Here is a 115,343-nt window from a genome sequence, read left to right on the forward strand (position 1 = left end):
CGGTCACTTCAACTTCGGTCACTTCAACTTCGGTCACTTCAACTTCGGTCACTTCGACTTCGGTCACTTCAACTTCGGTCACTTCAACTTCGGTCACTTCAACTTCGGTCACTTCAACTTCGGCCACTTCGACTTCGGCGAATTCGATTTCGACCGGAGCTGGCTTCTCGGCAACGGCTGGTCCGAGTTTGGCCAAGATTCGGACTGGCTTCTCGGCGACCGCAGGTCCGACGACTGGCGACTGAACTAACTCGACCGTTTTCAGTTCTTCGACCTGCTCAACGACAACAGGTTCTTTAGTCACTTCAGCGACAACAGGTACTTCGAGAACTTCGCCGACGATCGGCTTCTCGGCAATCGCGGGACCCGCCGGTCTCTTGGGTTCGGCGGTTATGTTGATCGGCAGAATGATTTCGACTTTGGTGATGACAACTTCAATCGCCGGCTCGTTGGTGAGAACGTTCTCGGTCTCGGAACCTAAGTCTGTGACATCGACGATTGGCTCCGCAACTTGGATGGGGCGGATCGGTTTTTCGGCGATCGCTGGGCCTGCAAATTCGATGGTCGGTAGTTCGTCGGCGTAGGCAACGACGGCCAAACCGGCAAAGGCAATCAAAATACCAAGGGCAATACGGAAGCAAAAACGGAGAGAAAGCATGAACGAAATCCTTTCGGTGCGTGAAGGCGGGTAGGCAGTTGGGCGATGGTGGCTGACAAGCAATCACTGGGCAACGGAGTTCGCAATTCGACGGGCGGAAGCGAACCGGCGTGGTGCTGTCGAGTGGCGTGCGGCGGCGGTCTGTGGCGGCTCACGTCTTTGGGAGCCGGAAAGCTGACGCGAGTCAAATCCTTCCCGCGTCTGTAAGAACTTATCGGAGTTTACCAATCCGCGACTTCAGGAATTATTGAGAAGTTGCACATGTTAAATAGTTTAGGTCGTGGGCGGTGTTCTCGGAGATTACACAAACTTTGCGGGCAAACCGGACTCACGTACCGATGACATCAAGGTTGCAACACCTTGAGAACTGACAGTCGCAGCCGATCGCATGACAACACTTGAGCAAAAAACTCGAGGAATTCGAAATTTTCGCAAGTTTGCTCCACGCTGCCGATTACGTGAGCTACGTTTCAGCAGATGTTGTCTCGACACCCCGGAGAGATCGCACCGATATTGCGGTGGATCGATTCGCGGGAAAGGTATGAAATTATGAAGACACGAAACGCAAAAAGCGATTGTCGAAAACCGATGACCCAACATGTGACTGATACCCGCCGAGGTACAGCTCTCGTCGAAATGGCGTTGGTTTTGCCCATCTTTATGATGGTTACGCTTGGCATCGTCGAGTTCGGTCGGGCAATGATGGTCAGCCAACTCGTAACCAACGCAGCCCGTGAGGGTGCCCGACAGGCAATCATCGACGGGGCAACAAATTCGAATGTGAAGTCGACAATCGAGACGTTTATGCTTCAGGCAGCAAACGTTGCCGCCGGCGATCTCGTCATCAACATCACCGTCACGCCGGCTCCCGGTAACCCCGATGCTGGCAACCAGGTCGCCAATACAAATTCCGGCGACCTGATTCAAGTTGCGATCGATGTTCCGTTCAACAAGGTGAGCTTCATTCCCGGGAACTATCTCAACGATAAGCACTTACGCGGGATGGCCGCGATGCGGCGGGAATAACGGAGCTTAAGGTTTCAATTCATCCGGTACTAAAGGTCGCTTTGTTCCGCGGCTTCGGCTTCCTCGACTTCGAAGCGTTTGCGACTAGCATCCAGAATCTGATCGAAATCGACGTTGCAGCGTTTGCAGACATGCATGATGTCTGTCAGCAGGCAAGTCATGGCGACGTCTACCGGTTCACCGCCGAGCCCCTCTGGCAGCCAGGTGTAATGGCGGGAACGAATCACATCGCGGATGTGATCAAGCCAGTGGTCGCGAAGTCCGTCTAATGAAGTTGGATCAGGGGTTGTCACGTTGTTTCTCCTGAGGAGGGGGCCGACGCTTGGGATTCCGTCGATGGAATCCGTTCCACTTCGACACGTTTCGCCTCGGCTAACCGCAGCGAAATTCGATAGCCACGAACACGGCATTCAACAGGGTCCCCCAATGGGGCGTAACCCATCACCGCGATCTCTTCGCCATCGACTAATCCCATCTCCATCAAACGGATGGCAATAGCATCGTCGCCGTGAATATCTACGATTCGACCGCGTTCGCCAGGTCGGAGTTTGTCGAGTTGGGTCATGGTGACCTCCAATCCTTTCCGCCGCCATTAAAATGTAGATCAGTCGAACGCTCGGTCAAGACTAGCGTTGCAGAAGTTGCGTTGCAACTCTCGACGACCTCGGTATTTATTGCATTTCCACGACGAGCATTGGGCGAAGTCTAAATCTTGCAAATTGACTTCGAATTCGTGAAATTAGAACGGCATGAAAACGGGAATTTCCCGCGCAAAAACCCGGATCAGCGCGACGAAAAAGAGCTTGCCGAAGGAAACATCGACTAATGGGTGACCTCAAGAATCCGCGTTGGATGTACCTGAAGGCCATCCTATTCGTCATCGGCGGCATTATCTCGGGCGGGCTAATCTTGTTAGAATCGCCAGAGTGGAGAACCGCTGTCTTATTGGCGGTGTGCGTCTGGTGTTTTGCTCGCGCCTACTATTTTGCGTTCTACGTCATCGAACATTACATTGACGATGACTTTCGCTACGCTGGGATTTCATCAGCCATTCGCTACTGGTTCAGACGACGAGATCGGTAGGTTGCGACTGGGCTGGTCTATTCACGCCATTTTCGTAGGGTTTTCCGTGTCTCACATGATTCCGCTTGAGATGTTACGTTCTGGCGAATGTGGGCGGATTGCGCAGGTCGACGGCGATGAGCAGTTTGTAAGTCGACTCGCAGAGATGGGATTTCGCGAAGGCGTGGGCGTGCGAATGGTCCGTGCAGGTAGCCCCTGCATCGTCGCAGTCGGGGATCATCGTATGACTTTTCGTGCCGATGAACTCGCGTTGGTCTTGGTCGAGTTGGCTTAAAAGAATCGCCAGACTCGTTTCAAGACTTCTCGCGGCCAATCATGTTCAATTCACGAGCGCATAAAAATACTCCGCGCCGCCGGATGAGGGGATGAACCGGCGGCACGGAGTCGGCAACCACCCTATTGGGTGGAATCAGCTTGTCAAACGCACGGGCTTTAGCCGTTGATAATCTTCTGCATCCGTTATGGATGTTCAGATCTAGCGACGCAAGGCATAGACGGCGACGTCATCGATGATCCACGGTGTCGACCAGGTGCGATTGTCGTCGCGGCTGGTAATGTTGAAGAAGCAGGTGTTGAATTGTTCGCACTTATAACCGTAGGGGAATTTCGAGGCGATACGATCGGAAGGCTGTAGTGGGTCGACCCCTGGGCTTGCATAGTAGTGAACGCGTCCGTCCGGCGTGAACGACATTCCCAATGTCCACCAGCCGACTTGCTTGATCTGCGGACCGACGAAATCCTCGCCCGTCTCGTCACCACGGATGATGATCACCGCGGAATCGAAGTTGTACTGGCGATCCGATTTGCTATTGAACTGGATGAACATTCCCGGCCAGTAGAGTTCGGTTTCTTTGACCGTCTTCTTCCGCTTGAAGAACAAGAACTTCTTCGTTTTTTGTTCTTCCTTCGTCGTTTGGACGTCGCCGCGGAAGCCGAATGTGGTACCGGTCTTGTTGTCCCATTGATCAAACGGCGGGAGATAAACGCGGCATACACAACTTGGGGACCGGTAAACCGGGATCGTTCCGACATGCGAACTGGCGTTGAAGACGAAATCGTCTTGGTTCGTTTTGTACGCTGGTCGGTTGGGAATACCGGTATCGCGAGATCGCAACATCAGCGACCCCAAACTTCCCGCCGGTCCGCCGGGCGGCGTGGCAACCCGTTTGATCAAGTCGGGTTGTCCCCGTTTGAGTCCCTCACCGAATTTGCCATTTGTCGAGTAGCCGGCCGGATAACGTTGCTGGCCGTCCTGCTCTTCGCTACTTTTGGGGAAGTTGTGGACGAAGTTCCAGTTTTCGTCTTCGAAGTCATCGTAAACCAGTCGTAAACCCGTTCCCGGTGTGACTTGCGCATGGATCGGGCTAATCGAAAACGCTGCTACCGTCAGGAGCAGACTAAACCGGAACAATGGACGTAACATCCGGTACCCCGCCTATGTAGAGTAGACTATGGAAGTTAATTCAGCCGCCGGGGTCGCATGGCGGAAAGCCTTCGGACCACGCCAACGACGATTTGTGCGTAACTGGGGGGTGTATCGGAACCTTGTCATGAGAGTGTCCACCCGTTTCCGGCACCCCGCGTGGGAGTTTGGAGAAGCAATGATCATCCAGTCGGGGAACAGGTAGAATCGTTACAAACCGACAAACTCAACATCACTGAAGTCCCGCATGATGGAATTTTCTCAAAGATCCGCGATGCAAATGGACCAGCAATGCCGGTTTGTCGAAATCAAAGTGCAATGACGCCTGCACGAGTCGTAGGTGATCGACCTTAAAACCGGGAATTCCCGATACTACACTGACGAAGTCATGGGATGATCGCGACGATCGAACAACTCTTTTTCCGATTGGCTCGATCGGGGTTTGCGACGTCGCTCGAAATCGACCCGCCAACCGCTGCGGTGCCAACGCACGTTGCGGAAGTCCCATTGCCGACGGATTTGACGGAGTTCTACCAAACGGTTGCCGGCGGCATTCGAGGCCGGTATCAACGTGAACTCACGCCCGAAATCCAGGAACGGTTCGCCATCAGCTTCTCGGGAGAACGGTTAATCGGCGGGCCACAGCTACTTTCACCGGGTGAGTTGGTTTCGACCAAGATCGAGATGCTCAAATGGGCACTGCAATCATGGGTCGTCAACGACTCGTGTGAGCGATACGCCTGGGGAGCATCGATTCCGTTTGCCAAACTCGAAAACGGCGACTTTTTGGCATTCGACGAGTATGAACAAGTCATTTATCTCGATTGTGATAGTGAATCGTTCGTGCTTGAAGCCGACTTCGGTGAGTTCTGGGAGAAGTGGGAGCGACTGTTCTTCATTGGTCCGGAACTGCGGACGCTCGAACCGTTTTGGAGCGAATACGGCCTAATGGTCGGAAATCTCGAAAATGTGGCCCGCTTTCGCGACGCGTTTCTGTCGTTACTAGCGGGCGATTCGGCCGGATGACCAGTAATTACAAAATGTCCAGGTCGTCGATGCTCATTTCTTCCAGGTCGGCAGCTTTGTCAGTCACCTTTGGTTTTTCGTCCTTCGGTTTCTGCTGCGGAGCAGGGGGCTTCTGCTGTGCGGCCGGTTGCTGTTGAGGCGGAGCCGGCTGTGGCGGTTGTTGCTGTGGCATCGGTTGTTGAGGCGGTCCCTGCGGCGGGTACGGTTGGCCTCCGTAATTAGGTGGCATCTGCGGCGGAAATTGCGGATACCCCGGCGGCATTTGTTGTGGGTACTGGGGATACTGCGGATACCCGGGCGGCATTTGCTGTGGCGGCGGGGATTGTGCAGCCGGTTGATTCTGCGTCGGACTGTCTTTCTTTTTCTTAGACGGAGCGAGAATCTTCGCCTTCGGTTTGGGCTTGGGAACTTCCGCTTTGATACCCAACGCCTGCCGTTCCGCATCGGTTCGGCTGTCGAGTCGATTACCCAAGCTAGCCAAATTCGCTTTTCGGTCGGCTTCCGCTTTGGCAATCTTGGCAGCCGCCATCTCTGTAGGATCTTCCTTAAAGGCTTTCACAGAACGAAGTTCCGCGTGAAGCTCGTTCATGTCCTTGTAACGATTTTCCGGTTTCTTCGCCAACATCTTTGCGATGATGCGGTCCATTTCGGTCGTCACGTTCGGGTTGAGGACCGATGGCGTTGGTGCAGGCGTTTGAAGATGCGCTCGCAGCATATCTCCCGGAGTGGTGGCGGAAAACGGAACCCGTCCGGTCAACACCTCGAACGCGACGATACCCAAGCTGTAGATGTCGGTGGCTTCGGTAGCGGGCTTTTTCCGAATCGTTTCCGGGGCGATATACGTTCGCGTTCCCTGAACAACATTGCCACCCAGACCCAGGAGTTTCCCCAGTCCGCCGGCTTTCTTCACCGTCAGGGAGAAATCGATCACCCGGAGTTCGCCACCACGGTTGAACAAGATATTATCCGGCTTGATGTCCTTGTGAACCCAGCCCTTCTCGTGCATGAAGGCAAACGCCTGACACAATCCATCAAAGAGTTTGCGAAATCGCGATTGCAACTCCGGCAAATCACCTTTGAGCTGTTGTTTCAGGTTCGGGGCGCGGAAATACTCCATCAGAATATAACCGAACTCTTTTGTCACTTTGACTTTATGAGTTTCGATGATGTTCGGATGTTTCAGCGTGAGACCGATTTTCGATTCCCGCTTGAGAGTCGCTTTGTGCTCGGCATCTTCCAACGCTTCGGGCCGTAGCAGCTTCATTGCGTAATGGGTGCCGCTTGCTTCTTCTACGACTTCCTCGATGATCGTCGAACTTCCGGACGAAATCTCATTGATAGGGCGATATCCATCAATCAGATCATTTGGTTCTTCCGACACGGGCCGACCTCGTGGAGTGAAGTTGGTTAGTCTAATTTGTTCCTGTAGTATAACGTTTTAGCACATTGGATGCAGGGATTATTCTGATCCAACGCAGTGAAGTTCGGAATTCTCGCTGTGACATCGTGCTGTTCCCACGCATTGTGCGAATCCAGTTCGAGAATCTGGGTTTGTGTCCTTTCGGAATCACCGTATGATGATTTGAAAACCTACGGTGAGCAGCCCATCGCAGATGGGGTGTAACCTTTTCGATGACAAGCCAATATGGTCAATTTGGGAATCATCGGCCTCGGGCCGGACTGGGAGTCACGATATCGTCCGGCGCTGCGAGCGTTAAGGTCGCGAGTCCGCGTCTGCGCGGTCTACGACTGCGTACCCAGTCGGGGGATCGCTGCTGCGAAGAGTGTCGATGCAGACGCCATCGGTGGCATTCACGCAATGATGAGCCGACCGGACATCCGCGGTATCCTATGGCTGAGTGCCGAATGGCAAGGTGATTGCCCGCTGCAATTCGCCATCGCCGCCCGCAAACCGACGCTGATCGCGTGTCCCGTTACGCTGCCGATGGATACGCTCGCCCGGCTACATCTGAGTGGACTTTCGACCGGATTGACACTCATGCCGGAGTTTCTGCGGCGATACCAACCTGTAACTCATCGCGTGCAAGAGTTGTTAGCCACTCGCATTGGACCACCGCGTGTGATCCGCGCGACGATGCAAACCGACCAGCCTGGATTAGTCGCCTCTCCTGAATTGACGGCGTTGTTAGATTGGTGTCGGCACATTGCTCGGACACCGCCTGCGACGATTCACGCAACCCAGAATGGCCAGGGCGAACATTTAGTTGTCGAATTTCGTCAACCGCGAATCGCGAGTTTCAAGCCCCGCGCGGAAATCCATCTGCAACCCGGTGATTCGACTGAGACACCTCGATTGGTTGTCGAAGGGGATCAGGGCCACATTACAATCGAAGAAACCCACTGTATCCGCTGGAAGTGTGAGGACAAGGAGACCGTCGAGGATCTCAGTTCCGAACGACCGGCTGCGGAAGTGTTGATCGACCATTTTTGCCGCCGCGTGGTGGGCGGTCTGATCCCGGTCGCAGATCTCGGCGACTTATGCAGTCATCTCCAAGTCCTCGAAGAAGCTCGTCGGAGCCTCGTGCAAGGCCGAATGCTACGGATCAACCCAATCGACGCCGTGTGATTCGGGGAACATGCGTTAAGGGACAATCAGCTATCGTTCCCTAGGACCGGTCGCGTGTTTGTTTCGGCGACTTTCTTGGCCAGGACGCTGCGTTCTGTTTCCTGTCCATTGATACCCACTGCTTGGATATCTAGCCAAACTTTTCCGGTTGCGGGGAATTTGCTGGAGTGAGTTTCGGCTGCCGGTCGATGACTTCGAAGCGACGTGTTCTCGGGATGAGATACGCGCCAGAATTTGCGAAGTCTATTGAGTTGTGAATTGTCGCCGAGGGAGTTGGCGTTCCGATGTACGAATCGCTGTATGGGCTGAGCCGTCGTCCGTTCGCACCCACTCCAGATTTGGCGTTCTACGTGCCGAATGAATCGGCAGAAGCCGCTCTGGAAACGCTCGAACACACTGTGCGTGAAGATCTCGGCATCGGGATTCTCACCGGTGATGTCGGACTCGGAAAAACTCTCGTCTGTCAGAACTTGGCCGAGCGACTGGCTGACGAGTTCACGGTCGTCTCTCTGCCGAGTGCAAATTATCCCAGTCTGCGAGCCTTGTTGCAGGCGATTCTTTACGAGATCGGTCATCCGTACACCCGGCTCGATCAACAAGAACTTCGGCTGGAACTGCAATCGGCGTTGCGTGAGCTTAGCGAGGAAACTCGTGGGCTGGTCTTGATCGTCGACGAGGCGAATTTTCTCAGCGACGCAATGCTGGAAGAAGTACGAACGCTCACACACTTGGCGATTGACGGCGTGCCAATGGTGCGTGTGGTGTTGTCGGCTCATATGTCGTTCGAAGAACGATTAATCGAACGGCAAATGGAAGCGTTGAATCAGCGGATCGGTTGCCATGTCTTCCTGGAACCGCTGAGTCATGAAGAGTCGATCACATACGTGGTCGAGCGATTGCAACTGGCTGGCACGAATGTCGACGGAGTGTTTTCGGCCGAGACCATGCTGGCAATTTCTCAGGCGAGTGGTGGTGTGCCACGCTGTCTGAATCAACTGTGCGACCATACGCTTTTGTTGGGATATGCGATGCAAGAGCAACCGATTAGCGTCGACCGCGTCCACGAGGCGTTGGAGGATTTGAAACCCTTGCCGTTGCAGTGGAATAACGTGCCGAACGCACCTATTCCGTCCGAGCACGTTCAGTTCTGCGAAGAATCATTCGAGGACGAAACCGCGGACTCGTCGTTCATTGAGAATGTGGACTCGGCAGCGAATCTCGAAACCGAAGCCGTCCCGTCTGAAGTGACCGAGGAAGCCGCCGTTTTCGAGTTCGGCAATGAATACGATGACAACGCAGGAGTGATCGGTGAGGAGATTGAATCACCCGCCGAGTCGACCGCCGTTGTGGAAACACCAGAATCGTCTGTGTTCGAGGTTGGCGGCGAAGAATCGGTCGAACCGGCATATGTTCCGCACGCCGCCTATGCAATTGAATCGACCATCGATGACGGTGCGAGCGACACGACGGAATCGAGTGTGATCGAGTTCGGATCGCCTGATGAACCCATGGCGTCTGAATCGCTTCCGGAACCCGCGACGAACACAGTCGAACATTCCGTAATCGTCCCGCCATTACCGTCGTGGAAAGAGAACCCGGTCGCACTCGAGACCGAACGGATTCGACAAGCGGTCGGTCCGTATGCTTGGTCTTTCGCCGAAGAAACGATCCGGGATCGATATGCAGCGTTGGACTCGGGACGCCCGGTACCGACGATGAGCGTTGCGACCGTCACGACGTCGATCTGCCCGACGGAGAAACTTCGTCGCGAGGAAGCGTGTTGGCTTCAACCGGAGGTGTCGCCCTGGACTCAACAATCGCTCCCAGTCGAATGGATCGAAGACGCCGTCAGCGTGCACGAAGACGAATCGAAAGTGCCGTCTTCGTATGGCGATCCACTGAAAACCATCGATGAGATTCTGCCGCAGGTCGACAGTGTTCTCAATGACGACATCAACTTCGAACAGCAAATCCACGAGCCGGTTTCACCGGATGGAGGCGCGGCGGACGTGTTGCAATCGGTTCGAGATCAGATCGATTCGTTCCATCAAGCAGAGCCTGACCTCGAGTTGGAAGCGGAAATCGGCGCGTTGGTGCTCGATACCTGTATCAGCACGCAAACCGAACTCTACGGCAGTCCGCGGAACCGAGAGGTTGATCAGCAACTTGCGTCTGCACTTCAGGACACTTTGACAGAGAAATTGGGAAGCAGTTCCCCAGACGTATCCGTGGCGAGTGTGAAACCGAAAGTGAAGTCGATTGCTGAACAGCTCGCAGAAGCTCAGTCCGATGCGTCGGAAACGTCTCCGCCAAAGCGAACTCGGAAGTACGGCAGCCTCTTTACGAAGCTTCGACGAAAGTTGCGTTCGTAACGGCTTCGAGGTGAGTTTCTAAGAAGTCGGACGACAGTCATTCGACCGATATGCATGCATCCTGCTATAACGGAGCCTGATCCGAGAACCGTTCGTCGGCCTTTCTTGTATTCAGGCTTCTTGATGACAGTGTCGAAAACCCCGTCCGATGCGTTGATTGCGGAACTGAACGAAGCTCAACAGCGAGCGGTTCGGCATGGTGAATCGCCGTTACTGATCGTGGCCGGTGCGGGGACCGGAAAAACGACCACCCTTGCTCACCGTGTCGCATGGCAGATTCTGCATGGGACTTCCCCTCGCCGAATTCTTCTGCTGACATTCAGCCGACGTGCCGCAGCGGAAATGTTGCGACGGGTCGACGACATTTTGCGAGCCGTCGGCAAAACCGAGCGGCATTCGTCGAGTGTCTTCGGCGGGACATTTCACTCCGTCGCACTCCGACTGCTGCGGCGGTACGGCGATGTACTGGGACTCGGACCGGAATTCACGATTCTCGATCGCAGCGATGCCGAAGACTTGCTGAACGTCGTGCGAACGGATTTAAACCTGTCCGACGCGAAACGCCGCTTCCCACTCAAAGGCACTTGTCTGGCGATTTACAGCCGCTGCGTAAATCGTTCAGCACCGTTGAAAACCGTACTCACCGAGGACTTCCCCAGTCACGTGTCTCATGAGGAGAATCTCGCGCGATTGTTCCGGGCGTATACCGAACGCAAGGAAGCCCATGTAGTGCTGGACTACGACGATCTCCTCGTGTTTTGGCTGGCACTCTTGGAGAATCCACAGGGAGCCGACGTCGTTCGTGGATTGTTCGATCGCGTCCATGTCGACGAATACCAAGATACGAACGTGTTGCAGGCCAGTATCTTGAAACGCCTTGTCCCCGACGGTGAAGGGCTCACGGTTGTGGGAGACGATTCGCAGTCGATTTACTCGTTCCGAGCCGCAACCGTTCGGAACATTCTCGATTTCCCAGAAGAATTTCCTGGCACGGAGATCGTTACGCTCGAACAAAACTACCGTAGCACGCAACCAATTCTCGATGCGACCAACCGCGTGATTGCCGAGTCTGCCGAGTGGCATGCCAAACGGCTTTGGTCCGAGCGAGAACACGGTGTGCGTCCGCAGGTGGTGCGATGTGCGGATGAGGAATCGCAATGTGAGTTCGTGATCGAACAAGTCTTGAAAGCCCGTGAGGAAGGAGTGCGGTTGCAGGATCAAGCGGTGTTGTTCCGGGCTTCGTATCACAGTGCGGGTTTGGAACTGGAACTCACTCGACGGAACATTCCATTTCGAAAATATGGCGGGTTGAAATTCATCGAGTCAGCCCATGTGAAAGATTTGCTTGCGTATCTACGGTTGGCAGAGAACCCGCGAGATATCGTCGCTGGCACGCGAGTGTTGTGTTTGCTGCCCGGTATTGGCAATGCCCGTGCCAATCGACTGATGGAAACGCTCCGCGATGCCGATGGTTCACTGACCGCCTGGTCGGAATTCAAGGCCCCGGCCAGCACTCGCGGTCAATGGGAGCCATTTGTGAAACTGTTGGAAGATTTGTCATCCGGGCCGTTGGCGGATGCGGCGGTCTCTGCGCAAGTCGAACGTGTTCGTGAGTTCTATAAACCTCTCCTCGAGGAAACACACGACCACGCCGCCGCTCGACTCCGAGATTTGGAACAACTGGAAATTCTGGCGGCCCGGTTTGCAGATCGAGCAAGTTTTCTCGCGGAAGTCACACTCGATCCGCCGTCATCGACCGCAGAACTTGGCGATCCCGCAGCACCCGACGAAGATGACTGGTTAGTCCTCAGCACGATCCACTCGGCAAAAGGGCTCGAATGGGACAGCGTGTTCGTATTGCAGGCGATCGAGGGCAGTATTCCGTCGGACATGGCCACCGGTTCGGCGGAACAAACCGAAGAGGAACGTCGGCTGTTTTACGTGGCTCTCACTCGGGCCAAGAACCGGTTATTTGTATGTCATCCGCAACGCATGCTGGGACAACGTGGACAGTTTTTTGCAGCATCGTTCAGCCGACTTACGTCGTTCCTCAGCGACGACGTTCGCGGATCGTTTGACGAGCACGTGTACTCACCCGCAGAATCGAAAAAGTCGCCGGCCCAACGGGAGAGTTCCCAGGAGGTTCGTCGGCGGTTAAACTCACTGTGGGGCGAGGGTTAAGCCAATTTTTTGACGGCTAACTTCGTTCTCGATGCGAACGGGCTGCAATTTCGTATCTCTGCAAGCCGAAGCATGGTATGGTGAAGCAAAACTCATTGCTGCGGGGGCTTTCTCGACTTTCCTTTGCGTAGGGTGGCGAAAACTTCGAGAAAACCCAACAATACACACCGAGTGGCCCGACTCAATGCGTTTACCGACGGCCAATCGGCAAGAATCACATAATAATTGAATACAATAGAATCCGCTGACCCTGAAGGACGAATCTGATGAGCACGGCCAAGGTAATTCTTGATGGCAAAGAATATGAACTCCCAGTCGTGGTTGGGTCGGAAGGTGAAGCCGGCATCGACATCACCAGCTTCCGCTCGGATTCGAGTGCCATCACATTAGATCCGGGGTTCGCCAACACGGGATCGTGTCAAAGTGCGATCACTTTCATCGATGGCGAAAAGGGCATCTTGCGGTATCGCGGATACCCCATCGAGCAACTCGCCGAGCAAAGTTCATTCATCGAAACCAGTTATCTACTCATCTACGGCAAGCTACCGACGACAGCGGAACTCGAGGATTTTCGACATGAGCTGACCTATCACAGTTTGCTCCACGAGGACATGAAGAAATTCTTCGAAGGATTTCCGCCGAACGCCCACCCGATGGCCGTTCTCTCCTCGATGGTCGCTTCGCTTTCGAGTTATTACCCGGTCGTCGATGAGGAACGTGAGCAGAACATCATCCGCCTGATGGCCAAAGTCAAAACCATCACGGCGTATGCTTACAAGAAGTCGGTTGGCCAGCCGTTCGTTTACCCGCTCAACCACCTAACGTTCTGTGAGAACTTCCTGCGAATGATGTTCTCCGTGCCCGCCGAGGATTACGAAGTTCCCGCCGAGCATGTCAAAGCTCTCAACAAATTGCTGATCTTGCACGCCGATCACGAACAGAACTGCAGCACCTCGACGGTTCGCATGGTCGCTAGTTCACAGGCTGACTTATTCGCGTCGATTTCAGCCGGGATTAGTGCCTTGTCCGGGCCGCTTCACGGCGGGGCGAATCAAGCGGTCCTCGAGATGCTGGAAATGATCCAAGAAGACGGCGGCGACTACAAAAAGTGGGTCGAGAAAGCGAAAGACAAGAACGATAACTTCCGACTCATGGGCTTCGGTCACCGCGTTTACAAGAACTTTGACCCACGAGCGAATATTCTCCGGGAGTCGGCTGATGCGGTTCTCGATCAAATGGGCAAAACCGACCCGCTACTCGATATCGCCAAGCAATTGGAAGAAGTCGCGTTGACCGACGAATACTTCATCTCGCGAAAACTCTACCCCAACGTCGATTTCTACAGCGGCATCCTTTACCGCGCGATGGGCATTCCAACCAATATGTTCACCGTCATGTTTGCCCTGGGACGTTTGCCGGGTTGGTTGGCTCACTGGAAGGAACTCCGCGACGATCGCCGCAGCCGCATCTACCGCCCGCGTCAGATTTACACGGGCGAAACTCAACGAGATTATGTTGCCATCGAAGGTCGCGGCTAAAATTGATCGGTCCCAAATCGCTTTCGTCGACTCTGTCTTATGAATCCAGGTGCCGTCATGAAACGACTGCTTCATCTTACCATCTGGATGATTTTGACATTGTTGTGTCGCAACTCTCTGGCGTCCGGCGACAGTTTTTACATCGATATCCTGACCGAATATGAAATTCAGGATAACGATGTCGCGTTGCGGGAATTCCTTGAAAGTTTGCATCCCACTCCGGAAATGGTGACTCATCTCCACGAGTTGACACAACAACTCGGCGACGATGAATTCTTCCGACGCGAGGCAGCAACCCGAGAGTTGTTGGAACTGCCCGGTTGCTGCCCCAACGTGTTGATCGAAGCCGGTGAAAGCACCGACCCGGAAATCCGTTGGCGCTCACGGCAGATTCTGAAATTGAACCGCACGCGAACCGATCGCATACTGTTCGCAGTGTACAGCCTGATTAAGAATCGTAAGATCTCCGGGCTTGCGAAACCGGTCGCCAACTCTTTGAGTCTGGCTCAAACCGAATCGGTCCAACGTGCCGGTCGACAAGCCCTGTCGACTTCCGCGACGGTCGACGATGCCGACTGGCTCCGCGGACTGTTGAATAGTGAGGAGTCCGCAATTGCGGTAGCTGCAGTCGGTGCACTCGATCGGGTACTCGGCCCGGAGGCAACGATGGATTTTCTGCCGTTGCTGGAACAAGACGACCACAGTCTGCGGTTGGTTGCTGCTCGGGCGTTACTCAATCATGGTCATCGGGACACGTTGGAAACGCTCGTCGAATTACTGGGTTCCGATGAGCTTCCCGTTCGCCTGCAAGCGGCCCAAGCATTGCGATCGGCCACCGGGCAACGCTTCCAGTTTACTCCTTACGATGAGCCGGCCTCTCGACAACAGGCGGCGAACGATTGGCGAATGTGGGTCGCTCAAAACGGTGCCACAACGCCATTGAATTTGCCGATTCTCGAAGGTGATGTCGAACTCGGTCGTACCCTGATTTGTTACTACGGACGCAAGGAAGTTGTCGAACTCGACGAGCGGGGTGAAGAAACCTGGAAAATGGAGAAACTCAACGGTCCCTGGGACTGCGACGGCACCCCGGAAGGTCACCGTGTGGTCTGTTTCTACACTCAGCAGGCGATTTCTGAGTACAACCAAGATGGCGAAGAGATCTGGAGCATCAAAGACATTCCCGGTCGCCCGTTTAGTGTGCAGCGTCTCACCAATGGCAACACATTGGTCTCGTGTTACAACACCGGCAAAATTATCGAGTACCGACCGGACAAATCGAGGGCGTGGGAAATCACCACTTCAGGCACGCCGATGGACGCCCAACGGCTACCCAACGGTCATACTCTGATCACGCTGTACCAGGCACAGAAAGTCGTTGAAGTCAACCAGGATGGGGATCCCGTCTGGGAACTCAAAGACCTTGGGAAACCCCGATCAGCTCAGATGTTGCCGAATCGGCATTTGCTCGTGACTGAAGCCACCTCGAAACGCGTTGCCGAGTATGATGCCAGCGGCAAAGTGGTGTGGGCTCACGAGAACATCAAGAATCCGCTCGATGCCCAACGGTTGTCTAACGGCAACACTTTGATCTCATCTTCCGAAGGTGTGGTCGAAGTCACGCCCGAAGGTCGAACCGTCTGGAGCAAAAACCTCAATGGTGCCAGTCGAATCTGTCGCTATTAATCATATCCGCGAAAGGTTTCCTGGTTCCGTGCTTCTCGACGTCCATTTTCTTCCCAATACGCTCTCAGAAGATATTCTTACCGGGAGTGTCGCGATTGTCGTCGATCTGCTCCGCGCATCGACAACAATGGTCACCGCACTTGCGGCCGGTGCAGAGACCATCCTTCCCTGCGAGTCAGTCGAGCAAGCCCGAAAGCTGGCGGCTGAGTTTCCCGAGGACTCGGTGATTCTGGGCGGTGAGCGTGGTGGTGTGAAGATCGAAGGTTTCCACTTCGGCAATTCCCCCTCCGACTACATATCGAAGACGGTGGGCAAGAAAACCGTCGTGTTCACAACGACAAATGGCACGAAAGCGTTGGCCGAATCTCGCCACGCACAGCGGATTTTCGTTGGGGCCTTTGTCAACCTGTCGATGGTGACGCGGTCGGCAGTGGAATCCGGATTGCCAATTCACGTCGTTTGCGCCGGAACCAATGGTCGAATCACCCGCGAAGATGTTCTTTGTGCCGGTGCAATTGCGATTGAGTGCACTGAAAGTTACAACACTCTCGGTCAGACGATCGAACGTACCGATGCAGCCCACATCGCGATGGATTGTTACCGGAATACGAAGAACAATCTTTACGATGAAATCTGTGACAGCATTGGTGGGCGGAATCTCATACGACTCGGGTTTACCGCCGACATCAAAACCGCCTGCCAAATCGATCACGTGCCGATTGTTCCGGAATATCACCCGAACACGGGCCGCGTGAATCTTGTCTGACCTCAACATGACCGAACATGTTTTCAGCAAGTCAGTAACCGATAGCCGAAATTAGCAAGAAAGTGCTTTCGATGGCGAAGTCCATGGACGAGATCGTAGCTCTCTGTAAACGCCGGGGGTTTATTTTTCAATCTTCCGACATCTACGGTGGACTCCAAGGTTTTTGGGATTACGGCCCGCTTGGCACGGAACTGAAACGGAACGTGCGGGAAGCCTGGTATCGGGACATGATCACCAATCATAACGAATTGGCGACACCCGCCGGTGCCCCATCGTCGTTTCAGATGTGTGCTGTCGAGTGCAGTCAAATCATGCATCCGCAGGTGTGGAAAGTCTCCGGTCACTACGACCTGTTCCACGATATGATGGTCGATTGCAAAGAGTGCAAATCGCGGTTCCGCGTCGACCACATCAAAGTCGCCCTGCAAACCGCGGTCGATAAGGACGGGCGAACGGTCTTGGTCGGGGTCGAGACATTCGTGCCCGACACAGCGACCGGACTGGCCCTGTCAAAAACAAAAGCGAGTAAACTCGAAAAGAGTCTCAAAGCCTTCGCGAATGACAACGGTGTTGAACCAGTAGGCGATCAGGAGGTTGTCGAGCTTCCGGTCTTTGCAGCCATGCAGGAAGCCGGCAAGTTCGAAACTCCCACGCCGATCACTCCTGGCTGCCCGCAGTGTGGGGGAGAACTGACCGACCCCCGCGAATTCAACCTGATGTTCAAGACCATCATCGGTGCTCTCGGCGGTGAAGAAGACGCGGCGTTTCTCCGACCGGAAACCGCGCAGGGCATGTTCGTCAACTTCAAGAACGTGATGGACACCAGCCGGGTCAAAGTCCCGTTCGGGATCGCTCAAATCGGCAAGAGTTTCCGCAACGAAATCACGCCGCGGAATTTCATTTTCCGTTCGCGAGAATTCGAACAGATGGAAATGGAATTCTTCTGCCGACCGGACGAATCTCGCCAGTGGTACGAGTACTGGCGCGATCGACGATATCAATGGTACGTTAATCTCGGACTGTCCAAAGAGAATCTCATTCTCCGCGACCATACCCAAGAAGAACTGGCTCACTATTCCGTTGGTACCGCTGACGTCGAGTACGCGTACCCGTTCTTGTCACCGGGTGAATATGGCGAGTTGGAAGGTATCGCGCACCGTGGCGATTTCGACCTCCGTTCGCACATGGAAGGGAAACTCGTCAAGAACGAGGCCGGTGAACTGGTCGTCGAACAGAATGAACACGGACAACCGAAGTATCGTGGTAGCGGAAAGGATTTACAGTTCTTCGATGACCAAAGTCGGGAACGGTTCGTGCCGCATGTCATCGAACCAGCTGCAGGTGCCGACCGTGCGACGTTGGCGTTCATCTGCGAAGCCTATCGCGAGGACGAACAACCCGACGACAAAGGCAAACTCGAAAAACGCACACTGATGCAGTTCCACCCACAGCTTGCCCCGATTAAAGCCGCCGTGTTCCCGCTCATCAAGAAAAACGGGATGCCAGAGAAAGCCGCTGAGGTTTATCACGAACTCAAAAAGGCTGGGCTTGTCTGCCAATACGATCAACAAGGTGCGATCGGTCGCCGCTACCGTCGGCAAGACGAAATCGGTACGCCGTACTGCATTACGATTGACGGCGACACTCTCGAGGACGGCACCGTGACGATTCGCGACCGCGACACACTCGCACAAGAACGGATTCCCGCAGACCGTGTGGTCGAAGAAGTGACCGCTCGCATGAAGTCTGTTTAGGTGGTCTGCAGATCACTGTCGGCTCGCACGGGCGGATGAAAATCTGGACAATCCGAATTCGGTTCGGTCTAATGAAAGGCGTCAGCCGCAGCAAGTTGTTGCAGCCGACGCCTTCTTTCACTGTCTGAATGGGATTGACGGCATATGACCGATACGGTCGAGGCAAAGTCACAAACTCTCGAAGAAAAACGAATTTCCGATCTCACCTTGCGTCTGGAAGATTTCCTGCACGAAGGGGAAGAGTTCCTGGTTCGTCGAGCGGACGGAGAGTTGGAAGTCGATCGCCCGGTCACCGGCAGTCGACTCAAGAAAACTCACGAGGAACTTTACGGGCATTTGTTGGCGGTGAACCAACAACTCGAAGAAGCCGGCGGTTTCTTAACGTGGTTGGTACGTTTGCTGATTCTGGCGGTGATCGTGGCGATCGAATTGCGTTGGTACGACGAAATTGCCGGCGTACGAGTGGAGAGTTTGCAAAGTTGGTGGTTGTACTTGCTACTCGCTCTGGGCGGCTATGCCATCAATTCGTTAATCCGGGATTGGTTTATCCACCGGGCTTATGCCCGAGGTCGGAATGAACTGCTCAGGGCGATGGCGGAAAGCGATCTCGGCCAGTACCGCATCCTGACGCAGATCGAAGACGACGATGCACTGACAGAGGTCAGCCGCATGTTGAAAAAAGATCATTCGACGATCTAATGCGGACTGATGTAAGCTTCGCGAAAGATTTCTATTAACGTCACTAATAGAAACGCGGTCACGCCGTAGACAATTCTTCGCAACCACCCGACCGAATCTCGCAACCGGTCCACGTCTTTTTCGAGAGAATTGATCGACGTGAGTAACGGTGGTTTGTCGGGGCCTTCGACGATGTCGAGGATGCGATCGACCTTGTCTTCGAGCAACCGCAACCGTGTGACCGAATCGAGCAGATTGTCGTTCCGCAGTGCGATCAATCGTTCTAAGTTTGCGAGTTGAGACGAGAGTGAAGTTGTTTGTGTGGCGTCCGAATCCGCATTGTTCTGTCTGCCGTTTGAATTCTCGTCCATGATGTACCTACGGGTTCAAGTGTGATTCTCGTCTAACACTTGAACGGTGCGCGAACTCACGCCAGCACATCTTGTACGACATGGCCATCGACATCGGTCAGTCGAAATTGCCGACCTTGGAAGCGGAACGTCAGGCGTTCGTGATTGAGTCCAAGCAGATGCAAAATCGTGGCGTTGAAGTCGTGCGTGTGCACCGGATTGCTAGCCACGGAATAGCCGAGTTCGTCCGACTCCCCATAACTGACGCCGCCTTTTACACCGCCCCCGGCCATCCAAACCGTGTAAGCATCTTTGTGATGATCGCGACCGACCGATGCGCGATCACCTTGCCCCATCGGCGTGCGACCGAACTCGGCACTCCACACAATCAGCGTTTCATCGAGCAGGCCACGTTGTTTGAGATCGGTGATGAGGGCAGCGATCGGGCGATCAACTTGTTTGCATTTCTTCGGCAGACTATTGAACACCCCACCGTGCATGTCCCAACCTTGATCGAACAATTGCACGAACCGCACGCCACGTTCGACCAGTCTCCGAGCCAACAGGCAGTTGTTCGCGAAACTCGTCTTACCGGGCTGTGTGCCATACATGCGATGAATGTGTTCGGGTTCGCCGTCGATGCTCATCAATTCCGGCACCGAAGTTTGCATACGGTAGGCCATTTCATACTGGCTAATTCGTGTGGCGATCTCAGGGTCACCAACGTCAGCCAATCGCGTTTGATTGAGTTGGTTGATCGTGTCGACGATCCGCCGCCGACTGGTGGAGTCCACGCCTTTGGGATTCGAAAGAAACAACACGGGGTCGCCCTGGCTGCGAAATTCGATGCCTTGGTAGACCGTCGGCAAGAATCCGCTGCCCCACGCGCTGTTGCCCGCCCCGAGAACCGAACCGGTAATCAACACCACAAACCCCGGCAAGTTCGCGTTCTCACTGCCGAGTCCGTAGGTTGCCCATGATCCAAGACTCGGCCGACCGAAGCGGTTGAAGCCGGTCAGCAGAAAGAGTTGGGCCGGTCCGTGGTTGAACTGCTCGGTGTGCAAACTCTTAATGAACGCGATCTCGTCGGACACGCCTTGCAGGTGCGGCATCAAGTTGGAAATCGTTCCGCCACCTTCGCCGCACTGTTGGAACCGAAACTCTGGTTTGTCCGGTGTGCCGAGCATCTTCGGTCGCGAGCGAATAAACGCAAACTGCTGCCCTTCGAACAACGATTCCGGGCAGAGTTCTCCATTCCGTTTCTGCAGCGTCGGTTTGTAATCGAACAAGTCAAGATGCGACGGAGCACCGACCATGTGAATATAGATCACACTCTTGGCTTTGCCAGGCCGGTGCGATGACTTGGGAGCCAACGGTTCTGTCTGCTGTGCGGCGGTAGCTGTATCGGTATGTAACAAAGATGCGAGGGCCGCCGATCCGAGTCCACACCCTGCGGACTGAAACATTTGCCGACGAGTTTGACGGGTAATGATGCTGTCTTGTCTCATATCACGGCGGTGCATTTTCGGAGTTCCAGACGATTGAAGATCTTCAATCATAGAGTTCGGCTGCTAGCAGTAGTGGAAGAACACATGACGAGTAGAACATGAGGCCCGCCATTGTCAGTGCAAGTGTCTTAGCCGAGGCGGTGACATAGTCTGTCGTTTCCGACGTACCCAAGACCAGCGTGACAAATCCGGTGATAGACGCCATCAAGACGTTGATATCAACAATGATCTCTTTCGTGGTTGGCAGATACAACCAGGGAGCGTACCAATGAATTAAGAGTAGCCCCAAGACCGCGCCCATAACGCCGCCTAGCAAAACGTAGAGACCTACAGAAATTGCGAGGAAGACGCGTTGTCTCATGTTCATGCCAATTAGTTCAACGTGATTGTCTCATCTAAGTTTAGTAGTACATTTGCAACTGCGAACCAGGCGGCGAGTTCTTGAAGGTTGTCGTCGTATTGCCGGAGTCGTGGAAGCAAGTTTGTCATCCGATTGACGGCCAAGCCGGGTTCGTTCGCGACCTGTTTTCGTTCTTGCGTATACAACCGGACGAGAGCGTCAATTTCGTTGGCAGTGGGTTCCCGAGCGACACACAGTTCGAGTCCGTATTCGGCTACGGCGTGTGGTTCTCCACTAGGGGCTTCGGTGAGCATTCGCTGAGCCAACGCGACGGCCATCTCGGCGTATGCCGGATCGTTGAGCAGCGTGAGTGCCTGCAATGGCGTGTTGGTCCTTGGACGCTCGACGGTACACGCTGCACGGTCGGGGGCGTCGAAGTTGATGAAACTTGGATACGGTGCCGCCCTTCGCCAGACAACATACACGCCGCGGCGGAACCGATTTTCATCCGTCGCGGTGTCCCACTTCGGTGCGTTCCGACCGACTGCCCGCCAAATGCCGCTGGGTTGATAGGGCATGATCGGCGGACCGAACATCTCCGGTTGCAACAATCCGGACACCGCGAGAGCGTTGTCGCGAATGAGTTCGGCGGGCATCCGGAAACGAGGACCACGGGCATAGAATCGGTTGCCAGGATCGCGGTCCAAATGTTCGGCAGACATTCGGGATGCTTGCCGAAAGGTCGCGGACATCGCGATTTGCTTGTGGATGTGTTTCATTGACCAACTGTTTTCCATCAACTCCACCGCCAACCAATCGAGTAACTCCGGATGCGTCGGCGGTTCGCCTTGGGTGCCGAAGTCCTCCGGTGTGGAAACAAGTCCCGTCCCGAAGAAACCGCTCCACCAACGGTTAACAGTGACACGCGTCAACAGCGGGTTCTCGTCCGACACCAACCACCGGGCCAATCCGAGGCGGTTCGCCGGCAACGATTCATCCAGCGGGTGCAGCGTCTCCGGTGTGCCTGCCGAGACTTCCTCACCTGGATCGAGATAGTTGCCGCGATTCAGCATGTGCGTTGTGCGGGGCTTTTCTTCCTCAATCATGACAAGCGTCGTCGGCTGAATCGTCTCCGCCTCTTTTCGAAGTTTCGCAATGACGCTCTGGATCCGCTTGCGTTCTTTGTCGGTTTCCTTCTTGTCTTTCTTCTCTTTGGAAAGCGACTTCTGTTCTACCTGGAGAGATTTGATTTCATTCTGAATCTCGTCGTAGCGAGATTGTGCTTCCTCCGAAATCGGCAAGGGCATACTTGGCCCAACGAAATCGAACGTCACGCCGGACGTTTGTTTCACTTCCAAAGGCGTATTGTTGAAGTACGCGAACAGGCGGTAGTAATCGGTTTGCGTGAATGGGTCGTACTTGTGATCGTGGCATTGGCAGCATTCGAGCGTGGTGCCGAGGAATACCGTGCCGGTTGTGTTCACCCGATCCAAAACCTGATTCACGCGGTTTCCTTCCGGGTCGACACCAGCTTCGACATTGCAAGTCGGAGTGCGATGAAATCCCGTCGCGATTTTCTGATCGACGGTGGCATCGGGAAGCAAATCTCCCGCGAGTTGCTCGATGACGAACTGATCGAAAGGCATGTCCGAATTGAACGCCCGAATCACATAATCCCGATACGCCCAGCTATCGCGGAGTTGATCGGCTTGGAAACCGTTCGAGTCCGCATAGCGGGCCACATCCAACCAGCGGCTTGCCCACCGTTCGCCATAATGTTTCGATGCCAACAGCCGGTCGACAAGTTTCTCGTAGGCATCTGGCGAACTGTCGTTCAGGAATCGCTCGACTTCTTCCGGACTCGGTGGCAAACCCGTCAAGCCTAAAGAGACACGACGAATCAGCTTGCCCCGATCGGCTTCCGGACTGGGCGACAGTTGTTCTTCCTGCAGTTTGGCCAGGACGAATGCGTCGATCGGGTTATGACCCCACGTGTCATTCGATACTGGTAGTTCGGGTTTGACGGGCTTGATATAGGCCCAGTGCTGATCGTCGGCGGCGGAATCCGGCCAGTCGGCTCCTTGTTCAATCCAGCGACGGATCGTGTCGATCTCAGATTTCGCAAGTGGATCACCGTCCAAAGGCATCAAGTCGCCCATCGAGGGATCAGTGAGGCGATCGAGCAGCAGGCTGTGTTCGGACTCGCCCGGCTTAATTGGTGAGACGCCGGAATCGCTTTCTCCAAACGCGGACGTGCGATTCGACAGTTGAAACCCACCTTCTGCGTTCTTCCGTCCGTGACACCGATAACAATGCCGACGAAAGATCGGCTGGACATCGCGGGCAAAGTTGACCTTCGCAGGCTCGAATGCCCGGACTTCCGTAAAGGGTATGCAGGAGGCAAATAGAATCCCGAGGAGAATCGCGTGTGAGCGCATGACACACCAACCAGAACGTTGCATCAAACAGAGTGGATGAGTTCATTCTGGTCAGGAATTTCATAATTGTCGACCGTTCATTGCCGACATCACGGAAATCAGAGGCAGATTTCGACAAGTTGAAACTTCCATGGCGTCTGTTTCCAGGCAGCCGCGAGTTCCTTCATTGTCTCCCAGCGTGTGATGTGGTTTGGACTTTCGAATTGCGGCGGTTCCTCGGATAGGTTTTCCAAGAGTGTTTGTTGAACCACCATCGCCCGCACTTTTCGCGTCCGCACCGAACCGGCGGCTTCCGACGTTAGGCAGATCAGGTAACGACCGCAGCAGACGTTCGCCTGGAGATCACGGCGAATTTGCCCTTCAGCGAACCGCTCGGAGACTTCGTTGAGCACGGAGTTCAAATAGAACCAATAATCGCCCTGGGGAAGATCCAGCAGACAGGAGTCTGTCGTGGTCTGCCGAGCCTTGGCGATGACGGTTTCACTGGCAACCCGGTTCAAGAAAACTTCATCGCAGCGTTTCTCGATCAGCGTGCGAATCCGAAGTTTGCCCTCATGAATGGAAGTCAGCGAAACGTTTAGCCGATCATAGAACTCGCGTTTTTTCCATTCCGCCGCGGCCCGGCGTCGGCCGAGAAACCAACCGACAACCGCAGAACCTGCAGCGACTAACAATTCGATCCAATGCTCTTTGAGATACGCGATCACGTTTTCCCAAAACGCGTCCATAGTGAGTTTCTTTCGCTCGGATAACGATGTGAAGTGGCAACGGAACGCTTGATACCTTAGGGAATATTCGTAAATTCTTTCAAATATCGGAGTTAATCATTGATTTTTCGGGGTGAATGCACTTTCATGATAGGTGAGAGTTTGTTGATTTGATAGGTGGTTGTCGTGGTTCTCGCTTTCGTCAACGTGTGGCGTGAAGACCTGGGTTTCAATATTTGATGGAAAAGTCGTAATTCCGAAAAATTTCTCAGAGCAAGAAAATTTTTCGTAACGATCGTGTCGATGGACTCAATACCTTCCTGAGGAGCAAAGGATATTTGCTTCCATACCCAGAGAATCGTAAGATTCGCTGAAATTAAAGACCTACCTAAACTGCGCTCAAAGCTGAAAGACTGATTGTTCAGCTTTGCTCCCTCATTTTTTGCTTTGCGTGCAAAGCAGCCCTCCCAAGGAGAATTTGATGCCGATGACACCATCACGTCGTGACTTCCTACACGTCGGTTTTTTGGGCGGTTTGGGTTTGACTTTGCCGCAGTTCTTGCGGATGCGTCAGGCTCAGGCGGACCAGAAGTTTTATGAGTCTAAAGAAGGTACCGCGAAAGGCGTGATCTTCATTTATCTCCCTGGTGGTTGTGCACACCAGGAAACCTGGGATCCGAAGCCGTTTGCACCGCTGGAATATCGCGGGCCGCTCGGTCAGGTGAAGACCAATGTTGATGGCGTGTTGTTCAGTGAGCATCTCAAGAAGTCCGCAAACGTGATGGATAAAATCACCGTCTGTCGGTCGATGACGCACGGGGAAGCCGCTCACGAACGTGGTACGCATAATATGTTCACCGGTTACCGGCCAAGCCCGGCGTTGAACTTTCCCTCAATGGGAAGTGTGGTGACCCACGAGTTCGGGCCTCGTAACAATCTGCCGCAGTACGTTTGTATTCCTAACCAGCCAAACGAGTTTGCCGGCACGGGATACTTGAGTTCTTCGTTCGCACCGTTCAGTTTGGGTTCGGACCCTGCGAGCGGTAACTTCCAGGTGCGAGACTTGCAGTTGCCTGGGGGCGTCGATGATTCTCGATTCGCACGTCGTCGAAATGTGCTCGATGCTGTCAACGAGCATTTCCGGTTGAAAGAAAAGTCGGACTCGCTCGATGCAGTCGACACGTTCTACCAACGAGCATACGCAATGGTTTCCAGCCAGCAAGCTCGGGAAGCATTTGATATCAATAAAGAAGACGGCAAACTCCGCGACGCCTATGGTCGGAATACGGCCGGGGCACGGATGTTGTTGGCTCGTCGGTTGGTTGAGGCTGGAAGTCGCTTCGTGACCCTGACCTATGGTGGTTGGGATATGCACGACAATATTAAAGGTGGTATTGAACGTCAGGTTCCAGAGTTCGACCAAGCCTTCTCCGCTTTGATTACGGACCTTGATAACCGCGGAATGCTGGACGAAACGCTCGTCTGCGTTGCCAGTGAATTCGGCCGGACGCCGAAGATCAACGCAACCGCCGGTCGGGATCACTGGCCGAAAGTGTTCTCGATCGTCATGGCCGGTGGCGGTATTAAACGCGGGACGATTTACGGTTCCTCGAACTCCACTGCCAGTGAACCAGAAGATAATCCGTTGACAGTGGTCGACTGGGCCACCACGATGTATCACTGTTTGGGTATTACGGCGGACAAGGAGTTGATGGCTCCTGGTGACCGTCCGATTGAGATTGTGGACGGCGGCAAAGTTCGTCGTGAACTTCTCGCCTAAACTTGCCAAGCTTTTACGGCTTGGGTCGTGTTTTGATTGCGACCTAAGCCGTTTTTTCCAATATGCTGTCCGGTGTCGTCTGAGTTTGTTCTTTCAAACTTGTTCTGTGCCGGAATCCTGCCGATTTCTCTCCCCGCTCCTGCCAATGGAGGACGGTGATGCGACGATTCGCGATCGCTTCCCTGCTGATGCTGTTTGTTCCTGCTCTGTTGCCGGCTGCTTCTCCCGCGCTCTCGATCATTACACCACGTGGCGTGCAGCGAGGCAGCGAAGCCGTCTTGCGTTTCAGCGGTCGACGGCTGGATGACGCTGCTGAGATTTTCTTCTATCGGCCTGGTTTGTCGGTGAAAGAAATCAAACCGGTCAATGAGAATACGATCGACGTCACTGTGACAGTCGCTCCAGACTGCCGATTGGGCGAGCACGTCGCTCAGGTGCGGACCAAAAGCGGGATTTCCGAGTACCGGACGTTCTTCGTTGGGCCATTTCCGGAAGTTGCGGAAAAGGAGCCTAATAGCGAATTCGAAACGCCACAAGTCGTCGAAGCTGGCGTGACAGTCGCTGGAGTGGTCGCTTCGGAAGACGTTGATTACTACGCGATCCAAGCGAAGAAGGGCCAAAGGATCTCTGTCGAGATTGAAGCGATGCGATTGGGCACAACGTTCTTTGATCCGTATGTGGCCATCCTCGATTCCAAACGATTCGAACTGGCAACCGGGGACGATACTCCATTGGTCTTCCAAGACGCAGTGGCATCCGCGGTGGCTCCTGAGGACGGACAGTATATTATTGAAGTCCGTGAAAGTGCCTACGGCGGCAACAACAATTGTCGTTACCGCGTCCACATTGGTCACTTCCCGCGACCACTCGCAGTTTATCCGGCTGGGGGTAAACTGGGTGAGCAGACCAATGTAACATTCCTTGGCGATCCCGCCGGTGATTTCGAGCAACAGTTCACGCTGCCAAGCGAAGTTCAGGACGATTTTGGTTTGCTGCCGCAGCAGGACGACCAAGTCGCACCGTCCGAAAATCCTTTCCGTCTCAGTTCGCACGGAAATGTGCTCGAAGCCGAGCCCAATAACGATTTCATCACCGCGACACCTGGTGAACTGCCGTTGGCATTTAACGGGATCATTCAAGAAAGCGGAGACTACGACTACTTCCGCTTCACCGCCAAGAAGGGGCAAACGTTTGAGGTGGAGTGTTACGCCCGCCGAATTCGCTCTCCGCTCGATCCCGTGATGCATGTTTTTCAGATCATCAACGACGGCAAGAGCCTGAAGACGATCACAGGCAACGACGACTCTCGCGGGCCTGATAGTTATTTCCGCTTCACAGTTCCGGAAGACGGGGAATACGCGGTTCGCGTGTATGATCACTTGCTTCGAGGGGGACCGAACTTCGTCTATCGTGTGGAATTCCAAGACATCGAAAGAACGGTCAAAGTCAGTATACCCCAAGTCGCTCGTTATTCCCAGTATCGACAGACGATCTTCATCCCGCGGGGTAATCGTTTTGCAACGACATTTTCGTTTGGTCGGCAAAACTTTGGGGGCGACTTGTCGTTCGATCCGCAAGGCTTGCCTGAAGGTGTTCAACTCCATACGCAGAATGTGCCTTCCAATATGAACTCATGGCCGGTTGTGTTCGAGGCGGCCGCGGATGCACCGATCGCAGGTGGCTTGGTGGATTTTCAGGTACATCATGTGGACCCCAATCAGAACATCACGGGGCGGTTTTCGAATCAAGCGGATCTCATCGTGGCCAACCCGGGACAGTCTCGGTTCTGGACCCGCGATGTGAATCGACTGGCGTTTGCAGTGGTTGACGAAGTTCCCTTCAAATTGGAAATCGTCCAACCCAAAACGCCGCTCGTGCAGAATGGCACGATGAATCTCAAAATCGTCGCCCACAAAAAAGAGGGTTGGGACGAAGACATCACGATGGAGTTCCCGTTCCGTCCTCCGGGCATCGGCACCAACAGCCGGATGAAGTTGCCGAAAGGTCAGACAGAATTGATCTACCCGCTCAATGCGAATGGCAACGCTGCTGTTGGTAAGTGGCCGATTTATGTGATCGGTCAGGGAGAGAATAAAGGGGCGTCTTGGGTGGCATCGCAACTGGCTGAGCTGGAAGTCGCTGCACCATTCGTGAAATTCGCTCTCCAGCGAACCGCGACCGAGCAAGGCAAACCGACGGAGATCGTTGCGAAGATCGAACACGTTCAACCGTTCGAAGGCACCGCCACGGCGAAGTTGCTCGGGTTGCCGAACAAGGTTACGACCGAAGATCTGACCTTCACCAAGGATACGGAAGAACTCGTCTTCAAGGTAACGACTGATCCCACCAGTCCAGAGGGACGACACAAGAGCGTATTTGCTCAGGTCGAGGTTCCACAGGCCGGTGAGACGATTTTGCACAGGCATGTCGGGGGAACCGAACTGCGGATCGACAAACCGCTGCCACCCCCCAAAGATGAGCCGAAGCCTGAGCCCAAGAAAGAAGTCGCCAAGAAGCCAGAACCAAAGAAAGAAGCTCCTCCGAAACGCCTAAGCCGCCTGGAGCAACTCCGACTCGATGCTCAGAAACGGGCGGAAGCCGGGAAATAAATTGCTGATTGGTTTGCGATGGTATTAGCTTTCGAAAACTGCTTTGAAATTACCCTGCGTCACCAACGGACTTACGCAAGTTAGAGGGTCTCAATATTATGCGTGGATTCCTCCACATTACGACAACAGTTGTTTCGCTGCTGGCTGCGGGTGTTTCCGTTGCGGCAGAGAGTAATCTCGCCAAGCTTCATGTGTTCCCTCAGGACGTCCAGTTGACGAGCCAACGGGATCGGCAATCGTTAGTGATCCAGGCCGAGTACGCCGATGGACTGACGAAAGACGTCACCACTGAAGCCAAGTTCACTTTGGCTGACGACTCATTGACCCGCTGGGAAGACCAAACGCTTTGGCCGGTTAAGGATGGTTCCACCACCCTGTCCGTGGAATTCGCGGGGGCCAAGGTGGACATTCCAGTGAATGTCAAGAACTCCTCTGTCGAACGTCCCGTGAGTTTTCACCTCGATGTGATGCCCGTCTTCATGAAGGCAGGCTGCAACATGGGGTCTTGTCACGGAGCCGCTCGTGGGAAAGATGGTTTTCGCCTGTCTCTATTCGGGTTTGATCCGGTCGGTGATCACTTCCGATTGACTCGGGAATACGCCGGTCGTCGGATCAACTTGGCGTTGCCGGAGGAAAGTCTTCTGGTAACGAAGTCGACGGGTGCGGTCCCTCATACCGGCGGAAAGCGGTTTGGTGCCGATACGGAACTCAACGAAACTCTCCTCCGATGGCTTCGTGGCGGAGCCCAACTCGATCAGGGCGAGATTCCCACCGTCGTGTCACTCGAATTGAATCCGCCATCGGCCGTGCTCGATGGCGAAGGCACGACTCAGAAGCTGACCGTGCGAGCCAAGTACAGCGATGGGACAGACCGTGATGTTACTCACCTGGCCTACTTCAGTTCGAACAATGATAACTCGGCTGAAGTTTCGCAAACCGGTGTCGTCACGGCCCACGCTCGTGGCGAATCGTTCATCATGGCCCGATTCGATACCCACACCGTAGGGTCACATTTCATTACGTTGCCGAAAGGTTTGGAGTTCGCATGGGCGAACCCAGCCGAGAACAACTACGTCGATCAACTGATCAATCAGAAGTTGCGGAAACTGCGGATCAACCCCTCGGAGTTGTGCACCGATGAAGAGTTTCTGCGACGAGCCCATTTAGACATCATCGGTGTGCCTCCGACTACCGAAGAGTATCACGCCTTCCTGAACAACCCTGCGCCTGATCGCCGAGAGCAACTGGTTGATCAATTGCTCAACCGCAAAGAATTTGTCGAGCTTTGGGTGATGAAATGGGCCGAGCTCCTGCAGGTTCGCACGGTGCAGAATCGTGTCGACTACAAGTCAATGCTGCGGTATTACAACTGGCTGCAAGAACGCGTCCAAAACGAAATGCCGATGGATCAGATGGTTCAAGAGCTGCTCGGAGCTAACGGCGGAACGTTCGCGAATGCAGCGACGAACTACTATCAAGCTGAACGCGATACTTTGAAGACTGCGGAAAACGTGGCTCAAGTATTTATGGGGATGCGAATCCAGTGTGCCCAGTGCCATAACCACCCGTTCGACCGGTGGACTATGGACGACTACTACAGTTTTTCGGCCTTCTTCTCTCAAATTGGCCGGAAACGAGGCGAAGACCCTCGCGAAACGATCGTGTACAACCAAGGGAGCGGAGAGGTCAAGCATCCGGTGACGAACCAGAACATGGCTCCCAAATTCCTTGGCGGTGCAGTCCCAGATGTGAAGGGGAAAGACCGACGAGAAGTGCTCGCCAAATGGTTGGCCTCACCGGATAATCCCTACTTCGCGAAGAATTTGGCCAACATCGTATGGGCTCACTTCTTCGGGCGTGGAATTATCGATCAGGTAGACGATGTGCGAATCTCGAATCCGGCGGTCAATCAGGAACTGTTGGACGAACTCGGTCAGAAGTTTACCGAATACAATTACGACTTCAAAAAGCTGGTTCGTGACATTTGTACCTCGCGGACTTACCAGTTGTCGACTGCCACCAATGAAACCAATGCCAGCGATTTGACGAACTTTTCGCATGCCAGTTTGCGACGAATTCGCAGTGAGGTGATGCTCGACTCGATTTCGCAAATCACCGAGACCAAGAACAAGTTTCAAGGTTTGCCACTTGGTGCGAGAGCTGTTCAAATTGCCAACGGAAATACCAGCACCTACTTCCTGACGACATTCGGACGGGCGAAACGCGAAACCGTTTGTTCTTGCGAAGTTTCGATTGAACCGAACCTTTCGCAAGCTTTGCACATGCTCAATGGCGACACCGTCAACAGCAAGATTCAGCAAGGTAAAGTCGTTGCCAATATGCTTGCAGATGGCAAGACGCCCGAAGATGTGCTGAAAGAGCTTTACATTCGCACGCTCTGTCGAGAGCCGAATGAGAAAGAAACGGCCGCTGTGATGCAGCTTGTCGCGGCGGATGCCAAGAATACGCAGCAAGTGTTGGAGGATGTGTTCTGGGCGTTGTTGAATTCACGCGAGTTCTTGTTCAATCACTGATACTTCGTTCGCAATCTAGAAATTGCCGAGTCTCGATTGTCGTGTAACTCGGGTCTGAAATTACGGGAGAAGATTGAATGCGTTTCGCTTTGAGTTACCTTGTCGTTTTGATGCTCGCTGCCAGTGTGTCCGCAGCCGAGGAGAAAAGCGGTGAGAAAGTGACTTACGAAGATCATGTGAAACCGATTTTTCGGCAACACTGCTTCAACTGTCACAACACGGATCGCAAAGTAGGTGGTCTCGATCTCACCAGTTACATCAGCATGATGCAGGGGGGCAGTTCGGGAACTGCGGTGGAACCTGGTGACTCGTCGAGCAGCTACCTCTTTATGCTCGTTAATCACGACTCCGAACCCACGATGCCTCCCAACCAGGAGAAGATCGAGGCTGCGAAGATCGACACACTTCGCAAGTGGATCGACGGAGGTGCTCTCGAAAACAGCGGCAGCAAACCCATCGCTCGGAAGAAGAAGGTCGAAGTGGAATTGATGAGCGTGTCCATCGGCAAGCCCGAAGGTCCGCCACCAATGCCCGAAAAGCTCGTTCTCGAGCCCTTCGTTCACACCGAACACACCACGGCTGTTACGGCATTGGCTACGAATCCGTGGTCGACGCTAGTGGCCGTTGGTGGGCCGAAGCAGGTGGTATTGTACGATGCCAATACCTGTGCCTTAGTCGGTATTCTGCCGTTTCCTGAGGGCGAACCGAAAGTTTTGAAGTTCAGCCGTAATGGAGGACTGCTTCTCGCCGGAGGTGGGAAAGGGTCTTACAGTGGAAAAGTCGTTCTCTGGAATGTGCGTACTGGCGAACGTGTCATCGAGGTTGGTGACGAACTGGACTCGGTGTTGGCCGCGGATATCAGTGCTGATCACTCCATGGTGGCTTTAGGCGGGCCGCAACGGATTGTACGGGTTTACTCCACACAAGACGGTTCCCTCAAATACGAATTGACGAAACACACCGACTGGGTGACGTCTCTTGCGTTCAGCCCTGATGGTGTGTTGCTGGCAACCGGCGATCGGAATGGAGGCGTGTTCGCATGGGAAGCCATGACCGGACGCGAATACCTGGGGCTAACCGGTCACAAGGGTTGTATCACCGGAATCGCATGGCGGGCCGATTCGAATATCGTCGCCACCGCGAGTGAAGATGGGCAAATCCGTTTGTGGGAACTCATGGACGGAAAAAATACAAAGACGTGGACTGCGCATGGCGGAGGTGTGCAATCTGTCGAGTTCTGCCGCGATGGTCAGTTGGTGAGTGCAGGACGCGACAAAGTTGCCAAGCTTTGGGATCAGAACGGCCAACAACTTCGTGCGTTCCCAGCATTCAGCGATATTGCCTTGTCTGTTACTTACAGTGACGACGCGAAACGGGTAATTGCGGGTGACTGGACCGGCCAAGTGAAGGTTTGGACCGCCGAGAACGGGCAGGAAGTGGGCCAACTAACGGCTAATCCTCCGACGCTCGAGCAGCGATTGCAAACCGCTCAGGCAGCGTTGGAGACGAGTAAGTCCGAGGCTGAGAAACTGGAAGCTGTTGCGAAAGCGGCTGAAGCTGAAGTGGCCAAAATCCAAGCAGCTCAAGCGGCCGCACAGAAAATGGCGACCGAAATGCAGGCGAAGATCGATGCTTCCACCAAAGCCGCGACCGAGTTGAAGGCGGCGATGGCGGCAATGAAACAGCAAATCGACAATGCTAATAAGACAGCGACCGATTTGCAGCCGATTATCACCCCGTTGACGGAGTCAGTCGCGAAAGCGGATGAAGCCGCAAAGAAAGTCCCTGAGGACAAAGAACTTGCCTCGGCATTAGCGGCTCTGAAGACTCAGTTGGACAAGAAAAACGCCGCGATGGCAGCAGCCAAGAAAGTGGCAGCCGATCAGACCGCTGCCATGCAAAAAGCGACGACTGACGAAGCAGCCGTTACAAAGGCCGTGCAAGAAGCAACTACGGCCCTTGCCAATTCGAAGAAGACATTGGAGGACCTCGGTAAGCAACTGCCACCGTTGGTTAAGAAAGCGCAAGAGTCCCGCGCAGCAGCGGATGCGGCAACTAAGACGCTTAGCGACGCGACCAACGAGGTCACGCGTTGGCAAATTGAGATTCAATTCCGCGACGAACGTAAGAAGTTGGCGGAAGCGAAAACCAAGGCTGATGAAGCTGTCGCTGTCAGCGAGCAAGCGACCGCCGAGTTGCAGCAGTTCGAGGCGGAACTCGCAACCGCTCAGAAGAGCATTGCCGAAACGAAAAAGGCCGTCGCCACGACGGAAGCTGCCATCACGGCTCACAAGAAAGTCGTCGCAGATACGTCGGCCACTTTGGGCACAGCCAAGACTTCCGTCGACCAGCTAACGGAGATTGTAAAGTCAACGCAAGCCACAGCGGCGTCTGCAGCGGAAACGTTGAAGACATCGCCTGAAGATGCTGGACTGAAGGAACTACTGGCGAAAGCGAACGCAGTTCACGATGCGAAGCAGAAAGAACTCGAAGCTGCCAAACAGAACTTGGTTCAGGTCGAGGCGGCAGTCAAAAAAGCCCAGGCCGATGTGCAAGCATCTGAAGCTCAGTTGAAAACCCTTGTCGCGACGGTTACGGAACAAGAAAAGGCTGTTGTTGGGGCCACTGCCAAGGTGGAAACCGCCAAAGGCAAAGCGAGTGCGGCAAAGTCAGCCGCCGAACAAGCCCAAGCGACAGTTCAGGCATTACAAAAGACAGTGGATGCTTTGATCCAAAAGGTCGCACCTCGATCAGAAGTCGCTGCCGCGAAATAGTTGTCACCGGCAACAAAGAAGCAGCAAAATTTTTGAACGCTCTGGATCATCTGATTCAGAGCGTTTTCTTATTCCTGGCGATCTTGATCACGCGCGATGTCTTGTCGCACATCGGTAATACGCGATTTGGGAATCCAGCCGTGGTCAGCAGCATGGATCGCCGCGGCTTCCGTATCGGGGACTAGTTCCATCTCCACCCCGGCAGCTCGCAACTCTTCGCGAACTTTCAGTACACTCTCTCGCGTCTTCTCGGCGACATCTCGAATGTAAACCGCAAGCACTCGACCAGGGAAATCTCGCACAACCTTGCGGTACAAGTATGGGTCCTGCTGCCCTGAGTCGCCAATCAGGATGAAGGGAAGTTCGGGACAACTTGCGAAGATTCGCTCGATCTTCTCCAGTTTGTGTTCATGACCCGAACGAATGAAGTTTTCCTTGTTGCCGCCGAGGTCTCTCAGCAAAATCGGCCCTTTCGGCAACTCGTGGATTTCCATGAACTCAGCAAGCATATCGAAAAGATTCCATGCTGAACTCGAAACATAGAACACCGGATTCTGCTGGGTCTCGCAGTGCCCGCGTTGTAGAGCGCGATAGAACGCACTCACGCCTTCAAACGGGACTCGTGTTCTGGCGTTGTGAGTAAATGTCAACCATGCCAGTCGCAGCAAGTCGGTGGCATGCGATTGCATGATTGTATCGTCGATATCGCTAATCACCCCGAACCGGCTGTCGCCGCGTGGTATCAGGATCGGAAGCGCGTCTTGTGCAGAGCGTAGTTCGGTGCTCGAGTTTAACTCGTCACCTTGAGCGGCCGGCACGATACGGACTGCTGCGGAATGCCATAGTCGATCCGTGGGGGTCTCGGCGGGAGTGGGCAGAGTGCAACGGAAGTAGCCCGCTTCGTCGGTGCTCGCGGATCGCTCGATCCCCTCGAACTCGATGGTGATTGTTGCCTGCGAGATCTGTGTCCGAGTGAATCGTCGAAACATCGCCCTCGCATTCTTCCACCAAGAATCACCGACGTGAGATTCCGTGAATGGTTTGTGCTCGACGAGTCTCCCCATCACTTGGATCTGCTCGACGTTTCCGAACCCACGATACCCGATGATTTCGGGCGTCACCGGTTTGCGGGTCCTCCAGCGACGAAACCACCGGGAGAGCGTCTGACTGAGACGATGTGCAAGCCACAACAATCGTCGCGACAGATGAAGATTACGTGTCGGCATCGCCGATCGCCTCGTGTTTCAACTGGACAACCGGTTACCGGTCATCTGCGTCTGCATACTTTCCTGAGTTCCCAGCATCCGCTTGGAAAGCGACCGTCGTGATGGAACTGCCAATAGTTCGTATCCCCTGGGAGGGCCAGTCGGTCGGGAGTTGGATTGCGGGAGATCAGCATCGTAATCGAATCTCACAATGAAAAACACGGTCGAGGACGACAGAAAATATCTCGGAACGTGAGAAAGCGAAAAATGGAATGTACACACATTGAACGTGTTTAGTTAAATTGGGGAAACTTGAGAAATTGGACGGAAAGCGTTTGCCACAGCGTTCGCTACACCGTTATATTCTCACTAAGCTTCGTATTACAGACGGGCCGTCTAGAAAGCCTATCTTAACTATACGAGCTAAGTTTCGCGACTCGGTGGCCGTGGGGACGGTCACCATTCTTCTCCCGTCCGGGAGATTCAATCCATATCCGTCGAGTTCGAGGAGGAGTGCATGGGGTGAGAGCAAGCTTCCAAGATTACGGCCCGTTTCCATCAGAAAACAACAATCACTTATTGTGGGTCTTATGTTTAGTATCCACATCTCAAGAGCGACTGCGAAGAGGAGCAAGAGCGGAATGTTAACGAAATGTCTGTCCACTGTGGCTGCAACTTTTGCTATGGTTGCTTCAGCTTATGCTGGTCACTGCGGCGGTGGTGATGATGCTTGTGCATCGCACTGCACGACTGCAGCCAGCTGTATGCCAGCCAGCTGCGCCCCTTCCTACTGTTCGGTCGAAAAAACCGTAATGGTTCCGGAATGGGGTTATGAAACCCGCACGGTGACAACCACCGAGTACCAAAAAGAAGCACGTACGCGGACCTACACGGTCTGCAAACAAGTTCCGGTGACGACCCAAAAGGAAGTCAAGTACACCGTCCACGAGAAAGAGTGGAAGACCAAGGAAGAAACCTACTACGTCAGCGAGCCGGTTTGGTCTGAAAAGGAAGTCGAATACACCGTTCACGAAACGGTTCAAGAAGAAAAGACCGGCACCAAAAAAGTTTGCAAACAAGTTTGGGAAGACAAAGAAGTCTCCTACACGGTTCACGAGCAAGTCTCGGAAGAAAAAACCGGAACCAAAAAGGTTTGCAAACAAGTTTGGGAAGAAAAAGAAGTTCCTTACACCGTCTATGAAACGGTTACGGAAGAAAAAACCGGCACCAAGAAAGTTTGCAAGCCGGTAACGAAGCAAAAAGAAGTTTCCTACACCGTCTATGAAACGGTTCAGGAAGAAAAGACTGGCACGAAAAAGGTCTGCAATACCGTTGCAGAGCAAAAAGAAGTCAGCTACCAAGTCTGCGTTCCTTACACGGAAACCATGACCGGTAGCCGCACGGTTTCGAAATGCGTGCCTGTTCAAACGATGAAAGAAGTTTGCGTCCAAGGCGGTCACTACGAAACCGTCTGCAAACCAGTTGCTCCCGCTTGCGGCGGCTGCAACACTGGTTGCAACAGCTGCAATAGCGGTTGCACCACGACCTGCAAAGTGTGGGTCCCAACTGTCGAACGTAAAATGGTTCCAGTGACCACCTACGAACGAGTTTGTGAAGAGGTTCCGTACACCTACACGGTTTCGAAATCTCGTATGGAAGATCGCACGAAGACCGTTACCGTTCACAAGAACGTTTGGTCTGAAGAGCCTTACACCTACACAGTTTGCAAACAAGTTCCTGTCACCAAAACCAAAACCGTTTCTTACACCGAGAACGTTTGGACCGAAGAGCCTTACACTTACACGGTCTGTAAACAAGTTCCTGTGACCAAGACGAAAACCGTCAAAGTCTGCAAGAACGTTTGGACGGAAGAGCCTTACAGCTACACCGTCTGCAAACTCGTTCCTGTGACCAAGACCAAAACCGTCAAAGTCTGCAAAAACGTTTGGACGGAAGAGCCTTACACCTACACTGTCTGCAAGACCGTGCCGGTGACCAAGACCAAAACCGTCAAAGTTTGCAACTACGTCAAAACCCCAAAAACGAAGACTGTTAAGTACTGCGTGACCGTCCCGGTTGAGAAAACCAAAACCGTCAACGTCACAACTTACGAAACCGTCCAAGAAGAAAAAACCGAAACCTACCACGTGTGCGTTCCGGTTCAAGTTGAGAAAGAAGTGCAGGTTAAAGTTTGTCACATGGTTCCAAAAACCGTGACTTGCTCTGTTCCGGTTAGCTCCTGCTCACCGTGCAGCTCCTGCGTTAGCGAAGAACCTGCTTGCGAGTCCTGCTCGAAGTAGTTTCCGACTGGAAAGATTCAGTGCCTCCACCCTTAACCCGACATTGGGTGGATTGAAATTGAAGTGATCGCGAAACGAAACCTCGTCATTGGCTTTGGCCGATGGCGAGGTTTTTCTTTTGGCAACGCGGTTTGTCTGACAGGACCGCTTAACACTCTGTCAGAGACTCATTCTGCTTCGTCTGGCGTCTCGGTCTCCTTGAGCCACTCGTGGAACATCAAACTCGGTTGAATGTCTTTGTTGTGCTGATACTTGCCGCTGCGATATTCGGTGAATTCTCCTTCGATCGTGTGGTAAAAGATTTGGCAGATTGGGATGTTCGGGTAGATCCGAATTGGCTGGACGGCGAACATCTCGAGTGTCCAATATCCGCAGAACCCTACGTCGCCGAACCCCGCCGTCACATGGACGAATAGTCCCAAGCGACCGATCGACGATCGCCCTTCAAGCATTGGCACGAGATTGTGCGTTTCGGTCCGTTCGACTGTTCTGCCCAGGTGCAGCACATGGGGTTGCATCACGTAACCGTCTTCGGGGATCGTCATTCGTCGATGACGATTCGGCTTCCGCATGTCGAGCACGTCTTCCTCGTAAATCAGAAGCTCATCGTGCAGACGCAGGTTGTAGCTATTGGGGTTCAGTTGCTCCTCTTGAAAGGGATCGATCTGAATATCCCTTCCGAGCCGATTGCGTATTTCTAGCCCACTTAGAATCACTGCGGAACCTCGTCGAGACGATGGAAAACGTGAAATGATGTCATCATCTCGTTTCTAGCGAAAGCGTTGTTCAGGAGCAAACCGACGACTCAAGTCGATTTCACGATCGGTCGGTGAACTCGGCATGCTACACTTGGGAAATTCGAGTGATCCGATCGAGGGGAAAACTCGTTTTCCGAGGACGTAGTCCACTGTTCGAAACTCACGAGGAGTCTTCATGGAATATCCCGACGATTGGCAAGACCAAGCACGTCGTCTTGCTGTGCCCACACTTTTTGTGGTTCTAGTGCTGTTCGTCGCCTTTTTCGGTTCGCAGTGTTTTTACACGGTTCAGGAAAACGAGCAAGCCGTGGTGTTGCGGTTTGGAAGATATCACGCCACACGCGAGCCCGGCTTTCACACCGCGTTGCCGTTTGTCGATGAGATCTTCAAGGTCAACGTCACTGAGGAACGTCGCATTCGCCTACCGATTGGCGGATCTTCCGAACGTCCGTCGAACGTTCCAGAAGAAGAAACTCTGATGCTAACGGGCGACTTGAATGCAGCTTCCGTGGAATGGACGGTGCAATGGAAAATCAAAGACCCCGAGAAAGCCTTGTTTCGATTCGCCGGCCCCGGAGGCATGGATGACGATATGTACCTCGAAGACGTCATCATCATGGCGTCGCGGACTGTCATGAACCGGCTTGTCGGTGACTATTCGATTGACGAAGTTCTCACGGAAAAGCGATCGGAAATCCGCGTTGCGGCACGCGAAGCGACGCAGAAGATTCTCGATCGTTACGAGTGTGGTGTTGCGATTACAGATTTGCAGATGCAACGGGTTCGGCCGCCGAACAAAGTTCGTCCAGCGTTCGACAAAGTCAATTCGGCGATTCAAGAGCAGGACAAACTTGAGAAAGAGGCCAACCAAGAACGCAACAAACTGATTCCGGCGGCTCAAGCCGATCGCGACAAGAAAGTGCGTGAAGCTGAAGGTTACGCGTCACGTCGCCGATCGGAAGTCGAGGGCGAAATCGAAGCGCTCCGGGCGAAATACACCGCCTATAGCAAAGCCCCGAATGTGACCCGCAAACGAATGTACTTGGATGCTATGGAAGAAGTGCTCGGAGAAGTGGACGAAAAAATTATCTTGGACAGCGACTTGAAACAGGTTTTGCCCTTGCTGCCGTTGCGTGATGGAGGTGCTCGATGAAGAATCCAAAATTTCTCGTCACGACTTCTATCGTTGCATTTTTCTTGCTGATCGTGCTCTTATCGTCTGCGTTCGTGGTGAATGAGCGTGAGTTGGCTGTCATCCTGCAGTTCGGAAAACCGGTTCGCAGCATCACAGAACCCGGTCTGTACTGGAAGGTTCCCTTTACTCAGGAAGTCCGTCGTTTGCCGAGAACATTACAGTTCTGGCAAAGTTCGGAGGATATCGTCGATCTCCCCACGGCAGACGGCAAAAAGATTGAGGTCACGGCCTGGGCACTATGGCAGATCACCGATCCTCAACGATTCGTCGAAGTATTGCGTACGGTCGACAATGGGGAGCTTGCTGTGAAAGATCGCGTGCGGGCCACCATTCGTGATGAGATCACTCGACATCAACTCACGGAAGTCGTCCGTAGCACGGATCGGGAGCTGACATATTCATTGCGGTTTGAACTGCCGGATTCGCAAATTCCGTCTGTGAACAATGCGGGCGGGGACGAGCAGTTGACGAATCCTGCGCAACCGGGAGTCGATGAACGTATCACGATCGGTCGCGAGCAAATCGTCCAGAAGATCAAGGACAATGTGAGTCGACGGCTACAAGGCGAAGAAGAGGGAGAGATTAATCGCGGAATCGCGCTGGTGGATGTGGGCATCTCGAACATTGGGTTTGTGCCAGCAGTTCGAGAAATGGCTTTCGAGCGGCTAAAAGCTTTCATGGAGTCTATCGCCGCTGGCTACTACAACGCGGGTGTGCAGCGGAAACAGGAAATCCTCAACGCGACCAATGCCGAGGTGGAACGGATTCTCGGGGAAGGCGAACGGGAAGCCCAGAAAATTCGAGGGAAGGTCGATGCGGAATTAATCACCGACTACGCGAATGCCATCGAGGAAACCGGCGACCTCTACAATTTCGAGAAGACACTCGAGGTGTATCGTAGTGCCCTCAACAAAAAGAGCCGCCTTATCCTCACGACGGATAGCGAACTGTTTCGACTGTTGAAGTCAGTGGATGATGTCGAAGTCGCTCCGAATACCTCACCAGGAGCAGATGGTCCTGACGAAGAACCGGCCGGAGACGCGACGGAATAATTGAATGCCAGATTGTGGCGATTCATGAATGATTCTTGATGGATAAAGCGGTATGATGCGGCGAGCGTGTCATACCGTTGTCCTCAAGAATCGTTTTTCATTATGCGTGAAGCCCCGATCACTCCCGATGTTCTCGCTGGCTCGGTGATTGCCGTTCCTCCGTTAGCCCGTGCTGCGAATCTCAAGTTCTGTCCGACGGAAAATCGCAAGATCATTCAGCACTTGGAAGCCGGTGGCGTTTCCACGCTGCTTTATGGCGGGAACGCGATTCTCTATCACATTGCCCTCAGCGAGTACGCGGGGTTATTGGAATTGCTCCGCGACACCGCAAGCGACGACACCACCATGATTCCGTCGGTCGGTCCGGCTTATGGACTGATGATGGATCAAGCAAAAATACTGCGGGAGTTCTCGTTTCCAACTGCAATGATTCTCCCTCAACGCGACCTATGCACTCCTGCGGGGTTGGCCACAGCGGTGAGGAACTTCGTCGAAGTGTTCGGTCGCCCAGCGGTGCTTTACATCAAGCACGAGGGATGGATCGACGTGCCGACCGTGAGCAAACTGATGGATGATGGATGTCTGTCGTGGATCAAGTACGCCATTGTCCGCGAGGAACCCAGCCATGACGATTTCTTGCGGGATCTCTGTGATGTCGTCGATCCGAAGCTGATTGTCAGTGGGATTGGCGAACAACCCGCGATCGCCCACCTGAAGTCGTTCGGTCTGGGGAGTTTCACTTCCGGCTGCGTCTGTGTCGCGCCTCGACTTTCTATGAACATGCTCGGAGCGATCAAGTCCGGTCAATTCGAGAAGGCGGAACAAATTCGGGAACAATTTGCTGAACTTGAGGGACTTCGCAATGCGATCAATCCGGTGCGGGTGTTGCATCGAGCATTGTCACTCGCAGGCATTGCGGACACCGGCCCCATTACGCCGCTTCTCAGTGACTTGCCCGAGGACGCGATTCCTGAAGTCCAGTCGGCTGCTCGCAAACTCTTGGAAATCGAACAATCATGACCGAGATGATCCTTCGATCGATGACCGACGCCGATCAGTCGGAAGTCGCTGATTTGATCTATATTTCGATCAATCATTGGTATCAAACGCATGGTGCCCCCGCCATTTTCCAAGGTGGGCCAGAAGTCGCGCGTGTGTTTTACGATGTCTATAACGACCTGACTCCGGGGCGAAGTGTTGTCGCGGTCAGTCCGACGAGTGGGCGGATTATGGGGTCGTGTTTTTTTCATCCTCGCGAACACCATCTCAGCCTTGGAATCATGACCGTTCATCCGAATTATTTCGGTCGTGGCGTGGGTGGACGATTGTTGCAACATATCATTGAATTCGCGGACACGAACAACTTTCCTGCAATTCGATTGACGCAATCGGCACTCAATGTGGATTCCTTTTCGCTATATAACAGAGCCGGATTTGTGCCGCGATATAGCTATCAGGATATGTTCCTGAATGTGCCCGATACCGGAATGCGTTCGACAGTCACCGGGACGGACCGCGTTCGCCCGGCGACGTTGGATGATGTTCCGCAAATGGCGGCCGTGGAGTGGGACGTCAGCGGCATTACCCGCGAATTGGACTATCGGTACTGCATCGAGAACCAACGACAGATGTGGCATTCCTACGTGATCGAAGCAGGAGACGGTACTCTCGATGGATTCCTGATCGCCAGCGATCACCCCGCAAGTAATATGCTTGGTCCGTGTGTAGCGCGGAACGAAGATGCCGCGATTGCGTTACTCCATGTCGCCTTCAACGGATTTCCCGGCCGATGCCCGGTCTGTGTCGTGCCGATGGACCAGCAAAAGCTCGTCCGACAGATGTACGACTGGGGGGCGAAAAATTGCGAGATGCATTTCTGCCAGGTTCGTGGCGAGTTCCAACCGTTTCGCGGTGTGAATATTCCGGCGTTTCTACCAGAGACGGCTTAACGGAATCGTCGTTTTAGTTGACGATCGATCCCTGGCAACTCGAACCCGCACCGGCCGTGCAACCGTAGCAATGTTGACCGGTCACAATGACGCGATTTGCGAGTCGGTCCCAATCGAAATCGCGAATGTGTTGCGGCTGTTCGGGGGTTAGACTCAGTTCGAGCATCTGGTTGAAGTCGCAATCATACAATTGTCCCTGCCAATCTACCGACAGTGTCGTGCGGCACATCACGCCTGATATGGCGGCAGGGTTGTGGGCGTTGACTAACTTCTCCATGTAGGCTTCGAATCGGCCTTGCTGGAGCAAGTCATCCAGGAACCGACTGATCGGCAAATTTGTGATGGTGAATAGCCGCGTGAATTCGATGCCGTATCGCGTTCGCAATTCGTTCCGATAGGCCTCCTCCAACGTCTGCTGGTCCGGTGGCAACGACGCGCCGACTGGGTTGTAAACTAAGGAAAGCGTCTTCGAATGACCCGGCAAACCATAGCCCAGCTCGTTTAACCGCTGGAGCGCTGTCATCGATTTCCGAAAAACTCCGTCGCCACGTTGGGCATCGGTATTCTCTTCGAGGTAACAGGGCAAGGACGCCACGATCTCGACCTCGTGTTCTGCCAAAAACTCAGGAAGATCGGTGAAACCTGGTGCGAGCAAAATCGTGAGGTTGCAACGATCGATCACATGTCGGCCGAGTTTGCGGACTTCCGTTACAAACCAGCGGAAATGCGGATTCATCTCAGGAGCGCCGCCGGTAATATCGACGGTGGGAATATCAGTCTGCCGCAGAACGTCCAAACAATCTTCGAAGACCTCCCGCGACATTGCCTCACGACGGTCGGGACCGGCATCGACATGACAGTGTCGACAAGTCTGATTGCAAACACGCCCCACGTTCACCTGTAGCACATCGATTCCAGTGGCACGAAGCGGTGCGTCGCCCGTTTTCGTAAGTGTCTCCGCGAAATGGCGTTGGCCACTGCGGTTCTCCAATACGTCACGCTGAACGGCAGTGGACGCTAATTCGTTGTTTTGGCGGAGCAGGGTGAGTTGCGTCATCTGTGTTGTACATTCCCTAACTTAATTCTGTGATTCGAACTGAGACAGGAACTCAACAACAGTCGCCATCGGGACCGCAGCAGTCGCTTGCATCTGTCGTAATTTGAAAATTCTCGCCTTTGGTCTCGCGGGGTGAGCGAAGTTGTCCCCGTTGACAGTCGAACGGTAAAGCCCGTTCGAGGGGAACTTCCGTACGCGGCTCAATGATTTCGAACAGTCCTGCGTACGGTTCTTGTCGCAGCAATTGGACCAGCTTATCGCACACCGCCATCCGTTGACCGCGTTTGTAGACGTGACCGTCATCATCTTCGACCTTCTTGAACGGACCCCGGTAGACGGCTGCCTGCTTCCGATCCAAGCACGGCCCGTCCTTACCTTTGTAAGCGATCACGGTGACCGATCGAAATTCAATGCCTTCCACGGTTCGCCATGGTTCAGATTGCCGCTTCGCAATGTGCATGCCATGGAATCCAGCATCGGCAAAGGCTTGGATGAACTCGTCTTCGCGGAATGCACCCGAAATGCAGCCTGACCACAATTCGGGATTGGCTTGTAAATGTGCGGGCACAGTTTCGTCGGAAACGATATCGCTAATCGCTGCCCTTCCACCGCGTTTGAGCACTCGGAAGACCTCTTGGAACAGCTGAATACGGTCTTGCGGCCGAACCAAATTTAAAACGCAGTTCGAAAGCACACAGTCGATACTGTCATCTGCAATCATTGGGGCGGTATCGCGGAGACGTTGCTCGGTCCGCCGAAGTTCCAACCAGGCAGATGCATCGCTGACTGGCTGCTTGGCAAGTTCCGCGTCCAATTGATCCAAATCCAGCGCCAAATCTTGGATCATGCCACGTCGGAATTCCACATTCGAGTAACCGATGCGTTCGGCCACTGTGCCTTGATGTTTCCGTGCAAGTGCCAGCATTTCCGCGTTGACGTCGACACCAATCACTCGTCCGTTCTTACCGGCGATCTGCGACGCCATGAAGCAAATCTTCCCGCCACCGGAACCCAAATCGAGTACCGAATCGCCGGGTTGGACAAACGCGGATGGATCGCCGCATCCGTAATCCCGCTCGATGACTTCCTCCGGAATCACCTTGAGCAAACTCGCGTCGTACTCGACCGGGCAGCACAACTGCTCTTCCCGTTGCCCGGCGGCAGCGGCATAACGTGTGTAGACGGATTGTTCTTCGTTCGACTTCGAGGACATAGGAATGGTTGTCACGAGGCATCGACTCCTGTATGACACTGGCGGCTGATGTTGAGGGCGAAATGTAATCGGTCTTCTGATCGGCGTCTGTATTAAGAGTCACAAAATCAACTCGCATTCGATTTTCGTTGAATTCCGCGTGCACACCGACCTGTTCATCTCCATTATCATTCCCGTTGGCTCTGGCGAAACCCACTGGCGGAAATTGCTGCCATGTTTGACGGATTTACCTTGGCCAAACGAAATCATCGTGGTAGCGACCGAACCGGCACCTCTCGACTGGTCCAAACACGTCGAAAGTCATGAAGTCGGCAACGCCATACGGTGGATACACTGCGAACCCGGACGAGCCCACCAGTTGAATCGTGGAGCAAACGCAGCGTCTGGTCGATTCCTCTGGTTTCTGCATGCAGACTCGATCGTTCCTCCCGCTGCGGTGACCGCTCTTGATCAGGCGTTACGTGAGCGTCCGCATTCGTTTCACTATTTCCGGCTGAAGTTCCATAGCGACGGGCCGCCGGGAATGGCATTAAATGCCGCCGGAGTTTGGTTTCGTTCGCGGTGGCTGGGCATGCCATTCGGTGACCAAGGGTTCTGTCTTGATCGAGCGACTTTTCAAGAATTGAACGGCTATGACGAAACCGCGGTTTACGGCGAAGACCACCTATTCGTCTGGAAGGCCCGGCAGCGTGGTATTCGTTTGAACGGCATCCGCGAACCGATCCTGACCAGTGCTCGAAAATACCGAAAACACGGTTGGTTGCGAACAACAACCCGACACGTCATCCTCACATTCCGCCAAGCGATTCCCCAATTTTGGCGATTGATTCGAAAGCGAATACGTTCATGGAATGCAAGCCAACCGCCGTCGCGATCTTCGTGAAAACCCCCGGACTTTCACCGCTGAAAACCCGGTTGGCCAGTTCCATCGGCCATGAATTGGCCGAGGAATTTCATGTCCTGTCGGCGGCGGCGGTCCAAGCGATTGTCAAAGCCACACGCACGAGTACGGACATCGTCCCGGTTTGGGCAGTCGCGGAAGAAGACGGCTTGGCCGACCCGCTATGGTCTGAATTGGATCGGATTTGGCAAGGCGACGGCGACCTGGCAGACCGATTGGATCACATTTACTCAACTCTGCAGAAACAGGACCAACGAGTGATCCTGATCGGTGCAGACACTGCCCAACTCACGGTCGAGATTCTCGTCGAAGCCCACCAAGTACTCGCAAAGCAATCGAAGCCTCAGTTCGTCATTGGCCGAGCTGACGACGGCGGCTTCTACCTCTTCGGAGGCAACATCGGAATTCCCGGCGATGTTTGGCGGACGATTTCCTACAGCGAACCGACAACGGTCGACGAATTGCTCGCTGCGATCCGAACATTCGGACCAGTCCACGAATTGCCGACGCTAACCGATGTCGACGTGTTTGATGACCTCGAACCAATGGCCGACGCATTGGCGAATCTGCCCGCCCCACTCGGCGAACAGATTCGACTCCAACAATGGATTGCGCGATTGTTAATGGACGAAGACGAGGATTAGGAGTTATGGCTTCGGTTAGGGCATGGCACAGAAAGCGGATTCGGCAAAAAACTGGAAGATGTCCCAACTCAAATCCGAATTCCTAGTACCTAACCCCTAACCCCCAACAATCACTTTGGCGGTGCCGGTGGCAAACTGAGCTTGATGTGTAAATCCCGCAGTTGTTTGTCGTCGACTTCCGAAGGGGCACCGCTGAGCAGGTCCGACGCTTTCTGCGTTTTTGGAAAGGCGATGACGTCACGGATATTGTCGTCGCCAGTGAACATCATCACCCACCGGTCCAGACCCAACGCGATACCGCCGTGAGGCGGAGCACCATAACGAAGGGCTTCTAGCAAGAAACCAAACCGGGCTTCGGCCTGTTCGGCGGAGATGCCCAGCAAATCAAAGATCGTTTGCTGCACGGCGGGGTCGTGAATCCGGATACTTCCGCTGGCGGCTTCGTAACCGTTCACGATCAGGTCGTAACTTTGTGCCCGCACCGAACCCGGATCGGTCTTCAACTTTGGCACGTCCTCTTCGACGACAGAGCAGAACGGGTGGTGTTCCGCATCCCAACGGTTTTCGTCTTCGTTCCACGTCACCAACGGGAAATCGATGACCCAAGCCGCGTTGATCTCCGTCGGATCGAACAACTTCAGTTCCTTGCCCAACCGACTCCGCAACGCTGCCAGTGCGGGGGAACTCACACTGTCTTTGTCGGCTACGAAGAACAGTAAGTCGCCATTCTCGGCTCCCATCGCTTCGATGATTGCCGCGTGTTTCTCGGCAGAGAGGAACTTCGCAATCGGGGAATCGAGTGCCCCTTCCTTCACGCGGAAGAAGGCCAACCCGCGGGCGCCGTAGTCGCCTACGAAGGCAGTCAGTTCGTCGATATTCTTCCGACTGTAGTTCTCAGCTGCCCCCTTGGCATTGAGCCCACGTACACGACCGCCACTCGAAATCGTATTCTTGAACACGCCGAAATCGCTGTCGGCCACGAGGTCGCTGATGTCGACCAGCTTCATTCCGTATCGCAGGTCCGGTTTGTCGCTGCCGTAGGTTTCCATGACTTCGCGATGGCTATACCGTGGCAATGGCGTGGCAATTTCTTTGCCTTGAATGTCCTTGACGAACGCAGACACCAAACCGTCGATCACACTGAAAATGTCGTCCCGCTCGACGAAGGCCATTTCCAGGTCGATCTGCGTGAACTCGGGTTGTCGGTCGGCTCGCAGGTCTTCATCGCGGAAGCAGCGAGCGATTTGGAAGTAGCGATCGTAACCGGCGACCATCAAAATCTGTTTGTAGATTTGCGGCGATTGCGGCAACGCATAGAACGCACCCTCATGGACGCGGCTGGGCACGAGATAATCCCGGGCGCCTTCCGGAGTGCTGCGGCCAAGCATCGGCGTTTCGATTTCGAGGAAGTCACGGGCATCGAAGTAATCCCGCGTGATCTTCGCCAGCCGATGCCGTAGTCGCATGTTTTCTTGCAGCTTCGTGCGACGCAAATCGAGGAAGCGGTATTTGAGTCGCAGTTCCTCATTCGGCAATTCCGCCTGATTCGGCTCGAATGGCGGCGGTTGGCTTTTGTTGAAGACGGTCAAATCCTGTGCGACGACTTCGATTTCCCCAGTCGCTAACTTCGGATTCGCCAAACTTTTGCCTTCACCGTCGACACCACGGTCCCGCACGACGCCGGTCACACCAATGACGTCTTCTTTCCGCAAGTCGTGGGCATCGCCGGAGTATTTCGAGTCGTCATCGACCTTGAACACGATCTGAGTTTTGCCATATCGATCGCGTAAGTCGACGAATAGCAAGCCTTTACCGTGATCACGGTAGCTCTCCACCCAGCCACACAATCTCACCGTTTCGCCGACATCGCCAGCCCGAAGTTCGCCACAAGTCTTAGTGCGGTGCACGAAATTGCTTTCCGGAATCAATCCAAATCAGAAATAAAGGTGTCCAAAGCGACGCCCATTATAGGAGACGCGCCGCCGTCCGCAATTGTTCACGGATCAGTCGTCCCAAACTTCTAGGCTCGGGATTTCCGCACGCAACCGTTCGACGCCTTCGTCGGTGATGAGGGTGTTGGACAGGTCGAGTTGTCGCAGCTTCTTGAGGGTGCGCAGATGCCACAGGCCTTCGTTGGTGATTTCGGTACTGACCAAGCTGAGCACCTCGAGATTTTGAAGCCCTTGCAGGTGGAGCAGTCCTGCGTCGGTGATTTCGGCACCGGAGATGCGGAGTTCTGTTAAGTCATCGAGTTGGCTGATTTCCCGGAGTCCGTCGTCGGTGACGAAACACATTTCCAAGCCGAGCGATTTCAAGTCGGGTTGGACGACTGCCAACTGCCGGAGTTCTTCGGCACTGACCTGGGTTTGGGTCAGCCACAGCACATGCAAGTTCCGAAAATCCACGATGATCGGCAGCAGTTCCCGAATGGCGTGGTCGCTGCGAGTGCGATCGGCGACTGCAACATGTTGGAATAACGATTGGACTTTGCGACGAAGACTATTGTCGTGCGGGTGTTTCAGCCGATCTGCGAAATCACTCCACATGATGTTGCCCCCGAGCTGTTCCCACTTCCTAGCGGCTTGGTGTTCCCGGTAGATCGGAAGAGCGACAGCAACCACCGTAATCATCACCGCCAACGCAAACGCCGCGAACAGCCAACGGAACATGCGGCGATTGGGGGGCTTGGAAGAAGGATCAGCGGGCGTTTCACTCACCGGGCGGTCCAGCCTCCGTCGACAGTGACGAGGCTGCCGGTCATGTAGCTGGCGGCGTCGGAGGCGAGGAAGATGGCGGCTCCCTGGATTTCCTCGAGTTTGCCCCAACGATTTAACGCGACGGCTCCGACGATGAACTTTTTCGCCTCTTCGGAGTCGGCGATCGGTTCGTTCATCGGAGTGAGAAACGGACCGGGGCAGATTGCGTTGACGGTGATGCCGAACTCGGCCAATTCCAGACCGAGGGCCCGTGTCATCTGCACGACAGCTCCCTTGCTGGATGTGTACGGCGTGCGATTCGCCAACCCGACGACGCCAAGTGTGCTCGCGAGGTTGATGATGCGGCCGTACCTCCGGGACTTCATATGCGGCACAACCGCCCGGGCACACAACCATGGTCCGTTGACGTTCGTGTCTTGGACCTGCTGGAATTCCTCGTAGCTGACTTCGTCGATCGCGCCGCGGATGTTGATGCCGGCGTTGTTGATCAGAATGTCGATCTGGCCAAATTCGTCGAGCGCCTGTTCGACCATCTCTTCGACGTCTTCGGGGTCCGTCACGTCGGCGACCATGCCGATCGCTTGTTGACCGAAATCCTTGGCAATTTCCTCGGCAGCGGCATTCGCTTCGTCGGCGTGTCGGCTGGTCAGGAGCACGTTCGCCCCCGCCGACGCCAAGCCCGCCGCCATCGCTTTGCCAAGTCCCTTGGAACCGCCGGTAATGATTGCGGATTTGCCGTGCAAATCGAACAGTTTGATTCCCGGTAGCATGTTCATCAGTCCTCGAGTGCGTATGATTCGCATTCACGATGACCAATGCCAACCGGGAAGTCAAACTGACAAAACGATCGAATTAATCGGGGTCGACTGGGGTATCGGTTTTCACATCGCGTTCCAACGGTGGGATCGGATCAGGCACGGAGAAGTTGTAACCTTCTGCACCCGTCATATCGGGACCGCGGTTCATCCGCTGCAAACGGTGAGGCATGAGATCATGACAACCGACGGTGAACAATGTGAGACACAACATGCATAGACCGCACAAGAGCTTCGGCATGGGAAACTCCGGGAAAGAGACTGAGTAGATTGGCCATTTCGAGAGAAGAGAGGGCGGGACGCTAGTGAATTTCGCGGGTTCGATCAAGATCGATCTGGATCCGACGCTTGACTTCCCCACCGCATGCGATTGGAATCATCAATCAACGCAAATATGTTCCAGGGCGATTGTGACCATGGTTTGGAAAGGTGGCGGTGCAATGCTTCGAATTCTAATGGCTTGGTTGTGCTGGTTGTCAATTTCCGGATTCTGCCAAGCCGATCCACTTCCAGGCACCAAGCCGCTGACGATGGAAGGCGATTTGGCATCCGAGATGGTCGCAGGCATCGATCGGTTCTTGCTCGGGCAGATCGAACAAACGCGGACCGAACGCTTGAAAGAATGGAAAGCGGCGTTCGCGGATGCGGAGTCGTTGGACGCATTTCGTGCTGAAAAACGCAAAGCCCTTGCGAAGATGCTCGGAGTGGTCGATCCGAGATTGTCGTTCGACGAATTTGAGGTCCTCAAGACGTCGGATTCAGTAGATGCTAAGTGGACGGCTTCGACAGTACGCTGGCCGGTATTGGGCTTTCCAGGACCGAGTTGGCCGGATCAACCATCGATTTTCGGTGAAGGATTATGGCTGCAACCGTTGAATGGCTATCCTAACCGTGCGGTCATCGTGATTCCCGATGCTGACCAAACACCGGAGGAACTGGCGGGAATCACGGGTGACTTATCGGCCGATCGTCAGTACGCCCGGCAACTGGTCGAAAGGGGTTATTCGGTTCTCGTTCCCACTTTAATCAGTCGCGAAACCGCCAAGCGGAACGGGCGAGCGAATTTGACCAATCGCGAGTATCTGTATCGGTCGGCTTTCGTGCTGGGACGGCACTTAGTTGGGTATGAGGTTCAAACCGTGTTGGCCGGCGTCGATTTCTTGAATCGCACGGCACCGAATGCCAAGCAATTCCCGATTTCGATCCTAGGCACAGGTGAAGGCGGCATGATCGCGCTGTACGCGGCCGCTCTGGATGACCGAATCGCCGCCACATGCGTTGGAGGTTATTTCGGGCCGCGGGAACGATCGTGGGAAGAACCGATCAGTCGGAATGTGTTCGGTCGCTTGCAACACTTCGGCGATGCGGAACTCGCTGCAATGATCGCACCACGAAAACTGATCGTGCTCGATGCGGAATATCCGGTTCTCGAATTGCCCGGCGAAGGTGGAGCCCCGGCGAAACTGGGTCGTGTCGCCTCTGGCGATGTCCAAGCAGAGGTCGATCGTGCCCGACAAATCCTTCCCGAAGAATTGAAAACATCGATCCGCGTCGTGCGGAGCGAACCGGTTCCGGAGTTATTGGATTCGGTGAATTTGCCCAACCGAAAATTGTACAAAAGCGGATCGCCACCGAAATGGCTCGTTGATTCCACCGAACGGCAACGCCGACTTCTCGCGAACGCAGATCGGCACAATCAATGGCTGCTACGCGAAAGTCCGTACGTCCGCGACAAGTTTTTCGAGAACCTCAAGACCGATTCGTTAGAAGCGTTTGAGGAAAGCGTCGAAGACTATCGAACCATTTTCCGTGAGGAAGTCATCGGGAAGTTCGACATCGAACCATTGCCCATGAATCCGCGTTCGCGAAAGACTTGGGATAACGAAAAATGGACCGGCTATGAAGTTGTGCTGGATGTCTTTCCGGACGTGTTTGCGTATGGCGTTTTATTGATACCGAAGGGGATTGAAGAAGGTGAGAAGCGGCCGGTGGTGGTGTGTCAGCATGGTTTGGAAGGGCGACCGACGGATACGTTTCTGGATGATCACCGAGCGTATCACGACTTTGCTGCGAAGTTGGCCGAGCGTGGTTTTATCGTGTTTGCACCGCAAAATCCTTATCTCTTCCAAGACCGGTTCCGCACGCTACAGCGGAAAGCGAACCCGTTGGGGAAAACCCTGTTTTCGATCATCGTGCCGCAACACCAGCAGATCGTCGATTGGTTGCAAACGCTTCCAAATGTCGATCCGGACCGCATCGGTTTTTATGGCCTCTCGTATGGTGGGAAGAGTGCCATGCGGATTCCTGCACTTGTCACCGACTACGCCCTCTCGATTTGCTCAGCCGATTTCAATGAGTGGGTCTGGAAGAACGCTTCGACTCGGGCGAAGCACAGCTATGTGTGGACCGGGGAATACGAGATTTTCGAGTTCAATCTCGGTGAGACCTTCAATTACGCTGAGATGGCGGCACTCATTGCACCGCGTCCGTTTATGGTCGAACGCGGGCATTTCGACGGCGTTGCTCCCGACGAAACCGTGGCTGCGGAGTTCGCGAAAGTCCGTTTTTTGTACAATGCGAGACTTGGAATCGGGGACCGCTGCGAAATCGAATGGTTCGTCGGTCCGCACACTATTCACGGGCAGGGGACGTTCGACTTCTTACACCGGTTTCTCGATTGGCCCAAACCAACCCCGTGAAATCGCAGGGAACTACTGCGGAAGTCTACAACAGTGGGGATTGCAGGGAGGTGCATCGCTCGGCGGACAGGCGGAAGACATCGGAAGCGGGTTGCTTTTAAATCCATGAGCCGCTGCAGCACTCATCAGCTTTTCAGGTTTTGAATTTTGGCAGTTCGGGCACTTAACCGACTCTTGTCCGCGGACTAGGTACTCAAACTGATTGTCACAACTGGGACAGCGAAACTCGAATAGCGGCATCTTGGGTCCTTTTTCCCGATGAAGCGATCTCGGGTGTCAACATGGCAGACGGTCGGTTCAATCGTCGCCCATTATGACAAAAGGCAACACAGAAATCACGAGATCATTCGCCCACAAAAATCATGCGAGGCTGAGGACGTAACTTCGGTGGTGTGAACACCTCAAATTGAGACGAATCTACTGGCAACGACGAGCCACGAAATTCGGAGTTTTCATCCGCACCAAACCAAGCCGGAGCGCTTCGCAACGTCGGCGTACTCGCGGATCCACTTTCCAAGGTCCATCCTGATTCACCGACGTTCCTCGGTGGTTGACTGCCCGCGAAAACCATCACCATACACACCGCCGCCAACGCGAGAGCTGGGATCCAACCATTAAACTCATTCGCCCGCGGTTTTTGGTGCTTCTTAGGTAACTGCGCCGACAATGCCGGCCACAAACTATCGTGAGACAACTCATTTTCGGCCGACGGGTCTTGGCTATCATCACTCGAGCCAAGCAATTCGAGCATTCCCTTCATTCGAGTTTGGTAAGATTGACAACCAGGGCACTGATGGAGGTGAGACTGAACGCACTCCCATGCCGACGCATCCAAATCGCCACCAACCCACAGAGCAATCTGCGACCGTGCTTGTTGACAGTTCATGCTACACCCACTCCTCCACGGACTCGGCAGGTTCGTACGTCGCAACCTACGCCCGTCGAGATATCATCAATCGAGAAATGAATCGTTATTGAAATCGCTCTCCGATTCGTCAGAGAGCGTTCCGTCCAGAAACTCCGTACCGACACGTTGTTCCCATAGTTCCTTAAAACGGCTACGGGCTTCCGATAATCGCCAGCGTATCGTGGCTTCTTTGCGATTCAAGATAGCCGCAATGTCTGACGTCGAAAAATTCTCCAAATCCCGCAAAACCAAAACGGCTCGGTACTTTTCAGGGAGCTCGTCGATCACTCGACGCACTTCCTGACTTAGTTCCATCGCTTGGCGGGGATCGGGCGAACTCGGGTCGGGCGTGCGGTCCGTATTGGCCTCGCTAAACAGAGACCAGCGAATCCGCCGCTTCTTCTTACGAAGGTGGTCTAACGCCAAGTTCACGCCCGCACGAAACAACCAAGGGCCGAACCTCCGTGAAGGATCGAACTGATCGAGTCGCGTGTACGTTTTGAGGAAGGTCTCCTGAGCCAAATCACGTGCAGTTTCCCAATCTGGGACAAAGCGACGAATCACACGGATCAGGCGTCGTTCGTACCGCTGAACCAATTCGCCGAACGCCTCGGCGTCTCCCCGTCGCGCATCTTCGACCAACCGCGCGTCCACTACGGAACGCCGGCGATCTCCGTCTTGCACTGGAGCTGCCGAAAAATCGAGTTCATTGATTGTGTCTTGCCTGGGCATAATTGACCTTGGCGGTTTTGACTCCCGGCTGGTGAATTCAGCCTCACCTTCACCTACGCCATGCAAATGGAGTCTGTTGGACGAAAATGCCGTTCATTTCGAGTGAAACCGGAAAAATTGGCACAAATTCCGGTCAAAAGTGGCTGCAAACGAATACTGTGCAAAAAGTGTTCCAACTCGATACGGTCTTCAAAGGCGATCGTTGCAGCATCATCGCAGCAAATGTCGGCGACATCCAAATGTTACCGGGCTGCCTGTTCACTAACTCGGCAGGTTTACAGATCTCCCGTGAGTCATGATACTACCTGAATACCTGCGAAAGACACGCGGACCACCGCATCACCTTCCTGCACTAGAATCCTCGAACAACGGTAGCCTGATCGTTCATGGTGTCGACTGAGATTTCTCGAACGTTCCCGAATACAATGATCCGCGCTTCTGCCGGAACCGGGAAAACCTATCAACTCGCTCATCGTTTCCTAGCATTGCTGGTAGCGGGCGAACGTCCGGATCATATTCTAGCCGCGACCTTCGCACGCAAAGCGGCCGGTGAAATTCTTGACCGTGTGTTGTTGCGGTTGGCTGACGCTTCGCTCAACTCAGCCGACTGGAACGACCTTCAAAACCAACTCCGCTTACAACTCAACGAAGAGCAATTCGAGCTCCATGATTGCCCGGCATTGTTACGGCGGATGGTCGATCAATTACACCGTCTACGCATCGGCACACTCGACAGCTTCTTCATTCAAATCGCGAGTAGCTTTGGTTTGGATCTGGGACTGCAACCCGGTTGGTCCATTCTGGAAGAAGTCCAAGACCAAATTCTTCGGGACCTCGCCATTCAAGACGTGCTCACCGAAGGAACGATTGCGGAGTCGGTAGCGTTGTTGCGGTTGCTCGGCAAAGGGAATGTTGCCAGTTCCGTGAATACTCAACTCTTGCGGGCTGTCTCGGATGCGTACGAGATTTACCGAGAAACTCGGAGCCTGTCTGCAACTTCCGCCGAATTGCCCGAGATTTGGGACCGCATCCCTCGCAGAAAACCGCTTAGCGATGTCGAGTTGGCTGCCGCGATCGACGCATTGGAGGATGCCAGTTGGCCAGAGGATAAACGCTTTCGCAAAGCGGGGGAAAGTAATCTCTCTGCGGCTCGGGAGGAGAATTGGCCGGCGTTTCTCGATAAGGGATTGTCGAGCAAGTTGGCAGCGGGGGAGACCCAGTTCTATCGAAAGCCGATCCCAGAGAACCTGGTCGCGATTTATACGCCCCTGATCCAACATGCCCAGGCAGTCATTCTGGGACGGCTGGCGAATCAAGCGGAAGCCACGTGGAAGCTTCTCGATCGGTTTCACAAGGCATACGCGCGACTGAAGCTCGATCGCCGAGGGTTACGTTTTGACGACGTGACTCGGTTGCTTGCTGATACTGCTAATCGGTTAGACGAGACCGCCTTGGCTTACCGCATGGATATGCCGGTCGGTCAGATGCTATTGGATGAATTTCAAGATACCTCATTAGCCCAGTGGGCCGTGCTGCGTCCGTTTGCAGAGACAGCATCGGCGGACCCACATCGATCGCTGTTCTGTGTGGGAGATGTTAAACAGGCAATTTACGGTTGGCGGGGCGGCGTTTCGGAATTACTCGATCACGTGCGGACCGAGATCGACAACATTCAGACGATCCCGCTCGATCGCAGTTTCCGATCCAGTCAAATCGTGATCGACGCAGTCAACACGACTTTCGAGTCACTTCGTCAGAACCAGATCATCGGAGACAAATATCCAACCGTAGCCGATGTCTGGTCGGAACGGTTCCAGAAACATACGACCGCACGCGACTTAGCCGGGTACGCCAGTCTACAGACAGCGACGATGGCCGAGGAAGGTACGAATCAGTCGCAGGAAACGTTGCGATACGCAGCGGCACGAGTCGCGGAATTGCATCGAGCGAATCCTCAACGCACGATCGGCGTATTAGCTCGTACTAACGCAGCTGTTGGACGAATCATTTATGAGCTTCGACAAAACCACCAGATTGTGGCCAGTGAGGAAGGGGGGAACCCTCTCGTTGATTCACCTGCTGTCATGCTGGTGCTCTCGCTACTGACTATTGCCGACCACCCCGGTGATACGATCGCCAGATTCCACGTTGCCGAATCACCATGGGGGACGTTGCTGTCTTTCACGGACTGGCGTGACGATGAACGCGCGAAAGCATTATCCCTCGAAGTTCGCACGTCCCTTTTGGAAAACGGCTACGGTCCGTCTATCTATCGCTATTGCCAACAACTGGCGTCGTTGTGTGACGAACGCGATCTACGGCGACTCACGCAGTTAGTCGAGTTGGCCTACGGATACGAGCAACAAGCCACTGAGCAAACGGAAGATTTTTTGCGTGTCGTCAACGCGACGAAGGTGGAGGACCCCACCGCTGCACGGGTGCGTGTTATGAACGTGCATCAATCGAAGGGGTTACAGTTCGACATTGTGATTCTCCCGGAACTGGATTCGCGAATCATTCCGCAACGCCCGTCAATTCTTGTCGGTCGTCAGTCGCCCATTTCGCCGATCGACACAGTTAGTCCTTATCCTGCAAAGGAAGTCCAGTCGATCTTGCCGGCCAGGTTCGAGACGATGGTCAACGAATGGGAGGCCGCCGCGGTCAATGAAGCCTTGTGCTTGTTGTATGTCGCCATGACTCGGGCAGTTCATGCTCTCCACATGATTGTGCAACCCGATGAAAAGGCGAAGAGCCTCCATTCCACGTTTGCAGGAATATTACGGTCGGCACTGGGTGACAGTTCCGCCACATGTTCACCCGAAACGGTTCTATGGGAACACGGTGATCCAAATTGGAGTGACGATTCCGTTGCATCTGCGTCGGAGATTTCTTCGCCAGACACGACCGAACAATTCACGATTCGACTCCAATCGGCAACACCCCGAATAAGGCACCGTCCTCGTCAACGCCCGTCGGACTTGGAGGAACGATTCGACGGTCTTTGGGAATCCACGTTCTCGTCGACGCAATCGAGCGGAACAACGCGTGGACAACTTTGGCATACCTGGTTTGAGCAAATTCAATGGCTGACCGAACCTCCGAGTCCGTCGAAAATGGGTGAGATCGCGCGTCGGACCGTCCAAGAAGAGTTCAACTGGGAACCCGAATTAGACGCGTTCCTACACGCAATCACGAATCCGCGGATCGCGAAGTTGCTGTCTCAAGCCGAGTACGACGGAAGTGAGGAAATCTGGCCGGCGGACATCGCCTCACAACTTGGTGATTGCAGCGTCACCGTTCGCACGGAATTCCCGATTGCGGTCTCGTCAGCCGAGGGCATTCTCAACGGACAAATCGACCGGCTCGTGCTATTTCGAAAGGGTCAGACCGTTGTTGCCGCTGACATTATCGACTTCAAAACAGACCGACTGGCGAGAGGTAGTTCAGAAGAAATACGTAGTTTAGTCAATCGATACCGACCGCAACAACATGCCTATCAAGACGCAATTTCGCAGCTATACCACCTCGATCCCGCTGCAATCGCCGTAAGGCTGGTATTCACAGAGGCATTGCAAGTTGAGTCCGTCAATTAGGTTAGGGAATGGAGTGAGGGTTAATCCGTATTTTCTATGAAGACATTTTGAATATTGACTTGAAAAACCGATACGCGTCACCCAGAATCTCGGTCACTCAGCGGGATGGATTGACTGACCTACCTAAATCCCCCCATAGGCATTGAAGCGCCACCTGCCTGACTCTCTCTCTCGAAGGATTTTACGAATGACGCAGACGGAGCGTACCGGACTGGTTGCAGTCCTCCACGTGTGTTTGACTCTTACTTCGTTCATTGGACTCGGAAACGCAGCTGAATTTTGGCAACACGATTTTGAGAAGGCGATGGCCGAGGCAAAGTCATCAGGCAAACCTTTGTTGCTACATTTTCATGCGGAATGGTGTCAGCCGTGCCAGTCGATGGAACGCACGGTCCTGAACACGGCAGAAGTTCGATCCCGGCTAAAAAGCTCCGTGATCGGCGTCAAAATTGACGTCGACCACCATCGAGCATTTGCGAAAGGCTTGGGAGTGGAACGGCTTCCGAGTGACTTGTTCCTCACGCCTGATGGCAAGACACACGCATTGCACGAAGGCATTGCCTCGGAGTCCACGTACCTGCAGCGGATTGATTCGGTCGCGAAACAGTTCCCGGCTGAGGTGATCGCTGAGAACGACGAAGAGCCGACGAAATCGGAGAAGAAGCGGTTAGTTCTGACTCTCGATGATGACCTTGGAGTCGCGGGTTTCTGTCCCGTAACTTTGGTCGAAACACAAGATTGGGTTCAGGGCGACGAGGAGTTCGTGGCCGAACACGCGGGACTGAAGTTTCGTTTTCAATCGGAATTGGCGTTGCGAAAGTTTCGGAAATCGCCGGAAGAGTATATGCCCGGTTACGTGGGTTGCGATCCTGTGAAACTGGTCGAGAAAAACGAAGCTGTTGCGGGTGACATTCAGTTTGGTGCGTTCTACCAAAATCGCTTTTACATGTTGGCGACTGAGACAAACCAAAAGAAATTTCTCGAAGATCCCGCTCGTTACGTTGGCCAGGATTTCGAAATCCGCATCGAGCGGGTTCACCACATGGTCATGACACCCCTGCTGCTTGATACCGTCCGACAGTAGAGCAGTTTACGACTGATCGTTCCGTGTCCTCTCACTTAAACGCGGATGCTGCTACTCGTGGTTGGTCACGATGGCGTCCGTTAGTGGGAGGATATAGGCGGCTTCGTCCTCGACGACGACCAGCCCAATCAGGTTTCCGTCCAGTCGTGACAGAACGCATCCGCCGTGCCAATCGGAGGTGATTGGCAACGAAGGATCCAATTTCCAGCCGGTCTCAGTGGCAGTCAAACGAACGGCTGCCACGAGTAATTTGTTCGCCTGAGCATCTGCCACGATCACGCACTCTTCCGGAGCATCTGGTACACGCATCCGATTGATTGGCCACAATCGCTCGGCGTGGTCTTCGAGGAAGTCAGGATTCGCACAGACACCGAGCGAGCCGACGGTCTTCACGTCAAGTTCTGTTGCGAGAATTTCGACGCCGTTCGCTTCGAGCGTGGAATCGTCTTCGTTCCCCTCGACCGCGGTGAGCAAATCTTTCGGTCCCAGACATGTGCCATCGGACAACGGCAATAACCAGCCGGTTTTGCGTTTTGTCCAGCTGATGATTACGCCGCTGTCCCATCGCAAACTTGCCCGGATAGGGGTTGGCAAGATGGCACCGTCGGGCAACAACGAACCGCCAACTGGGATACGCGGTTGCCAGTCGAGCCATTCGCGTTCCGGTTTTTCTTCCAACGCAAAACGTCGGCCGGTCGCGGCGGGTTCGCCAGGTTCTTCTGGAGTCGCCAATGACACACCACCAGCAGCGATGGTGGAGAGCGTTTCCGCATTGAACTCAACACCGGTGAAACCTATGTTAAAGTTGAAGCCGCTGTTGCTCCAAAAACGAGTGTTCGTGCGGACGAGTTGCCGATAGTCTGGCTCAATGAATGCGCGAACCTCGACCGTCGCTGCGTCAACGGCGAGACCCGCTGAAATCACGTGACCGACTTTCCCACCGCGATAACTAACCGGTGCTCCTGGTTCCAGCCCGGCTCGTTTGGGGCCTTCGAGCACAATTTCCAACCCACCTGGCGGTAGGTCACCCGGCGGCGCGGTTTCCAGTCCAATGAACTCTGTGCAATGCCCACTGGACTCACTTCCTGGCCGCACGGCAATATATTTCCCTCGGACGAGAGTGTCCAAACCACGAACTTCCGTCACACTGACGCGAGGGCGTTCGATCCAAAACTGACTGCCCTGGCAGGCGATGTCCGTCGCCGATCCAACCAAGCGTGCGGTGACTTCCACGCCTTCGAAATTCTCGATAAGTGAAACCGCCGTGACCTCACCGATGATAATCCCGCGATGCTTGACGACATCGCCCACGTCCAGGCCGTTCCCGTCACGAAACTTGATCGTGACTTCCACCGCTCGTGAGACCGGCAAGCGTGGCATAGCTTCACTACCGACGAAATCGTATTTCGCAGGGGCGTCTTCGCGGCCGGGGGCCACACCAATGTATTTCGCACCCACAACGGTATCGAGTCCGCGAAGTCGCGATAAGCTGAGTTCGGGGCGTTCAATCCAGAACTGAGTGCCTTCACGGGCGATGGACTGAGCTTCCGGTCGCAATTGAATGCCAACGACGATCGCCTGCGAATCATCTGCCAAAGACATTTCGGTCACTTCGCCGATATCGACTCCGCGAAATCGGACGGCATCGCCGATGGCCAAACCATGTCCTTGTTCGAAGGAGACGGTTAGTTCCGGGCCGCCGGGTTTTAACGAGAACCAAGTGATGCCAACGGCGATCACCAAACAGGCCAGCGTGACCCACCAGAAACGAGAACCGACCTTCCGCTGTGGACGAGGTTGACGACGAGCGGTTGGGATTGGAGGCGGTGGCGGCTGATTCATGAAGCGGAACTCCGCGAGTCGTTGGGTTCCCAGATGTGATGCGGATCGAACGATAACGACGCGACGATACTCATCCCCACGCACAACACGAATGCAATCGCTGCCGGTCCGATGTGAAACTCGACCAAATCACCTACCTTCACAAGCATGACCAACAACGCAAGCAGCATAACATCCAGCATACTCCAGCGACCGATGTGTTCGACAATCCAATACACAATTTGCCGATTCCGCACATGTAGCAATTCGAGCCAACACAGTTCCAATAGCAACACGAGTTTGACCAGCGGAAACACTACCGAGAATAACAAGATCACCGTCCCGACAAACACTTCTCCATCCCGCAGCATTTCGAGTGTGCCAGAGAGAATACTTGTGGACGTACGATGCCCGAACCGTTCGACACGAATAATCGGCAGCAATATCGCCGGCCAAAATAGAAAGAACGATCCCAACGCTGCAGCAGCGGTGCGATTCACAGACCGATTGCGATCGGCGGCTGTGGGAAACGAGGTTCCACAACTCACGCACGCCGCAACTTCATCCGGGCCAAGTGTCGGCAGGTTCTGAATTGTGCCGCAACGTCGGCAGGCACCGAGAGCTTCCTTCATACATTCAGCATGTCGAATCGCAAATTGATCCGCAACTGAAAGTTGACCGGGCTCGCGTTGAAAGTGTCAGGCGGTTGCCGCATCGTCGATTGTCGAAAATCGTTGACAACCCACGCTAAAAAACAAAACCGTAAACAATCCCAAAGCCGCCCAGCAGGTGAGAATTTGGAAAATCTTAGGACTCGTATTCTGCAGGATCTCTTCGAACGCGATCAGTGCCCACGCATGGGGCGTGATTAAACTTGCCTTCTGCATGGTGATCGGGAGCAGTTCACGGGGCATCAAGCAGCCACTGATTGCCCCCATCGTCAGCAGCATAAAGATGGCATACGCGGAAACTTGCGAATCGGTCCGCACGAGGGTTGCCGTCATCAGGCCGAGGGCCGTCGCGGTGAGCGATGTCATGAAGACTGTCGGAATGAGTAACCATGGTTGGTTACCGAGTTGCATTCCGAACAGCCAATGCCCGGCGAGAAACAGAAGTGCCGTCTGCACGATCGACAACAAGAAGAACGGCAGCGTTTTGCCGATCAGGAGTTGATGCGGCCGCAATGGCGTGAGTCGCAAACGTCGCAACGTGCCTTGTTCGCGTTCGCTGAGAAACGATCGCGCCATGATCGTTATCAAAAAGAACACGAACAAAACGGTGTAGGCAGGCACAAGTTGTTGATACGTCAACTTCGCCCCAGTAACCGGTAACTTCTCGACGACCGTCGCAGCGTCGATGGCCGGCCCACTTCGTTGGGCGTCATTAAGCAACTGTTTGGTAAATTGGTTTTTTCCCGCTACATGTGGAGCGAGTGTTTGGATGGTCTCTGCATAGACGAGTTGTTCTGCAATTCCACCGACATTGACGAGAGAATCTTTATGAACAATTTGCATATCGAATGCTTGAATCCCTGCCGCTAACCGCCCAGATCGGGGATCGAGCACATCACCGAGATGTAACTCGTCGGCATACTCCCGAAACTTTCGCCCGATGAGCAAACCGACATCGGAAGTCTGACGTTGCACCCGTGTTTCCGCGACGTGCCGGTTCGGCACGACCTCGATATGTACTCCGCCACGTTGTTCGAGAGCGGCGATCACCTTTCGACTGAGTTGGTCGCCCGACTCATCGACCACCGCGAATTTCAATCCTTGCGACTCACCCTGCCAGCCGTTGATCTCACCGACCGAGAAGCCGATGATCGCAATAAACACCAAGGGCATGGCCAACATAATCAGCATGGCCTTGCGATCGCGAATTTGTAGCAAGAGATCTTTGCGTGCGAGAAGCCAAGTTCGGCTCAATCCGTCGCCGTTCATCTCGGAATTCCTCGCATAAAAGGATCGCAACTTGTTAGTCTGATGGCTATCGAATTGCGTTATGATGGTCTCTTCGGTAATTCTCAGCAAATTGGCACGACTGGTGACCTGTCCAATCAACTCATCGAGGGAATAATACTGTCGCCATATTTCGTCAAGCGGAATTTGCCTGAGACACCCTATTAGTTTGGTCACCAAAGGACGCAGCTTCCTATGAAAACCCCGGAAGTGTTAATTGTTGGAGCCGGTCCCGGTGGTTTGGCAGCCGCTATGTTGTTAGCGAATGCCGGAGCCAATGTCCGTATCGTCGAGCGGAAGAATCGCGTTGGCGGTCGGACCTCTGCAATTGAAGCCGACGGGTTTCGTTTTGATCTCGGGCCCACTTTCTTTTTGTATCCGCGTGTGCTTGAGGAGATATTTCGAACCGTCGGACGCGACTTGTTCTCCGAAGTCCCAATGCAGAAACTCGATCCCCAGTATCGACTGATTTTCGGAAGTGGCGGAGAACTCAACGCCACGCCGGATGTTGAACGAATGGAACGTGAGATCACACGTCTCTCACCCAACGATGCCGGTTCGTTTCGTCGCTTCATGGCTGAGAATCGGATCAAGTTGGAGCGGTTTCGTCCGATTCTCGAGTCTCCGTTCAATGGTGTTCGCGACTTGCTGAGTCCTGGTTTGCTTCGCGCCGCGAAACACGTCAAACCTTGGCGATCATTGGGGGGCGAACTGCAAACATTTTTCTCGGACCCACGGCTCGTCATTGCGTTCAGCTTTCAATCGAAATACTTGGGGATGTCGCCGTTTCGTTGCCCGAGTTTGTTCTCGATCCTGTCGTTCCTTGAGTATGAACATGGCGTGTTCCATCCCATGGGGGGGTGTAGTGCCGTGACCGAACGAATGGCGGAAATCTGTCGAGACATGGGCGTACGGATTCAACTCGACGAACCAGTCGAACGTGTCCTCTTTGAGGGCAAGAAAGCAGTGGGAGTGCAAACGAGCCGAGCGGACTACCGAGCAGATGCGATGGTCATCAATGCCGACTTCGCACATGCCATGCAGAACCTCGTGCCGAACAAACTTCGTCGACGTTGGACCGACGAGAGAATCGATCGGAAACAGTTCTCTTGCTCGACGTTCATGATGTACCTCGGCGTGGATGGTTTGGATGAACACGTTGCTCATCACTCGATTTACATCGCCAAGGATTATCAACGCAACTTACGGGAGATCGAACAGACGCATGTGTTGTCTGACGACCCTTCGGTTTACGTGCAAAACGCGAGTGTGACCGATCCGTCGTTGGCACCGCCGGGGCAAAGTACCCTTTATGTTCTAGCACCGGTGACTAATCGACACCCAAATGTGGATTGGTCCCGCGAACGCGAACCATTCCGAAAACGCGTTCTTCGGCAACTGGAAAAACTTGGCATTAGGGATATCGAGTCGCGGATTCGTTACGAGCGTGTGATCACCCCGACGGACTGGGAACACGACTTCGCGATCCATCGCGGGGCAACATTCAATTTGGCACACAATTTGGGCCAGATGCTCCACAATCGACCGCGAAACCGTTTCGAAGACTTGCAAAACGTGTATCTTGTGGGTGGTGGGACACATCCGGGGAGTGGCCTGCCAGTGATTTTTGAGTCGGCTCGTATCACTTCCAAGTTGTTGGGCGATGACCTGGGAATCGAGCTGCCCGAAACTGATCTTCCTTTGACGCCAACGGAATCGAACCCGAGTATGGAGACCGCACTTGTCTGAAACCGATCCGCTGACGCTGTTGGAAACCGCACGTGACGCACAACGCAAATGGAGAGAAGTGTCGATCCGCGAACGTCTCGCGATTGTGCGGCGGTTTCGGAATCAGATTGTGCAACGCACCGACGAGTTAGTCGACACGGTGACAATTCCGCAACGTGTGAACTCAAGAGAGACACTCGCTGCGGAGGTGGTGCCATTGGCCGATGCGTGTGCGTTTCTTAATCGCGATGCCAAGAAGTTGCTGTCGCCGCGAAAGCTCAGCCGGTGGAGTCGCCCGCTATGGATGACCGGAGTGCAGACTGTTGTCCGTCGTGATCCGCTGGGCGTCGTGCTCATTTTGGGAACATGGAATTATCCGCTCCTATTGACCGGCGTGCAGATGTTGCAAGCGCTTGTCGCGGGGAATGCGGTGTTCGTCAAACCGGGTCGAGACGCCGTCCCAATCACGAGTCTACTGGCAGAAATGTTGTTCACGGCGGGTCTCGATCGGGATTTGCTACACGTATTTACGGAGGATCCAACGCCTGCGAAAAAACTGATCGAAGCAGGTGTCGACAAGATCGTTCTCACTGGTTCAGCCAAGACCGGACAAATCGTGCTACGGAATGCCGTCGAGACGATGACACCGGCGACCCTGGAACTCTCGGGCTGCGATGCGGTGTTCGTGCAGCGTTCCGCCGATTGGGACCGAGTCTTTTCTGCGTTGCGATTTGGTTTGAGTTTCAACAGCGGAGCCACTTGTATCGGCCCACGTCGGATTTTTGTTCCCGAAGATAAACTTCGCGAGTTCGAGGAACGGTTGCTGGCGATGACCAAGACATTGCCACGAATCGAACCGGATCCGCAAGCCGCCGCGATGGCCCGGGAATTCGTCCGCGATGCGATTCAGAATGGTGCGACCCTTCTAACCGGTGATCTCGACAGCGGTGACCTTAGCCAGAGTTTTCCACTCATCGTCACCGATGCAAATCAAGATATGAAACTGTTGAACGAGGATATTTTCGCTCCGGTGTTGTCACTCGTTCCCGTCGCCGATGATGAAGCTGCACTGAAGGCTAATCGACAATGTGCCTACGCATTAGGGGCCACTGTCTTCGGTGTCGGAGAGGCCGCTGAACAACTGGCCGAGAAAATCGAAGCCGGCAATGTTGTGATCAACGATATGCTTGCACCCACTGCCGATCCGCGGGTGGGGTTTGGCGGTCGTCGGATGAGCGGATTCGGCATCACTCAGGGAGCCGAAGGACTTCTGCACATGACGGCTTACAAAGCCATCTTCACCCGCAAAGGACGCTTTGCACCGCACCTCGAGTATGAAGCCGACGACATCCAAGATCTTTTGAAAGCGTATCTTCAGATCCGTCATTCCTCAGGTGTATTTCAACGAATCGGCGGCGTTTTCCAATCCATGCGAGCGGGGTTTGATGTCTGGAAACATCGCAAACGACAGAGCGACCCGGCGACACCCGAGAGCAATCCCGTTTCACCGACGAAAGAGTCGATTGGTTCGCGATCCTGAGCACGAGGCGGTTCAAACGCTTCGAGTTTCCGCGAACGGCCGAATCTACCGAGAGGACATAGAGCGATGACAAGTGAGAGCAGCGTTGGCGTAGTTGGCGGTGGACTAGCGGGGTTGGCGGCAGCGTGTACGTTGGCGGCACGCGGCCATCGCGTGACTCTCTTCGAGCGTAACGAATGGCTGGGCGGCAAGGCTGCCGTGCTTGAGCAGGACGGTTTTCGTTTTGACATGGGGCCGACGATCCTCACGATTCCCTCTGTCTTGGAAAAAGTTTTTCAAGAAGCCGGCCGGGATATGCACACCGAGTTGGATTTAGTCCGGCTCGATCCGCAGTGGCGGTGTTTCTTCGAAGACGGGGCGGTCTTGGATCTTGTTGAAAACGTGGAGCAGATGGCAGAGTCGATTCGGCAGTTCTCGGAACGTCCCGCGGACGGCGACGGCTATCAAAAATTCTTGACGATCTCAGAACGACTCCATGGAATCTCCGACCGCTTTTTTTTCTATCGCAACGTCGGTGGCATTCGCGACACGCTCAACCTTGGTGAGACGTTCAATTCCAAAACGCTTTCGGACCTGTTGCAACTGCGAATGGGGCAAACGGTGGCCGGCGTTGTTCGCTCCTGTGTGAAGGACGAACGTGTGGCCCAAATGATCGACCACTTCACTCAATACGTTGGTTCGTCACCATTCGGTTCTCCGGCGGTTTTGTGTGGCATCGCGCACATGCAAACCGAGGAAGGAATTTGGTACCCCATCGGTGGAACGCGTGCGGTGCCGTTGGCGCTCGAAAAATTGGCGCGGGACTTGGGGGTCGAGATCCACACGGGCAGGGGGATCCGAAAAATCCGCACGGAGAGAATGGATGGAACCGGTTCGGAACTCGAAGTGGTTCGTGGTGTCGAAACCGATGACGGCGATTTCTTCCCATTCGATTCCGTCGTCTCAAACTGTGATAGCGTTCGCACACATGCGGAACTCTTGGAACCAAGCCGGGCCACGAAGCGATTCGAAAAACGCCGCAAGTATGAACCGGCCTGCTCGGGAGTCGTGTTATATCTCGGTCTGAAAGAACGCTACGAACATTTGTTGCACCACAATTTCGTGTTCTCGCGAGATGCGGACGAGGAGTTTGAGTTCATCTACGACAAAGGCGAACCAGCACCGGACCCAAGTTGTTACGTTTGCGCTCCGGCGGTCACGGAAGCCGCTGTTGCACCGCCCGGTGGGGAAGCGTTGTATGTGCTGGTTCACACTCCGTACTTGCGACCGGGGCAAGACTGGTCGCAGATGTTGCCCGCGTATCGTCAGACGATCCTAGAGAAACTCGCGCGAACCGCTGGCATGTCCGATTTGGAAGACCGCATCGTCACGGAGGCTGTTCTGACGCCACAGGACATTCATGACCGATATCACGTTCTCAACGGTGCGATCTACGGTCTAGCCAGTCATGGGCGGTTCTTCGGAGCATTTAAGCCTGCGAACCGAAGTCGCGATATTGATGGTCTCTATTTGGCCGGTGGTGCTGCACATCCTGGTCCTGGGATGCCGATGGTGTTGATGTCCGGTTGGATCGCGGCTGATGCTCTGGACCAAGATCACCCGGCAAAACAGCCAGCAACCGCCATCGCATAGTTCGACGGACTTGTGATAGACTACCGCAAACGGGTTTTACTCCGGAGTCGATCGCATGACCCTAGCCGAGATTCGTCGAACACTTCGCGACGCAATTCAAGCCAACCAGCTTGGTCAGCCGGTCGCAATCCGTTGGCATCTGCGGTTGCCGGCTGAAACACAACTTGAACCGCTGGCGGCCGATTGTCTTCGCGATGTTGAACAATTATTCGAGTCGCCGATTCGAAATCTCGGAGTGTCGCCTTTGTCGCAGCAAGTTTTGACTGTTTTGGCGACCTGTCAGAACGGACAAACTGCAATGGTGTCTGTCTCAGCCACCGACGCGAACCTAGCCGCTCATGTGTTGCTCATTGGGACGTTAGGCACCGTTCGATTGGAAGGTTCGGAACTTTTTGAGTTGCCCACCGTCATTCCTGATGCAAGTCTAAAAGACTGGAGCAATTGCCATCACGCGGGAACCGAGCGACAATAACCTCAGTCAATCATATGAAATGGTGGAGCGGATTCGATGACCACACAAAGTTTTGATGGCTGGGTGGAACAACACCGTCGTCGTCTGCAATTTGGTTTGTTCTTGGCGACGGCAGCCGACTGGTTAGCGATTTTTCTGCTCGTACTCGGTGCAGCCGTGCTCACGGTGAAACTCTTCTTCCCCGCTGGTTGGCCGTACATCTTGTGGGCTGGACTGGGTGCCATTCCCATCGCGTGGATTGCTTGGCGAAAAGTTGGCCGAAACAGTTTTTCGCGTGCTGAAACGGTGGCCATCCTCGACGAACGTTTGGAGGCCGGCGGCTTGGTGATGACGCTGAGTGAGGATCGCGACTCGACATGGCAGACCGAATTGGACCGCCGAATTCCGAATTGGCAGCGTGGCTTACTCTACGTGCGGCCAAAGCGATTCGCAAAGTACTTATACATTCCATTGATGTTCGTCATATCTGCCGGAGCGGTGCCGCTTCGTGAGACAACTTCCGAGGAATTGCCTCCCGACACGCTTGCAGAAAAAACTCTTCAGCGGTTGCAAGAGGGCGTGGATTGGCTCGAAGAAGCTAACGTGCTCACCCAAGAAGAAGTTCAAGATCTCAACGAGGAAATCGAGAAACTCACAGCGGAAACGAAGGAATCCTCGTTGACCCACGAACGATGGGAAGCGATCGATAGTTTGCGTCGGGAATTAGGACAGGAGTTGGAAGCCGCTGAACGGTCGGTCGCGAAGGGTTGGCAGGCGACGATGGCCTTGTCCCGCGAGAATGGACCGGGCGGAGAAATGTTGTCGCTTGAGCGGAGCGAGCAATTGCAGAAAGACATGCTCGAGACGCTGCGAAAACTCGATGAACGCGGTGCGTTGTCACGTTCCCCCGATGCACTTCGCGAGCAACTCCAACGGTTGATGAAAGACAACCAACTCCCCAAACGCGACGGGCTGGATGGTGGCGAACAACGCGAGCAATTGCTTTCCGAGTTGGACGAGTTTCTCAAAGAGCAAGCGAAGAAACTCAACGAATGCCGAGGCCGTTGTGCCGGGGCGAAACTCTGTGAAGGTGAAGGCCAGTGCGAGGGCTTGGGAGAATCGAGCGACGGTGGCAAGCCCGGTCGCGGAGGTGCGAGTCGAGGTCGCGGTGATGCCGAGTTAACATGGGGCAAAGAATCCGACGAAAGTCGGGCAAAATTCAAGAGCGTTTTATTGCCGCCGGGTTTCGAGGACGCAACAAATCTGCAGACGGTCGGTGAAACCGCCGCCGAACCAGATGTCGATCCGTCTGGGTCACAAAAGCGTGGGCAACAGCGATCGTTCGAGTCGGCCACTGGTCGCGAATCCCGTGGACAGTCTCTTCGTCCGCGACATCGGCAAGTTGTCCGGCAATACTTTACAGAGTAACGATGTTTTCGTAGATGCAGGCTTAACGTGCGCCGTCGGTTTGATCGTCTTGGAGTTCCTCCGGGTCACCGATGAGGTGCTGCCACGCTGGCCCGATGTAGAGTGGCAAGTCGGAGGCGATCAAACCAGGTTGGGAAAACTCCTGGGCTGCGATGTCGGCTGCTAACCCGTGTAGATAAACGCCGAGATGAGCCGCATCGAAACCGGACATCCCCTGGGCCAATAACGCAGCGATGAGCCCAGTCAGTACGTCTCCCATTCCGCCAGTGGCCATGCCGGGGTTCCCCGTCGGATTGACCGCAAGTTGCTCTCCATCGGTGATAATCGTTCCCTGACCTTTGAGCACGAGAACGACTTGATGTTTCGAGGCGAACGACGCTGCGAGCATCTCCCGATTGGCTTGCACTTCGCTCACGGAAACCTCCATCAGTCGCGCGAACTCGCCGGGGTGTGGCGTCAGAACGCGAACGGCAGAATCGGAATGCGGATGTGCTCCGAGTATCGATTTCCGGTCTGAGAGATTATTGAGACCATCCGCGTCGACTACCAAGGGAACCGAACAGCGTTCATACAAACGGGCGGTCAGTTCTTGAGAATCGTCTGTCCGACACAAACCCGGGCCGATAGCAATGACATCGTAACGTTTGTCGGCATCGTGTAACGCCGACCATGCTACGAGCGAGATGCACCCGTGCTTATCTTCAGGTAACGACTTAGTCAAATAGGATGGTTCAAGCGCGGCGACGGTCGCGGTGAGTCCAAGCGGGATTCCCAACGTGACCAGTCCAGCACCACCTCGCAAGGCCCCCATGCCGGCCAGAGCCATCGCGCCGCTCATTCCCCGGGACCCGCCAATTAAAAAAACCGAACCGAAGGTACCCTTGTGAGAATTGGGGCTTCGGTCCGGTAGTGGTGGTAGTTGCTCAACTCGAATCATGGTTGGCCCTCGAATTTTATAAACTCGATTACACAATTCGTCGTGTGTAATAACATGGAACACTTCCTTTCAACGAATCTCCGCGAGTGACTTCAGAACTGACTTAAGGAGTCGGTACGATTTCGCGACAGAATCAATCTCGACTCGTTCACCCGGTGCATGATTGCCACGAATGTTCGGGCCAAAGCTGATGGAATCAACATCGCCCCCAATGCGTTCGGCGAGTACTCCGCACTCCAACCCTGCATGGATTGCGTGAATTTTTGGCTCGTCGTTAAAGAGCGACTTGTAGGCAGCCGCCGTGATTTGTACGAGTTTGGAACTGACGTTGGGCTGCCAACCGGGATATTGATTTGTTTTCTTCGCTGTGGCTTCCGACAAGCTTGCAAGTGCACAGAGAGTTGCGGAGACGTCTCGTAATGACTCCGCAGAACTGCTCCGCGAGTTGCAAGCAATTCGGACTGTGTCATCCTTCGTAGAAATCACTGCCAGGTTATTACTGGTCTCGACCAGACCGGGAATCTCGGGGGTCATGCCCAAGACGCCGGCGGGCAGCGATAAGATGAGATTGATCAGGCTCAGCGAAGACTCTGGAACAAACGCGGTCTCCGGCGACGCGACCGGTTTGGGATCGGCAATCGTTTCGAGAAGATTTACATCACGCGAGCCGAACTGGTCTGCCAGATGCTTGCGGACTTCGTCGACAGCCGTGCGAAGCGTTGTCTCTTGAGCCGGGTCGATGACGACGACTGCCGAGGCGGTTCGTGGAATCGCATTGCGTTTGTCGCCACCGCTGATCGACGCGAGATGAAGTGGTGTTTGCATCGCCGCGTGTCGCAGAATCCGAGCCAACGCCCGATTCGCATTAATACGACCGGCATCAATTTCGATTCCGGAATGACCACCGAGCGTTGGGCCGAGAGAAATCTCGAAAGCGACTAAATCACTTGGGATCGCAGCGCGTTGCCGTTGCCAAGTGATTTCCGTATCCATTCCGCCGGCACATCCAATCGTTAGCTCGTCGTCGTCTTCCGTATCGAGATTGATAAGTGTGCTCCCTTGAATCTCCAAAGCTTTCGCATCCAATTGCAGAGCCCCGGTCAAACCTTGTTCTTCATCGACAGTGAAAATCAGTTCGAGCGGCGGATGAACAGCCTCTTCGTCATCGCAAATCGCCATTGCCATCGCGCAGCCGATTCCGTTGTCGGCACCCAATGTCGTGAAGGGGGCGCGGAGCCATCCGCCTTGTGCGTCGGGAGTGAACTTGCCGTCCGGTCCCACGTTGCCCCGATCGACGGGAATGTTTCCCGTAGCGGAATCGACTCCCGCTGGGGCATCATCCGCATTGCTAACGACGATATCGGTATGGTTTTGAATGATGACCGGATGTTGGTTCGCGACCTCCCCACGCGCGGGAACGTGTAGACAGATGTTGCCGGTCTTGTCGCGAGTCACACGATATCCTTTTGACTCCCCCCATTGAGCGATCTGTTCTTGAACTTGCTCCTCGTGCATCGACGGGCGGGCAGTCTGCACGAGCTTCTGGAAGTGAGCGAAAACAGGGCGATCAGCGAGAGTTTCAAAAGCTTCGTGGAAGCCGGTCATATCGGGGATCCGTCATGTGATGTCAGCCAAGAAAAGCACTGACATGGTACACGAATTTCCACAGAAGCAAGGCAAAAACTCTGAGGAATTCATCAATCGTTGCGGCGACGCGCTTTCTGTTTTGCCTGAGCATAAACGTCGCTAGCCGATGGCTTCGTTCTCTTGGGTTGTTCGTCCACAGGTTGCGGGCGAGCGTCGACTTCAGAGCGTTTGGCCGACTTTCGTTGTCCAAACGCCCATTGCACCCTCCGTTTTTTTGCCGGAGAAGGCGGAGGCATCGGACCGCCGACGGGCATTGCCTCCGCTTCGGGAATTTTCGTCCGCTTCCAGAGCACCAGACGTCGACCCGCGATTTCAATCAGTAACAGCAGAACGGCAAGGATCATGAGATAAGGTAACAACGGTAACATGCGTGGTGAGGACGGCGGGTCTTTGAAGATCGTTACGACATCGGTCCGCCGTTCGCCGCCCGAGAGGTCTGCCAGTTCCGCAAGCATGGCTCGACCGGATTCGTAACTTGGTCTTGGCTCGAACTCCGGGGAGTAGGGAAGTGTCAAGGCCGGGCCGCGGACAAAACGTCGTCCGCCGGTTTTTACCAAGGTGCGATACGTCCCGAGTTCCTCAAGTGCGAATTGTGCTTGTAAGGTGTGCGAACCGATCCACGTAAATTCCGGACGCAAGGGTTCCTCACGCTCGGCTCCCGGGGGGACGACGAACAACTCAGGTGCCGTCGTGGGGAGCTTGCCGGCAGTTCGTTCCGCAAGCGGATCGAGTTCGACGGTGACCAACGCCGTTTGACCGTCACGTTGCAAGTCGATGAAAACGTCGTTCGGATTATCACCTCCAAGCAGCCAACGGACATGCGTAATCAGAAAGTCATCGTAGTGAGGCCAATTGCCGAATTGACCGGTGTGAAGCCCGTCGACTTCCATCGTCAATGCGGACACCCGACCCAACCCACGATACCAAAAGGCAGACCACGGAGCGGCATACTCGTCCTGCGAGATTGCAGCAGCGGTGGCGTCGGGCTTGAGGTAGCTCAAGTTGTAACCACCCACGGTTGGGAAGTTGGGGAAGTCGATTTCTCCCATCAGCCGTGCCGGTTCCGGTAGCAATTCCCCGGGGATTCCGTTTGGGTACTCGTCGCCGGCTTCAATGAACGTACTGCGGGCAACACTCATTGTATCTTGCGTGAACAGACGAGGCAGTTCCGCGGGATCGTCGGTAAACATGACGTTTCCACCGCCCCGCTTGGCGATGTCTTTGAGCAACGCGGCATCGACGTCGGTGTCCGAACCGAGACCGATCACGCTCACAGTCATTCCCGCACGGGTGTATTGATCGATCAGCGTTTTGTAATCGCCCGGTTCTTCGCTATCGGTGGCATCGGAGAACAGGATGATATGCCGAGTCTGATAACCATCAGCCTTCATCAACTGTTCGCCTGCCGCGACCAATGCGTCATAAACGAAAATCCCACCGCCCATGCTTTCGATTCGTCGAACTCGACTGACGATCGGTTCCGCATCGTCGACCTTCGTAATTTCCTGCACCACATGCGGGGCGGAATCGACGGCAATGACCGAGACCATGTCGGCCGGAGAGAGTAACCGCACGACCTCGGAAGTGCCGATGTTCGCGAGGTCCATCTTCGTCTGGCCACCACGCACTGGCGCGGACATACTGCCGGAGCGATCGAGTACGACTGCAATTGCCACCCGCATTTTGCGATGTTCTTCGCGGAGTTCCATCGAGACCGGCAATACGGGATCAAGCGGACTCTTATAGTAACCGCCGCCGCCGAAACTTCGTTGTCCGCCGGTAATCAACAATCCGCCACCTAAGTCTTCGACGAACTGCGCGAGTCGTTCCATCTTGAGTCGACCGAGATCGTCGGCAGGTACGTTTTCCAGAATGACGGTGCGGTAGGGGTCTAAATCGTCCTGAGTCAGTGGATTGGCTTTCGCCTCAGCGACATCGACGGGAATGCTCGCCGCACGGAGAGCCCGCACCATGTTGCCTTCACGACCATCCGAATTCAGGACCAACACTTTCGGACCGGAATCGACCCGCACAACTCCCAACCCGCGATTGTTCTCCGGCAACGGATCGTTTTCCACGACGACTTCCGCCGTGTATTTATAAAACCCGCCGCGATCGAGGACCTCTCGAAACGGCACGAGATTCATGCCGCTATGAAGCGAGACCTTCCGTGTCGCGAACTCCTGGTCGTCGCGAAGGATGCGAATTTCGGCTTGAGCATCTGCATCGGCGAACACTCGGACGGAAAATTGAAATGGTTCGCGGGGGCTGACGGTCTCGGGAAGGGCGATTTCCTCAATGGCGATGTCGCCGGTTCGCAGACGGGTATAATCGCGGAAATCGATCGGTACACCTAGTTCTCGGGCACGTCGCGCGGCAGACCGAGGATCGAGTCCGGTTGATTCCCCATCAGTCAGGGCCAGAATTCGCGCAGGACGGTTGCGGTCGACAAGATTGAGCGCGGTCAGCAAGGCCTCATTTAGGTCGCTGCCTTCTGAGGACACACTTTTCTCGAACCCCGAAAACTGGGCGTCGCCCAACGGTTGTCGTTCGACTGTCGGAGTCAGACCAAAACCGACGATGGCCACTCGATCACCACTGGCTCGGGTGTGGTCGAGGTTTTGGATCAATTCGCGAACGTTGTCGATGTCGGCATCGGTCATTGAAGCCGAACGGTCGGCTACGACGACGACGTCAAGCCCTTTGCCCCCAAGGTTCACTTCCGGTCCGGTCAATGCCACCAGTAATAACAGTAAGAAGCTGACCCGGATGGATTCCGTCACGCGGTCGCGGTCTGCCGGGCGTCCCCAACGCCAGTACACCCACGCCAGCGGAATGGCGAGCAAAAAACATTCGGGAAAGTGAAAACGCAACATAGGATTCAAAACCTTGAGACCGAGCGAATCGTGGTGGATTCATCGTATCATTCTGCATTCGCAATGGGCAGCGGAGCGAGAGCACATCTGTTTCCGGGAGTGATCATGCGCAATCTGATTCAAAAGCAATTTTTGCAATCTTGCCAACGAGTCCCATTGCACCTTCTACAATCAGCTCAAATTTCGCGGAAATCGACGGAGAAACTCGTGTGGAGGTGTTTGCCGTAACTGTTTTTGTTGAAACGGCTTACTGTTATCGCTTCCGAAAAGTTTGAGAAAGTTGTTCGGGATCGGGTGTTTGGACTCAAGTTTGCTACTGTTTGAACCGGCTGGCAAGGATTCGCTAGCTCAGGGTTATCTCACTTGATGAGAAACCTTGCCCCCGCAGAATCGGATGGTCGTGGAAAACGATCAACCTGGACCCGAGAACACACCAGTTTCGCATGATCGCGAGAATGGTTTCTCAGTGGAGACTGCAATGAGCATGGAAGCTCTTGTGATCAGGCTCAGCCTGATTTTGACGGTGATGACAACCGCCGGCGCGACCTATCGGACGCCGAATTTCATTGTGACGGCTCCCACGGCTGAAATCGCGAAGCAATGTGGTGAGACGGCCGAACACTTCCGCGAAGAACTCGCGATGAAATGGCTCGGCAAAAAGATGCCCCGCTGGTACAAACCCTGTACTTTGTCTGTAAAAGTTGGCCAAATTGGTGCCGGCGGCGCGACCACGTTTGCGTTTGATCGCGGCGAAGTGTTCGGTTGGCGAATGAATGTCCAAGGCACGCTCGAACGTATTCTCGATAGCGTGATTCCTCACGAAGTTAGCCATACCGTATTGGCTTGCCACTTCCGACGCCCGCTCCCGCGATGGGCCGATGAGGGAGCCGCAACGCTCGTCGAACACGAATCCGAACAACGTCGGCAACGGTTACTCTTGGAGCAAGTGTGGGACAGTTCCCGTCGCATTCCGCTCCGTCGTCTATTGGCGATCAAAGAGTATCCGAAAGACATGCAAGACGTGCTGACCTTGTACGCCGAAGGCTACTCACTGGCTGATTTCCTTGTGCAAGCTGGTGGCCGCACGCGGTTTCTCGAATTTCTGGAAGCTGCCCATCAAATCGGTTGGGACCGTGCGATCAAACAGTTCTACAATCTCGACGACATCAACACTCTCGAAACACGTTGGAACGGTTGGATCATGGCGGGTAGTCCGCGATTGAACTTGCCACCGGATACGCAACTCGCATCCAACGAAGCCCCCGCAGCCAATCGTGACAATCAACCGATCATTCGCGGCCAAAGCCCGGACAATGCTCCTCCGCGAACGATGCCAAATCCCCCAACCCAACCGGTCGGCAACACACCGATCATTTCGCTTCCCCCGACGGAACCGAAAACCGCACCGGCTCGCACCGTGGCTCGTCCGCGAGACGCCGTCACGCAGGATTCGCCGGGTTGGCGACGAGCGGTGAACGAAGGTTGGACTCCGGCAGATCAGGCTCGAAACGAAGCCGGACTCACACCGCCGCCTTTCGAATCCAATAACGCTCCCGTATTCAACGAAAACGATGCAGAACGAGCGGCCTCAGGTGGTCGTCTTCCGAACTGGTCGGGCTTCCCCCGCAGCCTGGACAGTGAAAAAACGGAACGACTCAGTCAAGCATTCGCCAGTCCATCCTCTCCCTAACGGACTCGTCGACCAGGCTTTCTGCCAACCTGTTACGTCAATCGTCCTGCCCCGGACGAGTCATCGGCGCCCGCCGGTGACTCGTCCTTTTTTCGTTTGTGGGTTGTGCGTTGGGCGTGTGATTGACCAGGGCGTACGCTGGGACGAGTCTCAGGTTTGCGTTAACCTGAATTGAAGTACTCGAATCAAGAATCCCGGACGATGATTCCTTGACCGCATGGTATCGGTAATCGATTGACTCACCACGGATGATGCGCTGTTCCGTTTTGAAGCACATTGGCCCCGGTCAGAGAAAGCCGGGATTCGTTCCAGCCTACGAGAACACGAAAGATCACACGAGACGATTTCATGACGACTCCCTACCGAGACATCCTGCAACAACTACGCGAGGCGTTTCCGCAGCCGGTTTCGAATCGGGTGCATGATGCGTATTTTGTGTTCTCGTTCCTGCGGAGTTTGGACCAGGTCGACGCGATGAAATCCGACCGACCACTGCTCGGTCAAACGGAAGAGCTCGATTATGAATCGGCGATGCAGGCCACGTTGGACGATTCGCCGCGGAATTTGGAAGCGGTGACGACGGAATTGGTGGAATATCTATCGGGGCTTTTCATCTGGGGACACCCGCGTTCGCAGATCAACGTGGTCCCGCCACCGACGATTCCCAGCATCATCGGTGGTATGTTGCCGTCGATTTACAATCCGAATTTGGTCAGCGATGAATCCGGTCGCAAGATCGCGGTTGCGGAAATTGAAGCCATCGCGATGACAGCGGAACTGCTCGGTTACGATGCCAAGCGAGCCGGCGGCGTGTTCACGTTCGGCGGAACGGGAACGCTGTTGTACGCGGTGAAGATCGGTTTGGAGAAAGCCTGTCCCGGCACCCAGCAGACCGGCGTCACCGAGCGGGCGGTCATTTTGTGTTCGGATCATGCTCACTATGCCTGTATCACGGTGGCGAATTGGTTGGGACTGGGGGAAGACAACGTCATCCGAATCCCCACCACCGACGACAACGCACTGCGACCGTGCTTATTGGAATCGCATCTCCGTGATGTGTTGAAGTCCGGCGGGAAAGTCGCCGCTGTAGTCGCGACGATGGGCACTACGGATGCGTTCGGAATCGACGATGTGGAACAAGTCCGCGAAATCGTCGACCGGTTGGCTGATGAGTTCTCATTGGATTATCGTCCGCACATTCACGCCGATGCTGTCATCGGTTGGGCTTGGAGTGTGTTCAATGAGTACGACTTCGAAGCCAACCCACTCGAGTTTCGCGCGAGAACCATCCGGGCACTCGCACACTCCACCCGCCGCATCCGTCAGATCCCGCTCGCCGATTCCGTGGGCATCGATTACCACAAGACCGGATTTTGCCCGTACATTTCCAGCGCGTTTATTCTGAAGGATCGGGCGGACCTGAAATTGATCAGTCGCCCCGATGCAACGATGCCGTACTTGTTTCAGTCCGGCGAATACCACCCCGGCAAATTCACCTTGGAAACGACGCGAAGCGGTTCCGGCCCGATGGCGGCACTTGCGAACCTGCGTTTGTTCGGTCGACAGGGACTACAAAGTTTGCTCGGTCATTTGGTCACGATGGCGGAGACGTTGCGGGAACATCTCGAAAGTCATGCGGCGACGACCGTTCTCAATCGAGAAAACTTCGGGCCTGTCACGCTGTTTCGCGTGTACCCGGAAGGCGTCGACACTTTCACGGTCCCAAAACGCGAACGGACCGATCCTGCATATCGCGATCAACTGCGTAAGCACAACGCCTACAATCGCCGGATTTTCGCGCTCATCCAAGAGGAAGCACTTCAGGGCCGCGGCATCGTTATCTCTTTGACCGACTGCTACCGCGAGAGTGAATATGGCGAACCGATCGTCGCGTTAAAGTCGTATATTCTCAGTCCTTTTTCGGATGCAGAGTATGTCGATGCCGTTTTACAGTCGTTGTGGAACGCGCAGAAAGCGATCAACGCCCCGGATTGAGAAGAGATACTTCGAGATCAAAATTCGCGGATGGTTGCAACACGACGACGAACAAAACAAAATCGAGCAACATTCGTAAACGAGTTTAACTGCCAACACGACCGTGTTGTCATGCGGGCCCACTCTGGAATAGGAGACAGCGTGGCGGTTCCTGTCGAAGGTTTTTCCGTACTCATTCGCAACGAGACGCTCGAGAGCCGACATCCCGGTGGCGTCTCGGGGTACGTCGAGGCGTGTCCAAACCAAACGTTCTGCACCGACGGTCTTGTTTGTCGCGTCGGATTCATGAACGCGTTGGACTTGGGGAACTTTCTCGCAGAGTTGGAGTCACTCGGTCTATCAACGATGGCCGACGACCCAGACCGCGATGTCGCCGTCGTGTGCCAGGAGGACGGTCTGGACGATCCCTGCGATTGGCTACAATTGGGGCGACATTCAAGCGGCGTCATCGCGGCTTGGCTCACGGGCGAGGAACCCGGCGAAATCATCGGGCCGGACGGATGGTCGACGGCACCCTCCATCACGCAGGTCACGCGGGAAGAAGCCCGCAAACGACTCAAGTTTCTCCGAATCGACGGCCCGATCGATATCTTCTACGACACGGAAACCGAGAAGGAAGTTTACGTCGGCCGTACGAACTTGCTGCCCGATGAAGATTCGCACGACGATTTCCCAGGACGAACCGCGTCGGATTTATACGACTGGGGAACCGCTCTGGCCAATCCGTATTTGCCGTTTCAGCGGTCGCCGTCCGACCCCAGCACCGAAACCGCACAGCAAGAACTGAGTCGAGCGGTCCGGCTGTTGACTGCGTCGATTCAACTGAATTCGAAGAACTGGGCGGCATGTTGGGTTCTCGGGCTGACATTCCGCATGCAAGGCGAACACGAAGCCGAATACAAAGCACTAGCAAGAGCGTATAAGCTCAACCCCGAACACAAAGATGTCCTGCGGGAATTCTGCTTGAGTTGCATGACGTTAGGACTCGGAGAAGAGGCCGTGCAAGTGGGTTGGCAGGCCACCGAGATCGACCCCCGTGATGCTGGTTTGCTTTCCAACCTTGGACTCGCGTTATTGGTGTCCGGAGACGTCGAGCAAGCAGAACGGGTTGTCCAACGTGCGTTGAACATGCAACCCAATGACTCCATCACGCAAAACTTGCTCGAATACGTGCGAGACGTCCACAGCGGCAAAAAGCCCCGACCGACATCCTTTCCGCCAGCGTAAAACGAGGGCCATGCATCCGCCTTAGCGGCGTTCTCGTCATGCAACGTACACACCATTGCCTGCCGTAAAATCATCGAAACGGCACAAAAAAAGGACTTACGACAAATTGCCGTAAGTCCTTGAAGGATAATGCGCAAGAGAGGACTCGAACCTCCACGGGGTTTAATCCCCACTAGGCCCTCAACCTGACGAGCGAGCTATATCGTGACACATAGTTGACCGACGGTGCAGTACCGAAGTAGAGCATAAAGTCTTACCCTGTATAAGGTTGCAATCGCAACCTCTTGCAGTCCCGCGATTTGCGATTTCTGATAGAAATCGTCATATTGTTGTAAAATTGTTGTAAACTCGGTTGCAACAATTTGTACGACACTTGCGTGACTGCGACTCAACGTCAATGCAGTCATAGAATCTAAGAACCGAAGGACTGCGAGTCGACCGAGTTTCGGGTTGTGCTAGAAAACTTCGACGGGCCGGGATACCATTTCTGCGATTCTTTTGTCGAGAACGGTCAGAGCCGTGCAGCTATGATGTTCTTCACCAGGTTTCTCGAAGAAGCACTTGCTGAGCGTTTTTTAAACTTTTCACAACTGTGCGAATCTATGGCTCCATTGTGGAAGAGACCCATCATGCTCTAAAGAGGAAGTACCGGAAAATGCAAACGGCGATATTCCGCTGAATCGATCCTCGTTTCCTTCCAACCCGTGCTGAAGCGTTCGAGGCGGTCTGTCGGCGATCGAATTGAGTTGGACCGCATTTGGTGGACAGCAAACAGGGTTGTTTAATGGCATGAGTCAGCCGCCGATGACAGGGGTAGGGAACGAGAACAGAACCAGCTCTCCTCAGTTTTGCACGCCACTTTGATGTCATTTTCCGTCTGCCGCTTCAGAGCCTTTGCAGGGTTTTCTCTCATACCGCATCGCTTGAGTCTGATAATTTAGCGACTGACGGACTTGAAGCTCATAATAGAACTCAAAGTAACGCGACAAACTCTTTTCGGCTTTGCTTGACTGCCGTGTTTTTCTAGACGACTTGTATATAGGTTTGCTAGAGTTGTTAACTAATTCGAACTCACGTCGTAGCAAAACAGGTTGTCCTGATCACGAATGTAAAGCTTTCCGTTGGCGACGACCGGATGTGCCCACGCAGGGACATTACTGCGATCGGGTTGATTGAAGCGGCCACGCTCGATGAATCCTTCTCGTGATGGCTCGATCAATATGATCTCGCCTTCTTCGCCACGCAGATACAATCGCCCGTCGGCCAACAGCAACGAACCCTTGGGACCGTTGCGGTCTCGCCACAGTGTCTCGCCGGTTCGAAAATCCAGACACGTCATGATGCCGCCGCCGTTTCCGCCGTTGGCTCCATAGAGACAGCCATCAACGACGATCATTCCGCCATGGTGGTTCTGCATTCTGTTCGTAAAATAGACCTCCTTAGCAGATATCGCCCCACTGGAATCCCTAACCAACTTGACCGCACCGCCGCCACTGCCATAGGCGGAAGCCGCGAACACGAGACCATCGTGAAAAATAGGTGTCGAGCAATTGATTCCCATCGCGTTGGCTGGCTTATTGTATTGCCAAAGGACTGTTCCATCTTTGGCGGCGACACCAATCAGCGAACTCGCCGTGAGTTGGACGTATTGCTTTTGGCCCTCAAAATCGATGGCAATCACGGATGCATACGCTGCGCCCGATCGAGCACCGCCACGTCCGCCGAACCCTCCGCGGCCACCGAATCCGCCGCGGCCGCCGAAGCGGTCTCCGCTGCCGGTCCGTCCGCCGCCGAAGTTAAAGAATCCCGGGCTTGTCGATCCTCCTGTAAAACCACTATCCGCCAACCAAACATTCCCCTTGGAATCTTTGAACGGGTTTGATTCGCCAGCTTTCACTCGGATCGCATCTTTTCCTTTCGTGTCATCTCCTTGCGGGACAATTTCAATTGCCTTGATCGCGGGATTCTCGACCTGTCGCCGGAATGTGATGCTCAATTCGCCGTCGGTCACCTTTACCGGGATCGATTCAACGTACGCCTTTCGAGGGCCGCCGGCCTTCTTCCAAATGTCGAAGTCTTTGATCTCGGTGCCTTCGACGTTCAAGGTAAAGACTCGTTGACCTTCATCAGTGATTCCGCTGAATGTTTCTGCAAAGTACAGCTTGACGAGATACTCGCCTTTGGGAACTTTGTGAGAGAAACCAGTCATTCCCCAATGTTCGCTTAGAAACAGTTCCGGTTGTTTTGTGCCAGTGATTGTCGGAGCACCACTACTATTCGCGTCGCGTTGCGGTGAATCCCTACGTGGCGTGGTTTCTTGACGCCCTGAACGATCGCTCTGAGCCTCAGTCGATTGGCCCGGCATATTACTCTTCCATATTGTCTCGCCCGTTAACTTATTGAGCGCGACGATCATTGCGTCGGACGCCCCGGGCGTGCAGATCACCTTGTCACCATCAACGAGCGGTGATTCGCGGAAACTCCACATAGGTGCAATCCCGCCGAAGTCGTCGATCATACTACGCTGCCAAATGACTTGACCATCATCTACACTCAGACAGGCGACACGCCCACTCATGCCGATTACGTACAACCGATTGTCGTCCACGGCCGGAGTGCAACCCGGCCCTTCTTTTGATTGAGGCATTTGCTGGGAAACAGCGTCACCAATCGGCGCGAACCAAATCTCCTTGCCATCCTTTTCGGAGCGTGCCCAGACGATCTCTTTCCCGTCACGATTGCTCATACCGAACAGTCTGCCGTCGGCAATCGCTGGGGCACTATCTCCGCCACCAAGTCCATCAACTCTCCAAGCAAGCGGCGGACCAGCTTCAGGCCATTGCTGCAGCAGCCCTTTCTCATTTGAGACTGCATTTCGGTCCGGTCCCTGCCACTGGGGCCAGTCCTCGGCTAACAGCGACGTACAGATCAATAGAAGCAACGAACAGCAAATGCAGGGTCTCAACATGAATCTATTCCGTTGGTGACAGTTGCGAGATGGCCGGCCAATTCGATCATACTGGAGCATTTCGGAGAGATGCTCGCTTGTGATCGGGTACTAAATGGTAATGCGAAATCCGCGCGCTACCGGGGCCAAAGAAATCGGCAGAATCAAACGGCGGATCGATCGACATGGAGCAGTCTGCAAAAAGCCCATCAATCGGTGACGCTCGCATCCGCAAAACTCTGCATTTGGCGAAATCGAGGATCAATCGCCGGCGTGTGCCCTTTAACGACGATGCTGGCTTCACGATGATTAATCAACAGCTCAATCCAATCCACCCACGGGATGGAAGGTGCGCCATTCAACCGCTCAACACTTTCATCAAGGATGCGGTCAATCAGTTTTTGCGATCGCTCGAACGCACGAACGGCTTCATCGGCATTTCCCAGTTCATGGTGAGCGATCGCAATGAGTGGATCAGCGATTCCGCGTCCAAACCAGTTTGCCTTATTTGATTCTTCTAGACGCTGAAGTGCTTGTTCATTGTGCCCGGCCTTCAAGTGAGCCCAACCAGCAACGTACAGGTTCACACCGTAAAACATTTTGGCGTAACTAAAGCGCTTTTTCGCGAACTCGTGAGTCTGCTCCATGCTTTCCGCGTCGCCCATAATCGAAAGCATGCGTTCGACTCGATCCGCCACTTCAGCGGCCTCTGCGGCGGAAAGTTCGCCCACGAGTCGCCCCCGAATCGCGGCGGCTGCCGGATCATCTTTGTCCAATCTCAGTAGTGCATCACACAGGTTCTCGTAGGCGATCGTGTCCCCCGTATAAATCAGAAGCTGGGGAACGCCAGAGATTTCGGCCTGTTCGATCGGGAATCCAATTTCGACAGCCTTCACGAAATCGGCTGCTGCGGCATTCCAGCGTCCCAGCTTCGCATTCAGTCCACCTCGTTCCAACCAAACGAGAAAGTACTTCGGCAAGACGTCCGTGGCTTGTGTGTATGCTTCGTACGCATCTGGCCAGCGTCTCGCGTCGGCATTCGCCCGCCCCGACGCAAGCAAGACAGTGGTGGAATTGAGCCGATCGTTGAATCGCTCTAGTTCGGTACGGGCCTCGTTCGCAGCCTGCTCGGCTGCATGGGCTTCTTTCAGAGCGATTTCTTTCTCGTCACGTTCTTTGATCGCTGCCCGAGCCTGCCAGACGCTTACAGCCATCCCAAGAATCAACGCAATGGCGACTAACGAGATCGTCGAAATCCCAACCTTGTTACGCCTGGCAAACTTTGTAAATCGATACCAGGACGATGGCGGACGAGCATCGACGGGTTGATCCAAAAGAAACCGTTCAACGTCCTCGGCCATTGCTCCCGCCGTCGCATAACGTCGGTTTCGATCTTTGTCCAACGCCTTCATGACGATCCAATCCAGATCGCGTTTCATGGCGGAGGAAAGCGTCTCCGGGGCCAGACGACGATTGAGGGCAACCGTTTTTGCACTTGCATTGTTCAAGGTGCCTAGCCGCGTACTCGGGCGAGGAGGTTCCTCTTCGCGTATAATTTGACGTAGCTCATCAAACCCGGCACTTTGAAGGCGGTTAGGAGCGAACGGGGTGGAACCGGTCAACACTTCGTAAAGCAAGACCCCCAGTGAGTAGATGTCGCTTCGTGTATCAACATCGTCGGTACTCATCGCAGCTTGCTCAGGACTCATGTAAGCCGGAGTACCAACCATCGAAGTGAATCGCGTGTAAATCGTCTTGACTGTTAGGCTCTGGCCGATGGCCTTGGCAACGCCAAAGTCGATGACCTTTGCCAGCGGGCGACCATCCTGTAATGTCACCAGGACATTCGAGGGTTTCAAATCTCGATGAATGATTCCTTTCTGATGAGCGTGCTGCACGGCATGGGAGATTGTGACGAAAAGTTCGAGCCGTTCGGTAATGTCGAGCTGATGACTGTCGCAAAACTCGGTTAACGGAATGCCGCGGACGAGTTCCATCACAAAATACGGCTGGGCTGAGTCCGTCACGCTTGCATCGAAAACTCGCGCGATATTGGGATGATCCATCAGGGCGATTGCCTGTCGTTCAGCCTCAAAACGCGCAATGACTTCGCGTGATTCCATTCCAGGCTTGATGATCTTCATCGCGACGCGACGACGGACGGGTGACTGCTGCTCGGCCACAAATACTAGCCCGAAGCCGCCTTCGCCGATTTGCTCCATCAACTTGTACGGACCGACCATTGTGCCTGGAGCAAATCGCGGGGCGGTGTTGTCGTGATCGCTTTCAAGACCCACAGTCGGAAGGCACGCCGCTACAAGCGGTCGGTCGATGGGGTTGATCGCCCGTTCATTCTCGCGAAGTAATGCGCACACGCCCTTTAGCAAATGAACGTCACCGGCACACGCCTGCCGGACATACTCTGCACGCTCACTGGGCGATTCAATATCCAGTGCCTGGAAGAAGATCGACTTTTCTGTTGCAACATTCATTCGTCGACAATTTCTCACGCTTTTCGCGACGGAATTTAGCTTGCGAGGAATCCCGCAATGAGCCGTAGCACATGCAACGCTCACGTAACGTCATGCGATTTTCATGGACCCACGGGGCCACAGAATTCACGATTCTTTGCCGGGATTGAGTTCGCGTCCGAGCCAAGCCCGTGCAAACGCCCAGTTTCGTTTGACCGTTCGAGGTGAAACTCCAAGTGCTTTGGCGGTGTCGTCGACGGACAGTCCGGCGAAGTATCTCAGTTCAACCAATTTTGCCATTTCAGGTTCGCATTCTTCGAGTTTCATCAAAGCCGCATCCAAATCCAACAACTCGTCAACATCACGAGACTCAGAGATTGCGTCGTCCTCAGCAACCTCAAACTTGTCCCGGTCGCCCCCGCGTTTGAGGCTCTGGCGTCGCCGAGCATTCTCAATCAGAATCCGACGCATGGCCTCCGCCGCTGCCGCGAAAAAATGGCCACGACTGTCCCACCCCGGCACTTCTTCATCACCTACAAGACGGACGTACGCTTCATGGACAAGTGCCGTTGGCTGTAACGTCTGCCCAAGTGCTTCACTCTTCATTTTGTGTCCTGCCAGTCGACGCAATTCCGCATACACGAGTGGCAAAAGGTCAGCCGCTGCTGCGTGACCATTTCGAATTTGATCTAGAATCTGCGTGACGTCCGACACGATGTGAGGCTCTTTCTCGCTCGCTGAATTCGTCAAAAACTAACTCGATTGGATACATACATTATCGCACGAGCGACGCCTGCAACCAACTGAAATGACCCGCGATATAGAAGTCCGTATACCCGAAGGCGTGCCGGACAATGTCGTCCAAACCTTCATCGAATTCTACCTCACCCTGAAGTTCGAAAGTCAGGGATATGAAAACGAGCGATTCGTACTTCCAACCTGAATATCGGGGTCCGAAAAGGACCGGGTTGTTAACTCCGAGAGTTTTTTTCAAGATTTCGGGGTGCGGAATAGACCCTGAGGGTTCCTCTCGGACTCCGGTTGGTCACTCGCGAAATGGAGAGTCTTGCGGTCGCTGACCAAATCGCCGCAAACCGTTGGCGTTATTGGCTATAAACGCGAAACGCCCGGCTCACAAAATATCGACGCCGGGCGTCAACTGGTTTGTCGTTTCATTCCGCAGAACGAAATCGAGCTCCCCCGAGTCGAGCTCTATGCAAACAAGGGTTCGTTGCGCTGGGAGCCTTTTATATTAGCAGCTTACGTCGATCACCCATAATCGAGTTGTACCCGTGGAACCCCGTTTCAGCCATTCCGAAGCCGAATCGTAAGCAGAAGAAGTCACGTCCCGATGGACTCGAAACGGCCCAATACTACCAGTTAATTTTTGATTCTGGTGAGGTCTCCTGGCGTGCCGAATTGGTGCGATACTTCAACGTTAGCAGGGCACGCGTGACTCAAGTGCTGAAACAGCTGGAGAGCGCATGACGAACGTCTAATTCATGTACTTTCCTATTGTCCTCGTCAGGGAAGGCACCCGCGAACTGCCCACATACGGCTCCGGTTGGCCTGACAATGCACTTCAATGGATCATCAACAGTGACCATTGTCGTGATTGCCGTTGTCCTCATGCCCTATTGAATGCGAGTCGCTTCCAGCGATGACTTGTAGTCTGTGCCTACGGCGTCTGCTCACCGACTCAGAATGCAGCGGCGGTTAGGACAGATCACGCCGACCGTTTCGAAAGCATTGAATGCCATTTGTCTGAAATTAATGGCTCTCAAGCAATCTGATCGGTACGCCCCCCCCAATGGAACTAGCTGCTGACATCGAGGCGTTTCTCGCAGACGAACCGACGACGGCTCTTCCAGAGAACCGTGTCGAACGAACTTTGCGTTTCATGCGTCGTGAGTTGGCGGTTGTCATCGTGAGCATTGTGACCTTGGTTCTCCTGACGATCGTCTTTGCAATTTCGGCGGTATCCCAGCAGCCGATGCGGGTTGAAGTTGCAGCGGAAGCGCGGCAACGACTCAGGCTCGCCGCCAATCTGGCATCGCGTGTTGTCGGGACGGAGAGTGATTGCCGTTGGCGGATTCTTGCACTGGCCGCAGCGGATACCGACTATACCGGGCATGTGGCGACTCTGAATGACGAACTTTACGCAGACCGAGCAACAACACTTGCAGAACTGGCTCAAAAACCTGTTCGTTGAGTGGACCCAAAACAACGGTCTGAACGTCAAGAGTTTGACGGTGAATCTGACTGATAGGACGCAAGTGGCACGGAAACCTCGCTCAGATACAATCAACGAGAATTTTGCTTTTCGCGTCCACTCTCACGGCGGTCCCCACGATCTTCCCAAGACCGTTTCCGTCCCTCCAGCAGATTTCCCCGTACTTTCTCCGGTTTATATGAGTCAATCGACATCTACTCTCAGCGTTGCCCTGACCGTTCCGATTCGTCACAAAGCAGGCAATATGATCGATCGACTCGGCATGTCGATGGATGTGGAGGAGCTCGGTTCGTTCCAAGAGCTTGGACAAAACGAAGTACTGATTCTAGTGGGAGCCCGAGATTATGAAGTTGCCGATACCACGTCGATTAGTATGATCGCGGATCATCCGATGTTGTCGTCTTACACCTCCAGAAATGGCGCGATTCCGCATGTGCGTTCCGAAAGCTTAGACGAAGACCTGAAGTTAATCCGTTCCACTCAGTGGCTGACCAACTTTCAGGACCCAATCGATGGCTATACGGGAGAAGCAGTCGCCGTTCCCGTCCTCATCCCTGGTCGTGCGTCTTCTGTCAACCGATGCGGTTGGATTATGGTTTTGCATCCGGCCGTTAAATAACGGTGTGTCGGATCACACATTCTTTCATCGGATGTTGAAGGGGTATGCTCGAAGAATCTTTACGGTCGTTATCAGTGAATCGTGTCCACGCTGATGCGATGAGCTCTACCACTACCGGGACGCGGAATTCTGAATCACATGACAAAGTCCTGATCGCTCAGGCTTATTTTCAAAAGCACTTTTGAAATAGAAGCGTCTTTCAGCGACGCACAGCGGTTTCCCGTGTTGTCCAGACAAGGTTATACGTATCTCGAATCAGTCAGAGTTGCGCGAGTCCGCGCTTGATTGTCGAGCAGCCATTCCTATCAGCATCATTCGCACGACTGCATTTTTAGGACCGCGATCTTCCATCAATGCCTCAACGATCGCTGGCAGGATTTGCAAACTCTGATAACGAACTCACAAGAAGTTCTTGCCCGCGCCGACAGCATCAGAATCAAACCAGACCAATAGGAGCGGCATTTGCACTGCTCATACCAAGTATCCGAATTCCAACGCCAAGATTCGAGGCATTTTGAACGCAAGTGGTTCACTCACCTGTTGTGCAAACTAGGCGTTCATTGTCCTCCGTTCGAAGTGGCACCCCATTGCTGCCCAAGAACCAAATCAATAAACCTTTTAGCGTTCCACACGACGTTGACGTTTGGTCGTGGCTTCTGGAAGGCAGCGGCCATGTCACTCGGCCGTACGACCAGGCCCTCGAGTAGCTGCGAGAGTATTTCGAGCCGTCTGGCGGTTCCGAAGCCTAGCGTCATTCCAGCGCCATCGGAATTCAATCAAAACTCGATCGTCTGCCGGAACAAAGCCAATATCAGTGATCAAGTCGGAGACGTAGAGGTACCGCATTTCGTGTTCTCCATAGTGGAGATGCATGTCAGCATTTTCCGGCAGATGCACGTGAGGAACCGGCTCCGGGAGTTCCAATTTTCTCCGAAGCTCTCTTGCCCGTTCCTCCAACTCCTCCACACGAGCGGCTAACATGATTAGTTCGTAGACATCGTCGCCCCGCTCCTCGAGATACTCGGCGAGGATCAACCTTGGAAACCGATTGCCGGGATCGTTGCAAATCGCCTTGCAGAACAGAACGATATCTGCACCAGACGGCAACGCACCGACCGGCAACCCGCAAATTTCTTCTGCTTTGTGCACTATTTCTTTTGACATGCCATCCTTAATACCACGTGGTCCGTAAACGGTCTAGGATCAGAGAGTGACCAAGATGGAGCAATTTGACATGGGTGTGGATCGTAGCCACTCTGGAAGGGGTCTCGCGATTCATAACGGGATTGGTCAAGAGTGAAAGAGTCCAGCTTGTGATCGATCGCTCTCAATAGCCGACTTTGGAGTGGCTTGTTGTGCTGAATGCCTTCCCGATAAAGATTCGAAATATCCGGTCTGGAACTGGGCAGGGAAACGGCCTCCTCTTGGATGACGTCAACACTCAAATGGCGTTTCTGCTGAAGAACTCGATGAACTCGGCTTGATGCCGTTCGCCATCGTTTGGCTCAAGCTGTTCTTCCGCCAAATAGACGGTTTCTATGGCAGGGGCAACGTTTTCTACGACTTGCCCCTCTTTCGGTCGTCCCAGATACAGTTGAAGTGATTGGGGATCATAACTTCTCAAAGCTTCGGCAACCAATTGAAGTGTCACGCCACTGACAACATCGTCTTCAAGAATCAGTACACGCTTGCCCCGAAGAACGGACAAGTCGTCGAGAAATTCGCACTGCCTGGGTGGGTAGTCGACGTGGACCGACAGAACCTCAACGCCCAACGTTACGAAAAAATAGCCATAGAGGTGGCCTTCCGGGGCGATCGCGACACAGCGGTCGAAGGCGTTTGCGTTGACTAACACCTTCGCGAGGGCAAAGGCAGCGACCGGATCGACCGGCTTCATCGGATTGACCCACGGCCCCTCCTCATAACCCGGAGAACGACGGCAATGCCGATCCACGTCCGCAATGACTTCAGCGACGAGGCGATCAAAATCCATGAAACAGCTTTTCTTTGGATGTGAAACCCAATGGCTTGGCGACGACTGACTCCTGAGACCAGCACCGCAATCGCTGTAAAAAAGTGCTGAGTAGCCGGTGCTTCATTCAGACAAAAGCGACAAGATGGTCCTTTCGTTCCTGACGAAGCCACTCCACCAATTCGGCTGTTCCAAGGCTCTTTCCGTCCCAGACCAGGATCACCAAGTCGGCTTTGGTGATAAAGTAAATGTCTCGTGCGCTGGGAGCCCCAGGTAGGTTGGGAATCCACTCATTCTGCGGGTCGACGATGGGGAGCTCGTATTGCTGGACCAACGCCTCCATCGCTGGTGAGATATCGTCTGGGCCGTAACCGACCAAGAGAACGTGCTGGTGTGAGTTGCCGAGCTGGCGGACCGTTTCTTCGTCCACCACGCCGAGTGTCCCCACATACCATGTGGAGTACGGGCTATGATAGGGACGGAGCAATGACCGGAGCCGACGCTTCGTTCGTTCGGGGTCCGTAGCCATCGTACCGGTCACGGCAACGGTCAGATAACGTGGCGCAAAATCCCCCGGCGACACCTGGATCGTTTCCGTGACAGCGGCGGTCTCGCGGAGGGACTCCCGCAGGGATGCCCGCATTTGGGCCGCGGTCTGAAACCGCAGGGCTGGGTTCTTCTCCAGAGCATGCGAGAGCACGTCTCTCAGTAAAGGCGGGTAACTTGTTGGCACATCGACAGGCTGAGAATCGGTCACCGCCCGCATGAGCGAAACCAAATCCCGCTGCGGAAAGGGGAGCCGTCCGGCCAAGAGTTGGTAGAGAAGCACCCCTACGGACCAGAGGTCTGTGGGCACACTGCGTTCTCCCGAAAAGGCTTCCGGAGCCATGTACGCTGGCGTTCCGCTGGCAGAACCGCTGTGGGCCAGATCGGAGACGACCCGGGCCAATCCAAAGTCCGTCAGGCGGGGAATGCCCTGCTGCATCAAAACATTGGCCGGCTTGAGGTCGCGATGCAGAATTTGCCGAGCGTGCAGGTGTTCCAAACCCACCAGAATGCCCAGTCCTATGTCCACTGCGTCCTCGATAGGGATCGGGCCACCGCCGCGACGGCTCAGCCAATCCTCAAGCGAGCCTTCGGCCACATATTCGCTGACAACCGCGATTTGCCCCTCATAGATATCCGCTTCGATAATTGGCAGAATGTTGGGGTGACCGCCGGCTTGGACCCAGATTCGTGCCTCATCTTGAATGCTGACTAAGAGTTCTTTGTCGTCCCGTGGTAGTTTGATCGCGACTTGCGTTGTGACCACCGCCCCCTCTCGACTCCCCAACCAGACTTCGCCGAATCCTCCACGTCCCAAAGGGCGCTCCAAGACATAGGCACCGATCTTTTCGCCCTTCTGCGGCATCATCGACCCTCCAATGGTGGCCGGTCCGCAGACGCTGATCGGACAGCCGTCACCAGTTGCTTGACCCGCATTGGATTCAGTTCAGTAAAACGATCGCTGATTCCCGTGGCGACAAGAAACGCATCAGCAACGCCCATGTAGTCAGTGACATTTTCCGGCGTAATCCCGCTCGCAATGGCCAATGGAAATTCGCCTAACGCTTCCTTCATCGCGGCGATCTTTGTCAACGAAGCTGCTGACCCCGTGCCAACACCTGATGTCGTTACGACATCCATATAGTTGGTGGCGATCTGACAGGCTCGCGCAAGGTCAACGACTTCCCGTTGGTACTTGAACGCCACGCCGCCAAAATAGAGCCCGTTCCAGCGACTTTCGGCGCGAGCAGCATCGATCCGATCCGCTTCGTCGTGACAGTCCGAGCGTTCGTCGATTTCCGCATTGTCTATCCAGACTCCAGCGACAGACTCTGACAGCTCAGCGAAAAGTCGTACCGGCCGCCGGCCTAGACTATTGATACCCACCCACCACGGCGAGGTCGCTTTGGTGACAACCCGGTGAATTTCCATCAGTTCGGCATGCGAGATCGAATGATTGATCAAGAAGATGCCATCGCAGCCAGCCCGTTGAGCAATCTCGGCATTTCGGAGGGCTTGAATCGTCGATGTTGCATGGATCACCGGCAGCACGGCATGACAACTCGGAAAGGTTTCTCGGAAGCGGCCAGTCATGAGCACCCTCACTCACTCGTGGAAATCCAAAGTCCAACTCGGTCTCTTGCGATTAGGCTTGTCATACTAACACCACTATTCAGAATAAGCGACTGTGCAACGGCTAAGCGTCTTACCGCTGAATACGACATTTATGTCGTTTTCAGCGACATTGAAAAACGAATAAATGCCCCTGTTTTTTGTACTAGGTGTAACGGAAGGTTCCCATGGTTCGACGTAATGGCGGTGTTGGAATTCGGCGGCTCGATCTAGTCGCCAAATGAACTCCGGTTTTGGAGCCGGGTGGGATACCTTTACAAGTGATTTGAGCTAATCGACAGTACCGGGGCCTGGTTTTTCAGGCGAACCGTTTTTTCGGAAACGAGTGATCCATCGAGGGAAAGAATTTGCGGATGTCAGCGTTTAACACATACCGAAATCGTCTGGCGAAGTGCTGGCAACAATTTACTGCAGCGTGGATGCCTTTTCCGGTGCGGCAGGCGTAGAAATCGAAAATGAAGGACCGCTCAAAGATCGGTTCCAAGATACTGGTCAGGGCATGATGCACGATGCGATCCCGATACGGAGCCACACTGATTTGATGTTTCTTGCATTTCCTCGTCAACGATCATGGATTGAGGCAACATCACAAAGATCGGTATCGGCGAGTTGGCCGATGGGTGCTGTCCGCCGCAATTTTGGCTGGCTGGGCGTTGGGTGTATCCACCGAACTCCATGAAGAGTTGACCGCTACCGTGATCGCCTTCCTGGCGGGTGGGATTTTACTCAATACGTTCAGGGAAGAATTCCTTGAAGAGAGGGGAAGCCGGTTTTGGACGTTTGCCTTGGGAGCGTTTGGCTAAACGCTGATTTTGCTGACTATCGAGTGGTCGGCGGAGGCGGATCAATAGACAACTGAGAAAGAGGAGGACACCTATGGGAAATTCGGCATGGTTTGAATCTTGGAACAGTCTCTACAAAATCTCGATCAGTTCGCTTGTGGGATATGTCATCTTGATTCTGTATGTTCGGCTGGCAGGAAAACGCTCGACTTCGAAGATGAACAACTTCGACTGGATCGTGACCGTCGCCGTGGGATCGGTAATGGCGTCAATGGCGGTGTTAAAGGATGTGACCGTCGCCGATGGGGCATTGGCGATGGCTTTACTTCTGGGGTTTCAGTATCTCCTGACGACAGCAACCAGTCGTTGGAAATGGGCCAGGAAGCTATTCCTTGCATCGCCCACGGTTCTCTATGCGAATGACACATTTCACGAGGAGGAAATGAAAGAACAGCGGGTCTGGAAGGGCGAAATCGTTTCGGCAATCCGAGAGAGCGGAATCGGCTCGTTGCACGATGTTGTGATTGTCACCTTGGAACCAGATTCCAACCTGTCGATTGTGAAACAAGGGGAGGAAGGGAAGCTCGATACGGTGGACTCGCTTCCCGGCTATTCGCATTTGACGGAGCAAAAGGGATAGGTGAAAGCAACGATGACCTTCAACTACGACCTCGACTTCGACACCATCGACTTCCGTCAGCAACCCGAACTCTATCGCATCGGCAAGGGCGAGCAAGGCGTGTTACTCGTCGAGCCTTACAAGAGCGAAATCCTCCCGCACTGGCGTTTCAAAACCGAAGCGGATGCCCAGGAATCCTCGAAGGTCATTTTCAAAATGTTCCTCAATTACCTCAAAGAGGAAGATTTTGTCGGAGCGGACATGGCTCGCAAGTATCTGCAAATGGGATGGACCAGAGCCAGACGCTATGCCAATCACAAAGGCGGTCGAAAATACGACAAAGAAACCGGCGAAGAATTGCCGAGGACGAACGATCCAGAAAAAGCGGCAGCGGCGGCGGTGTTCTATGAGAAATATGTGGAAGCCAGAGAGAACACAGAATACAAGCAGATGAAAAAGGAGCATCTGGAGAAATACGAGAGCAAATAGGGAAAGCCTGTCACGGCCATGCCACACCCCGGCTAGAAATCTGCGATCTTTTGTTCGACGACCTCAAGTTGAACTTGCCAAGAAGAAATCAGGAGAAATGATACGCAGGCAGCGACCAGAATTGGCCACCAGTAGGCTAAAGTGGCAAATCCTCAACCCGGTCATTGTCGTCAGCTTCGTGTTCGTGCAGGCGTTCCGACTGGCATGGCTGCCAGTCGTTGTGGGCTGGCGGGCTGCTGCCGTCATTGGCAAGTAAAGACGGTCTTGCCTCGTGTCCGCCCCTCCCACATCGCACGGAATCCTTCCTTTGCCTGCTCCAGCGGCAGAACAGCACCGATCTCCGGCTCGATTCCGCTCTGAACAAGCAAGTTCATCAGGTTCTTCATGTCCTCCTGAGTACCCATGATCGAACCTGTTATGGTCAACTGGTCAGCGATTACCGGAAGGAGGTTTAGCGACACGTCGAATCCTGTTGTTCCTCCAACAGTCACCAGCGTCCCACCACGAGCGAGCGATGACAGGCTGTGCATCCAAGAGTCTGAGCCGACGTTATCAATCACTGCTCGCACCTTTCGTGGTAAAGGATGATTGGAAGGAAAGGTCTGGTGGGCACCGAGCGCCTTCGCCCGGCTTTGACCTTCTTCCGAACGACTCGTTGCCCAGACCTCGAAACCCGCCGCCCGACCGAGTTGAATCAGTGCGGTCGCCATGCCCCCTGTGGCCCCTTGAATCAACAGTAACTCGCCCGCACGAAGTCCAGACTTCGTGAACAAGGCACGGTAGGCGGTCAGCCATGCCGTGCCCAATACGGAGGCGTGCAGCATCGAAAGATTATTGGGAAGTGGGACTGCATTGCGTTTCGGCACGACGGCGTAAGTGGCGAGAGTGCCGTGGATGAACTCGCTGGGAATGTGCCACTTGGGGTCGAGCGTCTCGTCGCCACGCCAGTCATCGCTGCCCATCATGGGGTAGATGACGACGGGCGTGCCGTCATCCAGAGTGCCTGCCGCATCGTTTCCCAAGATGATTGGATAACTGATGCCTTCGGGGTGCCCGCTGACGCCCTGTAGCGTGAAGACATCGTGACGATTCAGACTGGCGTGGCTGACCTTCACTCGCACCCATCCATCGGGCACGTTCGGTTCGGCCTGCTGCCCGACCTCCAATGCCGAAAGCGGGTCGTCGGGAGCAGCGTGCGTAGCGTAGACTGCTAACATTGCTTGGTCTCCATTCTTGCTCACGGTACGATCTCCAATGATTCGATCTTGTCGCCTTCGAGTCCGAAGAAGTACCGAAGATTGACGGGGCTACCGGGAAAGTTGCCCGTGAGTCGGCTGGTGACGATCACTTGTCCGTCCCGCTGTTCACACACGAACGGCTCGCTTTTGTACTGGTACTTAGCCGAGGCATCCGCCTTCCATTGTCTGATGGCGGGCTGCCCCTTGAAGATGCATCCTTCATCCTTGACGACGGCATTTTCGGTGAAGCACTGAGCAACGGCCTCGCTGTCGCTCGTGTCAGCGAAGAAATAGTTGGCGACGGGCATTGGAAGATCGAGAGTCATGGGTCATTCCTCCAGACAGGTCGGTGAAAATCACGAAGCACTGGCTTCGTCTATCACATAGACACCTGCGGGGATCGACCGTGACAATTCGTTGCGACATTTTTTTCAGTTCAGATGCAGCGTTTTTCGCAAAGCCTCATTCTCCAGCAGACGCCGAAGCCAACCGACTTGATCCGTAGGCTGGAGAAACGGGTGATCGCCGTAGATGGCGGCGTGCTGTCGCTCAACAACATCCTCGACTTCGTGAACCGTTGCCGGTGCGACATCCCGAACTCGATGGACATGCTCGGGAACGAACAGGAGATGGTGGGGATCGACGTGGCCGTGGTTGATGAAGCCACGGGTCTTCTTCGGGCAGCGACAGGGATTGGACGTGTTTACCAGTCCACACTGATCGTTCATAAAGTTGTGGAGATCACGACGGGCACGACTTAAGCATTGACGGAAGTTGTCGGCAGTCATCTCCAGTACCTCGCCGCCAACCGAATCGCTGACGCCTAGTATCTCGCCCAGCGTAAAGATCAGCCGTTGCCTGCGGTCTAGGCAGAGCAACATCCCCATCGTGCAAGCATTTTTGGCTTCTTCGACCAACAGCGGAACAGCGACGGGGACTGTCTTCGGATCAGGCAAGTCGAGGTCAGGCGTGCTATCGATGGCCGCACCATAGGCGTCGAACGTCGTGACCTGCGTTTCGGCTCTGCGGCGTTTCATGTTGAGGACGTGGTTGGTGGCAATGCGGTAGAGCCAAGTGCGGAACTGACTCTCGCCCTTGAACGTACTGAGCTTGGTGATGACCTTGACCAGCACTTCCTGCGTGACCTCCTCGGCGTCGTGTGGCTGAAACACCATGCGGACGGCGATGTTGTAAATCCATGCTTGATGCCGCAGTACCAGCTTCTCAAGTGCGGTGCGATCCCCGTTCTTGGCCTGCTCGACTAACTCTGCGTCCGTTGCATCGCTCTCGGCGACCTCGGTGAATGGATTGAACACGACTGCTCTCCTGATAACATGGCCTATGACGGACGGACTTCCGTCAATCTCTTGGACACATCAAAGGGGCGACTGTGACAACTCTCTGGTGAAATTTCCAAGGAAGGGTAGCGTCCCCAATTGAATACATGATCTCCAGTTTGGGAACATAAAAGACTTCTTCCTCTTGGCTGTGGATGTGGGTTGGTGGGCCGCTTCCGGAAGGTAGAATGGCCTCGAACGTGGCGTATTTGCCGTCCGCCTCATCTCCGGTGGCGAGGAAACGGTACACGTCGTCGACAACGCCGATCCGTCGTCCTTCACTGAAATTTCGTATTGTCGCTGTATGTTTCATGCTCAGGGTGAAGCAGTCAGCGAGGATTGCCCCCTCCAACGTGCACTACTCGAACGCAATGGCGACAATGAAGTAAACGACCGCTAAAAGGACCGGCTATGAGAATCATCACCTTGCTCATCATTCTGCTTCTCGCAGCCGTGCCTGCTACGGCGGCAGATTTGGAATGGGTCAAAGTTTCGGAAGACAACAAGGGCTTCGTACTGGCCGAGTCGGGGAAGCCGTTCATCCCGTGGGGCTTCAACTACGACCACGAGGGCGATGGCAAGCTCATCGAGGACTACTGGGACGACCAGTGGCCGCGGAAGCACGCCACCGGATGGATCGGCTTTTATTGGGGCATGACACCAGACGAGATTCGCCCAGCGAAGACAATCCCCAAGGCGATGACATTGAGTTGGTTGGGACTCTTCCAGGAGAAGACACCACAGATTCATGGGCAGGCAGCCACCGTTACCTTCCAGCAGGGGGACGGCACGCTGCGGATCGCCATTGGCGGTCAGTCGGTCGCCGAGTACGTCTTCAATGACGAGCAGGTCCGGCGACCGTACTTTCGTCACCTGCGAACTCGTTCCGGCGTGCAGGTCACTCGCAATCACCCGCCCGTGAAGGAACAAGACCTCGACGATCATCCGACGATGCACCCCGGCCTGTGGTTGGCCTTCGGCGATCTCGACGGAGCCGATTTTTGGCGAAACAAGGGCCGGGTGAAGCATGTGCGGTTTCTTGGGCAACCAACAGGCGGAGCGGGAAAAGGTTCGTTCACGGTTCGAAACATCTATGTGGCGGACGGTCGCACGATTTGCACCGAAGATTGTGCGATCAAGATTTCCGTGCGGCCCGATGGTTGGCTGCTCGATTGGTCTTCAACTTTCTACTCGGAGAAGGGCGACTTCACATTCGGCGATCAAGAAGAAATGGGCTTTGGCGTTCGAGTGGCCACGCCGCTGGCCGTCGTGAATGGTGGCACGATCACGGACAGTGAGGGCCGCAAGAATGGTAAAGAGGTCTGGGGCAAGCAATCCGACTGGTGCAAGTACAGCGGGGTAATCGACGGGCAGCGTATCGGCATCGTACTGATGCCGCATCCGAAAAACTTCCGCCGTTCATGGTTTCATGCCCGTGATTATGGCCTGCTGCTGGCAAATCCCTTCGGGCGGAATGCGTTTACCAAGGGCGAGAAGAGCCGGGTCATGGTTAAAAAGGGCGTGAAGTTTCGGCTGCGTTTCGGTGCTCGGGTGTACTCAGTCGAGTTGGGGCACATGCTCGATGTTCCTACCACTTATCGAGAATTCGTCTATGAATGAGCGACCTACTCCTCGTTACCAAGAAAATGGCTGAGGTGAACATGCTCGGTGACATTCATGACCAACTGTTAGAAGCGAAAGAGCGACTTCGCCAAAGACAAAAGCTGAAAGCCATGCTTCACGAGGCACAGGAAATCTTGAAGAAAGAGCAGGTGGCTCGTAGTCGGCACGAACGAGTCCTCACGAAGGAAAGGGCCGACGTAGAAAAGCTGGAAGGTTTCAGCCTGACGGGGCTGTTCTATTCGATCCTCGGTACCAAGAAAGAGCAAATCGAGGCTGAGAAGCAAGAATACCTCGCCGCCAAACTGAAGCACGAAGAATGCACACAAGCCCTTGGTGATGCCCAGCAGGATGTTGAGCGGCTGTACGTAGAACTTGGCGAATATCGTGAATCGGAGGCCGAGTACAATCGGTTGTTGGAGGAGAAACGCCGACTGCTCACACAAGCTGGTGATCAAAGTGCTGAGACGTTGATATCCCTTTCAGAACGTTTGGCTGATCTTGAGGCTGACCGAAAGGAACTTCAAGAAGCAATCTCAGCAGGCAATACGGCAAAAAGATCGCTGGATGAAGTCCGCTCGTTACTCAGTTCCGCCGCAAACTGGGGCACATGGGATTTGCTGGGCGGCGGCACGATCTCCACATGGGCCAAACATTCCAAGATTGACTCGGCTAAAGCGCAAGCCCGAGTCGCTCAGCGAAGGTTGCGGCAATTTCAAGAAGAACTTGCTGACGCTGACCGGCGATTGCACATTTCCTTGGGAGACATCGGTGGGTTTTCCACGTTCGCCGATTTTTTCTTCGATGGGTTGATCGCCGATTGGGTGGTTCAATCGAAAATCCAGAATGCTTCTGGGGCGTGCGACTCAGCGATCAGTAAAGTCAATGCGGCCTTGTCGGAGTGCCGCCGCAAACTTCCGGAAACCGAGCAGGAGATCAATCAATTGAAGGCGGAATGGCAACGATTGATTGAGGAGGCGTGAAGGCAGTTTTGAAAGGATCACGAAGAGAAGCGACCAACTGGTACGAACTACATCCTACCGATGTCTCCGCTTGCACTGCCAATGTGGTTGATACTCGTGTTATCGCTACCGCAAAAATGCATGGGGTTTCAATGAATCACCTTGCCGAACAATTCAACTCCCAACATATCGCCAACGAATAGGCTAGGAGACAAGCGGATCATTTCAACGGCGATGATTGGAACGATCGATGAAACCGCGCATGCCCATCTTCTCTCGGTCGACCATAACGTCCGGTATGGGACGAACTTGAGTTTGCCGTCGTCCAGACCAATACGTTTTTACCCGAAGCCGAGCGGAAGAGGATTGGACACGAGCCTTTGAAGCGATGTGTGGAGCGTGCGATTGGGAGGGCGACTTCAGCAAGATGGGATGAGGAAGCTTTGCAGCGTGTTGTGGCGAGTTGTTCGACGGGGTACGCATAGAAAACACTCGGATCGATTTACTTAGTAAGGGTGACTAACCTTGCCTTGTGATTCTTTTGACTCAGTGTATCCTCATCGGATTGATTTCATGTTTTTCAACCGTTGGTTGTTGCACCCAATAGGTATCGGCTTGTTGGGCGTGACCGGACCAACTCATCAAGTGTTGCTGGGTTTCAGGGAGTGTCTTGTCGCCATCTCTGTATTCGGCTTGCACCCAGCACGAAGCGGTGTTGTTTTGGAAAGCGACCTGTGTGGTGGCAATTCCGTAGAATCAGACCGTAATTTCTGGTGAAAATCACCGATTCGTCCTGATTTTCATGGTGACCTCCGTTGTTTCCACCAACGCAGGCAGAGTTAGATTCTGCCATTTTGGCAAGTGTGCGATTTTCAAATTTCGACCTGCCTTCGGCAAGCAAGGAGTAAAGGGGCAACTTTGTTCATTTGTATGTTCTGGAGAGGCGGAAACCGTAGTTGAGGTCACGATCAGCCGGCAAGAGTAAGTAACGGTTGTCGGTGAAGCTACGTACGGCGGAACGGACGACCGCTGGAGGATCGCCGAAGGAACCGCCACGCATCACACGGGGAACCCCTAGTTTTAAATCAGCATTTGTCAAAGGCGGTAGCGAAGCATAAAAAGAAGTAGACCAACCATGATTCCATTCCCAAGCATTGCCATGCATGTCAAATGTCCCATAACGATTCGGCAACTTCAGGCCGACTGACCACATGTGCGACTTACTAATGTCGGAATACCACGCATACTGTGGCAACAATTCCAAGGGTTCTCCAAATCCGTATTTGCTGGTTGTTCCGGCCCGACATACAAACTCCCATTCCTCCTCCGTAGGCAACCGATAGCCAGTGCGGGAAAGAAAATCGGCGGCAATTTTCATCCGTAAGGCATACTCGCCCTCATAGCACCATTGGTCTTTCGGAATGCCTTCTTGCTCATTGAGCCAGTTGCAGTAGGCCACGCAATCATACCAAGACACATAATTGGCTGGACAATAAGCTTGCGGTGCGTATTGCTCGTCATGCTTGTAATCACTGCGGAACTTTTGGAACTGCTCCACCGTCACTTCGTGAGTCGCCACAGCGAAGCTGTGCGACAGCGTAACGCTTTTTGGTTTATTCTTCTCGCCCATCAGAAACTTTGCCGGGCCATTGACAACGGCAAAAGTCTGCCCTTGGGAATTGACGAACCAGTTGCGTTCCTGTCTGCTTGTATCTCGCAATTCCAGATCGATCTTGTCGGTCAGTGAGTTTTGCTGCCAGTTTCGCAATGTCCACTTCGCCCCCGAATGCACGCCCGGATCAGGGTCGTCTCGGTAGAGTTTTGCCAGTTGGTCTGTAAACGACTGGCGTTGCTCACTCGACAATTTCTGTCCATCGAACTGGCCCAATGTCAAAATAAGAGCATAACGACTCGCCGGATCGGACTCCTGCTGAATCTGGGTCGCAAGGACATCAAAAGTGACTCCCAAGCGAGCGAATCGGTCGATCATGAAGCTGCGAAGAGACGGGTCAGGCGTCTGTTGGAATAGTGGCCACACCGATGCTGTCTCGCCCAATTCCAGCAAACAAGCCGCAGCGTTCGCCTGCTTTTTCCAAAAAGCGTCCCGTTCGTCAGGCTTGGCTCCAGCGGGTGGTGATTGGCTAACTAGTGTTTGCAGTTCGGAGATCACTGACTGCCGATGGTTGCGGAGAGACTCCAGCAGGGACAAAAACTCCTCGTCATTTTCGGCTAGCAAGATCAGCGACATCAGGGACTTAGGTTTGTCATCGAGAAAGACCGACAAGGCGGCAGCGACGATTGGGCGTTCGGTGCGACGCCTTTCGCTGCTGTCTCGGAATCGGTGTTCCAACGGATCAGCCAAGAGAGCACCGACAGGACGCAGCATCTCGATCCATTCGTCAGATTCCGAAGCGGGAACGGATACCAGTGAGGTAACGACATCCTCACGTTCCGGCTCCCACCGTTCGTTCTCGGCGTCATATTGGGACAACGCCGCTGCCGCCCGCATACGCTGGCTGTTGCTGCCAGCCTGAATGGTTTCCCACAGTTGTTTTTGCAACCGCTTCTTGTGTGGCTCCAAGAACGACACGATCACCGGCACATCATCGGGACTGGCCGACAACAGTTCTCGTAACAAAAACTCGACGTGCGACGGATCATTCTTGACGAGAACCAAACTGGCATGGAACTTTGCCGTGGGGCTGCTGTTTTCGTTGGCAACGATTTCCTTCAACAGGGGCGTTGCCCATTGCCGATAGTCGTCGATTTCGACAACTAACTCCTCAACGTCGGCAGTGTTCGCCGCTGACAATGACTCAACAAGGGCCTTGGCGTAATTGGCGTTCTGCCGTTGCTCAAGCCGACCGGCGACAATCAGCCCAACATATACCACCAGCACGACGGCGGTGCCTGCCAGACTGCTGCGCAGTCCATGCATTCGCCCCGCCTTCTTCATCGTCTTCCGCTGCTGCTCGGTCCATTTGTTCTTCTCCGTCAGCGTTCGAATCCTCAGCCATTCCCAAACAGAGGGCAGATGCCGATTTTCCGGTTTTGCATTCCAAAGAGCTGAGCGTTCGGCCAACCGCAATTCCGCCCGGCCTTTATTGGTTTCCCGCTGCTTGCGGGTCAACCAATCCCGCAAGGAGGGAACCAAGTAATCGTGGGCCAGTTGGTAGTATTTGGAGCCGGGATCGCTGTCGGAATCCGATTCAAAGCCTGCTGGATCGGTGGGCGAAATCAGCCGTAGTTCCCCATCCAGAATCCGTAAGAGTTCATCAGACTCTTTGAGTCGGTTCTTGTAGCCAGATGCCTCAAGAAGTTCGGCATGGGATCGCATGTGCCCTTTGATGTCACTGCCGGCTTCGGGCAACAGTGACTTCAAAACCTCACGGGCGGCAGCTTGGTGTTGCCGATGCTTGGGATTGGCAGTACGAGCAGCGAAGGTTTCTTCGAGGAAATTTACGCCAATGCCCTCTGTGCCACCAACTTCTTGTAGCGTCTTTGCAGTCCAAGCTTTGCTCTTGACCATTTCCGCAAAAAGGGCAAGCCGCACGGACACGACTTTGCCATCTTGAGACAGACCTTGCGCCACAGCGGAAACAAAAGCGTTCTCATACTCCGATAGTTTGTCTGTTTGAGCAGGCAGTTTGCCGAAGGCTCGACCGAACTTGATGAGAACTTTCTCCGCATGGTCTACATCGAACAAATCGACGGTGGCGTAGTTGATGCCCTGACGAACGGGAATATCCAAAGCATCCATGAATCGGGCAGCAGCCATGCCGAAGTCATCCCGTACCACGACCACAGCTTGCAAATGCTCTCCATCGCATTGTCGCAGGGCATTCAGCAGGTCCGTGTTCTGTTCTGCTCGGTGGGCGTGAAGCCACTGCTCGAATTGATCCAACACGATCACAACCCTTCGGCCAGCATCTCGCCGTAGCAGCATGAAGGTTTCCGCCAAGCCGAGATCGTGGGGCGAATCGGATATGTGTTTTCGGATGGCCCGCAGGATACGGGCTTCCGTCTCATCAGGGGTTCCCTCCACATACAAGGCGATCACACTTCCGGATAATCGAGGCAACAAACCGGCTTTGACCAAGGAAGACTTTCCGCAACCCGATGGCCCGTAAATCAATCCCACGGCGAACGTCTTATCGGAATCGGTTTCTTCGATCCGAGATTTCCAGAAGGCAATACTTTCTGGCAACCCCTCCCGATTGCGAGGACCCGGCAAGAGATCAACGAAGAAATCGGAGTCGTTGGCATCAAAGGACCGTAGTCCTTTGGGAACAATTTGCTGCTCATTGTGTTTCTGCTGCGGCGATTGGTTCCAATGCAACAGATCATCGGCAAGCTCGGCAGCGGTGGCATACCGATCCGAAGCCCGCTTCGCCAACGCCTTGAGGCAAATCCGTTCCAACTCGGTGGGAATGGAACTCTCTCGTTGCCGAGGGGGTTGGGGGTCGGTGGTCGAAATCTGCACCATTAATTCATGAGACGAGCTTCCATGAAACGGTTGCTTGCCGGTCAGCAACTCGTAAAACACTATTCCAACACTGAAAATATCGCTGCGCCCATCCAACCGATGGCCCTCCCCACGGGCCAGTTCAGGACTCATGTAAGCCGGGGTTCCTGCTAACCGACCACTCTTCAAGTAGTCTTCTTCTGTGATCGCCAAGCCAAAATCGACGACATACGGTGTGTGCGTGGCATCTTCGATCAAGATATTCGCCGGTTTGATATCCCGATGAATCAACCGCTTTTGATGGGCGTGATGAAGAGCATCGGCAACCACCGCCAGCAATTTGGCGGCTTCAGCGTATTCCAGGCGGTTCTGCTCAATCACGGTTTTCAGATCGTGGCCTTCGACGAATTTCGAGACGACATAAATCGCCCCCTCGTCTGTTCGACCCACATCATGCACGGGGACGATGTGCGGATGATCCAAACTCGCCACCATTCTGGCTTCTGCCAAATACGACTCGGCATCCTCGGCAGATTGAAACCGCTCTGGCTTGGGAATTTTGATAGCAACTTGTCGTTTCAATTCGTCGTCAAACGCCAAGAGAACCCGACCGAAAGCTCCCTCACCGAGAACCCGCAGGATGCGGTAACGGCCGATTCTTTGGACATGCTGCGTGGAATCGAAGGTTTCTGTCGTAGCGAAGTGTAGCTTTTCTCGGATGGTATCCGAATCGGCAAGTTTTTGACGAAGCGTATCACTGATGTCCGAAAATCGAGACAGATACTCCTCGACGCTGGGTGAGGATTCACTATTCTGCCGGGCCTTGAATTCCCCCACTGCCAATTCGACTTTGCACGCCGAGTCCGCCAGATCAGGCAGCCGTGCCAGGTAATCCTCGACCTTCAGCGGTTCATCGGTTTTCCAGCGGCGTTGCTGATCGACTCTCAGGACAGCGAGTTTAGCTTCCAGTTCGGAGTCGGCGTGCTGTTCCAAGAATCCGAACACATCAGGCAGGGAGTCGGCGGAATCCCACAGAGCTTGAAGTTTCTCGGCAAGATTTTGCAGCATAACTAGCTCTAGCGGAGAAGTTCGTTTTATGGAGAGAGCGTGAGACAAGTATGAACAACCTAAACGTACGTCTCAAGACAGCAAGGAATTCGTTGGGTTCTTTCTCAAGCTTGCACTTTCGCTTCCACAAGTCATTGATGTCAGCCTGCATTTACACCCCTCCGTCGCCGTTGCGGCATCAACGTCCGGCTCCAGCAATGACGGACTTCGCATTATAAAATGGACTTGAGAGACGGAAACGAGTCAATCAGTACGCCGACGACCAGCAGATTTTGCGTTTGCCATCTTCCGTTGAATGCCCTGCCTGAGATGCTGACGAATCTGCTGCGCCACCAGAATCAGTGGGTCTTTTGAGCTTTCAGCGATGTCTTTCACGAATCGATGGGATTTCTCTTCATCTAAATGACCACACATTTTCAGCGCTGCCATACGGACTTCTACGTCCTCGGACTCCACCATTTCATGAAGTTGTTTGAGTGCATTCGCATCCCCCAATCCGGCAAGGGCATCGATGACGAAAGCCTGATTTCTCTTTTCTAGACTGTGAAGCGTTATCCGAAGATCGGCCTCCAACCACGATAGTTTCAACTCAGCGATCAAGCCGCACACGAGTTCCATCTCGTCTGATAATCCTCGTCGCTTCCGGTCGGGCAAGTCAGCCTTGCCCCAAGACTGAATGATTGTCGCCAGATTTTCTTGGGCGGTTTCATCGCCCTCTTTCGTTAACCCAGCTTGAGCAAGCAGGCGAATTCCATTGGATTCATCTTTTCGCAGGGCCGATAGCATTTCGCTTAGGTCATTCGGATCGTGGTCAATCACATAGCCCACTGTCCATGAAAGTCCTCAGTCCAAACCTAGGTTGAAACTCAATCCATCCGCGAACGATGAAGGGAGGTTTGGGCGCTCCTCATCAGTTTCGCCGGGAATCAGTTTCGCGACCTCGTCTTGCCCCATCACAATGCGAAACCATTGTTCTCGATCACTCATCACACGATATTGCCTTTCATCCGAGGCTCCGGCCAGGTACGGCAGATAAATGTGAATCGGATGTTCGTCTTCGGCTTTGCATCCGAGGCGATCGATGCGTCCCGTGCGTTGTTCAATCTGGCTGGGATTCCAGGCCAAATCGTGATGGATTACATACCTGCAATAACGTTGTAGGTCGACGCCTTCCCCCATGACCTCGCTGCAGACGAAGATGTCTGGAAAAAACGGCGTGTTGAACGCCCGCATGAGCCGCGAGCGTTGTTCCCGATTGGTTTCGCCGGTGGCCTCTTGCACATTGGCCAAAGCCATCTTGGCATCCGCATCGCCGGGAGGATTGTTGTCCTCAGATTCGTCTCCGTGTTCGCCCATGGTCACGCGGATCGCGCCGGTTTGTGTTCGCCTTGCGGCATCGAGATACGCTTCCCGCTCAGCGTCCGAACAACGGTCGATCAAGAAGTCGATGAACCTCTCGAACTTGGCTCGCCAGGACATTCTCGATCCATCTTCCTTGTCCAACATGCTGCGAATAGCCAAATGCGGTTCCAACGTGTCGTGTTCGTGGATTGGAAAGCAGCGCACGAGCGTTGTGGTCACACGCAAAAATCGCCGCATAATGCTCACAAGCTGATCGCACTGTTCCGGAGACACCGTTGCATGGGCAAAGGCTTCGCTACGACGGTTCACAATGGCGGACAAGGCCCGGTCCAAGCTATGACGTGCTGGGGATTTGACATCATCCATATATCGCCGTTGAATGCTTTCCAAAACCGAGAGGATTTCAGCGTCCGACCGCGAGTGTCCAGCACCGGCAAACCGACGTCGAGCGAGCGTCATCATCCGCCGTTCGATCTCGTCGCTGATATGGATTCGTAGTGCTCGGCAAGTGCGTCGATAAAATGCAAAAACGAGAACCTTTTCGCCATTCTCCCAAAGTTCAACGACCTTCTGGACCGTCGCAGCGATTTTGGGATGAATCCGACCGCTGCATTTTTCCAACGCGGTGTCGAACTCCGCGAGATACCAAGCCGAATGCGTGAGATCGACAGAAGTATCACCATGTTCGGTTTCATCACATTCCACTCTGCGGTGAAGACGTGTTTGGCGAAAGGCTTCATATGACGAGCAAAGCGCTTCTCCTAGCAAGTCTTTGCCCGGACAAACCGCACTTCGAGCTGCCAGAAAGAACGGCAGCAACTGAGCAGGGGGCACTTCCAATCCGGAACCATTGCCAGGGTGTCCGAGCATCGTCGCTCCATCCAAACGGGATCGTCTGGTGATTGAGGTCCCGGCCCAGTACTCACCTTTATTGTGGCGGATGATCCAAGGTTTGAGTTGGCTCTCCGCCTGAGCCCGATATTGCTGTGCTTGATCATAAGCATTCAGCAGAGCCCGCTGGCGCGGCGCGAGTTGATCTACAGGACGATTCCGTAGCGACTCCCACCAATCATCGATGTTCTCATCGCTGGGCAAATCCTCGGATTGCAGTCGGGTCCAGCATCGCTGAAGTTGGATCGCGGTTCGCTGGCTCTCGGTGAGTTTCTGATCCAGCGTTTGGAGTTCTGCCCGAAATGCGTCCAACTCCAAAGGCATGGTTTTGTCCCATCGCACATCGCCAAACCGGTCGAGAACCTTGATCAACTCTTGATGTCCCAGTTGAAACGGTGTCGCCGTGAGGAAAAGCATTCGGTCAAATGCCTTGGCCATTGCCCCATCACCGGTTTTTAGATCGTTTTCAGTGTCTGGCGATTGAAGCTGGCGGGCCAAACTGGTTGCTGGATTTTTTAAGTGGTGGGCTTCATCCATGACCAAGAGTGGCGATCGCCAGCGAGTTCCGGCCAGCAGGTCTTTCCAGGCTTCCTCTTCGACAAGTTTCAGTGCGTCCCGGGTACGGGCGATTCGCCGTCGATCCGACTCTGGGCCCATCGACTTGAGAGGCATGGCTTCTAGAGCAATCGCTAGCGGTTTGAGGTCGATCTGCTTTTTGTCGAGTGCCTTCACTACGGCTTTGGGAACCGGATCATCATTGAGTTGCCGGCTTTCTCGAACGGAAGCGTTGTAGATTTCTTTCCACTGCATCGGATCAGATTCCAGCAGATCACACCAAATCTCCTCGCCCCAGTCGCTCGCGGATTGCTCACCGATCGCATGAAGCAGTTCGGCCAAGAACCGATGAATCACTTTCTTGACTTTGATCAGGCGGGTGGCTCTCCCTCGTCCGTGTTGTCGCAGTGTCTCACGAATCAACGCCAAGCGAATCCATTTGTCGGATTGGCGGCGAGCCATCGCTCCTTGTCCCAGGAAAATGACATGACAGCGGATGCTGGGGCGATCATCGAGTAGCTTCAGCAGTTCGACGCTATGTCGTGCCTTCCCGTAGCGAAATGCATGTTTGGATCGCAGTTCCGTGGGCGTTGCTTCGTCGCGATCAATAGGCTGGGCACCATTCAAATACAGCTCGCAGAATGTCTTGAGGTCTTGGACCCACTTGTCGATCAAGTTCGGTGGGACCATGACGATTGCCGGTCCACGCCGACGTTGACGCGTAAGACAATACACGACCGCCAAGGCCACGAACGTTTTCCCCATGCCTACTTCGTCAGCCAGCACTACACCGGGCTGATCACGCAGACGATCGAGGATGCGTTCGACCTCACGCCGTTGGCGATCTTGATCGCTTTGCGGAACGCGGTTGTTGTACCGACTCCCCAGCACTAACTCGGCTGCCGGGTTATAGAGGTCTAGTTGTGGCATCGTTCGACCACTCGATCCCAAAAATCCAAGATATCCCGACCGACACGTTGCCGATGGCCATGCACATCAGCATTCAAGTCTTTCACGAGTTTCTTCAGAAATGGCTGATAGACCTTGGCAAAATCTTCTTCCGACAGCGAGCCCTCGTCGGGTTGATAGGTCACCTCGCTGAGCAAAATCACAAAGTCAGCCAACGTGAGCAAATCTTCATCGGCTGAATCGTGGTTTCTGAGCACACCTGCCAACATCCGCTCGGCGATAGGACGAATGCCCAGAAAGCCTTCCAGGAGCCATTGCAAGGATTGCACCGTCCGAAAGGGACTTTCCAGTTTGAACCGGAGTTGAGCGAGGATGCGGGTTCGAGTACGCACTCGACGTAAGAAGGTTGCCTTGAGTTCATAGCGACGAAGTGGATCGAGATCGGACGCAGTGGCTGAGTCCAGGTCTTCGTCGAAAATTTCTTCCTGTTGTCGCTTCCGGGTCCAGGCACGAATCGCAGCACTGGGGTCTGATGCTGCTAGAATCCGCAGCATTTCATCGGCAGACATCTCCCGGAGTTCGTTTGGCGGCGGCAGCATGTTCGCATCCGCCACATTCAACGGCAAAAACGCATCCTGAGACGTTGATTTATTTCCGACCCACTGGACCAAGATTTTGTCTGGAGGCAGCACGGCATCCCAGATCACAGCAATCGTTTCCGGAGAACCCCGGTCTCGCCATGTATCGGCATTCAAAATCTCGGTTGGCTTGTTGCCCACCGTCGAGATCGACCAATCGTTCGGCAGCTTCTCGACATCCAGACGCAGGACCAACTCCGGCCGATCACCAGTTTGGTAAGTCACGGACAAAAATCCCGCGGGGACGGCAATGCATTGCGCTCGTTGTTCCTCGACGAGTTCGGGCGTGGCCCCCGGCCACTCCACTTTGTCGAGATTTTGCACCCGCTCCATATGAGGCCAAATGGATTCCATCAGGCGTGCCAACCGGGCTTTTGGCGGAATATCAACGATTGTCAGCAGATTGGCCTCGGCATTGCGGAACTTTCCGATTCCCATTCCCGCACGTGTGAAGTTGGACGAGCCGATCATTAACGCGGCAAAGCCTTTGGCACCTTCTCGAAACAGCCCAAGCATCTTTGCATGCCATGGCCTGGCGTTCTTGTCTTCGTCGATTTCCGGCAGAGGTTCAAAGATTGTCGTTTCTGTATATCGCAACGCTGTCTTGTAGAGGCTTGAGGGAGCTGCGAGTCGAACCGGCGTTTGATCCACCGTGCCAACGGCGGGCACGCAAAAACAAACGGTCTTGTTGGAAACACGGGACATCGCCTGACAGAGCGATTCCGTCGTGACGTCGATTTCGTTGTCGATATCGAAGAACGGCGAAGCGATCCAAGCCTCGTCTGGTGCACCATGTCGGTGTTTGCTGTGGGCTAGGGCACCGGTCAGACTGCTTTGGGCAGCAATACCCGACCCACCGGTCGCGGCGTTCTGTTCTCGCGCGGGTAGGGAAAATACCAGATGCTGACGCTGTCCCTTGATACGTTTGGCCGGGCTCCATGAGGACGAGTGATCTCGAACGAGATCGAGGAAGTCAATTGCCCGCCGCACTTCCGGTGCGTCTGGCTGAGCACCCGGAACAAACGCTAACAGATTACGCAGGAAATCACAGGCTTCACCGAGCTGATCCAGGTCTGCGGTCTCCGGCGTGTGATCGAGAGCGACACAGACTTCTCGGTTATACCGATAGCCTTGTTCGGTCAGATTGGCCGACGCCACTAAGATGCGAATATGATTTTGCCAGGCCAAGAGGCTGAGCTTGGCGTGTTGCTTGGCTCTCGGGATGCGGATTGGCAAGACATCCCAACGCAACGAATGCTCCACACCGGCCTGCGTGTGGTCCACCATGACTCCTGCATAGACCGCTCCCAAGCGTGTCTCACGTTCAAGCAAGAACGCCAAATCCTCACGGTTCGGTTCCGACTCGATCTCCAGAAATCGGGCCAAGCACTGTTCGTCAAACAGGCCCGGTTGAAACGTGAACGTCGTCGCGAGACACCCGAGTGGATCGCCGGCCTCACGAGGTGGTCGCCAGAGTTCAAGCATCGTGCCGGCTGCTTGCTGCCGATTTCGTTTGGCCATCAGTGATTGAGATCGAGATAAAAGTTACGAAGCGGTTTCCCACGGTAGTCATGCACATAGCGAGACGGCTGGATTTCCCGGTCGGACAAGCGATAACGATGTCGCATGTAGATTCGAGCGGGATCAAGTCGATCAAACCACGGCCGCTTACCTTCCGCACTTTTGGCTTTCTGGATATTTTCGTGATGCTCGCAGATGGCCCGAGCCGACTCGGCAGCGTTCATGGGTTCCGCGAACCGAGCAAAACGTTCATCGAAGAAACTCGCCAACTGTGAATCGACATCATGGAGCCGAGATCGAGCCTCTTCGTAGCGAGCGTCCAAGTGCTTGAGTGAGTCAACGAAGTCGCTTTCCTTGCCGATGCTGGCAACTTCAAAGCCCCGGGAATCTTGCCCACTGGCGGAAAAGCGGATCAGATCGAAGCCGTCAAATAAGCCGCGGCAGAAATCCTCATAGGCCACGATTGCATCGAGCAACGTCCGCACCGAAGGCAAGGTTTCCTTCAATCGAGTATGTAGCGATTCTTCAGTGTAACCATCTGCCATGAACTCCGTTTGGAGACGCCAGATCGCCGGCAGCGCCCCCAAAGCTCGTTCATCCTCGGAATGAAGCAACTGCTGCAAGACTTTCCTCTCATGTTTTCCGGCCTGGTCTGGGTGCATAGCAGTCGCCAACTGCCCCCAAACACCCAGGTTCCATCCCGGGCGAGTCCGACACGGTTGCTGAGCTAATCCCCGGCGAACCGCACGCTTCCATTCTTCCAAGCGTTGCTTTGCTCCACGATATCCCTGGAAGCCTTGGTCCTTCGCCCAAGCATCCGCTAGTTCTTCGCACAATGAGCCCGCGCCAAGATGTACATCGACCAGGCCCAAATGGACTGCCAGTCTTTTGTAGACTCCATGAAAACCAATGATCCGCGGTGTCTTGAGATAACTGCGAGAGTCGAGATAGTTGTGATTTGCCAAAGCCCGCCGAGTCACGAGGGTTCCGGGTACTCCCCGCAATAAGGCCTCATCGTCTGAACTACGAATAAGAGACTCGACGACCAGCCATTCCCAGACCAAAAAGGGCGGACATTCCGGCTGCTCGGGATCAGCCTCCAATCCTTCGGTTACGAGCGCGCCGACCGACATCGCTGTCAAGAAACGAATCCGCTGCATCCGCTCCCGCACAGCGGGAACCAGTCTTGTCGCCAGTTGATCAGCGATCTGGTATAGGCCGAGCGGATCAATCGTACCTTCGCTGCTGGTCGGCGGATCGTAGAGGGAAAGGTTCGGTAAGGCTAACATCACTTATAACAGCCCGCTTTCAACTTTCACGTTGCAATCAATCATCGCTTGCTTCCATTCCCGCAGCGACTAGCTTTTGGTCATGCCAATCCTGATACGTCTGCCCCGTATCCTCGACCTTCCAGGCGATCCGCCCGTTGGTATTCCCAGCGCAGACGACCGAGCCAGCAGCACTGGGACTACTGAAGCCGACGTCCTCAGAGAACGCAAAATAGGCTGAATCAAGACTGTCAACAAGTTTGCTGTCAGCCACTAGCTGATCTCGTTGTGATTTATAGGATGTCCACGATTTGCGGTCTTCTTTGCATGCTTGAGAGCCCTTGAGAACTACAAACTCGCCGCCGATTTCACGAGCCCTCGCAGTAGCCCCTTTCACGTTCAAGACGAACAGCGGCGACTCGAAATCAAGCTGGTCCCTCTTGCCTACCGTTGAAGGTTTGGGCTGAAGGAAGCCAAAACTCAAGACAGGAAACATCATCTGTACTTGTTCCAAAAAATACTCCATGTCGGCGACATCGGGTTCCGGCAAGGGCGGCAGCGGTGGAGCGGTGCCATTCATCACTGTCGCTCGGCCAGCATGGTGGGCCATCTGAATGACTCGGCTCTCTAAATATCGCCCGTGTGACTTCGTCAAGTTTTGATCTTTACTGGTGACGAAGACCACGCGATTCCAGAAATCTTTGCTTTCATCTTTATCGTGGTTTAGAAGACGGGACCAAACATTGTCTCCCTCACCGATGTAGATCGACTCTTTGTTTGGGACATTAGGATCGGGACCGACGAGACAGTAAACCCCCGTTCGCTTCACTTCGTCACGTTTGGCAAGGGCAGAAAGCTGCGATCGTGGAGCGACAACCACCTTTCCAGTCCAGTTGATAATCTCCGCCGTCAACACGCCTGCGGGAACACCGTCGACGAGATAAATGCGAATCGTGCGGCCTATCATTTCTCAAGAGACTCACTGAAAACTAGGTTTTGATCGCTTAGGTTGCAGGTTAGATGTCTTAATGCGAAATGCGATAGCAGCACCGATGCTGGTCACTGCACAATGCCATATTCGCGAAATCGAAGATTTCGAAATTCTCTTCGATTTTTGGAGACAAAATCGGGATCGCTTTCGGATTCATCAAACCACAACTCATGATAGCTTGAGCACAGTAGTCCGTCTTGCTTGTTACGCTGTAATATTTCCTGGGCTAACTCCTTACGAACTTTCAGCTTCATTGCACGAGCTTTGGAATAGAGACGTTTACACATGCTTCTATTTTCCTGCCGCTATCTGGACCTTTTGCTTCGGCAGACGGATTCAATCGGTTAAAAGTCAAGTTCCCAGTGTAAAGCAGTGTTAGACTGCACGTATCACTAAACCATGTTCGTGTAGAAGTTGAAAGTGCCTGTTTAGTCGTTCCGCCAATCGGATTGAGTCAATTTTTAGTCCGACCTCGATATTCCGTTCCTGTGCAGCCTTTGTGAAATTTGCTGACGATATAAAGACCTGCACTGAATCTACAATCACGCATTTTGCGTGAAGTGACGACCGCTTATTCTCGGCGACTGATCTTGGATCGTAGTAGACTTGAGGCATACGGCATCCTTTCGGCCATTGATGTTCTCTGAATCGATGAACGAAGCGAGAAATGAGGATTTCCGACGCAGTCATGTCATTGTCAGGACGAGCAATGTTCAGGAACAATTTGACGTCGATCTCCAACAGCTCTTCCATGCGGTTGGCCAACGCCTCGAAGACACTATCTCCTTGATAGACCGCATAACCCACTACCAAAACAGATTTCTTGGCATGAGCGAAAAGTTCGCGAACAACGACAGCAGTGTCACGATTGGCAATACCGGGAGCTTCTGGGCCGGAGGTGACAAGATCGATTGGGGGCTCTGATTTTCTGCCATCCGTACGATCGGTGAGGATCATTTCGAGCGTCACGGCGATTTGCTGTTCCCCAAAACCCAGCTCGACCATTTGATTCAGTGAAGTTGTGACTTCTTCCGCAAGCCGGTGAGAAAGAACCCGTTTGACTTGCAGCGCGGAGAATGGAGCGGATACTCTCCGCGACCTTAGGGCGGAGGTCAATTCGCGGAGGTCGGCATTGCTGAGCTTTGAGAATATTGCCGTCATAATTCGCCAGCCCGAAAGAATTCGACTCCCAGGTTGTCCACGGTTGGAACAACCAATGCCCGGTCCAGGAACTCGTTGTGCTGCTCGCAAGATGTTTCAGAAATCAATAGGCATCCGTGACAGGCGGCTCCATGCAGAAATCGTCGCTCATGCGGATTGCTGGGTTCGTGCTGAGCACAGACGGGATCGTTCGAGCAAAGTCCGCCAAGTTCTAAAGCATTTCGAAGGTGCACATGGATCGAACGGCCAACCTGAACCAAACCGCCCAACGTGCCTTCTGCATCTGAGGTGGCAGTGAACAATAGGATTCCGTATCCAACATCGGGGATAGCGTAGATGCGTTCGCGAATGGAACTGGCTGGATAACCGCATTCGAGCGAAACTTCGGTCAACAGCAAGTGAGAAAGCGAGTGCATCAGAATGTAAGGCAGTCCGGGGAATTTCCGTTTCGACTGCTTGTGCTCCTCAGCCCAAATCCGATGTCCGCGCTCAAGCACGTCTCCGCGTCTCTTAACATCGTCTCGCGCCAACCACTTTTGAACCCTTTCATTTTTGAATTGAATAAAGACTCCTTCACCACGGTTTTCGACGGCAGGCAACCACTGCGGATCATCTCGGGTGAGCGAAGCCCGGCGTACGCCCATTTCTAGCTCGCCATCAATATCAGGTGAAATCGCCTCAAATCGCGTAAAGCCGACTTGAGCGGTGACTTCTCGAAGCCGGTGAACCAACACCACTCGCTCAATGTTTTCCATCCAGGGGGCATGCCAGATTTCGCGGGGAAGTGTTCGTGCAAAAAAATTGCCGTCGGGACGGTCGTCACCAAGTTCCCCTTTGGCTGAACTCAGGGTTTCAATTTCAGCTTGCTTGATCGTCTTGGCCTGTTGAAGCGATTGTCCGCGTCGAACTTTGATTTCCTCAAAGACCTCGTCGTCCGAGAAACCTTCCAGGGCAGCGTGTACTTTTGCCTTTTTTCGTTCGTATTTAAGTTCACCTGTGTCTTCCACCTCGCTAATAAAATCCCAAACTGCCTCGACGGCCTCGCGGATGTTCTCGTCGCGGTCGGGTAGTGAAATGACACTCATCAGCTGCGAGAAATACGCATTGCTCGCCGTGCGAATCAAAAGGCGATTTGGTTCTCCGCACTTTTCTTTCGAGTACGGTCCGAGCCACGGACGGTTTCCGTCACAATTGCCCAGAGCTCGAATGCGTTGTTCCGAAGCCTGGAGCATATTTCGCTCCCCTTTACCGCAGTCGCAACGCACCCAAACTTCGGAGAGATCGCCAGTGGTGCCGCGCTCTTCAATCCAAAGCTGACGACGGCAGTCGGTTTCCCCGTTGTGGACAAAGTGGTACCAGTCTATGTCACCGATGTGTCCACCGCGACAAGCGCGTACGAAACGCACTGGCACGACGGCCCGTTTCTTTTTCGTGTCGTCAATGAACTTGCCTTTAATGAGTCTGCGACGATGCACCAG

86 protein-coding genes (1 of these 86 only partly in view) are annotated in these 115,343 nt (G+C 54.2%); 42 read left to right on the top strand and 44 right to left on the bottom strand.

Annotation, left to right across the window (positions count from 1 at the left end):
* On the top strand, positions 1–250 hold a 250-nt coding region (locus AC5DDB_RS05685), incomplete at its 5' end, for a hypothetical protein (protein WP_491738719.1).
* Positions 251–1,207: 957 nt separating this feature from the next.
* Complete coding sequence (locus tag AC5DDB_RS05690; protein WP_491738720.1) at positions 1,208–1,684, top strand: TadE/TadG family type IV pilus assembly protein; 477 nt, start codon at positions 1,208–1,210, stop codon at positions 1,682–1,684.
* Between the two features lie 29 nt (positions 1,685–1,713).
* On the opposite strand, the gene AC5DDB_RS05695 is transcribed toward AC5DDB_RS05690, so the two are convergent.
* Positions 1,714–1,977 (bottom strand): hypothetical protein, encoded by a 264-nt coding sequence (locus tag AC5DDB_RS05695; protein WP_491738721.1) that lies wholly within the window; start codon positions 1,975–1,977, stop codon positions 1,714–1,716.
* Complete coding sequence (locus AC5DDB_RS05700) at positions 1,974–2,249, bottom strand: FeoA family protein (protein ID WP_491738722.1); 276 nt, start codon at positions 2,247–2,249, stop codon at positions 1,974–1,976. The genes AC5DDB_RS05695 and AC5DDB_RS05700 overlap by 4 nt, the downstream gene beginning before the upstream one ends.
* 260 nt (positions 2,250–2,509) lie before the next feature.
* Here AC5DDB_RS05700 and AC5DDB_RS05705 point away from each other — a divergent pair, with 260 nt between their 5' ends.
* Complete coding sequence (locus AC5DDB_RS05705) at positions 2,510–2,767, top strand: hypothetical protein (protein WP_491738723.1); 258 nt, start codon at positions 2,510–2,512, stop codon at positions 2,765–2,767.
* Between the two features lie 70 nt (positions 2,768–2,837).
* Positions 2,838–3,041: a FeoA family protein gene (locus AC5DDB_RS05710; protein WP_491738724.1), complete on the top strand. Its 204-nt coding sequence runs from the start codon at positions 2,838–2,840 to the stop codon at positions 3,039–3,041.
* A gap of 201 nt (positions 3,042–3,242) precedes the next feature.
* Here the strand turns inward: AC5DDB_RS05710 and AC5DDB_RS05715 are convergent, their stop codons facing one another.
* The gene (locus tag AC5DDB_RS05715) at positions 3,243–4,190 is read right to left on the bottom strand and encodes a hypothetical protein (RefSeq protein WP_491738725.1); all 948 of its coding nucleotides are present in this window, start codon (positions 4,188–4,190) and stop codon (positions 3,243–3,245) included.
* Between the two features lie 393 nt (positions 4,191–4,583).
* On the opposite strand from AC5DDB_RS05715, the gene AC5DDB_RS05720 reads away from it, so the two are divergent.
* The gene (locus tag AC5DDB_RS05720; protein WP_491738726.1) at positions 4,584–5,216 is read left to right on the top strand and encodes an SMI1/KNR4 family protein; all 633 of its coding nucleotides are present in this window, start codon (positions 4,584–4,586) and stop codon (positions 5,214–5,216) included.
* A gap of 7 nt (positions 5,217–5,223) precedes the next feature.
* Here AC5DDB_RS05720 and AC5DDB_RS05725 read toward each other — a convergent pair whose 3' ends face one another.
* Positions 5,224–6,597 carry a serine/threonine protein kinase gene (locus AC5DDB_RS05725; protein ID WP_491738727.1) on the bottom strand — a complete coding sequence of 458 codons (1,374 nt, stop codon included), beginning with the start codon at positions 6,595–6,597 and terminating at the stop codon, positions 5,224–5,226.
* A 264-nt stretch (positions 6,598–6,861) separates the two neighbouring features.
* Here AC5DDB_RS05725 and AC5DDB_RS05730 point away from each other — a divergent pair, with 264 nt between their 5' ends.
* The 8 genes from AC5DDB_RS05730 (at position 6,862) to AC5DDB_RS05765 (ending at position 18,799) form a co-directional block, all read left to right on the top strand.
* On the top strand, positions 6,862–7,803 hold the full coding sequence (locus tag AC5DDB_RS05730) for a Gfo/Idh/MocA family oxidoreductase (protein WP_491738728.1): 942 nt from the start codon (positions 6,862–6,864) through the stop codon (positions 7,801–7,803).
* 284 nt (positions 7,804–8,087) lie between these two features.
* Positions 8,088–10,175 carry an ExeA family protein gene (locus AC5DDB_RS05735; protein ID WP_491738729.1) on the top strand — a complete coding sequence of 696 codons (2,088 nt, stop codon included), beginning with the start codon at positions 8,088–8,090 and terminating at the stop codon, positions 10,173–10,175.
* A gap of 123 nt (positions 10,176–10,298) precedes the next feature.
* Positions 10,299–12,356 carry an ATP-dependent helicase gene (locus AC5DDB_RS05740; RefSeq protein ID WP_491738730.1) on the top strand — a complete coding sequence of 686 codons (2,058 nt, stop codon included), beginning with the start codon at positions 10,299–10,301 and terminating at the stop codon, positions 12,354–12,356.
* Positions 12,357–12,619: 263 nt separating this feature from the next.
* A complete protein-coding gene (locus AC5DDB_RS05745) occupies positions 12,620–13,894 on the top strand; it encodes a citrate synthase (protein WP_491738818.1) in 1,275 nt (424 codons plus the stop codon).
* A gap of 57 nt (positions 13,895–13,951) precedes the next feature.
* On the top strand, positions 13,952–15,580 hold the full coding sequence (locus AC5DDB_RS05750; RefSeq protein WP_491738731.1) for a HEAT repeat domain-containing protein: 1,629 nt from the start codon (positions 13,952–13,954) through the stop codon (positions 15,578–15,580).
* A gap of 28 nt (positions 15,581–15,608) precedes the next feature.
* Entirely contained in the window at positions 15,609–16,346 is a 738-nt protein-coding gene (locus AC5DDB_RS05755; RefSeq protein WP_491738732.1) for a 2-phosphosulfolactate phosphatase, read from the top strand.
* A 71-nt stretch (positions 16,347–16,417) separates the two neighbouring features.
* Positions 16,418–18,100, top strand: coding sequence for a glycine--tRNA ligase (locus AC5DDB_RS05760; protein WP_491738733.1), 1,683 nt, complete (start codon positions 16,418–16,420; stop codon positions 18,098–18,100).
* A gap of 144 nt (positions 18,101–18,244) precedes the next feature.
* Entirely contained in the window at positions 18,245–18,799 is a 555-nt protein-coding gene (locus tag AC5DDB_RS05765; RefSeq protein WP_491738734.1) for a hypothetical protein, read from the top strand.
* Here AC5DDB_RS05765 and AC5DDB_RS05770 read toward each other — a convergent pair.
* The 5 genes from AC5DDB_RS05770 to AC5DDB_RS05790 form a co-directional block, all read right to left on the bottom strand.
* Entirely contained in the window at positions 18,796–19,149 is a 354-nt protein-coding gene (locus tag AC5DDB_RS05770; RefSeq protein ID WP_491738735.1) for a hypothetical protein, read from the bottom strand. The two genes, AC5DDB_RS05765 and AC5DDB_RS05770, sit on opposite strands and share 4 nt — an antisense overlap.
* A 56-nt stretch (positions 19,150–19,205) precedes the next feature.
* Positions 19,206–20,651 (bottom strand): DUF1501 domain-containing protein, encoded by a 1,446-nt coding sequence (locus AC5DDB_RS05775; protein WP_491738736.1) that lies wholly within the window; start codon positions 20,649–20,651, stop codon positions 19,206–19,208.
* A 28-nt stretch (positions 20,652–20,679) separates the two neighbouring features.
* The gene (locus AC5DDB_RS05780; RefSeq protein WP_491738737.1) at positions 20,680–20,997 is read right to left on the bottom strand and encodes a hypothetical protein; all 318 of its coding nucleotides are present in this window, start codon (positions 20,995–20,997) and stop codon (positions 20,680–20,682) included.
* An 11-nt stretch (positions 20,998–21,008) separates the two neighbouring features.
* On the bottom strand, positions 21,009–23,414 hold the full coding sequence (locus tag AC5DDB_RS05785) for a PSD1 and planctomycete cytochrome C domain-containing protein (protein WP_491738738.1): 2,406 nt from the start codon (positions 23,412–23,414) through the stop codon (positions 21,009–21,011).
* Between the two features lie 98 nt (positions 23,415–23,512).
* A complete protein-coding gene (locus AC5DDB_RS05790) occupies positions 23,513–24,142 on the bottom strand; it encodes a hypothetical protein (RefSeq protein ID WP_491738739.1) in 630 nt (209 codons plus the stop codon).
* A 460-nt stretch (positions 24,143–24,602) separates the two neighbouring features.
* On the opposite strand from AC5DDB_RS05790, the gene AC5DDB_RS05795 reads away from it, so the two are divergent.
* The 4 genes from AC5DDB_RS05795 (at position 24,603) to AC5DDB_RS05810 (ending at position 33,818) form a co-directional block, all read left to right on the top strand.
* Positions 24,603–25,901: a DUF1501 domain-containing protein gene (locus tag AC5DDB_RS05795; RefSeq protein ID WP_491738740.1), complete on the top strand. Its 1,299-nt coding sequence runs from the start codon at positions 24,603–24,605 to the stop codon at positions 25,899–25,901.
* Positions 25,902–26,059: 158 nt separating this feature from the next.
* Positions 26,060–28,510, top strand: a complete 2,451-nt coding sequence (locus AC5DDB_RS05800) for a PPC domain-containing protein (RefSeq protein WP_491738741.1) — start codon at positions 26,060–26,062, stop codon at positions 28,508–28,510.
* A 98-nt stretch (positions 28,511–28,608) separates the two neighbouring features.
* On the top strand, positions 28,609–31,044 hold the full coding sequence (locus tag AC5DDB_RS05805) for a DUF1549 domain-containing protein (RefSeq protein WP_491738742.1): 2,436 nt from the start codon (positions 28,609–28,611) through the stop codon (positions 31,042–31,044).
* Between the two features lie 77 nt (positions 31,045–31,121).
* On the top strand, positions 31,122–33,818 hold the full coding sequence (locus tag AC5DDB_RS05810; RefSeq protein WP_491738743.1) for a c-type cytochrome domain-containing protein: 2,697 nt from the start codon (positions 31,122–31,124) through the stop codon (positions 33,816–33,818).
* A 68-nt stretch (positions 33,819–33,886) separates the two neighbouring features.
* Here the strand turns inward: AC5DDB_RS05810 and AC5DDB_RS05815 are convergent, their stop codons facing one another.
* The gene (locus AC5DDB_RS05815; protein WP_491738744.1) at positions 33,887–35,044 is read right to left on the bottom strand and encodes an App1 family protein phosphatidate phosphatase; all 1,158 of its coding nucleotides are present in this window, start codon (positions 35,042–35,044) and stop codon (positions 33,887–33,889) included.
* Between the two features lie 791 nt (positions 35,045–35,835).
* Here AC5DDB_RS05815 and AC5DDB_RS05820 point away from each other — a divergent pair.
* On the top strand, positions 35,836–37,323 hold the full coding sequence (locus tag AC5DDB_RS05820; protein WP_491738745.1) for a hypothetical protein: 1,488 nt from the start codon (positions 35,836–35,838) through the stop codon (positions 37,321–37,323).
* Positions 37,324–37,490: 167 nt separating this feature from the next.
* Here the strand turns inward: AC5DDB_RS05820 and dcd are convergent, their stop codons facing one another.
* Positions 37,491–38,039, bottom strand: a complete 549-nt coding sequence (gene dcd, locus AC5DDB_RS05825) for a dCTP deaminase (protein ID WP_491738746.1) — start codon at positions 38,037–38,039, stop codon at positions 37,491–37,493.
* A gap of 217 nt (positions 38,040–38,256) precedes the next feature.
* Between dcd and hflK the strand changes: the two genes are divergently transcribed.
* The 4 genes from hflK to AC5DDB_RS05845 all read left to right on the top strand — a co-directional run bounded on the left by hflK (position 38,257) and on the right by AC5DDB_RS05845 (position 42,277).
* Positions 38,257–39,234: an FtsH protease activity modulator HflK gene (gene hflK / locus AC5DDB_RS05830; RefSeq protein WP_491738747.1), complete on the top strand. Its 978-nt coding sequence runs from the start codon at positions 38,257–38,259 to the stop codon at positions 39,232–39,234.
* Positions 39,231–40,328, top strand: coding sequence for a protease modulator HflC (hflC, locus tag AC5DDB_RS05835; protein WP_491738748.1), 1,098 nt, complete (start codon positions 39,231–39,233; stop codon positions 40,326–40,328). The genes hflK and hflC overlap by 4 nt, the downstream gene beginning before the upstream one ends.
* Positions 40,329–40,430: 102 nt before the next feature.
* Positions 40,431–41,348 (top strand): dihydrodipicolinate synthase family protein, encoded by a 918-nt coding sequence (locus AC5DDB_RS05840; RefSeq protein ID WP_491738749.1) that lies wholly within the window; start codon positions 40,431–40,433, stop codon positions 41,346–41,348.
* Positions 41,345–42,277 carry a GNAT family N-acetyltransferase gene (locus AC5DDB_RS05845; RefSeq protein WP_491738750.1) on the top strand — a complete coding sequence of 311 codons (933 nt, stop codon included), beginning with the start codon at positions 41,345–41,347 and terminating at the stop codon, positions 42,275–42,277. Before AC5DDB_RS05840 ends, AC5DDB_RS05845 begins: the two co-directional genes overlap by 4 nt.
* A gap of 13 nt (positions 42,278–42,290) precedes the next feature.
* Here AC5DDB_RS05845 and arsS read toward each other — a convergent pair whose 3' ends face one another.
* Together arsS and AC5DDB_RS05855 are read right to left on the bottom strand one after the other, a co-directional pair.
* Complete coding sequence (gene arsS / locus AC5DDB_RS05850) at positions 42,291–43,334, bottom strand: arsenosugar biosynthesis radical SAM (seleno)protein ArsS (protein ID WP_491738751.1); 1,044 nt, start codon at positions 43,332–43,334, stop codon at positions 42,291–42,293.
* Positions 43,335–43,386: 52 nt separating this feature from the next.
* Entirely contained in the window at positions 43,387–44,562 is a 1,176-nt protein-coding gene (locus AC5DDB_RS05855) for a DUF8838 domain-containing protein (RefSeq protein WP_491738752.1), read from the bottom strand.
* Between the two features lie 124 nt (positions 44,563–44,686).
* Here AC5DDB_RS05855 and AC5DDB_RS05860 point away from each other — a divergent pair, with 124 nt between their 5' ends.
* Both AC5DDB_RS05860 and AC5DDB_RS05865 read left to right on the top strand, forming a co-directional pair.
* Positions 44,687–45,430, top strand: coding sequence for a TIGR04283 family arsenosugar biosynthesis glycosyltransferase (locus AC5DDB_RS05860; RefSeq protein ID WP_491738753.1), 744 nt, complete (start codon positions 44,687–44,689; stop codon positions 45,428–45,430).
* Positions 45,394–46,092, top strand: a complete 699-nt coding sequence (locus tag AC5DDB_RS05865) for a TIGR04282 family arsenosugar biosynthesis glycosyltransferase (RefSeq protein ID WP_491738754.1) — start codon at positions 45,394–45,396, stop codon at positions 46,090–46,092. The genes AC5DDB_RS05860 and AC5DDB_RS05865 overlap by 37 nt, the downstream gene beginning before the upstream one ends.
* Before the next feature lie 110 nt (positions 46,093–46,202).
* On the opposite strand, the gene aspS is transcribed toward AC5DDB_RS05865, so the two are convergent.
* The 4 genes from aspS to AC5DDB_RS05885 form a co-directional block, all read right to left on the bottom strand.
* The gene (gene aspS / locus AC5DDB_RS05870; protein ID WP_491738755.1) at positions 46,203–47,999 is read right to left on the bottom strand and encodes an aspartate--tRNA ligase; all 1,797 of its coding nucleotides are present in this window, start codon (positions 47,997–47,999) and stop codon (positions 46,203–46,205) included.
* A gap of 96 nt (positions 48,000–48,095) precedes the next feature.
* Positions 48,096–48,809 carry a leucine-rich repeat domain-containing protein gene (locus AC5DDB_RS05875; protein ID WP_491738756.1) on the bottom strand — a complete coding sequence of 238 codons (714 nt, stop codon included), beginning with the start codon at positions 48,807–48,809 and terminating at the stop codon, positions 48,096–48,098.
* Positions 48,806–49,585, bottom strand: a complete 780-nt coding sequence (locus AC5DDB_RS05880) for an SDR family NAD(P)-dependent oxidoreductase (protein ID WP_491738757.1) — start codon at positions 49,583–49,585, stop codon at positions 48,806–48,808. Before AC5DDB_RS05880 ends, AC5DDB_RS05875 begins: the two co-directional genes overlap by 4 nt.
* Positions 49,586–49,661: 76 nt before the next feature.
* Positions 49,662–49,865: a hypothetical protein gene (locus AC5DDB_RS05885; RefSeq protein WP_491738758.1), complete on the bottom strand. Its 204-nt coding sequence runs from the start codon at positions 49,863–49,865 to the stop codon at positions 49,662–49,664.
* Between the two features lie 199 nt (positions 49,866–50,064).
* Here AC5DDB_RS05885 and AC5DDB_RS05890 point away from each other — a divergent pair, with 199 nt between their 5' ends.
* A complete protein-coding gene (locus tag AC5DDB_RS05890; RefSeq protein WP_491738759.1) occupies positions 50,065–52,323 on the top strand; it encodes an alpha/beta hydrolase family protein in 2,259 nt (752 codons plus the stop codon).
* 12 nt (positions 52,324–52,335) lie between these two features.
* Here the strand turns inward: AC5DDB_RS05890 and AC5DDB_RS05895 are convergent, their stop codons facing one another.
* The 3 genes from AC5DDB_RS05895 to AC5DDB_RS05905 all read right to left on the bottom strand — a co-directional run bounded on the left by AC5DDB_RS05895 (position 52,336) and on the right by AC5DDB_RS05905 (position 53,962).
* The gene (locus AC5DDB_RS05895) at positions 52,336–52,563 is read right to left on the bottom strand and encodes an FmdB family zinc ribbon protein (protein WP_491738760.1); all 228 of its coding nucleotides are present in this window, start codon (positions 52,561–52,563) and stop codon (positions 52,336–52,338) included.
* A 103-nt stretch (positions 52,564–52,666) separates the two neighbouring features.
* Entirely contained in the window at positions 52,667–53,209 is a 543-nt protein-coding gene (locus AC5DDB_RS05900; protein WP_491738761.1) for an anti-sigma factor family protein, read from the bottom strand.
* A gap of 66 nt (positions 53,210–53,275) precedes the next feature.
* Positions 53,276–53,962 (bottom strand): RNA polymerase sigma factor, encoded by a 687-nt coding sequence (locus AC5DDB_RS05905; protein WP_491738762.1) that lies wholly within the window; start codon positions 53,960–53,962, stop codon positions 53,276–53,278.
* Between the two features lie 425 nt (positions 53,963–54,387).
* Here AC5DDB_RS05905 and AC5DDB_RS05910 point away from each other — a divergent pair, with 425 nt between their 5' ends.
* The gene (locus tag AC5DDB_RS05910; protein ID WP_491738763.1) at positions 54,388–57,555 is read left to right on the top strand and encodes a UvrD-helicase domain-containing protein; all 3,168 of its coding nucleotides are present in this window, start codon (positions 54,388–54,390) and stop codon (positions 57,553–57,555) included.
* A 187-nt stretch (positions 57,556–57,742) separates the two neighbouring features.
* Positions 57,743–58,639, top strand: coding sequence for a thioredoxin family protein (locus AC5DDB_RS05915; RefSeq protein ID WP_491738764.1), 897 nt, complete (start codon positions 57,743–57,745; stop codon positions 58,637–58,639).
* A gap of 51 nt (positions 58,640–58,690) precedes the next feature.
* On the opposite strand, the gene AC5DDB_RS05920 is transcribed toward AC5DDB_RS05915, so the two are convergent.
* The 3 genes from AC5DDB_RS05920 to AC5DDB_RS05930 form a co-directional block, all read right to left on the bottom strand.
* A complete protein-coding gene (locus AC5DDB_RS05920) occupies positions 58,691–60,481 on the bottom strand; it encodes an MlaD family protein (RefSeq protein ID WP_491738765.1) in 1,791 nt (596 codons plus the stop codon).
* Entirely contained in the window at positions 60,478–61,092 is a 615-nt protein-coding gene (locus AC5DDB_RS05925; protein ID WP_491738766.1) for a paraquat-inducible protein A, read from the bottom strand. The genes AC5DDB_RS05920 and AC5DDB_RS05925 overlap by 4 nt, the downstream gene beginning before the upstream one ends.
* 66 nt (positions 61,093–61,158) lie before the next feature.
* On the bottom strand, positions 61,159–62,400 hold the full coding sequence (locus AC5DDB_RS05930) for an ABC transporter permease (protein WP_491738767.1): 1,242 nt from the start codon (positions 62,398–62,400) through the stop codon (positions 61,159–61,161).
* 213 nt (positions 62,401–62,613) lie between these two features.
* Between AC5DDB_RS05930 and crtI the strand changes: the two genes are divergently transcribed.
* From crtI to AC5DDB_RS05955, 5 genes are all read left to right on the top strand, one after another.
* A complete protein-coding gene (gene crtI / locus AC5DDB_RS05935; RefSeq protein ID WP_491738768.1) occupies positions 62,614–64,167 on the top strand; it encodes a phytoene desaturase family protein in 1,554 nt (517 codons plus the stop codon).
* Positions 64,160–65,686 (top strand): aldehyde dehydrogenase family protein, encoded by a 1,527-nt coding sequence (locus AC5DDB_RS05940; protein WP_491738769.1) that lies wholly within the window; start codon positions 64,160–64,162, stop codon positions 65,684–65,686. Before crtI ends, AC5DDB_RS05940 begins: the two co-directional genes overlap by 8 nt.
* Positions 65,687–65,752: 66 nt before the next feature.
* A complete protein-coding gene (locus AC5DDB_RS05945; protein WP_491738770.1) occupies positions 65,753–67,318 on the top strand; it encodes a phytoene desaturase family protein in 1,566 nt (521 codons plus the stop codon).
* Positions 67,319–67,373: 55 nt separating this feature from the next.
* Positions 67,374–67,790: a hypothetical protein gene (locus tag AC5DDB_RS05950; RefSeq protein WP_491738771.1), complete on the top strand. Its 417-nt coding sequence runs from the start codon at positions 67,374–67,376 to the stop codon at positions 67,788–67,790.
* 36 nt (positions 67,791–67,826) lie between these two features.
* Positions 67,827–69,197, top strand: a complete 1,371-nt coding sequence (locus AC5DDB_RS05955) for a hypothetical protein (protein ID WP_491738772.1) — start codon at positions 67,827–67,829, stop codon at positions 69,195–69,197.
* A gap of 22 nt (positions 69,198–69,219) precedes the next feature.
* Here AC5DDB_RS05955 and AC5DDB_RS05960 read toward each other — a convergent pair whose 3' ends face one another.
* The 3 genes from AC5DDB_RS05960 to AC5DDB_RS05970 all read right to left on the bottom strand — a co-directional run bounded on the left by AC5DDB_RS05960 (position 69,220) and on the right by AC5DDB_RS05970 (position 74,657).
* Positions 69,220–70,134 (bottom strand): NAD(P)H-hydrate dehydratase, encoded by a 915-nt coding sequence (locus tag AC5DDB_RS05960; protein ID WP_491738773.1) that lies wholly within the window; start codon positions 70,132–70,134, stop codon positions 69,220–69,222.
* A gap of 69 nt (positions 70,135–70,203) precedes the next feature.
* On the bottom strand, positions 70,204–71,739 hold the full coding sequence (gene pepD / locus AC5DDB_RS05965) for a beta-Ala-His dipeptidase (protein ID WP_491738774.1): 1,536 nt from the start codon (positions 71,737–71,739) through the stop codon (positions 70,204–70,206).
* A gap of 92 nt (positions 71,740–71,831) precedes the next feature.
* Positions 71,832–74,657 (bottom strand): VWA domain-containing protein, encoded by a 2,826-nt coding sequence (locus AC5DDB_RS05970; protein ID WP_491738775.1) that lies wholly within the window; start codon positions 74,655–74,657, stop codon positions 71,832–71,834.
* A 478-nt stretch (positions 74,658–75,135) separates the two neighbouring features.
* On the opposite strand from AC5DDB_RS05970, the gene AC5DDB_RS05975 reads away from it, so the two are divergent.
* The 3 genes from AC5DDB_RS05975 to AC5DDB_RS05985 all read left to right on the top strand — a co-directional run bounded on the left by AC5DDB_RS05975 (position 75,136) and on the right by AC5DDB_RS05985 (position 79,569).
* Complete coding sequence (locus AC5DDB_RS05975) at positions 75,136–76,347, top strand: hypothetical protein (protein ID WP_491738776.1); 1,212 nt, start codon at positions 75,136–75,138, stop codon at positions 76,345–76,347.
* Positions 76,348–76,695: 348 nt separating this feature from the next.
* Positions 76,696–78,342: a pyridoxal phosphate-dependent decarboxylase family protein gene (locus AC5DDB_RS05980; RefSeq protein ID WP_491738777.1), complete on the top strand. Its 1,647-nt coding sequence runs from the start codon at positions 76,696–76,698 to the stop codon at positions 78,340–78,342.
* Between the two features lie 141 nt (positions 78,343–78,483).
* A complete protein-coding gene (locus AC5DDB_RS05985) occupies positions 78,484–79,569 on the top strand; it encodes a tetratricopeptide repeat protein (protein WP_491738778.1) in 1,086 nt (361 codons plus the stop codon).
* Positions 79,570–80,629: 1,060 nt separating this feature from the next.
* Here AC5DDB_RS05985 and AC5DDB_RS05990 read toward each other — a convergent pair.
* The 3 genes from AC5DDB_RS05990 to AC5DDB_RS06000 form a co-directional block, all read right to left on the bottom strand.
* Positions 80,630–82,537, bottom strand: a complete 1,908-nt coding sequence (locus AC5DDB_RS05990; RefSeq protein ID WP_491738779.1) for an outer membrane protein assembly factor BamB family protein — start codon at positions 82,535–82,537, stop codon at positions 80,630–80,632.
* Positions 82,538–82,725: 188 nt separating this feature from the next.
* Positions 82,726–85,008 carry a serine/threonine protein kinase gene (locus tag AC5DDB_RS05995; protein WP_491738780.1) on the bottom strand — a complete coding sequence of 761 codons (2,283 nt, stop codon included), beginning with the start codon at positions 85,006–85,008 and terminating at the stop codon, positions 82,726–82,728.
* Positions 85,009–85,134: 126 nt separating this feature from the next.
* The gene (locus tag AC5DDB_RS06000; RefSeq protein ID WP_491738781.1) at positions 85,135–85,701 is read right to left on the bottom strand and encodes an ECF-type sigma factor; all 567 of its coding nucleotides are present in this window, start codon (positions 85,699–85,701) and stop codon (positions 85,135–85,137) included.
* Positions 85,702–86,797: 1,096 nt separating this feature from the next.
* Here AC5DDB_RS06000 and AC5DDB_RS06005 point away from each other — a divergent pair.
* Both AC5DDB_RS06005 and AC5DDB_RS06010 read left to right on the top strand, forming a co-directional pair.
* On the top strand, positions 86,798–87,199 hold the full coding sequence (locus AC5DDB_RS06005; protein WP_491738782.1) for a hypothetical protein: 402 nt from the start codon (positions 86,798–86,800) through the stop codon (positions 87,197–87,199).
* A gap of 265 nt (positions 87,200–87,464) precedes the next feature.
* Positions 87,465–87,839: a hypothetical protein gene (locus AC5DDB_RS06010; protein ID WP_491738783.1), complete on the top strand. Its 375-nt coding sequence runs from the start codon at positions 87,465–87,467 to the stop codon at positions 87,837–87,839.
* Between the two features lie 675 nt (positions 87,840–88,514).
* Here AC5DDB_RS06010 and AC5DDB_RS06015 read toward each other — a convergent pair.
* The 4 genes from AC5DDB_RS06015 to AC5DDB_RS06030 all read right to left on the bottom strand — a co-directional run bounded on the left by AC5DDB_RS06015 (position 88,515) and on the right by AC5DDB_RS06030 (position 91,950).
* Positions 88,515–89,003 (bottom strand): hypothetical protein, encoded by a 489-nt coding sequence (locus tag AC5DDB_RS06015; RefSeq protein WP_491738784.1) that lies wholly within the window; start codon positions 89,001–89,003, stop codon positions 88,515–88,517.
* A gap of 277 nt (positions 89,004–89,280) precedes the next feature.
* Entirely contained in the window at positions 89,281–89,832 is a 552-nt protein-coding gene (locus AC5DDB_RS06020) for a phosphoribosyltransferase family protein (protein WP_491738785.1), read from the bottom strand.
* Between the two features lie 106 nt (positions 89,833–89,938).
* Positions 89,939–91,225 carry a serine/threonine-protein kinase gene (locus AC5DDB_RS06025; protein WP_491738786.1) on the bottom strand — a complete coding sequence of 429 codons (1,287 nt, stop codon included), beginning with the start codon at positions 91,223–91,225 and terminating at the stop codon, positions 89,939–89,941.
* On the bottom strand, positions 91,222–91,950 hold the full coding sequence (locus tag AC5DDB_RS06030) for a BtpA/SgcQ family protein (protein ID WP_491738787.1): 729 nt from the start codon (positions 91,948–91,950) through the stop codon (positions 91,222–91,224). The genes AC5DDB_RS06025 and AC5DDB_RS06030 overlap by 4 nt, the downstream gene beginning before the upstream one ends.
* A 915-nt stretch (positions 91,951–92,865) precedes the next feature.
* Between AC5DDB_RS06030 and AC5DDB_RS06035 the strand changes: the two genes are divergently transcribed.
* The 3 genes from AC5DDB_RS06035 to AC5DDB_RS06045 all read left to right on the top strand — a co-directional run bounded on the left by AC5DDB_RS06035 (position 92,866) and on the right by AC5DDB_RS06045 (position 94,135).
* Complete coding sequence (locus AC5DDB_RS06035) at positions 92,866–93,411, top strand: DUF421 domain-containing protein (RefSeq protein WP_491738788.1); 546 nt, start codon at positions 92,866–92,868, stop codon at positions 93,409–93,411.
* Between the two features lie 12 nt (positions 93,412–93,423).
* Entirely contained in the window at positions 93,424–93,879 is a 456-nt protein-coding gene (locus AC5DDB_RS06040; protein ID WP_491738789.1) for a DUF4385 domain-containing protein, read from the top strand.
* A gap of 97 nt (positions 93,880–93,976) precedes the next feature.
* Entirely contained in the window at positions 93,977–94,135 is a 159-nt protein-coding gene (locus AC5DDB_RS06045) for a hypothetical protein (RefSeq protein WP_491738790.1), read from the top strand.
* Here the strand turns inward: AC5DDB_RS06045 and AC5DDB_RS06050 are convergent.
* From AC5DDB_RS06050 to AC5DDB_RS06060, 3 genes are all read right to left on the bottom strand, one after another.
* Complete coding sequence (locus AC5DDB_RS06050) at positions 94,122–95,096, bottom strand: quinone oxidoreductase family protein (protein ID WP_491738791.1); 975 nt, start codon at positions 95,094–95,096, stop codon at positions 94,122–94,124. The genes AC5DDB_RS06045 and AC5DDB_RS06050 overlap by 14 nt on opposite strands.
* A 20-nt stretch (positions 95,097–95,116) precedes the next feature.
* Positions 95,117–95,443: a nuclear transport factor 2 family protein gene (locus AC5DDB_RS06055; RefSeq protein ID WP_491738792.1), complete on the bottom strand. Its 327-nt coding sequence runs from the start codon at positions 95,441–95,443 to the stop codon at positions 95,117–95,119.
* Positions 95,444–95,548: 105 nt separating this feature from the next.
* A complete protein-coding gene (locus tag AC5DDB_RS06060) occupies positions 95,549–96,433 on the bottom strand; it encodes an RNA polymerase sigma factor (RefSeq protein ID WP_491738793.1) in 885 nt (294 codons plus the stop codon).
* A 432-nt stretch (positions 96,434–96,865) separates the two neighbouring features.
* Between AC5DDB_RS06060 and AC5DDB_RS06065 the strand changes: the two genes are divergently transcribed.
* A complete protein-coding gene (locus AC5DDB_RS06065) occupies positions 96,866–98,074 on the top strand; it encodes a DUF6807 domain-containing protein (RefSeq protein WP_491738794.1) in 1,209 nt (402 codons plus the stop codon).
* On the top strand, positions 98,071–99,057 hold the full coding sequence (locus AC5DDB_RS06070) for a hypothetical protein (RefSeq protein WP_491738795.1): 987 nt from the start codon (positions 98,071–98,073) through the stop codon (positions 99,055–99,057). The genes AC5DDB_RS06065 and AC5DDB_RS06070 overlap by 4 nt, the downstream gene beginning before the upstream one ends.
* Positions 99,058–99,958: 901 nt before the next feature.
* Here the strand turns inward: AC5DDB_RS06070 and AC5DDB_RS06075 are convergent.
* From AC5DDB_RS06075 to drmB, 8 genes are all read right to left on the bottom strand, one after another.
* On the bottom strand, positions 99,959–104,569 hold the full coding sequence (locus tag AC5DDB_RS06075; protein ID WP_491738796.1) for a protein kinase domain-containing protein: 4,611 nt from the start codon (positions 104,567–104,569) through the stop codon (positions 99,959–99,961).
* A 243-nt stretch (positions 104,570–104,812) separates the two neighbouring features.
* Positions 104,813–105,388, bottom strand: a complete 576-nt coding sequence (locus tag AC5DDB_RS06080) for a HEAT repeat domain-containing protein (protein ID WP_491738797.1) — start codon at positions 105,386–105,388, stop codon at positions 104,813–104,815.
* Positions 105,389–105,412: 24 nt separating this feature from the next.
* A complete protein-coding gene (locus tag AC5DDB_RS06085; protein ID WP_491738798.1) occupies positions 105,413–108,307 on the bottom strand; it encodes a helicase-related protein in 2,895 nt (964 codons plus the stop codon).
* Positions 108,295–110,445, bottom strand: coding sequence for a phospholipase D-like domain-containing protein (locus tag AC5DDB_RS06090; protein WP_491738799.1), 2,151 nt, complete (start codon positions 110,443–110,445; stop codon positions 108,295–108,297). Before AC5DDB_RS06090 ends, AC5DDB_RS06085 begins: the two co-directional genes overlap by 13 nt.
* Positions 110,445–111,734 carry a hypothetical protein gene (locus AC5DDB_RS06095; protein WP_491738800.1) on the bottom strand — a complete coding sequence of 430 codons (1,290 nt, stop codon included), beginning with the start codon at positions 111,732–111,734 and terminating at the stop codon, positions 110,445–110,447. The genes AC5DDB_RS06090 and AC5DDB_RS06095 overlap by 1 nt, the downstream gene beginning before the upstream one ends.
* Before the next feature lie 37 nt (positions 111,735–111,771).
* Positions 111,772–112,680: a GIY-YIG nuclease family protein gene (locus AC5DDB_RS06100; RefSeq protein ID WP_491738801.1), complete on the bottom strand. Its 909-nt coding sequence runs from the start codon at positions 112,678–112,680 to the stop codon at positions 111,772–111,774.
* Positions 112,681–113,079: 399 nt separating this feature from the next.
* Positions 113,080–113,865 carry a DISARM system phospholipase D-like protein DrmC gene (gene drmC / locus AC5DDB_RS06105; RefSeq protein WP_491738802.1) on the bottom strand — a complete coding sequence of 262 codons (786 nt, stop codon included), beginning with the start codon at positions 113,863–113,865 and terminating at the stop codon, positions 113,080–113,082.
* A protein-coding gene (gene drmB, locus AC5DDB_RS06110; RefSeq protein WP_491738803.1) for a DrmB family protein crosses the window boundary here: on the bottom strand, positions 113,862–115,343 show its 3' portion. The gene runs 348 nt beyond the window's last position; only the last 1,482 of its 1,830 coding nucleotides appear in the window; the start codon falls outside the window, past its right edge; it ends in the stop codon at positions 113,862–113,864. Before drmB ends, drmC begins: the two co-directional genes overlap by 4 nt.

This window comes from Thalassoroseus sp. (genome assembly GCF_984380535.1).

Bases quoted from the DNA above. Each gene is read 5' to 3' on its own strand.
- AC5DDB_RS05690 (WP_491738720.1), top strand. From the start codon at position 1,208: ATGAAGACACGAAACGCAAAAAGCGATTGTCGAAAACCGATGACCCAA.
- AC5DDB_RS05700 (WP_491738722.1), bottom strand. From the start codon at position 2,249: ATGACCCAACTCGACAAACTCCGACCTGGCGAACGCGGTCGAATCGTA.
- AC5DDB_RS05705 (WP_491738723.1), top strand. From the start codon at position 2,510: ATGGGTGACCTCAAGAATCCGCGTTGGATGTACCTGAAGGCCATCCTA.
- AC5DDB_RS05710 (WP_491738724.1), top strand. From the start codon at position 2,838: ATGTTACGTTCTGGCGAATGTGGGCGGATTGCGCAGGTCGACGGCGAT.
- AC5DDB_RS05715 (WP_491738725.1), bottom strand. From the start codon at position 4,190: ATGTTACGTCCATTGTTCCGGTTTAGTCTGCTCCTGACGGTAGCAGCG.
- AC5DDB_RS05720 (WP_491738726.1), top strand. From the start codon at position 4,584: ATGATCGCGACGATCGAACAACTCTTTTTCCGATTGGCTCGATCGGGG.
- AC5DDB_RS05730 (WP_491738728.1), top strand. From the start codon at position 6,862: ATGGTCAATTTGGGAATCATCGGCCTCGGGCCGGACTGGGAGTCACGA.
- AC5DDB_RS05735 (WP_491738729.1), top strand. From the start codon at position 8,088: ATGTACGAATCGCTGTATGGGCTGAGCCGTCGTCCGTTCGCACCCACT.
- AC5DDB_RS05740 (WP_491738730.1), top strand. From the start codon at position 10,299: ATGACAGTGTCGAAAACCCCGTCCGATGCGTTGATTGCGGAACTGAAC.
- AC5DDB_RS05750 (WP_491738731.1), top strand. From the start codon at position 13,952: ATGAAACGACTGCTTCATCTTACCATCTGGATGATTTTGACATTGTTG.
- AC5DDB_RS05760 (WP_491738733.1), top strand. From the start codon at position 16,418: ATGGCGAAGTCCATGGACGAGATCGTAGCTCTCTGTAAACGCCGGGGG.
- AC5DDB_RS05765 (WP_491738734.1), top strand. From the start codon at position 18,245: ATGACCGATACGGTCGAGGCAAAGTCACAAACTCTCGAAGAAAAACGA.
- AC5DDB_RS05770 (WP_491738735.1), bottom strand. From the start codon at position 19,149: ATGGACGAGAATTCAAACGGCAGACAGAACAATGCGGATTCGGACGCC.
- AC5DDB_RS05775 (WP_491738736.1), bottom strand. From the start codon at position 20,651: ATGCACCGCCGTGATATGAGACAAGACAGCATCATTACCCGTCAAACT.
- AC5DDB_RS05780 (WP_491738737.1), bottom strand. From the start codon at position 20,997: ATGAGACAACGCGTCTTCCTCGCAATTTCTGTAGGTCTCTACGTTTTG.
- AC5DDB_RS05785 (WP_491738738.1), bottom strand. From the start codon at position 23,414: ATGCGCTCACACGCGATTCTCCTCGGGATTCTATTTGCCTCCTGCATA.
- AC5DDB_RS05790 (WP_491738739.1), bottom strand. From the start codon at position 24,142: ATGGACGCGTTTTGGGAAAACGTGATCGCGTATCTCAAAGAGCATTGG.
- AC5DDB_RS05795 (WP_491738740.1), top strand. From the start codon at position 24,603: ATGCCGATGACACCATCACGTCGTGACTTCCTACACGTCGGTTTTTTG.
- AC5DDB_RS05800 (WP_491738741.1), top strand. From the start codon at position 26,060: ATGCGACGATTCGCGATCGCTTCCCTGCTGATGCTGTTTGTTCCTGCT.
- AC5DDB_RS05805 (WP_491738742.1), top strand. From the start codon at position 28,609: ATGCGTGGATTCCTCCACATTACGACAACAGTTGTTTCGCTGCTGGCT.
- AC5DDB_RS05810 (WP_491738743.1), top strand. From the start codon at position 31,122: ATGCGTTTCGCTTTGAGTTACCTTGTCGTTTTGATGCTCGCTGCCAGT.
- AC5DDB_RS05815 (WP_491738744.1), bottom strand. From the start codon at position 35,044: ATGCCGACACGTAATCTTCATCTGTCGCGACGATTGTTGTGGCTTGCA.
- AC5DDB_RS05820 (WP_491738745.1), top strand. From the start codon at position 35,836: ATGGTTCCGGAATGGGGTTATGAAACCCGCACGGTGACAACCACCGAG.
- hflK (WP_491738747.1), top strand. From the start codon at position 38,257: ATGGAATATCCCGACGATTGGCAAGACCAAGCACGTCGTCTTGCTGTG.
- hflC (WP_491738748.1), top strand. From the start codon at position 39,231: ATGAAGAATCCAAAATTTCTCGTCACGACTTCTATCGTTGCATTTTTC.
- AC5DDB_RS05840 (WP_491738749.1), top strand. From the start codon at position 40,431: ATGCGTGAAGCCCCGATCACTCCCGATGTTCTCGCTGGCTCGGTGATT.
- AC5DDB_RS05845 (WP_491738750.1), top strand. From the start codon at position 41,345: ATGACCGAGATGATCCTTCGATCGATGACCGACGCCGATCAGTCGGAA.
- arsS (WP_491738751.1), bottom strand. From the start codon at position 43,334: ATGACGCAACTCACCCTGCTCCGCCAAAACAACGAATTAGCGTCCACT.
- AC5DDB_RS05865 (WP_491738754.1), top strand. From the start codon at position 45,394: ATGGAATGCAAGCCAACCGCCGTCGCGATCTTCGTGAAAACCCCCGGA.
- AC5DDB_RS05880 (WP_491738757.1), bottom strand. From the start codon at position 49,585: ATGAACATGCTACCGGGAATCAAACTGTTCGATTTGCACGGCAAATCC.
- AC5DDB_RS05885 (WP_491738758.1), bottom strand. From the start codon at position 49,865: ATGCCGAAGCTCTTGTGCGGTCTATGCATGTTGTGTCTCACATTGTTC.
- AC5DDB_RS05890 (WP_491738759.1), top strand. From the start codon at position 50,065: ATGCTTCGAATTCTAATGGCTTGGTTGTGCTGGTTGTCAATTTCCGGA.
- AC5DDB_RS05895 (WP_491738760.1), bottom strand. From the start codon at position 52,563: ATGCCGCTATTCGAGTTTCGCTGTCCCAGTTGTGACAATCAGTTTGAG.
- AC5DDB_RS05900 (WP_491738761.1), bottom strand. From the start codon at position 53,209: ATGAACTGTCAACAAGCACGGTCGCAGATTGCTCTGTGGGTTGGTGGC.
- AC5DDB_RS05905 (WP_491738762.1), bottom strand. From the start codon at position 53,962: ATGCCCAGGCAAGACACAATCAATGAACTCGATTTTTCGGCAGCTCCA.
- AC5DDB_RS05910 (WP_491738763.1), top strand. From the start codon at position 54,388: ATGATCCGCGCTTCTGCCGGAACCGGGAAAACCTATCAACTCGCTCAT.
- AC5DDB_RS05915 (WP_491738764.1), top strand. From the start codon at position 57,743: ATGACGCAGACGGAGCGTACCGGACTGGTTGCAGTCCTCCACGTGTGT.
- AC5DDB_RS05920 (WP_491738765.1), bottom strand. From the start codon at position 60,481: ATGAATCAGCCGCCACCGCCTCCAATCCCAACCGCTCGTCGTCAACCT.
- AC5DDB_RS05925 (WP_491738766.1), bottom strand. From the start codon at position 61,092: ATGAAGGAAGCTCTCGGTGCCTGCCGACGTTGCGGCACAATTCAGAAC.
- AC5DDB_RS05930 (WP_491738767.1), bottom strand. From the start codon at position 62,400: ATGAACGGCGACGGATTGAGCCGAACTTGGCTTCTCGCACGCAAAGAT.
- crtI (WP_491738768.1), top strand. From the start codon at position 62,614: ATGAAAACCCCGGAAGTGTTAATTGTTGGAGCCGGTCCCGGTGGTTTG.
- AC5DDB_RS05945 (WP_491738770.1), top strand. From the start codon at position 65,753: ATGACAAGTGAGAGCAGCGTTGGCGTAGTTGGCGGTGGACTAGCGGGG.
- AC5DDB_RS05950 (WP_491738771.1), top strand. From the start codon at position 67,374: ATGACCCTAGCCGAGATTCGTCGAACACTTCGCGACGCAATTCAAGCC.
- AC5DDB_RS05955 (WP_491738772.1), top strand. From the start codon at position 67,827: ATGACCACACAAAGTTTTGATGGCTGGGTGGAACAACACCGTCGTCGT.
- AC5DDB_RS05960 (WP_491738773.1), bottom strand. From the start codon at position 70,134: ATGATTCGAGTTGAGCAACTACCACCACTACCGGACCGAAGCCCCAAT.
- pepD (WP_491738774.1), bottom strand. From the start codon at position 71,739: ATGACCGGCTTCCACGAAGCTTTTGAAACTCTCGCTGATCGCCCTGTT.
- AC5DDB_RS05970 (WP_491738775.1), bottom strand. From the start codon at position 74,657: ATGTTGCGTTTTCACTTTCCCGAATGTTTTTTGCTCGCCATTCCGCTG.
- AC5DDB_RS05975 (WP_491738776.1), top strand. From the start codon at position 75,136: ATGAGCATGGAAGCTCTTGTGATCAGGCTCAGCCTGATTTTGACGGTG.
- AC5DDB_RS05980 (WP_491738777.1), top strand. From the start codon at position 76,696: ATGACGACTCCCTACCGAGACATCCTGCAACAACTACGCGAGGCGTTT.
- AC5DDB_RS05990 (WP_491738779.1), bottom strand. From the start codon at position 82,537: ATGTTGAGACCCTGCATTTGCTGTTCGTTGCTTCTATTGATCTGTACG.
- AC5DDB_RS05995 (WP_491738780.1), bottom strand. From the start codon at position 85,008: ATGAATGTTGCAACAGAAAAGTCGATCTTCTTCCAGGCACTGGATATT.
- AC5DDB_RS06005 (WP_491738782.1), top strand. From the start codon at position 86,798: ATGGAACTAGCTGCTGACATCGAGGCGTTTCTCGCAGACGAACCGACG.
- AC5DDB_RS06010 (WP_491738783.1), top strand. From the start codon at position 87,465: ATGATCGATCGACTCGGCATGTCGATGGATGTGGAGGAGCTCGGTTCG.
- AC5DDB_RS06015 (WP_491738784.1), bottom strand. From the start codon at position 89,003: ATGTCAAAAGAAATAGTGCACAAAGCAGAAGAAATTTGCGGGTTGCCG.
- AC5DDB_RS06020 (WP_491738785.1), bottom strand. From the start codon at position 89,832: ATGGATTTTGATCGCCTCGTCGCTGAAGTCATTGCGGACGTGGATCGG.
- AC5DDB_RS06025 (WP_491738786.1), bottom strand. From the start codon at position 91,225: ATGATGCCGCAGAAGGGCGAAAAGATCGGTGCCTATGTCTTGGAGCGC.
- AC5DDB_RS06030 (WP_491738787.1), bottom strand. From the start codon at position 91,950: ATGACTGGCCGCTTCCGAGAAACCTTTCCGAGTTGTCATGCCGTGCTG.
- AC5DDB_RS06035 (WP_491738788.1), top strand. From the start codon at position 92,866: ATGGGAAATTCGGCATGGTTTGAATCTTGGAACAGTCTCTACAAAATC.
- AC5DDB_RS06040 (WP_491738789.1), top strand. From the start codon at position 93,424: ATGACCTTCAACTACGACCTCGACTTCGACACCATCGACTTCCGTCAG.
- AC5DDB_RS06045 (WP_491738790.1), top strand. From the start codon at position 93,977: ATGATACGCAGGCAGCGACCAGAATTGGCCACCAGTAGGCTAAAGTGG.
- AC5DDB_RS06050 (WP_491738791.1), bottom strand. From the start codon at position 95,096: ATGTTAGCAGTCTACGCTACGCACGCTGCTCCCGACGACCCGCTTTCG.
- AC5DDB_RS06055 (WP_491738792.1), bottom strand. From the start codon at position 95,443: ATGACTCTCGATCTTCCAATGCCCGTCGCCAACTATTTCTTCGCTGAC.
- AC5DDB_RS06065 (WP_491738794.1), top strand. From the start codon at position 96,866: ATGAGAATCATCACCTTGCTCATCATTCTGCTTCTCGCAGCCGTGCCT.
- AC5DDB_RS06070 (WP_491738795.1), top strand. From the start codon at position 98,071: ATGAGCGACCTACTCCTCGTTACCAAGAAAATGGCTGAGGTGAACATG.
- AC5DDB_RS06075 (WP_491738796.1), bottom strand. From the start codon at position 104,569: ATGCTGCAAAATCTTGCCGAGAAACTTCAAGCTCTGTGGGATTCCGCC.
- AC5DDB_RS06085 (WP_491738798.1), bottom strand. From the start codon at position 108,307: ATGCCACAACTAGACCTCTATAACCCGGCAGCCGAGTTAGTGCTGGGG.
- AC5DDB_RS06090 (WP_491738799.1), bottom strand. From the start codon at position 110,445: ATGGCCAAACGAAATCGGCAGCAAGCAGCCGGCACGATGCTTGAACTC.
- AC5DDB_RS06095 (WP_491738800.1), bottom strand. From the start codon at position 111,734: ATGTTAGCCTTACCGAACCTTTCCCTCTACGATCCGCCGACCAGCAGC.
- AC5DDB_RS06100 (WP_491738801.1), bottom strand. From the start codon at position 112,680: ATGATAGGCCGCACGATTCGCATTTATCTCGTCGACGGTGTTCCCGCA.
- drmC (WP_491738802.1), bottom strand. From the start codon at position 113,865: ATGACGGCAATATTCTCAAAGCTCAGCAATGCCGACCTCCGCGAATTG.